The following is a 113,736-nucleotide window of genomic DNA, read 5'->3' as shown; positions in this document are numbered from 1 at the left end:
GACGCTGCTCGCCGGCACCCTCATGTTCATCGTCGTCTCGAAGTTTCCGGAGTAGCCATGGCGGAGATCAGGGTTGAGAACCTGCGCAAGCAGTTCGGCGATTTCGCCGCGGTGGAAGATTCCACCTTCACCGTGCAGGACGGCGAGTTCCTGGCGCTGCTCGGACCGTCCGGCTGCGGCAAGACGACGACGCTGCGCATGATCGCAGGGCTGGAACTGCCGACCAGCGGCCGGATCCTGCTCGACGGCGAGGACGTCACCTTCAACCGGGCGAGCGCCCGCGACATCGCCTTCGTCTTCCAGCTGTTCGCGCTCTATCCGCACATGAACGTGCGCCGGAACATCGGCTTTCCCCTTCTGTCGCAGGGCGTGCCGAAGGCGGAGATCAGGACGCGGGTGGAAGAAACCGCGCGGCTCCTCCAGATCGGCCATATCCTCGATCGCTCCGTCTCCGGCCTCGCCGGCGGCGACCGCCAGCGCGTGGCGCTCGGCCGCGCCATCGTGCGCCGGCCGAAGTGCTTCCTGATGGACGAGCCGCTCGGAACGCTGGACGCGGAGTTCCGCGAGGTGATGGTTCACGAGCTGCGCGAACTGCACAACCGCATCCACGCCACCACCGTCTACGTCACCCACGACCAGCACGAGGCGATGGCGATGGCCGACAAGATCGCCGTGATGAACCACGGCATCATCGAGCAGTACGGCACGCCGCAGGAGATCTACAACCGCCCGGCCTCGATGTATGTCGCCGATTTCATCGGCTCGCCGCCGATGAATTTCCTGCGCTTCCGTTCCGGCCTGGAAAATGGCGCCACCAGCGTGACGGTCGGCGAAGTGGCGATCCGCGTGCCGCAGGTGCATGCCGCCCGTGAGCCCGGCGAACTCGCCCTTGGCGTCCGTCCCGAGCATGTGCGCTTCAGCGATGGCGCGCCGCTGCGCGGGGCGGTCTATGGCAGCGAGTACCTGGGCACGAACCAGATCGTCTCGGTCGAGACCGCACAGGGCATGGTCAAGGCGCGCGTTCCCGCGAACCGGGGTTTTTCCATCGGCGAGACGGTCGGCCTCGAACTCGACAGCGAGAAGCTGTCGCTGTTCGACTGCGCCTCGGGCAAGGCCGTTCCCTCGTCCCTCTATGCGGAGGTCCGTCATGGCTGAAGTCACGCTTGCCGGCATCAGCAAGGCCTTCGGCGAAACACGGGCCGTCAGCAATGTCAGCCTGACCGTCCGCGACGGCGAGTTCGTCGTCCTGCTCGGCCCGACCGGTGCCGGCAAGACGACGACGCTGCGGCTGATCGCGGGGCTGGAGAAACCCGATTCCGGCCGCGTCACCATCGCGGGCAGGGACGTGGTCGGCGAGGCGCCTGCAAGCCGCGACGTCGCCTTCGTCTTCCAGCAGTACTCGCTCTATCCGCACCTGACGGTCTACGAGAACCTCGCCTTTCCGCTGCGCTCACCCGCCCGCCGGCTGCCGGCCGACGAGATCGACCGGCGGGTGCGCGAGGTGGCGCGGATGGTCCGCATCGACCACAAGCTGGAAAACCGCTCGACCCGGCTTTCCGGCGGCGAGATGCAGCGCGTGGCGATCGGCCGGGCGCTGGTGCGCAAGCCCGCGATCTACCTGATGGACGAGCCGCTCTCCTCGCTCGATGCGAAGCTCAGGGCCGAGCTTCGGCTGGAGCTGAAGCGCATCCAGAACGAGATCGGCTCGACGCTGCTCTACGTCACCCACGACCAGGTCGAGGCGATGACGATGGCCGACCGCATCGGCATCCTGGCCGAGGGACGGCTGGTGCAGGTCGGCACGCCCCGGGAGATCTACAGCAATCCGGCCAATCTCCACGTCGCCGCCCGCCTCGGACAGCCGCACATCAACCTCATTCCGGAGGGGCTGCTGCCGGGCGGCGGCGCGCCGCCGGGGACGAAGACGATCGGTGCCCGCACCGAGCATCTGGAGATCATCGCCTCCGAGCGCGGCAATGCCGAGATCGACTGGATCGAGCACCTGGGCGACCAGAACCACCTCCACATCAAGGTCGGGCAGCACAAGCTGGTGACGCTCGCCGATCCCTATCTTGCGCTCGGCCGCGGCGACAGGGTTGATTTGCGGCTGCGCAACCCGCTCTATTTCGACGCCGGCGGGCAGCGCCTGACGTGAGCGGGCGGGCCGCAGGTCGCGGCACGGCGAATGAACGCGAACTTTCGGCACGGTCCGACGCTCCGGCCCGTGCCACGAACGACAGGACGGGATGGTCAGGATGAAGCATTTCTTCAACCGCAGGGAAGACATCGTCACCGAGGCGCTCGACGGCCTGCTTCTTTCGACCCCGGAAGGACAGCTGGCACGCCTCGACACCTATCCGGCGATCAAGGTGATCGTCCGCGCCGACTGGGACAGGTCGAAGGTGGCCGTCATCTCCGGCGGCGGCGCCGGCCATGAACCCTCCCATGCCGGCTTCGTCGGCAAGGGCATGCTGACGGCGGCCGTCTCCGGCGAAATCTTCGCCTCGCCGAGCGTCGATGCGGTGCTGACGGCGATCCGCGCGGTCACCGGCGCGCCCGGCTGCCTGCTGGTCGTCAAGAATTACACCGGTGACCGGCTGAATTTCGGCCTCGCGGCGGAGAAGGCGCGCGCCGAGGGCTTCCGGGTGGAAATGGTGATCGTCGCCGACGACATCGCCCTTCCCGACCTGCCGCAGCCGCGCGGCGTCGCCGGCACCCTGTTCATCCACAAGATCGCCGGTCACATGGCCGAGGCCGGTGAGGATCTCGCGGCGATCGCCGCGGCGACGCGCGCGGCCGCCGCCGACATCGTCTCGCTCGGCATGTCGCTCTCCACCTGCTCCATTCCCGGGCAGGCGCATGAGGACCGGTTGGGACCCGACGAGGGCGAGCTCGGCCTCGGCATCCATGGCGAGCCCGGCGTCGAGCGCATCGCCCTGCAGGAAGCCGCCGGGATCGTCGCCACCATGGCCGAGCGCCTTTCGACGAGGCTGCAGTCCGGTGGCGAGTATGCGCTGCTGATCAACAATCTCGGCGCCGTGCCGCCGCTGGAGATGGGGCTGATTGCGCGCGCCGTGCTCACCTCGTCCCTGGCAGAAAGGGTCAGGCTCGTTCTCGGCCCGGCGCCGCTGATGACGGCGCTGAACATGAACGGCTTCTCGCTGTCGCTGTTGCGGCTCGACGCGGGACGGGCCGAAGCGCTCGCCTCGGCGGTTGCCCCGCGCGCCTGGGTCGCCCCCGTCGAACGGCACCCGCTCGCCGTCATCCCCGCGCCGAAGCCGGCGGCCGCCGGCACCACCGCAACGGCGACCGCGACGGTGGAGGTCGACGCGGCCCTTGCCGGCGCCCTGATCGAGGCCGTCTGCGATCGGCTCGTGGCGATGGAAGCCGACCTGAACCGGCTGGACGCGCGCACCGGCGACGGCGACACCGGCTCGACGGTGGCAACCGGCGCCCGAAGCGTGCTGGCGCTGAAAGCGAAGCTCCCGCTCGCCGATCCGGCAGCGACCATGGCGGCGATCGGCGAGGCGCTGGGAACCAGCATGGGCGGCTCCAGCGGCGTGCTGCTATCGATCTTCTTCACCGCCGCCGCCCGCAAGTCCGCGGCGGGTGGCGACCTGCCGGCGGCGTTTGTGGCCGGTCTGGAGCGGATGACCTTCTATGGCGGCGCCGCGCCCGGTGACCGGACCATGGTCGATGCGCTCGACCCGGCCCTGAGGGCACTGGCGGCCGAGGGCATTGCTGCTGCGGCGAGGGCGGCACGCGCGGGGGGGGCCGCGACGGGCGGGATGACGCGGGCCAAGGCCGGCCGCTCGTCCTATCTCGGCGCCCGCGACCTCGAGGGTGTTCCGGATCCCGGGGCGGAAGCGGCGGCAGCCGTCTTCGAGGTCGCAGCAGTGACGCTCGGTCGAACCGGGGGATGAAGGGAGCGGGAACGTGGAAGCCGGCCAGTCCTTCCTGCCGGGCCTGATCGAGGCCTGCCGTGCGGCGATCGCGCTCAATGCCGACCGCCTTTGCCTGCTGGACGAGGAGATCGGCGACGGCGACCACGGCACCAACATGCGTCGTGGTTGCGATGCGGTGTTCGCCGAGCGGGACATGCTGGCGGACCTCCCGCTGCCGCAGGCGCTGGAGCGGATCGGCATGACGCTGGTGACGTCGGTCGGCGGCGCTTCGGGACCGCTCTACGGGACCCTGCTGATGGAGCTTGGCCGTGGCCTGGCGACTGACGAGCTCGGCGCGGGGCACAGCTTTCCCCCGGCCCTGTCGCGGGCCGTCGATGCCGTGGCCCGGCGCGGCCGTTCGACGGCGGGCGAAAAGACGTTGCTGGACGTGCTCTACCCCGTGCAGGCGGAGGTTTCGATGCACTCCACGCTCGACGGCATTAGGAGTGAAGCGCTGGCCGCTGCCGAGCGCACCGTGGCGATGAAGGCCGGCCGCGGGCGGGCGGCCTTTCTCGGCAACCGTTCGATCGGGCACATGGATCCGGGCGCCTGCAGTTGCGCCCTCTTGACGGACGCGATCTGTCGCTATCTCGGGGAGTTGGAAGGCGCATGAGGGGCAATGGCGGAAATGTCGGGATCGTCATCGTGTCGCATTCGCCGCTGATCGCCCGCGGCACGGCCGACATGGTCCGCCAGATGGTCGGCGATAGCGTGCCGCTCTCCTGGTGCGGCGGCAACGCCGAGGGTGGTCTCGGCACCAGCGCGAAGGACATCCTGGCTGCGATCGGCGCCGCCTGGTCGGAGGCCGGCGTGGCGGTCTTCGTCGACCTCGGCGGCGCGGAGACCAACAGCGAGATGGCGATCGAGATGCTGGAGCCGTCGCGCGCGCGTCGTGTCGCGATCTGCAATGCGCCGGTCGTCGAAGGCGCGGTGATCGCCGCCGCCGAGGCGTCCGGCGGCGCGACCCTGTCGAAGGTGGTGGCAACGGCGGAGGAGCTTTCCCCGTGAACGATCAGCGTCCCATGGCCGACCGGCAGCACGATGCCGCTTCAGCCGTCGCCTTTGCGACGGTGGAGGTCACCCACGACATCGGCCTGCACGCCCGTCCTTCCGTCGTGTTCACCCGCCTCGCCAAGTCCTTCCCCTGCACGATCGGCGTCGAGGTCAACGGCGACGGTGTCTGGCTGAACGGCAAGAGCATCGTCAAGATCATGGGCGCGCGCATCAGAAAGGGCTTCGTTCTTTCGATCCGGGCCGAAGGTGCTGCGGCGGCGGAGGCGGTCGCGGCGCTCCGCACCCTGGTCGAGCGGAACTTCGACGAAGAGAAGAGCCATGCCCGAAGCGCTTAGGCTGAAAGGGCAGGGGGCCTCGCCGGGAAGTGCCCGCGGGCCGGCCCACGTGATGGCGCCGGAGGACGGTCACGCCCTTGGCGTCCGCGCCAACGGAAGCGATGCCGCCCGGCTCGTGGCCGCGGTCGAGCGCGCGGTCGAGGACCTGCGCGCGCTTGCCGGGCGCTCGGACCTGGAGAGCGCGGCGATCCTCGAGTTCCAGATCGAAATGCTGCGCGACCCGGCGCTTCTCGAGCCGAGCCTGGAGCGGATCCAGCGTGGTGCCGAAGCCGGCACGGCCTGGGCTGCGACCATGGACGCCTATGTCGCCTCCTTCGAGGAGGCCGAGGACGAGCATATCCGCGCGCGCGGCGCAGACATGCGCGACATCAGGCAGCAGGTGCTCCGGGCATTGCACGGCGAACGCCCGCCGGATTTCCCGAAAGGCGCGATCCTCGTCGGCCGCGACATTGCCCCGAGCCTGTTTCTCTCGCACGACTGGTCGCAAGGCGGCGCAATCGCGCTTTTCGGCGGCAGCGTCGCAAGCCACGTGGCGACACTCGCCCGCAGCCGCGGCGTGCCGATGGTGGTCGGCGTGCCGAGGGCGGATATCGAGACCGGGATGGAACTGGTGGTCGACGGCGACGAAGGCACCGTCGAGGACGGCAGAGCAGTTCCCCCGTCCGCCGCCGCCGTGCAAGGGGCCTCCGCCATGCCGGCGTCCATGGGCGGTTCGGCCGTGACCCCGGACGAAGTGCCCCTGCGCACGGCCGACGGCGTCCGGCTGACCGTGCAGGCCAACATCGACCACCCCTCGGAACTGCGGCATCTTTCGCCTGCGGGCCTCGATGGGATAGGGCTGTTCCGGACCGAGTACCTGATGGGGTCTGCGGCCGATCTCGCCGACGAGGAGCGGCAGGTCGAGGTCTATGCGGACATGCTGGCCTGGGCAGGCGGCCGACCGGTGACGATCCGCCTTCTCGATTTCGGGGCCGACAAGCCGCCGCCGGGCGAAGCCGTCGATCCGTCGTCCTTTCTCGGCCTGCGCGGCATCCGGCTGCTGCTCGCGCGCCCGGACGTGCTGCGCACGCAGGTGCGCGCGCTCCTGCGGGCCGCTCCCGCAGGACAGCTGCGCGTTCTCCTGCCGATGGTGACGGCGCCATCGGAGCTCGAGCAGACCCGCACCGTCTTTGCCGAGGAGGCCGCACGGCTTGCGGCCCGCGGTGTCCCCCATGCCATGCCTCCGCTCGGCCTGATGGTCGAGGTTCCGGCCGCAGCGCTCATGCCGGAGGCCTTCGACGCCGCGTTCTTCTCCTTCGGTACCAACGATCTCGCCCAGTACCTTTCCGCAAGCGCCCGCGACAACGCGGCCGTCTCGCCGCTCTATGCGGCCGCGCACGTGGCCGTGCTGCGGTTTCTGGCGATGACGGTGCCGGTGGTGGCGGCAACGGGCCGGCCTGTCGGTATCTGTGGCGACCTGGCCGGCGATCCCGGCGCACTTCCCGCATTGCTCGCCTGCGGCCTGCGCGATTTTTCCATGGCGCCGCGGCGAATGACGCTTGCGCGCGCGGCCCTTTCGCGCTTGAACGCCGACGGCAGCGAGGCAAGAGGCTGAAATGGCACGCGAGGCAGGCGAAGAGGCGACGGTCGCCTACAAGACAATCCTGGCCGACATCATCGACAACCGGCCGTCGGGGACGCGCCAGCGCCTCGCCACCGCACTCGGCAAGCACCGCAGCTTCGTCACCCAGATCACCAGCCCGACCTATGCGACCCCGCTGCCGTCGCGCCACCTCGCGACGATCTTCCGCGTGTGCCACATGAGCGCTGTGGAGCAGGAGCGCTTCCTGAGCGCCTACGAGAAGGCCCATCCCGGCAAGCTGCCGGATCTGACGCCGTCCGAGGGCCAGCGGGTACTGACGCTGAACGTTCCCGATTTCGGCGACGAGCAGAAGAACAACCGGTTCGACGAGGCCGTGTCGGAGTTCGTGGCGAAGCTCGCAGCGCTGCTCTGACGCGCTCCGAAGCCGAGCCGAACGGAATCTGGCGGACTTGAGGGACACTCCCGGCATGATCTAGGATCAGGCCGGGCGGAGGAGGAGCATGAAGAAATTCATGAACAGGGCGGATCGCATCGTCGCCGACAGCCTCGAAGGCTTCGTTCGGGCGCACGACGGGTTCGTCGTGTTCGGCGCCGGCGGCCGCAACATCCGCCGCAGGGACCTACAGCCGGGAAAGGTGGCGGTCATCTCCGGCGGCGGCGCCGGGCATGAGCCGATGCATATCGGCTTCGTCGGGCCGGGGATGCTCGACGCGGCCTGTGTCGGCCACATCTTCACCTCGGCCACGCCCGACCAGATCCATGCCGCGATCGTCGAGTGCGACACCGGCGCGGGCGTGCTGCTGATCGTCAAGAACTACGACGGCGACGTGATGAACTTCGAGATGGCCGCCGAGATGGCGGTCGCAGCCGGCCACAGGGTCGAGACGGTCGTCGTCAGCGACGATATCGCCACCCGAGGCGACGCCCGCAGCTCCGGCCGGCGCGGGGTCGCCGGCACGCTGGTGGTGGAGAAGATCGTCGGCGCCGCCGCCGAGGCCGGCATGGTGCTCGGCGGGCTCAAGGCGCTGGGGGAACGGACGGTCGAAGCCACCCGCAGCATGGGCGTCGCCATCCGCGGCGCCACCGTGCCGGCTTCCGGCCGCGCCGCCTTCACGCTGTCGGCGGAGGAAATGGAGGTCGGTGTCGGCATTCACGGCGAACCCGGTCGCACGCGCGCCGCCTTCGAGCCGGCCGACGCGATCGCCGACCTGATGTGCCGGGAGATCCTCGCCGATCTGGCCGCGCCCGCCGAAGCGCCGGTGCTGCTCTTCGTCAACGGCTTCGGCGGCACGCCGGCGTCCGAGCTCTATCTGATGTACGGCCTTGCGCGGGCGCGGATGGAACAGGGCGGCCTAAAGGTCGCCCGCTCGCTCGTCGGCACCTACGTCACCTCGCTCGACATGGCCGGGCTCTCGATCACCGTCTCGCTGCTCGACGAACAGCGTCTGCTCCTCTGGGATGCCGCGGTCTCCACGGCGGCGCTGCGCTGGGGCGGCTGAGGACGCAAGTGGCGGGCATGTCCTCGTCATGCAAGAACGGCGGCCGGTTGCGGCCGCCGTCCATTGGCGTCTGGCATCGCGGGGCGATGCCGCGTTTCAGGCCCGCTTGATCACCTTGATCAGCAGCAGCAGGATGATGGCGCCGATCGTGGCATGGATGATCGCCCAGAGGATGCCGCCGCCGACGCCGATGCCGAGCCGTGGCAGCAGGAAGCCGGCGATGAAGGCGCCGACGATGCCGATGACGATGTTGCCGAGCAGGCCGAATCCGTAGCCGGACACGATGAGGCCCGCGAGCCACCCTGCAATTGCGCCGACGATAAGAAAGACAATGATGCTTTCGATACCCATGTGCACGCCTCCCAAGCGCGGGTTGGAAACACTTGCCAGCATTGATTGAAGACAAAGAGATTACAAGGCCTTGTCTTCATCATTGCGCGGATTGCGCTTGCCGCTCCCCAGCCGGCCGATCTTGCGGCCGGGCGGGGGGCGTGCGATGAGTGCGGCGGACCTGGGAGCGCAACCGTGGCCGGCACGCTTTTGATGTCGGCCGGCGGAACATGCAGTGCAGCGAGGTGGGAGCCATGACCAAGACGGATATTGCCCGTCGCGTATACGACAACGCCTGGAAGCTCGACCCGATCGTGCGCAGCCTGCTGGATACGGACTTCTACAAGCTCCTGATGCTGCAGATGATCTGGAAGCTCTATCCGGAAGTCGATGCCACCTTCTCCCTGATCAACCGCACCAAGACCGTGCGCCTCGCCGAGGAGATCGACGAACAGGAACTGCGCGACCAGCTGGACTTCGTCCGCACCCTGCGCTTCACCAAGAAGGAGATGATCTGGCTCGCCGGCAACACCTTCTATGGCCGCAAGCAGATCTTCTCGCCCGAATTCCTCGCCTGGCTCGCCGAATTCCAGCTGCCGGACTATCATCTGGCGCGCAAGGATGGTCAGTACGAGCTTACCTTCGAGGGGCGCTGGTCGCAGACCACCATGTGGGAGATCCCGGCGCTCGCCATCGTCAACGAGCTGCGCTCGCGTTCGGCCATGCGCGGCATGGGCCAGTTCGCGCTCGACGTGCTCTATGCTCGCGCCAAGGCGAAGATGTGGTCGAAGGTGGAGCAATTGCGCCAGCATCCGGAGCTGCGCATTTCCGACTTCGGCACCCGCCGCCGGCATTCCTTCCTGTGGCAGCGCTGGTGCGTGGAGGCGCTGAAGGAGGGGATCGGTTCGTCGTTTTCCGGCACCAGCAACGTGCTGCTCGCCATGGACACGGATCTCGAAGCGCTCGGCACCAACGCCCATGAGTTGCCGATGGTGGCGGCGGCATTGGCGCGAAACGATGCCGAACTGGCGGCCGCGCCCTACAAGGTGCTGCAGGACTGGAACCAGCTCTATGGCGGCAACCTTTTGATCGTGCTCCCCGATTCCTTCGGCACCGCGGCGTTCTTGCGGAATGCGCCGGACTGGGTGGCCGACTGGACCGGCTTCCGCCCCGACAGCGCCCCGCCGATCGAGGGCGGCGAGAAGATCCTCGCCTGGTGGAAGAAGATGGGGCGCGACCCGCGCGACAAGCTCCTGATCTTCTCCGACGGTCTCGACGTCGACACGATCATCAGGACCTACGAGCATTTCAAGGGACGGGTGCGGATGAGCTTCGGCTGGGGCACCAACCTGACCAACGATTTCGTCGGCTGCGCCCCGCAGCCCTTCCGCGGGCTCGATCCGATCTCCGTCGTCTGCAAGGTCAGCGACGCCAACGGCCGGCCGGCCGTGAAGCTGTCGGACAATCCGCGCAAGGCGACCGGAGAGCCGAAGGAGGTCGAGCGCTACCTCAAGTTCTTCGGAACGGAGGATTTCGTCGAGCAGGCGGTGCGGGTGTGAAGTCGAATTTCTCCGCATCGTGGACGATGAGAGTGACGTTTTCGCTTCTGTTGTTTGCCTGTGCCGCAGAGGCGGGGGATGCACAGCAATTTGTCACTACGACCGACCCGGCGATCGCATGCCATGAGGAAGAAGTTCTTCTGAGCATTTGGCACGCGCAGGGACTGGTCTCTAGCGTGGATTACCGTGACGACACTGCCATGGTTGTCGTTTCCAGTCGGCACTGGCCGAAGACCAGGGCAGACGTGCAAATGCAGATCGCCTTTGCTGCCTATTGCAGGGTCGCCGTCAAGTACGGCCGCGGGAAGGTCGAGGTGACCGGGTACAACGGCTACCCGCTTTACGGTACGGTTGTCGACGGGCGTTGGCACAAACGACTGACCGGAGGCTGACCGAAAAGCTCACACGATCCCGCCGCCGCCACCTGCAACCGCCGGCCGCTCCGCGGCCACCTTTGCCCGATATTGCGCCGCCCGGTAGGTCGCGATCGGATCGATCGCCCCGCCGCTCTCCTGCCGCGCCATTGCCAGGATCGGCTCGACGTCGGTGCGGAAGGCGGCCTTCAGCGTCTCGGACGCCATCAGCGCGTCGTTGTCCTCCTGGTAGCCGGCAAGCGCCGCCCGGTCGACGATCAGCCCCTGCGCATAGGCGCGGCAGACCTCGGTGGCGCTGCGCATCAGGCTCTCGATCGGATCGGTGACGTTGTGGCTCTGGTCCAGCATGTGCGCCGGCGCAAACCCTTCCGCCTTGCGCTCTTCCGCGCCCACCAGTTCGTTGAAGACGAGGAACAGCCGGTAGGGGTCGATCGAGCCGGTGTCGAGGTCGTCGTCGCCATATTTGGAATCGTTGAAGTGGAAGCCCCCGAGCTTGCCGAACTGGATCAGCCGGGCGACGATCATCTCGATGTTCACGTTCGGCGCATGGTGCCCGAGATCGACGAGGCAATAGGCCTTGTCGCCGAGTTCCTTGGCGATCAGGTAGTTGGTGCCCCAGTCCTGCACGACTGTGGAATAGAAGGCCGGCTCGTACATCTTGTGCTCGGAGAAGATGCGCCAGTCGTCGGGCAGGTGCTGGTAGATCGCCTTCATCGCCTCGAGATAGCGCTCGAAGCTCCGTGTGAAATCCGCCTGGCCGGGGAAGTTGGTGCCGTCGCCGATCCACACCGTCAGCGCCTTCGAACCGAGCTTGCGGCCGATCTCGATGCACTCGATGTTGTGCTCGACGGCCTGCCGGCGCGTCGCCGCGTCGGCATGGGAGAGCGAGCCATATTTGTAGGAGTGCGCCTGACCCGGGGCATCGGAGAAGGTGTTGGAGTTCATCGCGTCGAAGCCGAGGCCCAGCGCCTGCCCCTTCTCCTTCAGCGCGCCAAGATCGGAGACCTTGTCCCAGGGGATGTGCAGGGAGACGGTCGGCGTTGCCTGCGTCAGCTCGTGGATGACGGCGCAGTCCTCGAGCTTGTCGAAGATGTTGCGCGGCTCGCCCTGGCCCGGGAAGCGGGCGAAGCGGGTGCCGCCGGTGCCCACGCCCCAGGAGGGAACGGCGACGGCGTAAGCCGACACTTTCCGCTTCACCCGGTCGATGTCGATGCCACGTCGACCGAGCTGCTCGCCGAGATGGTCGTAGTCGCGCTGCAGGGCGCCCGCGCGCTTTTTGTTTTCCGCTGCGATGACGTCCTTTGAGATCATGCCCATGCTGGTCCTCCCAGACCGTGCGTTCCGTGTGCCTCAGGCGCCTAGCGCGTGAAGGACTGCGCGTTGCCGGCATCCACGTTGATGATGTTGCCGGTCGACTTGGCCGACATGTCGGAGGCGAGGAAGTAGATCGCTTCGGCAATGTCCTCCGGGAAGACGCTGCGCTTCAGCATCGAGCGCTCGCGGTAGTGCGCCTCCAGGTCGTCGGTCTTGTAGGTCGCCGCCCGCTGCTCCTTCCATTCGCCGGTCCAGATCTTCGAGCCGCGCAGCACCGCGTCCGGATTGACGACGTTGACGCGGATCTGCTCGGCAGCTCCCTCCAGCGCCAGGCAGCGGGCGAGATGGATCTCGGCCGCCTTGGCCGTGCAGTAGGCGGCCGCACCCGGGGACGCCGCAAGGCCGTTCTTGGAGGCGACGAAAACGACGTTGCCGCCCGCCTTCTGCCGGCGGAAGATCCGGAAGGCCTCGCGCGAGACGAGGAAATAGCCGGTGGCGAGGATGTCGATGTTCTTGTTCCACAGCGAAAGCGTGGTCTCCTCGATCGGTGCGGAGGAGGCGAGGCCGGCATTGGAAACGAGGATGTCGAGGCCGCCGAACTCGACCAGCGCGTCGGCGAAGCTCTTTTCCACGAGCGCCTCGTCGGTGACGTTCATGGCGACCGCGCGGACGAAGTCCTTGCCGTAGCGCGCGGCAAGCTCGCTCTGGGCCGAAGCCAGCGCCTCGGCGTCGATATCGGCGAGCACGACGCAGGCGCCCTCTGCCATCAGCCGGTTGGCGGTCGCCTTGCCGATGCCGCCGGCACCGCCGGTGACGAGGGCGATGCGGCCCGCCAGGCTCTTCGGCTTCGGCATGCGCTGCAGCTTCGCCTCCTCGAGCAGCCAGTACTCGATGTCGAAGGCCTCCTGCTCGGGCAGCCCGACATAGGTGGAGACGCCCGACGCGCCGCGCATGACGTTGATGGCGTTGACGTAGAACTCCGCCGAGATGCGGGCGGTCGCCTTGTCCTTGGCAAAGGTGATCATGCCGACGCCGGGAACGAGGTAGACGACGGCGTTCGGATCGCGCATCGCCGGGCTGTCGTCGTGCTTGCAGCGCTCGTAGTAGCCGGCATAGTCGGCGCGGTAGGCGGCAATGGCATCGGCGAGGCCCGCGAGCGTGGCGTCGATATCGGGCCTGTCGGGATCGAAGTCGATCACGAGCGGCCGGATCTTGGTGCGCAGGAAATGGTCGGGGCAGCTGGTGCCGAGCGCTGCGAGCGGCGCCAGGTTCTTCGAGGTCACGAAGTCGAGCACAGCCCGGCTGTCGTCGAAATGGCCGACCTTGCTTTCGTCGGCGCCGATCAGGCCGCGGATGACGGGCATCAGCTTCTGCGCCACCGCGCGGCGCTCGTCGGCGGCCAGCACGGTCTTGACGGCGCCGCCGAAGGCGGGCGCGACGTTGTTCGCCTCGAACCAGGCGATCGCCTTGTTGATGATCTCGATCGTCGTCTCGTAGCATTCCTTCGCCGTGTCCGCCCAGGTGAACAGGCCATGGCTCTCCAGCACGACGCCGCGCGCCTTCGGGTTCTCCTTGCAGAATGTCTCCAGCCACAGGCCCAGCTCGTAGCCGGGGCGCTTCCACGGCAGCCAGCCGATGTCGTCGCCGAAGATCTGCTTTGTCAGTTCGCGGCTGTTCTCCGAGGCGGCGATCGCGATGATCGCGTCGGGATGCATGTGATCGACATGGACGCGCGGCACATAGGCGTGCAGCGGCGTGTCGATGGATGCGGCGCGCGGATTGAGGTTGAAGGTGCAGTGGGGGAGGTAGCCCACCATCTCGTCCTCGTGCGCAAGGCCCCGGTACAGGCCCTTCAGCGCCTGGAGCTTCTCCATGTAGAGCGTGGCGAAGCCGTCCATCTTGATCGTGCCGACGTCGCCGCCCGATCCCTTCACCCAGAGCACTTCGACCGTGCCGCCTCCGAGCGGATCCTTTTCCATCACCTTGGCCGAGGTGTTGCCGCCGCCATAGTTGGTGATGCGCTTGTCCGAGCCGAGGAGATTGGAGCGATAGAGCAGGCGTTCCGGCTCGCTCATGGCGGCCGCCTTCGCCTCGTCCCAGAGATTGGCAAGGCGCGACCCTTGTTGCTTGTCCAGCATCGGCATTTCCTCCCGGTCTTCCATGTCGCGACCCTTGGGGCCGCACCTCCAGTTCGGGATTCAATTCTCACGGATGGAACGCTCATGTCAATCATAAACGATCAAATTCGGTCATATTGCGTTGCACAATGAAAAATTATGATCAATCGTGATTGACATTGCGCGATCGTGATGGAAGCATGCGAGCAGTTGGGAGGAGCCATGCACGAGAAGGAAAGACATCGGGTCATTCTGTCGGCCGTCCAGGACAAGCCCGTCGCAACGGTGCAGGAGCTAGTGGAACTGACGGACAGTTCCGAGGCCACGATCCGGCGGGACATTGCCGCCCTGCACGTGCAGAAGCGGTTGCGCCGCGTCCGCGGCGGCGCCGAGGCGATCAATCCGCCGCAGTTCGTCGGCCTCGCCGGCCGTCCCTTCAGCGTCAACGAGGCGCTCAACGCCAGGCAGAAGCAGGCGATCGCCAAGGAAGCCGTCGCCCTCTGCCAGGACGGCGAGCCGATCATCATCAACGGCGGCACGACCACCTTTCAGATGGTGCACTTCCTGGCGAACCGGCGCATGCAGGTGTTCACCAACTCGTTTCCGATCGCAGAGCACCTTTTGAAGCACTCCAAGAACACGGTGATGCTGTCCGGCGGCACGATCTATCGCGAGCAGAACATCATCCTCAGCCCCTTCGAGAACGACGTGACCCGCAACTTCTATGCGCGGCGCATGTTCATGGGGGCGCAGGGCCTCGGCCCGCTCGGCCTGATGGAGGCCGATCCGCTGCTGATCCAGGCCGAGCAGAAGCTGATCGACCAGGCGGACGACCTCGTCGTCCTGGCCGATTCCTCGAAATTCAGGAAGCGCTCCAGCCTCATCCTGTGCGGCCTGAAGCGCATCGCAACGGTGATTACGGATTCGGGCATCGAGGATCGGGAAGCCGCGATGCTGGAGAATGCCGGCGTCCACCTGATCGTCGCGGACGTTCGGGCGGCTGTCCCGGTGGAGAATGCTCCGTCGCAGGCGTGAGGCCGGCGGGGGAGGGGAAGGAACCAGTCAGGGAGGACTAGGACATGAAGATCTGGAAGGCATTGCTCGTGGCGGCGGCCGTTTCGACGGCGCTCGTTGCAAACGTCGCCAATGCGGCGGACAAGAAGATCGCGCTGGTGGTCAAGGCGCTCGGCATCGGCTTCTTCGAGGCCGCAAACAAGGGCGCGCAGGAGGCCGCCAAGGAAATCGGTGGCGTGGAGGTGATCTACACCGGCCCGACGACGACCACGGCCGAAGGGCAGATCGAGGTGATCAACTCGCTGATCGCCCAGAAGGTCGACGCGATCGCGGTCTCCGCCAACGACACCGACGCGCTGGTGCCGGCGCTGAAGAAGGCGATGGATCGCGGCATCAAGGTCATTTCCTGGGATTCGGGCGTGGCCCCGGAAGGCCGCCTGATGCACCTGAACCCCTCGTCCAGCGCGCTGATCGGCAACATGTGCGTGAAGATGGCCGCCGACAACCTGCCGGACGGCAAGGGTGACGTGGCGATCCTCTCGGCAACCGCCACCGCGACGAACCAGAACACCTGGATCGAGGAAATGAAGAAGGTCCTGCCGAACTATGCGGGCGTCAACATCGTCACCACTGTCTATGGCGACGACCTGGCCGACAAGTCCTATCGCGAGACGCAGGGGCTCATCCAGTCCTATCCGAACCTGAAGGCGATCATCGCGCCGACCTCCGTCGGCATCGTCGCGGCCGCCCAGGCCGTCGCCGACGCCGGCAAGATCGGCCAGATCAATGTCACCGGCCTCGGCCTTCCCTCCGAAATGGCGGGCCACGTCAAGTCCGGCGCATCGAAGTCCTTTGCGATCTGGAACCCGATCGACCTCGGCTACTCCGCCACCATGATCGCCAACGACCTGATCAACGGCGCGGAAGCCAAGCCCGGCGCCGAACTGAACATGGGCCGCATGGGCAAGGTCAAGCTCGACGACAACAACGAGGGCGCGATGGCCGATCCGTTCGTCTACGACGCCTCGAACGTCGAGGAATTCGCCAAGATCTTCTGATCTGCGGCGGGTGGCCCGGCTGCCGATTGGCCGGGCCGCCATGAAGCAAGTGCATTGCCCCTCATCCGGCCTGCCGGCCGCCTTCTCCCCTTGGGCGGGGAGAAGGAGACGTGTGGCGACCTCTCGCCAGACGCAGCTACGGCGACCCGGTCTCGTCCCCTCGCCCCGCTTGAAGGGGAGAGGGCCAGGGCGAGGGGCGATCTTGAACGCGCGGCGACAAGGACGTTCGTCGCCGAGAACCATCCAATCCGACGGACGAACCCTTGCTGCAGGACACCACCACATCGCGGATGAAGCCGGCGATCGCGCTGGAGGGGATCTCGAAGTCCTTCCCGGGCGTGCATGCGCTCTCCGAAGTCTCGCTGTCGCTCTATCCGGGCTCGGTGACCGCCCTGATCGGCGAGAACGGCGCGGGCAAGTCGACGCTGGTGAAGATCCTCACCGGCATCTACCAGCCGGACGGGGGCGCGATCCGCGTCGACGGCGAGGAGGCGCACTTCCCGACGGCCAGTGCGGCCGCCAGGGCCGGGGTCACCGCCATTCATCAGGAGACAGTGCTCTTCGACGAGCTTTCCGTCGCCGAGAACATCTTTCTCGGGCATGCGCCGCGCACGCGCCTCGGCCTGATCGACTGGGCGCGGATGAATGCCGACGCCCGCAAGCTGCTGGAGCGCGTCGGCGCCAGCCTCGATCCCGCCATCCGCCTGCGCGACCTCGGCATCGCCAGCAAGCACCTCGTCGCGATCGCCCGGGCGCTCTCGATCGATGCCCGCGTGGTCATCATGGACGAGCCGACCGCGGCACTCTCCTACAAGGAGATCCACGAGCTCTACGAGCTGATCGACCGGCTCAAGGCCGACGGCAAGGCGATCCTCTTCATCAGCCACAAGTTCGACGAGATCTTCCGCATCGCCGATCGCTATACCGTCTTCCGCGACGGCCGCATGGTCGGCGAGGGCCTGATCGCCGGCACGACGCAGGACGATCTCGTGCGAATGATGGTCGGCCGGGACGTCGGCCAGGTCTTCCCCAAGCAGGAAGTCGAGATCGGCAAGCCGGTGCTGACCGTCTCCGGCTATCGTCATCCCACCGAGTTCGAGGACATCAATTTCGAGCTGCGCCGCGGCGAGATTCTCGGCTTCTACGGCCTGGTCGGCGCGGGCCGGTCCGAATTCATGCAGTCTCTGATCGGCATCACCAGGCCGTCGGCCGGCGCCGTCCGGCTGGACGACCGGGTGCTGGTCATCCGCTCGCCGGCCGAGGCGATCGAGGCCGGCATCGTCTACGTCCCCGAGGAGCGCGGCCGCCAGGGCGCGATCATCGGCATGCCGATCTTCCAGAACGTCACGCTGCCCTCGCTCGCCCGCACCTCCCGCTCCGGCTTCCTGCGCATGGCCGAGGAATTCAGGCTGGCGCGGGAATACACCTCCCGGCTGGACCTGCGCGCGGCCTCCCTCGACCAGGACGTCGGCACGCTCTCCGGCGGCAACCAGCAGAAGGTCGTGATCGCCAAGTGGCTCGCGACCCGCCCCAAGGTGATCATCCTCGACGAGCCGACCAAGGGCATCGACATCGGCTCCAAGGCCGCCGTCCACGCCTTCATGAGCGAGCTCGCCGCACAGGGTCTCAGCGTCATCATGGTCTCCTCGGAAATCCCCGAGATCATGGGCATGTCCGACCGCGTGGTCGTCATGCGCGAGGGCAGGATCGTCGGCCGGTTCGAACGCGCCGAGCTTTCGGCCGAGAAGCTGGTGCGCGCCGCCGCAGGCATATCGGAGACCGCCCCATGAATCTGCTGCTGAAAAACCGCGAGGCGCTGCTGGTCGTGGCGATCCTGTCGCTCGTCGCACTGATCACGCTGCGCTTCCCCGGCTTCATCGCGCCGGCCAACCTGGGGCGCGTCTACAACGACACCTCGATCCTGATCATCCTGGCGCTCGGCCAGATGGCGGTGATCCTCACCCGCTGCATCGATCTGTCGATGGCGGCGAACCTTGCGCTGTGCGGCATGGTCGCGGGCCTGATCAACGTGGCGTTTCCCGGCGTGCCGATCCCGCTGGTGGTCCTGGCGGTCGTGGCGCTGGGGGCGGCACTCGGCTCGATCAACGGCCTGCTCGTCTGGAAGCTCAACATCCCGCCGATCGTCGTCACCCTCGGGACGCTGACGATCTTCCGCGGCTCGATCTTCCTGCTCACCGGCGGCCAGTGGATCAATGCCCACCAGATGAGTGAAGCGTTCAAGGGCCTGCCGCGGGCCGATCTCCTCGGCATCCCCGCGCTCTCCTGGTTCTCGGTCCTCATCATCGCCGTCATGTTCGTCGTGATGACCCGCACGCCGACGGGGCGCGCCTTCTTCGCCGTCGGCGGCAATCCGCATGCGGCCGTCTATACCGGCATCGACGTCGGCCGCACCCGCTTCCTCGCCTATTGCCTGTCCGGCGCGCTTGCCGGCTTTGCCGGCTATCTCTGGGTCTCGCGCTACGCGGTCGCCTATGTCGATATCGCCCTCGGCTTCGAGCTCGACATCATCGCCGCCTGCGTGATCGGCGGCATCTCGATCGCCGGCGGGATAGGGTCGGTGCCGGGGGCGGTTCTCGGCGCCCTGTTCCTCGGCATCATCAAGAACGCCCTGCCGGTCATCAACATCTCGCCCTTCGCCCAGATGGCGATCTCCGGCATGGTCATCATCATCGCGGTCGCGGTCAATGCGCGCGCCGAGCGGCGCAAGGGCAGGGTCATTCTCAAGAAGGCGGAGGCGCACTGATGGCCGAGGCACATCCCCACATCCGTCACATCCCCGACCGCCTGCAGAGCCGCAGCTCCCGCCTCCTGAAGAGCTGGGAGAGCCTGCTCGTGGTGGTGGCGCTCCTGATCTTCGTCGCCAATTCGCTGGCCTCCCCCTATTTCCTCGATCCCTGGAACCTCTCCGACGCCACCTTCAATTTCACCGAAAAGGCGATGATCGCCTTTGCCATGGCGCTCGTCGTCATCTCCGGCGAGATCGATCTTTCGGTCGCCTCGATCGTGGCGCTGACGTCGACGGCCATGGGCTATGCCGCCACGCAGGGCTTCGAGACGCCGGCGCTGGTGGCGGTCGGGCTGGCGGTCGGCCTCGGCTGCGGCGCCATCAACGGCTTGCTCGTCACCCGGCTCGGCCTGCCTTCGATCGTCGTGACGATCGGCACCATGAGCCTGTTCCGCGGCATCGCCTTCATCATTCTCGGCGACCAGGCCTTCACCGACTATCCGGCGAGCTTCTCCTGGTTCGGCCAGGGCTATGTCTGGTGGGTGTTCTCGTTCGAGTTCTGCCTGTTTTTGGGGTTTGCGCTTGTCTATGCGGTGATCCTGCACATGACGAACTTCGGCCGCGCGGTCTACGCGATCGGCAACAACCAGACGGCCGCGCTCTTCTCCGGCGTCCGGGTGGGCCGCGTGAAATTCACGCTGTTCCTGCTGACGGGCCTGATGTCGGCGATCGCCTCGATCTGCCTGACCTCGCGGCTCGGCTCGACCCGGCCCTCGATCGCGCTCGGCTGGGAACTGGAGGTCGTGACGATGGTCGTGCTCGGCGGCGTCAGCATCCTCGGCGGCTCCGGCACGATCGGCGGCGTGGTGCTCGCGGCCTTCATCATGGGCATGGTCACCTTCGGCTTCGGCCTGCTCAACGTGCCTGGCATCGTCATGTCGATCTTCATCGGCCTGCTTCTGATCTCGGTGATCGCGCTGCCGATCCTCTATGCGCGGCTCAAGCGGCGCGTGGCGCACTAGGGAGGGACCGATGGAAAAATATGCCTTCCGCATGCGCCTCAACCCTGGCATGGCCGAGGAATACAAGGCGCGGCACGACGCGATCTGGCCGGAGCTCGCCGCCCTGCTGAAGGAGGCCGGCATCTCCGACTACTCCATCCATCTGGACGAGGAGACGGGCCTGCTCTTCGGCGTGCTGTGGCGGCGCGACGATCACAGGATGGACAGCCTGGCCGAACACCCGGTGATGAAGCGCTGGTGGGCGCACATGGCCGACATCATGGAGACGAAGCCGGACAACGAACCGGTCGCGGTGCCGCTGCGCACCGTCTTTCATATGGAATGAAGCGAGCACCATGGCCCGAACGATCGCCGTCATCGACATCGGCAAGACGAATGCCAAGGTTGCGCTCGTCGATGGCGAGAGCTTCGCCGAGATCGCGGTGCGCACCACGCCCAACGGCGTGGTGGACGCCCCGCCCTATCCGCATTTCGACACCGAACGCCTCTGGGCCTTCATCCTCGACAGCCTGCGGGTGCTGAACAGCGAGCGCCGGATCGACCGCATCTCGGTGACGACCCACGGTGCGACGGCGGCGCTGGTGGACGAAAAGGGCGCGCTCACGCTGCCGGTGCTGGACTACGAGCACGCGGGTCCCCAGGAGCTGCTGGCGGACTACGAAGCCGTTCGCCCCGCCTTCTCCGAGACGGGCACGCCGAAGCTGCCGGTCGGCCTGAACGCCGGCATGCAGCTCTATTGGCAGTCGCGCCGCTTCCCCGAGGCGTTCGCGCGGACCGCGTCCATCCTGATGTATGCGCAATACTGGTCGTTCCGGCTGACCGGCCTGCGGTCGGGCGAGGTCACCTCGCTCGGCTGTCACGCCGATCTGTGGGAGCCCGTGAACCGGCGTTACTCCACGCTGGTGCAGGAGCAGGGCTGGGAACGCCTGATGCCGCCCCTGCGCAAGGCCTCCGACGTGCTCGGGCCGATCCTGCCCGACCTTGCGGCCCTGACCGGACTGGACGCGGGAACGCCCGTCCATTGCGGCATCCACGATTCCAACGCCTCGCTGCTGCCCTATGTCCTGACCACGCCTTCGCCCTATGCGGTCGTCTCGACCGGCACCTGGGTCGTCTGCATGGCGATGGGCGCGCGCCGCCGCGCGCTGGACGAGCGGCGCGACACGCTCGTCAACGTCAATGCGCTGGGCGATCCGGTTCCGTCGGCCCGCTTCATGGGCGGCCGCGCCTTCTCCCTGCTCGGCGGCCGCAACGCGCCCGTCGGCGATGAGGCGGTCGCCTCCGTGCTGGCGCGGCAGGCGATGATCCTGCCGTCCATCCCCGATGATTCAGGACCCTTTCCCGGCCGGAAGGCCCGATGGACGATCGACAGGGCGCAGCTTGCCGAAGACGAGGTCCAGGTCGCGATCGCGTTCCATCTCGCCCTCATGAGTGCAACCTGCCTTTCGCTCATCGGCGCGGACGGGCCGGTGATCGTCGAGGGTCCGTTCTCGGGCAACGGTCGATATCTGGCGATGCTGGCGGCTGCCACCGGCAGGGGCGTGCTTGTCGGCGAAAGCGCCACCGGCACCAGTGTCGGTGCCGCCTGCCTGGCTGTGGACGGAATGCCGAAGCCGCGCCTGCGGTCGGCGGAGCCGCCGCTGCCCGAAGCCGCGGCGGCCTATGTCGAGAAATGGCGCAGCCTCGCGGGCGATTGAGGCGCGCCGGGCGCCCCGATCGTTGGCCGGCCTGGAGGTCGGATCAGAAAATCGCCGGTGCCCGGGCGGGCTGGCGGCCGTCTATACCGATAAGCGTCGCGACCGCTGCAAGCGTTGCGACAGTCAAGATCAATGCACTCAACCAAAGAACAATCATTGCTCATTCCCAAGGACATCATCGTCTGGAAAGCACTTCTAGCACCTGAAACTTGCTTTTGCCTTGCCAAATATTGACCCCGGCACTTTTTTGCCTAGCGAATTCTAGGGATATGGCGGCCGGCGCGAACCCCGAGGGCGCGCAAACGGCCGGGCGGCCGGGCCCCCCGTCCCGTGAAAGTACAGCGATGCCGCAGCGCATTAACCTTCAGGCAAGGAATTAACCATAAACATGGTCTCACGCGTCGGAATGGGGAATCTCACCATTTCCCACTCAGGCATGATGCCGTACCGCCCGTACCGGTTTCGACCCGGTATCAAGCTTCACCGAAATTGACCATGGACAGCGAAGGGCGAATTCGGCCCGACGCGCAATCGACGCCGTGCGGACTACGGAACCGCAGAACGTTTGCCACCCCCATGGACGAATTCACCGGCTTGGCCAGCAATGGCCGGGAAACTTGCATTGTGCATGGGGACAGAAAGTGCAGGAGACGCCAGCAGAACAGGCTCAGACGGGGCAGGCGGCAAGCCTTCGCGACCGGCTGAGATTCGCTGGCCTGGAACCTGCGCACGGCGACATCCTCCGCGACCACCGCAAGACCCTGGAACGTCATGTCGAAAGCGCCCTGCGCGATCTCTTCCAGCGCTTCCAGACCTTCCCCGATGCCGCCCGGCAGTTCCAGAGCGAACGGGCGATCGATCGGCTGCACGATCTCCATGCCTCCCACTGGAGCGTCCTGACCGACGCGCGTTTCGATAGCCTCTATGCCGAACGGGTGAAGGTCTTGGCGGATGCCGAGAGCCAGATGGGCCTCGATCCGCGCTGGCGCCTTTCCGGCCACACCGTCGTGCTCGAACACGTCATCGACGGACTGCTGGAGGAATACTGGCCGAAGGCGATCCTGTCCGGGACGAGGAACGCCCGCCGCAAGGAACTTTCCGAACTTCTCACCGCCTTCGTCCGCGTCGCCATGGTCGATGCGGAGATCGGCGTTTCGCTGCGTTTCAACGAGCTTCGCCACACCCACCACCGCGCGCTGGCAGAACAGCGCAAGGCCGATCAGGGCGCCTTCGAGCTTGCCTTCGGCGAGGTGATCCGCAGCCTTGCCAATCTCGACTTCACCCACGAGACCGGCGAGCAGATGCCGGAGGAGTGGCGCGCGCTGGCGGGCACGCTCGATACGGCGCTGGCCGATATCCAGCGCCATCTCGGCTCCGCCCTCGGGCACGGCGAGGTCTCGGGATCGATGGCGCAAGCGCTGTCCGCGAAGGCCGGCCATCTCGCCGAACGCACGCAGGCCCATTCCTCCGTGCTGTCCGAAACCGCATCGACGCTCACCGAGATTGCCGGCCGGCTGAAGCTGAACCTCGCCGAGACGCGCAACGCCGAGGCCGCCGCGCAGTCGACCCGCCAGTCGGCCGAACACAGCGGCCGGATCGTCGGAGAGGCCATGTCGGCGATGGCCGACATCGAGGCTTCCGCGGAAAAGATCGGCCAGATCATCGGGGTCATCGACGAAATCGCCTTCCAGACCAACCTCTTGGCGCTGAATGCCGGCATCGAGGCGGCGCGTGCCGGCGACAGCGGCCGCGGCTTTGCGGTCGTGGCCCAGGAGGTGCGGGCGCTGGCCCAGCGCTCGGCCGACGCGGCGCGCGAGATCAAGCAGCTCGTCAGCGGCACCAAGGCGCAGGTCGAGGCCGGTGTCGATCACGTCAACCGCACCCAGGATGCGATCGGCAACATCGTCGTGCAGGTCACCGGCATCAACGATGCGATCGCTGCGATTGCGCGTGCCAGCGACGAGGGCGTTGGCGGCCTCGATGCCGTGAGCGCCGATCTCGGCCGCCTGGGCTCGCAGGCCCGCGCCGATGCCGATCTGGCCGAGGGGCTGGATCGTGCTGGCGGCGATCTCCACACCGTCATCCTCGAGCTCGGACAGACCATCCGCCAGTTTCACCTGCGCCAGCCGCAGGCACCTGCACGGCCGGTCGAGGCTTCCCGGCAGATCCAGCATGCGCCCGCAGCGGCTCCGGTGGCCGTGCGCGCAGTCGGGTACGGAGGCTGACGATGCGACAGGACCGGCCCTGCCACGAATTCTCATCGCGACGCAGCCGGCGCGAAGGCTCCGGCTGGTTCGCGCCCGAACAGACGTCCCGGACAATCAACGCTGACACAAGCAGACAAGGAACGCAGTGATGGCGAGCAAGAAGGCCGCTCAGAAAAGCCTGAGCCTGGCACCCGTGCTGGATCTCAACGAGGCGACCGCGCTTCGCGACAAGCTGATGGCGCTGAAGGGCAGTGACCTGGCGATCGACGCTTCCGCCGTCGAGCGCATCGGCGCCCTGTGCGCACAGGTCCTGATGGCCGCTGCCAAGACATGGGAAGCCGACAAGCGCAGCTACACGTTCGCCAAGGCATCGGAGCCGTTCCTCAAGACGATGCAACTGATCGGCGTCAACATTGAACACCTGCTGGCCAAGGAGATTCAGCGATGAAAAAGAAGGTGCTTACCGTGGATGATTCACGGACGATCCGGAACATGCTTCTGGTGACCCTGAACAATGCCGGGTTCGAGACGATCCAGGCGGAGGACGGCGTCGAGGGGCTGGAAGTCCTGGAAGAGGCCAATCCCGATGTCATCGTCACCGACATCAACATGCCGCGCCTCGACGGCTTCGGCTTCATCGAGGGCGTGCGCCGCAACGAGAAGTACCGGGCGATCCCGATCCTCGTCCTGACGACCGAGAGCGATGCGGAAAAGAAGAACCGCGCCCGCCAGGCCGGCGCGACCGGCTGGATCGTCAAGCCGTTCGACCCCACCAAACTCATCGATGCAATCGAGCGCGTGACCGCTTAAATCGAGGTTCCTCCCGATGGATATGAACGAAATCAAGGAGATCTTCTTCCAGGAGTGCGAGGAGCAGCTCGCCGAACTGGAATCCGGTCTCTTGAAGCTGAACGATGGCGATCGCGACCCGGAGACCGTCAATGCGGTCTTCCGCGCGGTGCACTCGATCAAGGGCGGGGCAGGTGCCTTCGGCCTGGACGATCTGGTGTCCTTCGCCCACGTTTTCGAGACCACACTTGATTGCGTTCGATCCAACAAGCTCGAGCCGAACCAGGACGTCCTGAAGGTAATGCTGAAGTCGGCCGACGTGCTGGCCGACCTGACGAATGCCGCCCGCGACGGCGGCGGCGTCGACGAGGCGCGCAGCAAGCAGCTGATCCGCGAACTCGAGGCGCTCGCCAACGGGGAGATGCCGGCGGCAAGCGAGGCCCCGGCGGCAAAGCCCGCGCCCGCGCCGCAGGCGGCAGCGCCCGCCCCGGCGGCACCGGCCGTCAACGACGAAGGCTTCCAACCGATCCCGTTCTCCTTCGATGATTTCGGCGGCGAGGAGAAGCCGGTCGAGCCCTACGCGCCGACCTGCGAGATCCTGTTCCACCCCAAGCGCGAACTCTATGCCAAGGGCAACGAGGCCGCGCTGCTGCTGCGCGATCTCTCCCGCATCGGCGAGATGAGCATTCGCTGCGACATGGACAGCCTGCCGCTGCTGCAGGACATGAACCCCGAGGAAGCCTATTTCTCCTGGAAGATCTCCATCACGACCGAGAAGGGAGAGGACGGCGTCCGCTCCGTCTTCGAATTCGCCGAATGGGATTGCGATCTGGAAGTCCGCACCGTCGAGGAAGACCACGAGCCGGAAGCGGGCGACGACGAGCTGCCGATGCAGCCGGTTCCGTTCGACCTCTCCATCCTCGACGACGCCGACACCGATGTTCCGGCCGAAGCCGACGAAGCCCCGACCCCGGTCAAGCAGACCGCGGTCGCCGAGAGCAACGTCGTGCCGATCGCGGCCAGCCCCCGCGCAGAGGCTCCGAAGAGCGAGGCCAGGGCCGTCCCGGCCGCGCAACAGGCTGCCGCCGCCGCCAGCCCGGCTGCATCCGCAGCGTCCGCCGCTGCCGCGGCACCGACCATCCGCGTCGATCTCGACCGCGTCGACCGCCTGATCAACCTGGTGGGCGAGCTCGTCATCAACCAGGCGATGCTCTCCCAGAGCGTCATCGAGAACGACAACAACGGCGTTTCCTCGATCAACATGGGCCTGGAAGAGCTGCAGCAGCTGACCCGCGAGATCCAGGACTCGGTCATGGCGATCCGCGCGCAGCCGGTGAAGCCGGTGTTCCAGCGCATGTCGCGCATCGTCCGCGAAATCGCCGACGTGACCGGCAAGTCGGTCCGCCTGATCACCGAGGGCGAGAACACCGAAGTCGACAAGACCGTCATCGACAAGCTGGCCGAGCCGCTGACGCACATGATCCGCAACGCCGTCGACCACGGCCTGGAAGCGCCCGAGAAGCGCGAGGCGCTCGGCAAGAATCCGGAAGGCACGGTCCGCCTGACGGCGAAGCACCGCTCCGGCCGCATCGTCATCGAGCTTGCCGACGACGGCGGCGGCATCAACCGCGAGAAGGTCCGCCAGAAGGCGATCGACAACGACCTGATCGCAGCCGATGCCAACCTGTCGGACGAGGAGATCGACAACCTGATCTTCCACGCCGGCTTCTCCACCGCCGACAAGATCTCCGACATCTCCGGCCGCGGCGTCGGCATGGACGTGGTCAAGCGCTCGATCCAGGCGCTCGGCGGCCGCATCACGATCTCGTCGAAGCCCGGCCAGGGCTCGGTCTTCACCATGAGCCTGCCGCTGACGCTCGCCGTCCTCGACGGCATGGTGGTCACGGTTGCCGGCCAGACGCTCGTCGTGCCGCTGACCGCCATCGTCGAGACGCTGCAGCCGGAAGCCTCCGCGATCCATTCCTTCGGCGCCAGCCAGCGGCTGATCTCGATCCGCAACTCCTTCTGCCCGCTCGTGGACGTCGGCCGGATCCTGAACTTCCGCGCCACCCAGGCCAACCCGGTCGACGGTGTCGCGCTTCTGGTCGAATCCGAAGGCGGCGGACAGCGGGCGCTGATGGTCGATGCGATCCAGGGCCAGCGCCAGGTCGTCATCAAGAGCCTCGAGGCCAACTACACCCACGTGCCGGGCATCGCCGCGGCGACGATCCTCGGCGACGGGCGCGTGGCGCTCATCCTCGATGTCGACGCCGTCGTCGCCGCCTCGCGCGGCCAGTCCCTGAAACAAGAAATCTCGCTCGCAGCAACCGGTTGATGCCATGACTTATGCAGCCAAATCACTGACGCAGGGCCGGGAGCTCATCGCCTTCCGGATCGGGGATCAGGAATTCTGTGTGAACATCATGTCGGTACGGGAGATCCGCGGCTGGACTCCCGCAACGCCGATGCCGCATGCGCCGCCCTACGTGCTCGGCGTCATCAACCTGCGCGGCGCGGTCCTGCCGATCATCGACATGTCCATGCGCCTCGGCATGAAGCCGGCGGAGCCGACGGTCCGGCACGTGATCATCGTGGCGCAGGTCGGCCCGAAGACCGTCGGCCTGCTGGTCGATGCGGTGTCCGACATCCTGACGGTCACCGACGACAACGTGCAGCCGACCCCGGATATCGCCAACGAGATGGCGAAGAACTACGCGCGCGGCATCCTCGCCATCGAGGGCCGGATGATCTGCATGATCGAGCTGGAGGCGCTCTTCCCGCACGTCGAAAGCGAAGCAGCATGATGTCGGCCGCCTTCGAGCCCAGACTGTCCCCGGACGAATGCCTGGCAACGGGCGAGTATCCGTTGACCCGCCGCGATCTCAGCGAGATCGCAGCGATGATCTATGCCGATGCCGGCATCCATCTCAATGAGACGAAGGCTTCGCTCGTCTATTCGCGGCTGTCCAAGCACATCCGCAATCTCGGCCTGAAGGGGTTTCGCGAATACTGTGCCCTCGTCTCCTCGCCGGAAGGAGCGCCGGCGCGACGGGAGATGCTGTCGCACCTGACGACGAACTTCACCCGCTTCTTCCGCGAGAACCACCACTTCGAGCATATGAAGCACGACGTGCTGCCGGGGCTGATCGCCCGCGCCAAGGCCGGCGGCCGCGTCCGCATCTGGTCGGCCGCCTCCTCCGACGGCCAGGAACCCTATTCGATCGCGCTCACGCTCTTGACGCTGCTGCCGAATGCGGCCGACTACGACATCCGCATTCTCGCCACCGACATCGATCCGAAGATCCTGGCGCTCGCCCGGGCCGGCGCCTATGACGCCGCCGCCCTCGAGACCGTCAACCCGGCGATGCGCAAGCAGTATTTCCGCGAGGTGGACATCGACGGCCGCCGCAAGTGGCAGATCGATGACCGCGTCAAGAAGCTGATCACCTACAACGAGCTGAACCTGATGGCCCAGTGGCCGTTCAAGGGGCCGTTCGACATCATCTTCTGCCGCAACGTCGTCATCTATTTCGACGAGCCGACGCAGATGAAGATCTGGACACGCTTCGCCGGCATGCTGGCGGAGGGCGGGCATCTCTATATCGGCCATTCCGAGCGTGTGTCGGGCGAATCCAAGGCGCTCTTCGACAACATCGGCATCACCACCTATCGCTACACCGGGAGGGGAAGACGCGCATGACAGCACCCGCACGCGTTCTTGTCGTCGACGATTCGCCCACCATGCGCGGGCTGATCACGGCCGTGCTGCGCGCCGATCCCGATGTCGATGTCGTCGGCCAGGCCGGCGACGCGATGGAGGCCCGCAACGCCATCAAGCAGCTCAACCCGGACGTCGTCACGCTCGACATCGAGATGCCGAACATGAACGGGCTGGAATTCCTGGACAAGATCATGCGGCTTCGTCCGATGCCGGTGATCATGGTGTCCACGCTGACCCACCGCGGCGCGGAAGCGACGCTGGCCGCGCTCGAGATCGGCGCCTTCGATTGCGTCGGCAAGCCGCAGCCGGGCGATGCCCGTCCCTTCGGCGACCTGGCCGAGAAGGTGAAGGCCGCCGCCCGCTCGCAGCGACGCTACATCCGCTCCGAGCCGGCATCGCCGGTGCAGCCGCCGGCCAATGCCAACGCCGCCGACGCCTACCGGACGGGCCGGAAGATCGTCGCGATCGGGGCCTCGACCGGCGGCGTGGAGGCGCTGATCACCGTTCTCCAGAAGTTCCCGGTCAACTGCCCGCCGACGGTCATCACCCAGCACATGCCGCCCAGCTTCACCAGGAGCTTTGCCGAGCGCCTGAACCGCCTCTGCGCCCCGCGCGTGGAGGAGGCGACGGACGGCGCGAGGCTCGAGATCGGCAAGATCTACCTGGCACCGGGCGGCGAGCGGCACCTGCAGGTCGCCAGCACGACTGCGCCCTGCTGCCGCCTTCTCGACCGGGACCCGGTCAACGGCCATCGGCCCTCGGTCGACGTGCTGTTCGATTCGGTGGCCGAACTTGCCGGCCGCAATGCCGTCGGTGTCATCCTGACCGGGATGGGACGGGACGGAGCGGCCGGACTACTGAAGTTGCGCCATGCCGGTGCCCGCACGATCGGCCAGAACGAAAAGACCTGCATCGTATATGGGATGCCGCGGGTGGCCTACGAACTTGGCGCGGTGGAACATCAGCTTCCGCTTGCGTCCATCGGGGAGGAAATCCTGAAGCTTACTGCGGCCCGCAAAGAAGGGAGCGACTAATGTCTATCGCTGAGAAAATCAAAGTACTAATTGTCGACGATCAGGTGACCAGCCGATTGCTTTTGGGAGACGCGCTGCAACAGCTCGGCTTCAAGCAGATCACCGCGGCCGGCGACGGCGAACAGGGTCTGAAGATCATGACCCAGCAGCCCCACCACCTGGTCATTTCGGACTTCAACATGCCCAAGATGGATGGGCTGGTCTTCCTTCAGCACGTTCGCGCCAACCCGGCGACGAAGAAAGCGGCCTTCATCATCCTGACGGCGCAGGGCGACCGCGCGCTGGTGCAGAAGGCGGCGGCACTCGGCGCCAACAACGTGCTCGCCAAGCCCTTCACCATCGACAAGATGAAAGCGGCCATCGAAGCCGTGTTCGGGGCCTTGAAATGATCACTGAGGCAGGGACGCGCCGCGTCCACCTGATACAGGGTGAGTACAAGGTGATGAACGACCCGGATGTCGTGCTGACGACGATCCTGGGATCCTGCGTCGCCGCCTGCCTGCGCGACCCGGTCGTGGGCGTCGGTGGAATGAACCACTTCCTGCTCCCCGGCTCCATGGAGGCGATGGCGGCAGGTGGTGATGCCACCCGCTACGGCGTGCATCTGATGGAGCTTCTGATTAACGGCCTGCTGAAGCAGGGCGCGCGCCGGGACCGGCTCGAGGCCAAGATCTTCGGCGGCGCCAAGACGATTGCGACCTTCTCCAATGTCGGCGAGCAGAATGCCCGGTTCGCCCGGCAGTTCCTGACCGACGAAGGCATCAAGATCGTCGGCGAGAGCACGGGCGGCGAGCACGGGCGCAAGCTCGAATACTGGCCCTCCACCGGCCGCGCCCGCCAGCATGCCCTGACCGGCGTCGAGGCACAGCGCACGGTGGCCCTGGAGCAGCGGCCCATTCCGGCGCCGAAGCCGGTGGAAAACGCGATCGAATTCTTCTGATGCCGCAAGCGGCCTCGGGGCATGAGGGATGTGGCCGCATGCGCAGGCCTGTGGACGGGCGGCGCGCGGTGAAACGGAGATACCATGAAAGCCGACTACCTGAATGAAGTGACTGACATGGAGGAATCCGTCCCCGCCGTCCTGATGCGCGTCGTCACGGAACTGCACGACGTCGCCTACCTGATCGAGCGCATCGAGCCGCAGCTTGCCGAGCTTCACCCCGAGGCGGGCGAGAACACCGCGCAGCGCATGATGGTCCTGCAGGGCATCGACCTCGCCGTCCAGAAGGCCCGCGGTCTCGCCGATTTCCTCGGCCAGGTCACCGCCGGCATGCCGGAGGCCTGGGCCGTGGACGTGACGACGGCGCTGAACCTCGTCAAGCTGAGCGACATGAAGACGGCGCTCGGCAACGGATCCCTGCGATCCTTCAACTCCCAGCCGCTCTCCAAGGCCTCCGGCGACTTCGAGGCCTTTTGATTCGCAAGCCCGCCGTGGCGCCTTGTGAAGATGCGGGGCGTCCATGATCGCGGTCAACCGGCGCCATCAGGGTGTCGGTCAAATCAAAATATTGATTTTGAAAAGTTATTCTTGATCGCGGCGCCCAGGGTCACTCCCCTGTCGGCGCCGTGCTGCACCGCATTCCCGCGAAACGCTCGCGCAAGTTTCACATTCTAGTTTGCCCCCGGGTCGATCAGGCCTGCGTGACTCTGGCCATGAAGGCGCCGTTGGCAGCGGTGCGTTTCCGGGGTCGGGCAATTTAAACTGAGCGGATCTGCCATTTTCGGCCTGCGGCGGATCCGGCAAAGTTGGTGCGGGAACAGAATGAATCTGTTGGAACAGCTTAAGAGTATGGGCAAGAACCTGGCGTCGCTCGGGCAACCGAAACTGGCGCTTCTGGCCGGGGCCGGGGTCGTCACGATCGCCCTGGTGCTCGCAGCCGCCTTCTTTGTCAACAAGCCCGCCTACGAGACCCTTTATGTCGGTCTCGAAAGCACCGACATGAACCAGATCAGCGTGGCGCTCGCCGAGGCGAACATCGACTTCCAGACCGGCGCGGACGGCGCCAGCCTGCAGGTCCCGGTGGGCCAGACCGGCAAGGCCCGGCTCTATCTCGCCGAGCGCGGCCTGCCGAGCAGTTCCAACTCCGGCTACGAGCTCTTCGACAACGTCGGCTCGCTCGGCCTCACCTCCTTCATGCAGGAAGTCACCCGCGTCCGCGCGCTCGAGGGCGAGATCGCCCGGACGATCCAGCAGATCAACGGCATCGCCGCTGCACGCGTGCACATCGTCATGCCCGACCGCGGAAACTTCCGCCGCGCGGAACAGCCGCCGACGGCCTCGGTGATGATCCGCGCCGGCAGTGCTGCCGGGCGCAAGGCGGCCGCATCCATCCGACAGCTGGTGGCCGCATCCGTTCCCGGACTGGAAGCCGAGCATGTGACGATCCTCGATTCCGCCGGCCAGCTGCTGGCCTCCGGCGACGATTCCGACAGCAACACGCTCAACCGTTCGCTCAATATCGTCCAGTCGGTCCAGGAGGACGTCGAGCGCAACATCGAAAAGGCGCTGGCGCCCTTCCTCGGCATGGACAATTTCCGCGCCAGCGTCATGGCCGCGCTGAACACCGATTCGCAGCAGACGCAGGAAACCGTCTTCGATCCGGAATCGCGGGTCGAGCGGTCCGTCCGCGTCACCAAGGAAAGCCAGCAGTCCAGTCAGAGCGAACTGCAGCGCCCGGCGACCGTCGAGCAGAATATTCCGCAGGGCGGCCCCGAGGCCGGCACCGGCCCGCAGTCGAGCGACCAGGCCGACAAGAAGGAAGAGCAGACCAACTACGAGATCAACAGCAAGACGATCGCCACTGTTCGCAACAGCTACCAGATCGAGCGTCTTTCGGTTGCCGTTGTCGTCAACCAGGGCAGGCTTGCAGCGCTTGTCGGCGAGCCCGCCGACCAGGCGAAGATCGACGCCTACCTCGCCGAGATGCAGAAGATCGTCTCGTCCGCTGCGGGCCTGAACAGCGAACGCGGCGACGTCGTCACCCTGACCGCCATGAACTTCCTCGACAACGTGCTCCTCGACGAGGCCGTTCCCGGTCCGGGCGTGATGGAGACGCTGACGCGCAACCTCTCGACCATCATCAACGCGCTCGCCTTCGTCGCCGTCGCCTTCCTGGTGGTCTGGTTCGGCTTCCGCCCGGTCGTCCGCTCGGTCGCAGGTGGCACCGGTGCCGCAGCCCTGGAAAGCGACGCGGCCGGCCTCGAGCTGCCCGACTTCTCGCCGGCCGTGGGTGTCGGCGCAGGCCCGGGCGCGCTGATGGACGGCTTCGGCTCCGACTTCGGCTTCGACAGCACGGACGATCTTCTCAGCGCCGGCGACGACGAGGGTGTGTTCAACCGCCGCGTCAAGGAAGGCCCCGAGCGCCGCCTGTCGCGCATGGTGGAGATCAGCGAGGAACGCGCCGCCAAGATCCTCCGCAAATGGGCCGAGAACCAGGCGGCCTGACCGGAACGAAAGAAACGATGCGAAATCCCGCCCCCGGCGGGATTTTTGCGTTCCGGAGGAGGCGTGCGGGACTTTGTCCGCCCCCCTGACGTCGGCCCAGCCGGGCCAGGCGTGACGGCCCGCAGCGCTCCGTTCGGCTTTTGGGACAGGATGGCGGGGAGATGGGCCTGGTGGTTCCGCAGCACTGTCGGTGGCGCCTGGACGGTTGCCGTAGCTCTGCCGGCGGAGGGCAAAATGGGTCCCGCTGGGCAAAGTTTCGCCAGAGAGTGTGGCCCAAAAGCGACGAAATCGGCGGCCTGCGGAGTCCCGTGACGTTACGTCAGGCAGGAAACGCGCCCATACCGCAGCGATCACGAAAAATTTGTTTGGGGGCGGCGGGCCGTTCCTGCGGCGAAATTCAATCCGCCGGACCGTCGTCACGGCCTTGTCGTCTCACGGTTGCATTCCGCCCCATTGGCAAAACATGATGATTAACAAAAGTTTAATTCCGGCCGCCCGGCGGCGGGACCGGCATCCGCCGAAGCTGCGCGAATCGATTCAGGAAATGATCGAAAAGTAAATCCCCAGTTGGGCCCTGTGGCTTTTGATTCGCGCCTCTGTAGACTTTAGTTACTGATTCGTTTGGTGAATCCCGTCCATGCGGCTTGATCGCTGGCGGCGCCGATTGAGGGCGCTGGTGCGAAGGGGGGCGGGATGATCCAGCCGAGTTCGGCAACGGGGGCTACTATGGAAACGATGAGAGCGGATGTATCGCTCCGGGAATCCTATGGATTCTCTGCGGTGAGCTGTGAGCGTAAGAGTGCGCGTGAGCAACTGGTCGATCAGTTGGGGCGCAGTGCGGACCGCGCCGGACTCACGGCAGGGTTGAGGGCGCTGACCCAGTATGTCAGCGCGTCCCACTACCTGCTGGTCCGCCACGATATGTCGTTCAGCGCCGACATCGGCTTCGTGGTCGCCTCTGACTGGCCGTTCGACATGGTCCGCAGTCTCGCCGCCGCACTCGACGGCGCCAACTGCCGCATGAGCGATCTCGACCGCTCCAACAGCCTGATGCAGCCGGTATTCTCCCAGTTCTGCGACGACATTGCTGTGCCGTCGGGCGTGAGCCGGGAGTACTGCACCATCACCTTCAACGTCGGGCGCGTGCGCATGACGCTGATGCTGCTGTTTCCGGAGCACTACATCCTGTCGCAGAGCAACCTGCGTGACGTGGGGTTGCTGACCGGCTACTTCGCAAGCGTCTGCTGCAAGCCGGCCGCCCGCCAGGATCGTGAATCCGAGCTGACGGATCGCGAGGTGGAGTGCCTCTACTGGATCGCCGAGGGCAAGACCAGCGACGAGATCGCGGTGATCCTCGGCATCTCCCGGAACACCATCAACAACTACATCACCAGCGTGATGCGCAAGACGGCGACCAAGACCCGTTCCGAGGCGATTGCCTGGGCCGTGCGCAACAATCTCGTCTGAGGTGAGAGAAATGGTGCATCCCTTCTCCCAGCCGGGCGGCGAAGGTCCCGAGATCAGGATCGCCAAGCTGTCGCGTCCCAAGCGCACGACGGATGTGGTGGCAGCCCTCCAGCATATGCAGAAGGTCGTGGGGGCGAGGAACTTCGCCGTGTTCCGCGTTCTCGGCCGGGGGCTGCCGTCGACACGCCGACTCACCTGCACGCTCAGCAGTTGGGCGGGGGAAACCGAGAATATGGCGCGCGGGCTGGTGGAGGCGCATGGCGAGGCGCTCATGGCCCACCTCGATACGTCCATGCTTCCCGTCGTCTGGGAAGGCGAGGATGCGAACGCCTTCGTCTCCGACGAGCTTGCGGCCTTCGTGCAGCGCCTTCCGGCAAGCCGGTTGCCCTGTGCCGGCATTGCCTTTCCTGTCCGGCTGGGCTCGAGCGGCAACGGCTTCGTCGTCCTGGTCGGCGACTTCCTCAGGGTCGACACCGATCTCGTGCTCGACATGCACATGCGCGCCGGCCACATCATGGTCGACCTGCTGGCGGCGGACGAGAAGCGGCTGCAGCCGGCGGAAGCGCTCAACGAGCGGGAGATCGCCTGCCTGCAGATGGCGGGCGACGGCTGCATCAGCGAGTCGATCGCCGAAAAGCTCGGGCTCTCGGTGCATACGGTCAATGCCTATCTGGGCACGGCGACGACGAAGCTGGACGCGGTCAACCGCGTCCAGGCGATCGCCAAGGCGATACGCCTGGGCTACATCCGCTGAAATAGGCGCGATAGGCTTTAGTGGCTCTGCATCGGCAGCTGCGCCGAACGCTTGAATCGCGCGTCCCTGAGGCTCGCTGCGAGCAGGTCGGTGTTGTCGTCGGGATCGACGGCGGGGTCTTCGAAGGCGACGTGGGTCACTTCCACGCCGGCGCGCTCGTTGCCGAGCTGGAGCCGCGCATAGACGGTGCAGCCGCGCGGGCGCAGTTCCAGATCGAGCGTCACCTCGGGCTCGCCGCCCCAGTCGAGCTTGTAGTCGCCGCCGGCGCCGAAAACGACGGTGCCGGGGAGGAAATACAGCTCGGCTGCAGATGAAACCAGGTCGGACAGGTTTCCGTAGCACTCGAATCGCAACAGCGATACCAGGTCGGCCGCATCAAGCAGCCGCAATTCCGATGCAACCGGGCCGATCGCTTCGGCCACGATCCTCTCGCGCTGGGCAGAATAGGAGCTTTTTCTCATCGGATCTCTTTTACCGTCTCATCTGGGGCGAAGCTGCGTAGACCCGGTGAATCAGTTCCGCCACTGCCTTGTAGAACACCGGTGGAATGACACTATCCACCGAGACTTGCGCAAACATGGAGCGCGCAAGCGGCGGATCCTCGAACACCGGGATGCCGTTTTCCTCCGCGAGCTCGCGAATCTTGAGCGCCACCAGGTCCTGGCCCTTGGCGACCACCACCGGGGCGTCCTGTTCCTCGCGGACGTAGCGCAGCGCCACGGCGAAGTGCGTCGGGTTGGCGATGACCAGGGTGGCGCGGGGAACCGCGGCGATCATGCGCTTGCGGGCGCGGTCGCGCTGGATCGAGCGGAGCCGGCTCTTGACGATCGGGTCGCCCTGCGCCTGCTTGTGCTCCTCCTTGACCTCCTGCTTGGTCATCCTGAGCTCCGAGAACCAGTGATGGCGCGTCCAGGCGAAGTCGATCGCCGCGATCACCGCGGTTGCGAAGAGAATGATCACCATGATCGTGTTCGCTTCGCTGGCGAGGATATGGAAGATCACCGCCGGATCGGAGAACATCGCATTCAACGTCGCGAAGTAGTCGTCCCACAGCACCATCACGACGACCACGGACACCGCGCCGACCTTGATCAGCGCCTTGCCGAACTCCACGAGCCCGGGCTTGCCGAAGATGCGGGTGAAGCCCTGGATCGGCGACAGGCGCGACAACTGCGGGCGCACGCGCTCCAGCACCGGGCTCGGCATGTTCTGCAGGATCGATGCGGCCAGGCCGAACAGCATCATCATCGCCAGTGCCGGCAGCAAAAGCGCGCCCGCCTCCCAGCCGAGATGGCGGAAGAGGGCGACGACGTCGCCGCTGTTCTCCAGGTCCCAGGCCTCCGGCTGCTCGAACAGGTCCCGCAGCGTCTCGGTCACGCGCAGGAAGCCGCCGGGCAGGAAGAACACCAGGAAGAGGTACGCCGCCACGGTGGACGCGAAGACGGGGACCTCGCGCGCGAATGGCGTGTTTCCCTTCTCCGCGGCATCGCGAAGCTTTTTCTCTGACGGGGCTTCTGTTTTGCTTTCCTTGTCCTCATCGTCGGCCATGGAAAGGTCCTTCCGGAAAGCGCTCTGCAACACATGATTCGGCCGGCAGTCGACCCATGGTCCGCCGTACCGACAAATGGAAAGGGACCCGGATCTTCATCAGATTCGGGTCCCGGAAACGGTCGATCTTTGAATGGGGCGAGTCAAGCCGCTCAGGCGGCGGCCGCGGCCTCTTCCTTTTCTTTCAACTGAATCTGTCCGGCCGCCGCCAACCTGATCGCCTCCTGGGTGATCGAGCGCCGGGCGATCGCGACTTCGCGCGGATTGCCCGGGTCGCCGCCTGCGAGGTCCGATTCGATCATGCGGCGCTGGCGTGCGCCGATCGACGACAGCACGGCCTCGCGCAGCTCCATCGACGTTCCGCGCAGGGCGGCGGTGATGATGTCGCCGGCCACGTCGTTGAACAGCGACACGCGGCTCTTCTGCGGCATGATGAGGAGGTCTTCGAACAGGAAGATCTTCGGCCGGACCTTCTTGACCGAGGCGGTGCTGATCGTCTCCAGCGACGCCAGCAGTTCGTCGACCTGGTTCTTCTCCATCTCGTTCATCATCTCGGCGACCTTGTTCGAGCCGGGCGAGTTCCGCTCCGCCTCGAAGGCGTCCATCATTTCCCGCACCCGGCCCTCGATGATCGCGGCGGCCTTCGGGCTGACGTCCTTCAGGTTGACGGTGCGGTTGATGATGTCGGCGCGACGTTCCTCCGGCACCTCGAGCAGCACCTTGGCGCCAAAGGCCGACGGCATCATCGACAGGATGTAGGAGATGGTCTGCGGATGCTCCTTCAGCAGGAACTGGCTGATGAAGGTGGCGTCGGCGTCCTGCAGGCGGTCCCAGATGGTGGTCTCGTAGGCCTGGAATGCGGTGCGGCGGCCGAGCAGGCCGTCCACTTCGTCCGGCGTCAGCCCCTCTTCGAGGATGCCCTCCATCATCTTGGCGTTGTCCATCAGGCCCGCGCCCTCGGTGAACAGGTCCTCGAACTCGTTGACGAGCTCGAGCAGTTCCTGCGGAGGGATGGGGCGAAGGTTCTGCGCCGCTGCGATGATGCTCTGCAGCTCGCTCTGGGTGAAGAACTTCAGGAGCTTGCCGGCCACGGGCTTGCCCATCGCCAGAAGAACGGCGGCTGCCTTGTCGACCGGCTTGAGTGGCGCCCCGACCGCGGTGCTGCCGAAATTGTCGAAATCCATCATGGATGCCTCCTGAAACCTTTCACCGGTATCAGCTCATTTCAGTTGTGGGATGTGCTCTTGACCTCGATGAGCTTGACCCCGAAGCGGGTGTCGTCGTTCTCGAGCACGGTAATCTCGCCGCGGCCGATCACCCGGCCGTTCACCATCACGTCGACCGGCTCGCCGATGCGCCGGTCGAGCGCGATCGTGGCGCCCTCCGTCAGGCCCATCAGCCCGGATACGAGCATCTGCGAGGAGCCGAGGACGATCTGCAGGTCGATCGGAATGTCCATGATCAGGCCGAGGTTGGCCTCCATGGCGCTTCCCGGGCGCGCCGGGGTCTCGTCCAGGCTGGCGCTGCCGAAGTCCTCTCCGCCGAACCCGGTATCGCCGAAGGCCGAGGTGCCGGTGCTGCCGAAGTCGCCGCCGAAGCCGGCCTCGGTCGTCTCCGTGCCGAACTCGCCGCCGAACGCCGCAAGCGGGTCGGCGTCGCCGCCGGTGGGGAAGTCCATGCCGAAGTCGGTGGCAGGTGCGCCTGAGGCATCCTGCTGCAGGACGCCGCGGAGGTCGTCGATTGCCTGTTCGAGCTCGGCGTCGTTCGCGGTGACGGCGGAGGCGAGGTCGTCTGCAAGGGGTGCTTTTTTCGGTGCCATGTGATCACTATTCCATTTGAAACTTGCCCGAGGCGTGCTGCCGGGCCTGATCCTATCCGACGATATGTTGCAGGAGCTCGTCTTCCGAGCCGTAGGTATCCTTCACCCGAACCGTGTAGCGCGCGCCCGACCGCCCGAACTCGCAGACGTAGAGCTTGTTGCCGTTGGCGCTGACGTCGACGCGGACGTCGCCGGAATCGTGGAAGGGGATAATGTCGCCCGCCTGCAGGCGGCTGATCGTGTCGAGCGTCTGGCTTTCCAGCTTGATGCGTGCCTGGAGGGTGACCTTCGAACGGCGGACCTGTTCGCTCAGCTGCTCGCTCCACTCCTTGCGCGTCTTGGCGGTGTTCGCCGGCCGCGGCGGGGCGATCACCGATTTCAGGAGCGCCCGCTGCGGAACGACCACGAAGAAGCTCGACAGGACCGGGCCGATGCCGACGGACATCTTCACCGTCGCCGCAAAGGCCTCCTCCGAACCGTCGGCCGGGGCCTTCCGGCCTTCTACGTTGTAGGCGGGGCCGATGATCGGCTCGTAGCCGTTGCGGTCGCCGACCGCGGTCTTGAGGACGCCGGATATCCTGTCGAACACCATGGCGGCGATGTCGAGTTCGATCGGCGACAGCGCCCGGGGCTCCGGCTCCTCGATCGATTCGCGGGCGGCGCCCAGCATGTTTTCGATCAGCGTGATGATGAACGGGCTGTCGCAGATGACGGCGTACTGGTCGCTCCAGTTGCGCAAGGCGCAGTCCGAGATCGCCATCGCGCCGCCGAGCCCGGAGACGAGCTGCCCGAAGCGGCCGATCTCGTAGCCGGCATAGGTCACCGCCACATCGAAGCCGAGCTCGCTTTCGAAGACGTCGGGAAGGAACTCCGAGAAGACCTCGCCCAGCGCCGCGCAGCGCCTGGAGATGGTCTCGCGGTCGCCGAGCTGGCCCGTCAGGCGGGCGAGTACGATCGGGTCCTGTTTCGACTTTGCTGAGGCTGTCATGGTTTCCCCGCTCATTTAGGCTGCCTTGGCGTCGCTGCCGCCGCCAGGGTTCATCATTTCCTGCTCGACCGCGTCGATCGAGGGACGCTCGTATGCGGAGATCGTCTTGCGGCCGTATTCCAGCGCGACCTGCGGCACGGAGCCGTTCATGTAGGCGAGCAGCGTCTGCTTGACGATGACGTAGAGCCTGTTCTGCTTGGTGCGCACCGACTTGATGTTGGCGATGATCGGCGAGACGATTGAATAGGAGAGGAACACGCCGAGAAGGGTGCCGACGAGGGCGGCCGCGATCTTGCCGCCCAGGATCTCCGGCGACTCGTTGATGGCGCCCATCGCCTTGATAACCCCGAGAACGGCGGCCACGATACCGATGGCCGGAAACGCGTCGCCCATGGTCATCAGCGCGTGGTAGGGCTTCATCTTGTCGTGGGTGATGGTCTGGATCTCCTCGTCCATCAGCGCCTCGATCTCGTGGGCCCGGGCGTTGCCGATGATGATGAGGCGCACGTAGTCGCAGATGAACGCGGTCAGCTCCTTGTTCTGCAGCACGGTCGGCGCGGCCTGGAAGATCGAGGAATCGTCGGGATTGTCGATATGGGCCTCGATCTCGTTGCGCGACTTCGTGCGCAGGTCCCGCATCAGGCTGTAGAGGACGCCGAGCGTATCGAGATAGTGCCGCTCCTTGGGAACCTTGTGCTTGAAGGCCTCGCCGAGCGCCTTGCCGGTGTCCTTCACGACCTTCATGGTGTTCGCCATGATGAAGCCGCCGACGCCGGCGCCACCGATGATGACGAGCTCGAACGGCTGGGCGAGGACTTCGAGATGCCCGCCCATGGCCATGTAGCCGCCAAGGACACAACCGAAAGTTACGATCAGACCGATGATGATGTTCATTGCTAGCCCACACGCCTCGACATATTTCTGACGAGACCTGAATAGGGGGCCAGCCTTGTGTGAGGCTGTACCTCGCCACATCCCCGCAATCGGCGGCAGTTACAGGTTCGCGCAAGCAAAGTGGCGCAGGTTGCCCCGCGACAGGGGACACTGTGCCCCGCAACATCGTAAAGCGCGGGCCGCCATCGTGACCACGACATACACGAGCTACAAACTGATCACCGCCGATCTCGCGACCTCGCTGGAGCGGGTCGCCGAGCAGCCGGACGTCAAGCGCGAGAGCGCGTACTATCTCGAGAAGATCGGCTCCATCAAGACGATCGACGAGTTCTTCGCCGACAGCCGCCTCTACAACTATGCGATGAAGGCGCATGGCCTGGAGGATATGGCCTATGCGAAGGCCTTCATGCGCAAGGTCCTGTCCGAGGGCACCGACAGCGACGACGCCTTCGCCAACAAGCTCTCCGACAGCCGCTACAAGGACCTGGTGGCCTCGCTGAACTTCGCCCGCTACGGCGAGGCGGCGACCAGCTTCGACCGCGCCCAGAAGGGCGTTGTCGACAAGTACAATCGCCAGACCCTGGAAATCAACGCCGGCACCGAGAACTCCGGCGTCCGGCTGGCGCTCTATTTCGAGCGCATGGCGCCTGCGATCACGAGCGGCTATTCGATCATCGCCGATCCGGCGCTGTCCCAGGTCGTTCGCACGGTCCTTCAGCTGCCGGACGAATTCGTCGCAACCGAGATCGACAGCCAGTCCGCCTACTATGAGGACGTCCTCGACATCGCCGATTTTCAGGATCCGGTGAAGGTCGGCACCTTTCTCGAACGCTTTACCGCCCTTTGGGAGATCGACCATCCCTCCACCCCGAGCGGCGGTCAGCTGCCGGCATTCCAGGCCGGCGGCCTGATCGGGATCTCCACCGATCTGCTCATCTCCATCAACAATCTCAAACTCGGAGGCCGCTAATGGAAACCGGGCTTTACGTCTCGCTTTCGTCCCAGATCGCACTCGATCGCCGGATGACCACGCTCGCCGACAACGTCGCCAATTCGAACACCGTGGGCTTCCGTGCTACCGAGATCAAGTTCAACGACGTCGTCGCCGACAACGGCAAGGCCAAGGTCGCCTTCGTTGACCAGGGCAACGAGTTCCTGTCGACGCGCCACGGCGGCATGACGGAAACCAACGGCATGCTCGATTTCGCGATCAGGGGCGATGCCTGGTTCGCCATCGAGACCCCGGCCGGACAGACCCTGACGCGCGACGGCCGGTTCACCCTGACCGAGGCCGGCGATCTCGTCACGCTCAACGGCTATCCCGTGCTCGATGTCGGCGGCGCGCCGATCCAGATCGACGGCAATGCCGGTCCGGTCAAGATCAGCGCCGACGGCCAGCTCAACCAGAACGGCGCGCCGATCGCGGCACTCGGCCTGTTCGAGGCGGATCTGTCCGGCGGCTTCGTCCGCGCCGGCAACAGCGGCATTATTCCGACGCTCGCGCCGGAGCCGGTCGTCGACCGGATCGATGCCGGCGTGGCGCAGGGCTATGTCGAGGAATCCAACGTCAACGCGATCTCGGAGATGACCCAGCTCATCACCGTGACCCGCGCCTTCGAGAGCATCAACGCGCTGCTGCAGCAGAGCGAATCCTCGATCGACAGCGCCATCAAGACCTTCGGCGGCAGCCAGTAACGCGGCATGAACATGACGGAAACGACCATGGGTGACCAGCCGGCCAGCGACGGTGCACGCAAGCTCAGTGCGCTGGCCGGGCTTGTGAAACGCTATTCCAACCCGGAGTTCTCCGTCGCGCATGGCGGCCACGTGCAGACGATCGCGGCGGGCAACTACACCGTCACCGGCCTGTCGCGCCATGTCAGGCTCGGCGAGTTCGTCGCACACCGCAGTTCCACCGGCATCCATCTCGGCGAGGTCGTCCGGGTCGAACCCGACAGCGTCGTCGTGTGTCCGATCGAACCGGGCGAGCCGATCGGCATTCACGATACGGTCATCCGCAAGGGCGCCTTCCGCGTCGCGCCGGCGGCGGCATGGTGCGGCCGCACGGTCAATGCGCTGGGAGAGCCGATCGACGGTCGCGGACCCCTGCCGCAGGGCGATGTCCGTCGCTCGATCTCCAACACCGCCCCGCCGTCGATGACGCGCAGCCGCGTCGAGAAGGGCTTTGCCACCGGCGTGCGCGCCATCGACATCTTCGCCCCCCTCTGCCTCGGCCAGCGCCTCGGCATCTTCGCCGGCTCCGGCGTCGGCAAGTCGACGCTGCTGTCGATGCTCGCCCGCGCCGACGCCTTCGACAAGGTGGTGATCGCGCTGGTCGGCGAGCGCGGCCGCGAGGTGCGCGAGTTCATCGAGGACACGCTCGGCGACAACCTGTCGAAATCGGTGGCCGTTGTCGCGACCAGCGACGAAAGCCCGATGCTGCGCAAAATGGCGCCGCTGACGGCGGTCACCATCGCCGAGCATTTCCGCGACCAGGGCGACAACGTCCTTCTGATCATCGACAGCGTCACGCGCTTCGCCCATGCGATCCGCGAGGTGGCGACCGCCTCCGGCGAGCCGCCGATCGCGCGCGGCTATCCGGCCTCCGTGTTCACAGAGCTGCCGCGGCTGCTGGAGCGGGCAGGGCCTGGCGCCGAGGGGACGGGAACGATCACCGCGATCATCTCCATCCTCGTCGATGGCGACAACCACAACGACCCGATCGCCGACTCGACCCGCGGCATTCTCGACGGTCACATCGTGCTGGAGCGGAGCCTCGCCGACGAGGGACGCTATCCGCCCATCAATCCGCTGTCGTCGATCTCGCGTCTTGCCCGCAAGGCCTGGACGGCCGACCAGGAAAAGCTGGTGGCGCGCCTCAAGGCGCTGGTCCACCGCTACGAGGAGACGCGCGACCTGCGTCTGATCGGCGGCTATCGCGCAGGCAGCGATCCCGACCTCGACATGGCGATCAAGCAGGTTCCCATCATCTACGACGTGTTGCGGCAGACGCCGGGCGAGAAGCCCGCCGCCGATTCCTTCGCCGACCTGGCGATGGCGCTGCGCAATGCGCCGGCCAACCAGCAGCCTGTCAGCAATGTGAGGGCAAGGGGGTAGATCATGACGGATTTCGACGCCGACAAGGCAGTCCCGCCGCTGCGGCGGCTCGACCACGAGACCAGGAGCCTGACCGATCGGCTGCTCATCACCGCCGGCATCAGCCTCGCCGCCATCGCGGCCTTCTTCCCGTGGTACGTCTTCCTGAACCCGCAGGAATTCTCCGTTCCGCCGCTGTGGCAGGGTGACCGGCGCGACCTGCCGGAGACGCCTGCCCGCGAGGTGATGAGCGTGTCCCCGGCGGCGATGATCGACGACGACGATGCCGCGCCCCGCCGCGAGCTCGATCCGGTCAAGACCGCAACCGTGCCCAATCTCGGCCGCGAGGGCCGGTCCGGCACGCCGGAGAATCCCCTTGAGCAACCGTTGCCGGCCCCCAGCGGCTTCCGCCTGATGCACGTCGCCAACGGCCGCGCGCTGATCGAGGACGCCTCGGGCTTGTACATCGTGCGCGTCGGTTCGATCCTGCCCGACAACAGCCGGCTCGCCACGCTGGAGCAGCGCGACGGCGAATGGGTGATCGTCACCTCCAATGGCGAAGTCTACAAGCGCAACTGATTCGCGCACCTTCTCGCACCTTTGATAAAGCCGCCGCACACCACGGCGGCTTTTCTGCGTCGATTGCCGCCTTTCGTTGAGAAACCGGGCGATCGCGCACCGCAGCAAAGCCGGCAAGTCCCACGCAAGATTAGGTCCCTAGGTTCGGGACAACAAAGTGGAGTTCGCCGTCATGCAACCAATCCAATTCTTCGAGCTGGCATCCAAGCAGGCAGAGTGGCTCTCCGTGCGGCAGTCGGTGGTTGCCGGCAACATCGCAAACGCCAATACGCCCGGCTACAAGGCCAAGGACGTGACGCCGTTCCAGTCGGTGCTGGAAAACACCGGTATCCGCATGGCAGCGACCAATCCGATGCACTTCACGGACGGCTCGCTGACCGGCGAGGTCACCGATGTCGAAGCCAACGAGGACGTCGGCGTCCAGATCTCCGGCAACTCGGTCGGGCTCGCCGAAGAACTGATGAAGCAGGGCCAGGTCAAGCGGGAGTACGAGCTCAGCGCCGGCCTGGTCAAAGCGTTTCATCGCATGATGCTGATGACTGTCAGGACTTGAAAATGGATCCGCTTATTGCATCGATGAAGGTTGCGGCCTCCGGCCTGGAGGCGCAGTCCACCCGTATTCGCATCGTCTCGGAGAACCTGGCCAACGCCCGTTCGACCGGCGACGTGCCCGGCGCCGATCCCTATCGGCGCAAGACCATCACCTTCGTCGCCGAGCTCGATCGCAGCGTCGGCGCCTCGCTGGTGGAAGTCGACCGCCTCGCCGAGGACGAAAGCGAGTTCTCCGCCGAGTTCGACCCCGGCAACCCCGCCGCCGACGAGAAGGGCATGGTCAAGATCCCGAACGTCAACGTGCTGGTCGAGATGGCCGACATGCGGGAAGCCAACCGGTCCTATGAGGCCAATCTGCAAAGCATCCGCCAGTCGCGCGACCTCATCAGTGCGACCATCGATCTCCTGAGGGCATCGCAATGATTGAATCGCTGACGAGCGTAAGCACGCTCTCCTCTTCCTCGCCCCTCTCCGGCACCCTGACGGAGAACAGCGTCTCCTCCTCCAGCATCATGCAGCCTTCCGCTGCTGCCAATGCTGTCCAGCCCATGAGCTTCTCCCAGATCCTGGGGGACATGGCGACCGACACCGTCACCAGCCTGCGGGCGAGCGAGACGAAGTCCTTCGAGAGCATCCAGGGCAAGGCGAACACACGCGAAGTGGTTGATGCGGTCATGACCGCCGAGCAGACGCTCCAGACCGCGATCGCGATCCGCGACAAGGTGGTCACCGCCTATCTCGAAGTCGCCCGGATGCAGATCTGAAGGAACGTGCCATGAAAGCTCTTGCCATCGCCGCCACCGGCATGAACGCGCAGCAGACCAATCTCGAGGTCATCGCGAACAACATCGCCAACATCAACACCACCGGCTACAAGCGGGCGCGCGCCGAGTTCTCGGACCTGCTCTACCAGACCGAACGGGCCCAGGGCGTGCCGAACCGCGGCAACCAGGCGATCGTGCCGGAAGGCGCGATCATCGGCCTCGGCGTCAAGACCGCGGCGGTGCGAAACCTGCACCTGCAGGGCCAGCTCACCCAGACCGGCAACGCCTTCGACATGGCCCTGGTCGGTCGCGGCTGGTTCCAGATCGAGGCGCCGGACGGCACGATCCTCTACACCCGCTCCGGCGCGTTCAACACCAACGCCGACGGCCAGCTCGTGACCCTCGACGGCTACTCGGTGACGCCCGGCATCACCGTGCCGCAGGAAGCCACCGAGATCACCGTCAACCGCTCCGGCCAGGTCTTCGCCACCGTCGACGGCGAGCAGCAGGAGCTCGGCCAGCTGACGCTCGCCACCTTCGTCAACGAGGCCGGCCTGGAGCCGCTCGGCGAGAACCTGTTCCGCGAGACGGAGGCCTCCGGCCCCGCGACGGTCGGCGTGCCGGACGAAGCCGGCGTCGGCTACATCCAGCAGAACTACCTGGAAGCCTCGAACGTCGATCCGGTCAAGGAAATCACCGACCTGATCTCGGCCCAGCGCGCCTATGAGATGAACTCCAAGATCATCCAGGCGGCAGACGAGATGGCCCGGGTCGTCAGCCAGAACCTCCGCTAGCCGCGTGAGATGAGGGAGACATGATGTTTCGCCTGCGAAAGAACCCTGAACGACAGCGCGCCGCCGGCCGGGCCGGGGCGCTGCTGGCTCTCGCCGTCGTCGCCATGGCCGCAACGCTGGCCGTGCCGGCCGCCGCGCCGGCGCTGGCAGAGGGACGGTTCGCCGTCATCCCCAAGCGCACCATCTATCCCGGCGAACAGCTCGATGCGAGCGCGCTGGAGGAAGTCGCGGTCACCAATCCGAACATTGCTCCCGGCTATGCGGAGCGGATCGATGCGATCGACGGCAAGGTGACCACGCGGACGCTCGTGGCCGGACGCATCATCCTCGTCTCGTCGCTGCGTGAGCCCTTCGCCGTCTCGCGCGGCAAGACGGTCCGGCTCGTCTTCCGCAACGGTCCGCTGCTGATCACCGCCTCCGGATCGCCGCTGGACGACGCCGCGGTCGGCGATCTCATCAAGGTCCGCAACCTGGATTCCGGCGTGATCGTCTCCGGCACCGTCATGGAGGACCGGACAGTGCATGTGGTGGCAAAATGACGAGAGCGTTTCTCTCCCGCCTCGTGGGCGCCCTGGTGGGCCTCGCGCTTTCCGTTGCGCCGGCGCATTCGGCCGCGCGCATCAAGGATGTGGCGTCGCTGCAGGCGGGGCGCGACAACCAGCTGATCGGCTACGGCCTCGTCGTCGGCCTGCAGGGCACGGGCGACAGCCTGCGTTCCTCGCCGTTCACCGAGCAGGCGCTGCAATCGATGCTGCAGAACCTCGGCATCAATACCGAGGGCGAGCGTTCGCGCGCGCGGAACGTGGCCGCGGTGCTCGTCACGGCGACGCTGCCGCCGTTCGCGAGCCCGGGCAGCCGCATCGACGTGACGGTCGGCTCGCTCGGCGATGCCACCTCGCTGCGCGGCGGCTCGCTCGTCATGACCTCGCTCACCGGCGCCGACGGCCAGATCTACGCCGTGGCGCAGGGCTCCGTCGTGGTCACCGGCTTCAACGCGCAAGGCGAGGCGGCCACCCTTCAGCAGGGCGTGACAACGGCGGGCCGCGTGCCGAACGGGGCGATCATCGAGCGCGAGCTGCCGGCCCGTTTCAAGGATGGCTCCGACCTGGTGTTGCAGCTGCGCAATCCCGACTTCTCCACCGCCGTCGGCATGGCCGACGCGATCAACCGCTATGCCACGACCCGCTACGGCGGCCGCATCGCCGATGCGCGTGATTCGCAGTCGGTCTATGTCCAGAAGCCGAAGCGCGCCGATCTCGCTCGCCTGATGGCGGAGGTCGAGAACCTCGTGATCGAGACCGACGTGCCTGCGCGCGTCGTCATCAACGAGCGCACGGGCACCATCGTCATCGGCCAGGACGTCCGCATCTCGCAGGTGGCCGTGAGCTACGGCACGCTGACGGTGCAGGTCACCGAGATGCCGCAGGTCGTCCAGCCGGCGCCCTTCTCCGACGGCGTCACCGCGGTGGAGCCGAATACCGACATCGTCGCCCAGCAGGACGGCGGCACCGTCGCCATCCTCAACGGCTCGAACCTCAAGACGCTGGTCTCCGGGCTCAACAGCATCGGCGTGAAACCTGACGGGATCATCTCGATCCTGCAGGGGATCAAGTCCGCCGGTGCGCTCCAGGCAGAATTGGTGCTGCAATGACGAACAGGATCGAACAGCCATCCCTGATCCGGAGCCTGCGCAGCCTATTGCTGCCGGCAGCCGGCGTGCTGATGCTCGCCATTCCCGGCGCGCTCGCCGAAGAGCGCCCGGTCATCGTCACCAGCACGGCCACGGCCGACGAGATCCGCGAGTTCTGCACCAACATCTCCGACAAGGCGCGCGACCAGCGATACCTTCTGCAGAAGCAGGAGCTGGAAAAGCTGCAGCAGGACGTGGACAGCCGGATCGCCACCCTCGAGGAGCGCCGCGCCGAATACGAGGACTGGCTGAAGCGCCGCAACGATTTCCTCAAGGTCGCCGAAGCCGGCCTCATCGAGATCTACAAGAAGATGCCGGCGGATGCCGCCGCCGCCCAGCTCGAGAAGATCAATCCCGAGGTCGCCTCCGCGATCGTCATGAAACTCAATCCGCGCATGTCCGGCCTGATCCTCAGCGAGATGGAGGCCGAAAAGGCGGCCTTGCTCGCCAGCATCATCGCTGCGGCATCCGATCCGAATACCTCGAAGGATCCGTCATGAAGAAGCTAGCCCTCGCCATGATGGCAACCTCGCTCCTGTCCGGCTGCGCCAACCAGGCGCTGAGGGAAATCGGCCAGGCGCCGTCCATGAGCCCGATCGGCAGCGGCCTGCAATACGCGCAGACCCCGCAGATGGCGCTGTATCCGAAGCAGGCGCACACCAGGATGGCGGGCTACTCGACCTGGAGCGACAGCCAGTCGAACCTGTTCAAGGATTCCCGCGCGATCAATGTCGGCGACCTCCTGACCGTGACGATCCGCCTGAACGACCAGGCGACCTTCGACAACAAGACCGATCGCAGCCGCGAGAACAAGAGCGGCATGGACTTCTCCATAGACGGCGAGGGCGACAACTTCTCGCTCAGCACCCAAGGCGACCTGACCTACGGCTCGTCCACCAGCACCAAGGGTGACGGCAAGACGGAGCGTTCGGAAAGGCTGAACCTGCTCGTCGCCGCCGTCGTCACCGGCGTCCTGGAAAACGGCAACCTCCTGATCAGCGGCTCGCAGGAAGTGCGTGTGAACCACGAACTGCGCATCCTCAACGTCGCCGGTATCGTCCGGCCGCAGGATGTCGATTCCGACAACCGCATCTCCTACGACAAGATCGCCGAAGCCCGCATCTCCTATGGCGGCCGCGGTCGCCTGACGGAGGTGCAGCAGCCGCCATGGGGCCAGCAGCTCGTCGACCTGTTCTCGCCGATCTGATCGGCCCCACTCAATCCCAACAGACGGAACGCGGACATGGCGAACCAGGACCAGGCCGACGAAGGCAAGAAGAAGCCCTCGCTCGTATTGACCATCGCGATCGTCGCCGGCCTCAGCGTCGCGGCCGGCGGCGGCGGCTGGTTCGTCGGCAACATGCTCGCCCCGCCGCCGGCCGAGCCCGAGACGGCGGTCGCCGAACCCGGGGCGGAAGCGGGTGCGGCCGAGGAGGGCGGGATTCCGCGCCTGGCCACCGAGGCGAACGGAATCGTCGCCCTCGAGCCCTTTACCAGCAATCTCGCCTATCCGGCCGACAACCTCGTCCGCATGGAGATCGCGCTCGCGTTCAAGGGGGTTCCGGACCCCGTCATCGCCGAAGCGATCCACCAGGACATCATGGCCTACATGCGCACGGTGTCGCTGCAGCAGATCCAGGGCCCGCGCGGCTTCCAATATCTCCGGGACGACCTGAAGGAGCGGGTTGACCTGCGGTCCGAAGGACGCGTAACCAACATCATGTTCCGGACCTTTGTGATCGAATGATTCGATTTTTCACGACGACTTTCGTTGCCATGATGGCGATGACCAGCGTGGCGCTTGCCCAGCAGACGCCGGCGCAATTGCTCAACACCCCGATCGACGGATCGGTTGCGTCCTGGATCATCCGCACCTTCGGGCTGCTGACCGTTCTTTCGGTCGCGCCGGGCATCCTGATCATGGTGACGAGCTTCCCGCGCTTCGTCATCGCCTTTGCGATCCTGCGCTCCGGCATGGGGCTCGCCACGACCCCCTCCAACATGATCCTGGTCAGTCTCGCCCTGTTCATGACGTTCTACGTCATGGCGCCGACGTTCGACCGCGCCTGGGAGACCGGCATCCAGCCGCTGATCGCCAACCAGATCGACGAGGCCGAGGCCGCGCGGCGGGTGGCCGAGCCGTTCCGCGAGTTCATGACCGCCAATACCCGCGACGAGGACATGCAGCTGTTCATCACGCTGGCGCAGGAGCGCGGCCAGACCGTGCTGGTCGACGGCAAGGTCGATCTGCGCGCCGTAGTCCCGGCGTTCATGATTTCGGAGATCCGGCGCGGCTTCGAGATCGGCTTCCTCGTCGTGCTGCCCTTCCTCGTCATCGACCTGATCGTCGCGACGATCACCATGGCGATGGGCATGATGATGCTGCCGCCGACGTCGATCTCGCTGCCGTTCAAGATTCTCTTCTTCGTCCTGATCGACGGCTGGAACCTGCTCGTCGGCAGCCTGGTGCGCTCGTTCCAGTAACGTCCCGCTGGCTCCCGCCTTTGCCACACGCTCATCAGCAAAGCCCAGTCGGCACCGCCGGCGGGCAAGCCATCGCACGACGCTTTCATTTTTCTTAATGACGCCTGACTGACGTTGCCGGGCAGCGCCCCGGGAGGGGCGCCGCCTGGAGCTCGGCCGCCTTTCTATTGGAACGGCGTCGTGCGGACCGGCAGGGCGGGCACGTCGAAGTGGTCCGGCTCCAGGCCGGCCTTGGCGCGCTTGAGCATGGTCTCGTAGGCCGCCTCCAGATGCGCGCGGAAGCGCTCGGCGTCGAACAGCGGTGCGATCAGGCGGTTCTGCTCCAGCTTGGCCCTGTAGGCCGCGACCATCTGCGGGTTCTCGTAGCAGGCGACCGCAAGTTCGACGTAGCCGTCCTGGTCTTCCGTTACGAGCTCCGGCAGGCCCATCGCGTGAAGCAGGCTCTCGCTGACGCGCGAGGCGAAGTTGGTGCCCTTGAGGGTGATGACCGGCAAGCCACCCCAGAGCTGTTCCGATGTCGTCGTGTGGCCGTTGACCGGAAAGGTGTCGAGACCGACATTGGCCGTCTGCAGACGGTTGAGGTGTTGCTCGTATTCCACTTTCGGCATGAAGAGAATTCGGTCCGCGGCGATCTTCTCCGTCTTGAACTTCTGCAGAATGTTCTCCCGCGCCCGCTCCGACACGGCCAGCAGCAGCAGGTTGGCGTCTGGCGCGCGCTTGAGGATCCGGGCCCACAGCTCGATCGCCCGCGGGGAGATCTTGCGGTTGTGGTTGAACGAGGCGAACAGGAACCGATCCTCCGGCAGGTTCAGCTCCTTTCGGGAAAGCGGGCGCAGGGGCGGACGGTTGACCGGGTCGTTCGGCTGATAGGTATCCGGCAGCCTGCAGAATTTCTCGTGGTAGAACGGCTTCGAGCTTTCGGGCAGCACAAAGCGGTCGCCGATGACGTAGTCGAGGTCGGTCTTGACCGTGGAGCCGGGAAATCCGAGCCAGGCGACCTGGATCGGCGCTGCCAGGTAGTTCAGGATCCCGGGGCGTCCATCCTTGGTGTGTCCCTTGAGGTCGACGAGGATGTCGATCTTGCTGTTGCGGATCGTCGCTGCCGCTTCGGGGTCGGACATGTCGGCGACGCGTGTGATCTGGCCCCAGCCCGATCGGTCGTGACCGTCCAGGAGGTGCTTCGGCGCGGTGTAACAGAAGAGATGGACATCGAACCGGCTCCGGTCGTGCAGCTCCAGGATGCGGCGCAGGAGCTTCATGGTGGCGTGATCTTCCCAGAAATCGGAGGACAAGTAGCCGATCCGCACCTTTTCCGCCTGATGGACCGGCATCCGGCGCCGCCGTGCTGTCATCTCGGGCGCGACGGTCGGCGTATTGGCCACCGCCATCCTGTTGATCCGCTCGTCGCCGCACCAGAGAAGGTTGAGCCAGGCGGCCTCGGCCTCCATGAAGGCGGTGTCGCCCTTGGCGATCGCCGCCTCGATGATCGGTTGATGCCGTTCGATGATGGCGTAGTCGTTGATCTCGCGGGCGAACGCCAGATAGGCGCTGCGGACGACGTTGTTGCGCGGCGCCCGTTGCAGCGCCTTTTCCGTCGTCAGCAGGTTGTTCTCGTCGTCGGCGCTGTCGGTGAGAAGCTTTGCCGCGAGAACGAGATGCCGCGGGTCGGAACTGTTGATCAGCGGTTTGCGCAGCCCCTCGATGATGTCGCGCTTGCCGCGCTTGAGGAAGATCGATGCCAGCACGTAGGCGACGTCCGGGTCCGCCGGCGCCTTTTCGAGGAGCCGCTTGCCCACCAGCAGCGCCTCGTCGTCGTTGCCGCATTCGAAATGGAGCTTCATGGCTTCGCGTCGGTACTCCGTGGCATGGGCGTCCTCGTGGCGGGCGGCGAGATCGAAGACCGTGGCGGCCTCGGCCTTCATGTCGACCTTGTGCAGGGTCCTGGCGAGGAGCGCATAGGTCCTGCCGTCCGGCTGGATCTCGAGAAGCCTGTTCAGGGTGGCGAGCGCCTGTCCGTACTGCCCCTTCTGGAATTCCCGGGATGCGGTGGCGAATGAAATGTTGATCGACAAGATGGGCGCTCCGTTCGAAAGGCGGTCGGCAGGCGGCGACGCGGAACAGGGTCCCGACGGCACTGTGGTTGCCGCACGCTACCGCGCGAAGCTTGCGTGTATCCGTCCTCGCGCGGGCGCACGCGGGGGCGAGCGAAGGCCGTGGTTAATAGTAGCCGGATTTAGACTTACAAATTTAACCATATAAACTTGCCGGCCGTTAACTATAGATTTTGGGGGTACGGCGAGAAAACCCCGAAATTAATCAACGCGAAAGTTTTGGACGGGATATTCCTTCCCGACACGGCAGGTTTGGTTTCTCAACCCAAATAATGAAACCAAGTGGCATGAAGTCGATCTGTCGTCGCCGGTAGGATTAAGGGAGCCCGGCATGTCCCCACAAAGTATTTCGTTCAAAGGGACAAACGAATATGGCAAGCATTCTCACCAACGCTAGCGCAATGTCTGCTCTCCAGACGCTGCGTAACATCTCCAGCAACCTGGAAACCACGCAGGGTCGCGTCTCCACCGGCCTGCGCGTCGGCACGGCTTCCGACAACGCTGCCTACTGGTCGATCGCAACCACCATGCGTTCGGACAACGGCGCTCTCTCTGCCGTCAGCGAAGCAATGGGCCTCGGCGCCGCCAAGGTCGACACCGCCTATGCCGGTCTCGAATCTTCGATCGACGTCATGCAGGAGATCAAGAACAAGCTGGTGACCGCCCAGGAATCTTCGGCCGACAAGTCCAAGATCCAGGAAGAAATCACCCAGCTGCAGGACCAGCTGAAGTCGATCGCCGACTCCGCTTCCTTCTCCGGTGAAAACTGGCTGAAGGCCGCCGTCAGCTCGGAATCCACGACGGCCGGCAACCTTGCCACGCTCGAGACGGTTACCAAGCAGGTCGTCGGTTCGTTCACCCGCGACTCCAACGGCAACGTCAAGGTTCAGTCCATCGACGTCGACCTCGACTCCACCAACGTCCTGTTCGACACCAGCGGCAACAAGATGGGCATCCTCGACAAGGACGCGCTGCAGGCTGATGTCGCCAAGGTCGGCGACAGCTACTACGCAGCCGTTGACTCCGACGTCGTCGACGACACCTACTCCGAAGGTGCCAACGGCCTGTGGTCGGACGGCACGAACTTCTACGTGAAGGCCGACGAGAACAAGTGGGTTGCCGCTGACTCCACCGGTGCCGTCACCGGTGCGGCGCTGACCACGATCGCTGCTGTCTTCGCCGACGGCACCTCCGTCTCGGAATTCGACATCTCCGACATGGACGCCCTGAAGACCGCTCTCGGCGATGCCACCCTGACGGACGCTGATGCCATCGACCTGATGATCAGCCACGTCGACGCCCAGCTCGAAGCCGCCACCAGCGCAGCTGCCGACATGGGTTCGGTCTCGATGCGCCTCGACCTGCAGGAAGACTTCGTTTCCAAGCTCTCGGACTCGATCGAGCGCGGCGTAGGCCGCCTGGTCGATGCCGACATGAACGAGGAATCGACCCGCCTCAGCGCCCTGCAGACGCAGCAGCAGCTGGCCATCCAGGCTCTGTCGATCGCCAACAGCGACTCGCAGAACATCCTGTCGCTCTTCCGCTAAGCAAGGGTGGCTCCCGGAAACGGGAGCCGCTTCTCTTCTCCGGCGTGACGGTGATTTTCCGCCGTGCCGGCAGTGCAGGAAAAGATGGATCGATGCCGGGGAGGCTGACCCCCGCCAAAGATCGACAAAAGGCCGCATCCGGAAACGGGTGCGGCTTTATCGTTTTCTTAAGCAAGTTCTGACACGTGCACGCGCGCGCAAAGGTTGCAAAAATTTTCGACGAACAACGCATTTCCCGTTGCAGTTAGCCCTTCCTTAACCATCCTGCGATTATCTAGGGCCATCGAAGCGACGGGTTAACCCTAAGGATAATAAAGGGTTAACAAGCATGACGTTGACCGTCGTTCGCCGGTAAAACCGGAATGTCCCTTCCTAGTCAGCCATTAAGGGGCAATCAACTATGACGAGCATTCTTACCAATATCGCAGCCATGTCCGCTCTCCAGACGCTGCGCTCGATCAACTCCAACATGGAAGAAACCCAGTCGCGCGTCTCCTCGGGCCTGCGCGTTGGTGAAGCTGCCGACAACGCAGCCTACTGGTCGATCGCAACGACCATGCGTTCGGACAACGGCGCTCTCTCCGCCGTCCAGGACGCCCTCGGCCTCGGCGCCGCCAAGGTCGACACCGCCTATGCCGGTCTCGAATCCTCGATCGACGTTATCGAAGAGATCAAGAACAAGCTCGTCGCCGCCCGCGAAACCGGCGTCGACCGCAGCAAGATCCAGGAAGAAATCACGCAGCTGCAGGGCCAGCTGAAGTCGATCGCCGACTCGGCATCCTTCTCCGGCGAAAACTGGCTGAAGGCAGCGGTCAGCACCGAAGCCACGACGGCCGGCAACCTGGCCACGCTCGACACCGTGACCAAGCAGATCGTCGGTTCGTTCACCCGCGACAGCGCCGGCAACGTCAAGGTTCAGTCCATCGACGTCGACCTGGACTCCACCAACGTCCTCTTCGACACCAGCGGCAACGACATGGGCATTCTCGACCAGGCGGCCCTGCAGTCCGACGTCGCCAAGGTCGGCACCAGCTACTACGCAGCCGTTGACTCCACCGTCGTTGACGACACCTACGCCGAAGGCGCCAACGGCCTGTGGTCGGACGGCACCAACTTCTACGTCAAGGCCGACGAGAACAAGTGGGTCGCCACCGACTCCACCGGTGCCGTCACCGGCGCAGCGCTCACCACGATCGCCGCTGTCTTCGCAGACGGTACCTCCGTCTACGAACTCGACATCTCCGACATGGATGCGATGAAGACGGCTCTCGGCGACACGACCCTGACCGACGAAGACGTCATCGACCTGCTGATCAGCCACGTCGACCGCCAGCTCGAAGCAGCCACCAGCGCTGCTGCCGACATGGGCTCGGTCTCCATGCGCCTCGACCTGCAGGAAGACTTCGTCTCCAAGCTGACCGACTCGATCGACTCGGGCGTCGGCCGCCTGGTGGATGCCGACATGAACGAGGAATCGACCCGCCTCAGCGCCCTGCAGACGCAGCAGCAGCTCGGCATCCAGGCACTGTCGATCGCCAACTCCGCTTCGGAAAACATCCTGTCGCTCTTCCGTTAATCGCAAACGGTTCGACAAATCGAATATCGGCTGGCCGCGTCCCGAAAGGGGCGCGGCTATTCGTGTTTGAAGGGCAGAAATTTGCTGCCCTCCACCAATATCGGCAAAGCCTGTTTAACTTTCGTTAACCATGTTCGCATTATCTGGTGCCATCGAAACGATGGGTTAACCAAGACGAAGAAGGGGTTAACGGGCATCAGGCCGCACATCGTTCCCGGCAATCCCGGGATGTCCCTTTTCAATTCAGCCACTGAAGGGGCAATTTCCAATGACCAGCATCTTGACGAACAATGCGGCAATGGCCGCGCTCCAGACCCTCCGCTCGCTCGACGCAAGCCTCGAAGAATCGCAGGCCCGCGTCTCCTCCGGCCTCCGCGTCGGCACCGCTTCCGACAACGCTGCCTACTGGTCGATCGCAACGACGATGCGCTCCGACAACGGCGCGCTCTCCGCAGTGCAGGATGCACTCGGTCTCGGTGCCGCCAAGGTCGACACGGCCTACGCCGCCATGGAAAGCGCGGTCGATGTGGTCACCGAAATCAAGAACAAGCTCGTCGCCGCCCGCGAAACCGGCGTCGACCGCAACAAGATCCAGGAAGAAATCCAGCAGCTTCAGGACCAGCTGAAGTCGATCACCGACTCCGCCTCTTTCTCTGGCGAGAACTGGCTGAAGGCAGCCGTGAGCGACGAGAGCGCAACGGCGGGCAACCTGCCGACGCTGGTGACGGTCAGCAAGCAGGTCGTCGGCTCGTTCCTTCGCGACACCGCCGGCAACGTCAAGGTCCAGTCCATCGACGTCGACCTCGACTCCGCCAACGTCCTCTTCGACACCAGCGGCAACGACCAGGGCATTATCGACAAGAACGCCCTGCAGTCCGACGTGGCCCTGGTGGACGGCAGCTACTACGCGGCCGTGGACGCCACCACCGTTGACGACACCTATTCCGAGAATTCGGACGGTCTGTGGACCGACGGCACCAACTTCTACGTCAAGGCCGACGAGAACAAGTGGGTCGCCACCGACTCGACCGGCGCCGTCACCGGTGCAGCGCTGACCACGATCGCCGCTGTCTTCGCCGACGGTACCTCGGTCTACGAACTCGATATCTCCGACATGGACACCGCGCGGACCGCCTTCGGCGACGCCACGCTGACGGACGAGGACATCATCGACCTGCTGATCAGCCATGTCGACACCCAGCTGGAGGCCATCACCAGCGCCACCGCGGCGCTCGGCTCCATCTCCATGCGCATCGGCATGCAGGAGGACTTCATCTCCAAGCTCACCGACTCGATCGACTCGGGCATCGGCCGCCTCGTCGATGCGGACATGAACGAGGAATCGACCCGCCTCAGCGCCTTGCAGACGCAGCAGCAGCTCGGCATCCAGGCGCTCTCGATCGCAAACACCTCGTCCGAAAACATTCTGTCGCTCTTCCGTCAGTAAGCGGCGCCCCCGGCTAGGGGCGGCTTCGTCCCGCGCTGAAGGAGAAAACCCGCGGTTCCGCAAGGAGCCGCGGGTTTTGACGTCGACGTCATCGGCCCGGACGTGCCGAAACCGAAATGCCGGACCGCCCGCCATGGCTTGCGCCAGGCTTGCGCGATTGTCGAATGTTCATACTTTCTCAACGAATGTTACCCCGCATCCGCCGCCGTTAACCATTTGTTAACCATTCGGGCGTTAAGGCTTCGTTAAGAATGATGGACTGCCGCCCAGGGCAAAACGGTTGGTGGCAGCGCGCATGACGCGGATCCGCCTTTGCCGGTGCTCCCACTCCGGCCTGCAATCTCTCTCCGAGACAGGGCATAGACGATGGCCAGCATATTGACCAACGCCGCCGCAATGGCGGCGCTGCAAACCCTTCGTGCAATCGATCGCAATCTCGAAACCACCCAGGCACGCGTTTCTTCCGGTCTCCGGGTGGAAACCGCCGCCGACAACGCCGCCTACTGGTCGATTGCGACCACCATGCGCTCGGACAACCGCGCGCTCTCCACCGTTCAGGACGCGCTCGGCCTCGGCGCCGCCAAGGTCGATACCGCCTATGCGGCGATGGAAAGCGCCATCGAGGTCGTCCAGGAGATCAAGGCCAAGCTCGTCGCCGCCTATGGCGTCGGCACCGACCGCACGAAGATCCAGGAAGAAATCAACCAGCTGCAGGAACAGCTGAAGAGCATTTCCGAATCGGCCTCCTTCTCGGGCGAGAACTGGCTGCAGGAGGACATCAGCGACGGTGCCGTTCCCCCAACGCCGGTGACGGTCACAAAGCAAGTCGTGGCCTCCTTCATCCGCAATGCCTCCGGCACGGTCGGCGTGACGACCGTCGACTATCCGCTCAATGAAGACACCGTCCTGTTCGATACCAGCGGCGGCAATCTCGGCATCCTCGACAAGCTCGCGTCCAACGGCACGACCTCGCTCGGCTTCTCCGTGGTGACGCTCGACATCACCGATCTCGACACCGTCGCCCTCCAGCTCGACATCGCAGACCCGCCCGGGCCGCACGACGATGCCGACGCCCTCGACGCCATGACCCAGTTCGTCGACGGCCAGCTCGAGGCCATGACGAGCGCCGCCTCGAGCCTGGGCTCGATCCAGAGCCGCATCGACATGCAGGAGGATTTCGTCGCGACACTGATCGACACGATCGACACCGGCGTCGGACGACTGGTGGACGCGGACATGAACGAGGAATCGACCAGACTGCAGGCGCTGCAGACCCAGCAGCAGCTCGCCATCCAGTCGCTCTCGATCGCCAATACCAACTCGCAGAACATCCTGCAGCTGTTCCAGCAGTAGGCAGGCAGTTCGGCGCGCTGATCGTCTGGCGGGGACCCGTGCCCCCGGCGATCGCGCGCAAGAAGACCGGGCGCCGAGGTCAACGGCGCTTCGGGATGCTTGGGCCGCGCGATTTGCCCTGGCGCGGCCCAAGACCTTCCCTCCGACCCTTCATCCTCGCACAAGTTTGACCGTTTAGCGTCGCAACCTGCAGTCAGGAAGATTGTGCGCCGCAGCCCTATCCGGCCGGCGCTGGGTCCAAGGAGACATGGCAGCTGTGTGGAAGCGTGGGAATGAAACGGGGCAGGGGGCTTGGACGGGGTGCGGGAAATGCGCCGTCTCGTCCGGGCTGCGGACGGGCTCGTCGGGGGACGGGGCGCGATGAGTCTGCAGCTTGCAAGATACCTGAAGGATTTCAGCGAGCCGCGGCGGCCGCAGTCGCCCTTCCTGCATGACGGTGCATTCGCCAGATCCGCAAGCCTTGCCGAGGAGCCCGCTTTCGACTTGTCCGCATCCGAACCCGAGATCGACGTCGAAGCCGAACGCGAGCAGGCCTTCGCGGCCGGGCGCGCGGAAGCCGAAGCCGAACTTTCGGCCCGCCACCGGGCGGAGATCGAAGGGCTGCGCAGCGCGCATGCCGCGGAAATCGACGCGTTGCGCGATCGCCTGGAGAGGCACGCGCTGTCGGTGATCGCCGAAAGGTTCAGGTCGATGACTGACACGCTCGCCGATCTCGTCGCGAGCCAGGCGGCGAACGTCCTGGCGCCGGTGCTCGACGAGGTGCTCGCAGAGAAGGCGATCGCCGACCTGGCGGCGGCCATTCGCGGGGGCCTTCCGGAAGGGGACGGCGTCGTCGTGACGGTCAAGGGGCCGTCCAACCTTTTTGAACAACTGAAGCTGCAATTCGAGGACGGGGCTCCGGTCTTCCGACACCTGGAGGCGGACGATCTCGATCTCGTGGCGGAGTTCGGGGATGCGGTCCTGGTGACGCGGATGGCGGCCTGGGCTGACACTGTACGCAGGGTGCTGGCATGAGCGAAGGCGACAACCACCACAACGGCAAGAATGAGATCATCATCGTCAAGCGGCATGGTGATCACGAGGGCGATCATCACGCCGCCGCCTGGAAGATCGCCTATGCGGACTTCATGACCGCGATGATGGCGTTCTTCCTCGTCATGTGGCTGATCAATGCGGCGAACGAGGAGACCAAGGCGTCCGTCGCGTCCTACTTCAACCCCATCAAGCTGACCGACGACAAGCCGGCCGACAAATCCCTCAAGAAGCCCGGAAAGCAGGCGGAGGGCGAGGATGCGCAGGACAAGTCCAACAACGATGGCGAGAAACAGTCGCAATCGCAGGGCGCCGAGCAGGGCAAGCAGCAGAGCACGACCGCGGGCGAAGAAAGCCAGTATTCGCAGGCCGACTTCTTCCAGAACCCGTATTCCGTCCTCTCCGAGATCGCCCAGGAAGTCGGGCAGCAGGCCAATGTCAGCGCCAAGGGCGATGGCGGCGCCGCCGATGCCGGGCCTGCAACCGGCGCTGCCGGCGGCGAGGCCTACCGCGATCCCTTCGACCCGGATTTCTGGACGCAGCAGGTGGAGATCAGCCAGGCGACCAGCGCCGGCAGCGAGAACGTCTCCAAGCCGGCGCAGCCCCAAACGGCCGACGCCGCCGGAAAGACGGAGGAAGAGGCCGGCAAGGACGCCGCTGGCAAGGACGCGGCCGATGCCGCTAAGCAGGAAGCCGACGCCAAGGAACTGCAGCAGGAGATCGTCAAGAACATCGGCGCGCTCGGCAAGCTCGCCGAGGGCCTGACGGTCACGCCGTCGGAAGGCGGCCTCCTCGTCAGCCTGATGGACCAGTCGGATTCGGCGATGTTCAACGTCGGCTCGGCACTGCCGAACAAGGAGATGGTGATAGCGATGGAGAAGATCGGCAAGATCCTCTCCGAGCGCAAGGGTGCGATCGCGATCCGCGGTCATACCGACGCGCGCCCGTTCCGCGGCAACGGCGACAACTGGCAGCTCTCCTCGGCGCGCGCCCAGAGCGCCTACTACATGCTGGTCCGCGGCGGGCTCGACGAGAAGCGCGTCAGCCAGGTCAGCGGCTTTGCCGACCGGCGGCCGAAGGTGCCGGAAGATCCGATGGCGGACGCCAATCGCCGCATCGAGATCCTCATTCAGGCAAACGAGGGGTAGCGTCATGCGGCCAGCCAGGGGGCTTGCGACATTCGGACTGGTGCTGGCTGCGGGCCTCGGGCTCGCAGCGTCGGCGTATGGCCAGGACCTGGAGGATCTCGCGCCCTACAAGATGATCCGCTCGCTGCAATACGTCCAGGACACCGTGGTGATGGGCGATCACTCCGCCATGGAGATGCAGCGCTTCCTGCTGTCGACCATCGACGAGCGCCTGCGCACGGCCGATCCCTCGATCTTCGCCGACCCGCGCAACGTCGATGCCGCGCTGGTCTATGCCATGAGCGGCGGCAATCCTGAGACGCTCGAACTCCTGGCGAAGAAGGACGTGTCCGGGCATTTCGACCAGCGCATCACCGAAGCGGTGCGCAACTACGTCAGCGGTCGCGGCGCGGCCAGCACGCGGACGGTCGCCGAGATTTTCCCCGAATACAAGAACCTCGAGATCGCGCCCTACCTGGCGCTCGTCTCGGCGAACTCGGTCCTGCGCAAGGATCCCAATCTGGCGCTCACCTATTTCGACTGGGCGCGCCTGATCGCGCCCGGCACGATCGTCGAGGAGGCCGCGCTGCGCCGATCGATCTACGTGGCCGAACAGAACGGCATGGTCGAGAAAGGCGTCGCCTATGCCAGCCGGTACGCCCGCAGATTCCTGCACTCGCCCTATGCGAGCCAGTTCGCCGATCTCTTCGTCAGGCTCGCCGTCTCGAATTTCGAGAAGATCGGCGAGGAGACGATCCAGGAGATCCTGTCCTTCATGGACGAACCGCGCCAGCGGGAGGTCTATCTGCGGATGGCGCGTCTTTCGGCGATCTCCGGAAAGAGCAGGCTGGCCGCCGTAGCCGCCGAACGGGCGCACGCGCTGACCGGTGACGGTGAGGAGGGGCCGCGGACGCTGGCCGACCTCTATTCCGGCCTCGCCTCGATTTCGTCCGCCGACGTCACCCAGGCGGTGGAACGGCTGTCGGCCATCCCCGATGAGGAACTGTCGGCCAAGGACCGCGCCCTGAAGGAGGCCGCGCGCCGCATCGCTGAGGAAGTCCTGCGGCCGCCGGAACTTGCCGTCGACGCGCCGGCGACCGATGCGCCGGCGGCACCGGCTATCGACGCGCCGGCGGCGACCGCCCAGGCCGCTCCGGCTCCGGCAGGAAATGTAAGTGAAGACGAACGCATGAGCCCGACCGCCGTTGCGGCCGAACCGGCCGTGCAGGAACCGGCGGCAGAAGCTTCGGCCGCGCCGGCACCGGAAGAAACAGCCAATGGGGAGCCGCAGCAGGCGGTCGATCCCGCTTTCGAAGGCTTCGTCGCGACGGGCCGATCGAAACTCGACGAGATCGACAAACTCCTGGAGGGAGAGGGAAGTTGACCAGCATCGACACGAGCACAGTGGGCCAGGTTGAGGTGCGGACGAGCCGTGGCGCGGGCAAGGCGAAGTCGGACGGCGAGGCCAGGGGGCAGTTTTCCGAGACCTTCGACAGCGTCGCGACGCGAGGCCGCGACCAGGCGTCGCCGGGTCGAAAGAGCCTTGCGGATGCGGGCATCGAGCAGGAACACACGGCGGCACACTCCCTGAAGGGGCAGGCGGCAGACGGCGAGGGCGACGGAGCGACCACCGTGTCCCTGTTGCAGCGGATCCCGGCCGAACTGCTGGACCGGACGCGTGCGCCGTCGACCGAGGTGGATCCCGAAGCGGCCGCGCCCGGCAATGGGACGGTCCCCGCCGAAGCGGGCCAGCTCCCGGCCGCTCCGGATGTGATAGCCGCGCCCGCCGACGGCGACGTGGACGGGGCAGGGTCTGTCGACGGTTCCGACGGCGATGAAGGTGACGATGGCGATGCCGGCGACGGGCTGGACAGCCTGATCTCGCTGCTGACCGGCGAGCCGGCGAGCCAGCCCGCCACCGCAGCGCCGCCCGAGGTGGTGGCAGCCGCGGGGGGCCAGGCACAGGCAGGCCAGGGCGACAGGACGGGGCAGGTGGCCGGCGGCGGCGATGCCGCCGAGGCCGTGCCCGGCATGCCCGGCGGCCGGGCCGGTGCGGCAGCAGCACTCCCTGCAGGCGTGTCGCAGGACGGCACCGAGGCCGGGGCGTCGGCAGCCGATACCGCCGGCGACGATGCCGACCAGATCTTCCGGCTGGTGCGTTCCGACGGCAAGGCGACGCCCGTGGACATCACAGTCGGCGGCAAGGGCGAGGGTACGACGACCTCCGACCAGGTCAGGCTTCCGGGCGTCGAAACCGTTGCGGTGTTGGATTCTCGCCGCTATCTGGGTCTGGCCCAGCAGGGCAACATCACCGCGGTGACGGCCGCCATCGCGCAGGATCCCGCCTGGGCGGCCGCATTGGCCGAGCAGACCGACAGCGCGCCGGATGTGACCGGCAAGGTCGTCAACACGCTCAAGATCCAGCTTCAGCCGATCGACCTCGGCACGGTCACGGCCTCGCTGAGGCTGCAGGGCGAAACGCTGGTCGTCGACCTGAAGGTCGAGACGGGCAAGGCCTTCCGCCACCTCAGCGACGACCAGGACGCGATCGTCAAGGCGTTGCGTGGCCACGGATTCAGCATCGACCAGGTCAACGTCCAGATGGCGCCGTCGTCGGACCGTGGCGGCAGCGCCACCGGGCAGGGGGATTCGCAGGCGCAGTTCGCCGGCCAGCAGCAGGCGCGCGAGGGCGGCAGTGGACGGCAGCAGGGCGGCGAGCCCCGCCAGGCCGCCCAGACAGCATTCAACGAAGGACCGGCGCATGAATTCGGCCAGGTGGATAGCCTCACTAGCAATGACCAGCGCCGTCCTTCTGGCGGGGTCTTCCTCTGAGGCCACGGCGTCGACGGGCAGTTGCGAGCGCGAGATCCTCTCGGCTGCCTCGAAGTATGGCATCCCCGCGGGCATCCTCTATTCGGTCGGGCTCGCCGAGACCGGCCGCAAGGGGTCGCTCCAGCCCTATGCGCTGAACATCGAGGGCAAGGCCTATTTCGCCTCCAGCGAACGCGAGGCGCTGCAGTGGTTCCAGAAGGCCCGGGCCGGCGGCGCGAAGCTGATCGACCTCGGCTGCATGCAGATCAATCATCACTTCCACGGGTCGGAATTCTCCTCGCCGGCGGAGATGCTGAACCCGCGTCGCAACGTCGAATACGCCGCGCGCTTCCTGTCGGAGCTGCACGCGCGGCATGAGACCTGGACGATGGCAGTTGCCCGCTATCATGCCGGTCCGAACAACGATCCGGCGCAGAAGCGCTATGTCTGCCGCGTGATCGCGAACCTGGTCGCGACGGGCTATGGCAGCTGGACCGCGAACGCCCGCTCGTTCTGCCGCTGATTCAATCGAAAATTGAAAATGGCGCCTCCGCCCAAATGTGGCGGCAATTGGCGCACTTTAAGGCTGGCAAGGATTGAATCCGGTCGGCATTAACTTTTCCACTGAGAAATAGTCGTATATTTGGCGCGACCTACTAGATGTAGATCAAATCGCCCCGCAATGGTTAATCAATTATTAAAAAAATCAGATGATTTTATCTAATTGCCGCTGAATCCCTCGATTCGTACCACTCTCTTAACGAGGCACCACACTGATTCGGAGGCGGACGAATGATCGTAGTGGTTGATGAGCGCGAGCTCGTTAAGGACGGTTACACTTCACTATTTGGTCGCGAGGGCGTGCCCTCGACGGGCTTTGATCCGAAGGAATTCGGAGAATGGGTCAACTCGGCCGCAGACAGCGATCTGGATGCCGTCGAGGCGTTTTTGATCGGCCAGGGCCAGCAGACGATGGAACTGCCGCGGGCGATCCGGGATCGCTCGCAGGCGCCGGTGATCGCCGTCAGCGACACCCCCTCGCTCGAGACGACGCTGGCCTTCTTTGACTGCGGCGTCGACGATGTCGTCCGCAAGCCGGTGCACCCGCGCGAGATCCTGGCCCGCGCGGCGGCGATCCGCCGGCGGCTGAAGGCGCTCGCCAACTTCACCGACATCGGACCGATCCGGGTCTTCTCCGACGGTCGCGACCCGGAGATCGAAGGCACGGTGTTTCCCCTGCCGCGGCGCGAGCGCCGCATTCTCGAATACTTGGTCGCAAACCGCGGCCGTCGCCTGTCGAAGACGCAGATCTTCAACGCGATCTACGGGATCTTCGACGAGGACGTCGAGGAGAACGTGGTCGAGAGCCACATCAGCAAGCTGCGCAAGAAGCTTCGCAAGAAGCTCGGCTTCGATCCGATCGATTCGAAGCGCTTCCTCGGCTACTGCATCGACTGGAACTGACGCGAGGGCGGGCCGCACGCGCGGCCCCCTCGAAACGCGGCGGTGGCGCAAGGCCACTGGCATACAGCCTCACGCAAGGCACACCTCATACTCTCGTCCCATATTTGAATAGCGAGGAATCAAGCATGAGCCTCTACGGAACCATGAGAACCGGCGTATCCGGCATGAATGCCCAGTCCAACCGGCTGAGCGCGGTCGCAGACAACATCGCCAACGCCAACACCACGGGCTACAAGAAGGCCTCGACCCAGTTCTCCTCGTTGATCCTGCCCTCCACCGGCGGAGCCTACAACTCCGGCGGCGTCACCACCGACGTCCGCTACTCGATCTCCTCGCAGGGCACGTTCACCTACACGACCTCGGCGACGGACCTGGCCATCAACGGCAACGGCTTCTTCATCGTCTCCGGCGCCGACGGCGTCGAGTACCTGACCCGCGCCGGCGCGTTCACGCCGATGTCGGACGGCACGCTTCGCAACACGGCCGGCTACAAGCTGATGGGCTACGAGTATTCCTCGACGGCCGATCCGACGATCGTCATCAACGGCTACGACGGTCTCTCCGAGATCAACCTCTCCGACGGCTCGCTCACGGCAACGCCGTCGACGGCCGGCGAGCTCGCGGTGAACCTGCCCTCCAACGAGGCGCACCCCTACAGCAAGACGACCTCGCTGGTCGCCTATGACAGCCTGGGCAACACCCGCAAGCTGGACTTCACCTATTCCACGACCGCCACGGCCGGCGAGTGGGGCCTGACGGTGACCTACACCGATCCGGACACCGGCACGGTCACGACGCTCGCCACCGAGACCCTCGAATTCGACAACACCGGCGCTCTGATCACTCCCGCTACCGGCATGATCTCCACCGCCGGCATGACGTTCGGCGTCGGCCCGGGTGCACCGGTCCTCAACGCGCTCGACATCAACCTGACCGGAACGACGCAGCTGAACAAGGAGTTCGGCGCCGACGGCGACATCAACGGCAGCGGCCCCAGCGAAGTGACCGGCTACGAGATCAGCGACGACGGCATCCTGTCGGTGAAGTACGACAACGGCGACCTGGTCCCCAAGTTCCGCATCGCCATGGCCAGCGTCCAGAGCCCGGACATGCTGACGCCGCTCGCGGGCAACATCTACACGCAGAGCAACGAATCGGGCGTCGTCGTCATGGGTTATGCCGGCAACAGCGGCTACGGCACGATCCTCTCGGGCGCGCTGGAGGATTCCAACGTCGACATCGCCGAGGAACTCACCAGCATGATCGAGTCCCAGCGCAACTACACGGCCAACTCGAAGGTCTTCCAGACCGGCTCCGAACTGATGGACGTTCTCGTCAACCTCGTACGCTGACGGAAACGACAACTTCAATGAAACGGTAGGTTGATACGATGTCGCTCTCAACGGCATTAAAGATTGCACAGTCAAGCTTTTCGAACACGGCGCTGCAGACGGCGGTCGCGTCGAACAACATCGCCAATGCGAGCAACACCGCATACAACCGCCGTGCCGCCGTTCTGGCTTCCGCGGCAAGCGGGGCCACGGTCGTCGAGACCTATCGCGCCCAGAACGACGCCTTGCAGAAGCAGAACCTGCTCAGCATCTCCAAGTCCGCTGCGCAGGACACCACGCTCGCCGGCCTGGAGCGCATCAGAAGCACTCTGGGCGGCGACGACTACGAGCTCTCCGTCGCGAACTACCTTGCGACGCTGCGCGACAACCTCCAGACCTTCGCCGACCGGCCGAGCGAGCAATCGCTCGCTGAGACGGTGGTCGCCAATGCCGTCGATGTCGCCAATGCGCTGAACTCATCGTCGGCCGAGATCCAGCAGCTTCGCACCGAGGCGGACGCCGACATCGCCCTTGCGGTCGAGGAACTCAACGGGCTGCTGCAGGATTTCAAGACCTACAACGACCAGGTCAAGGCGGGAACGGCGGCCGGCACCGACGTCAACGACGCCCTCGACCAGCGCGACAAGCTCCTGAGCCAGATCTCGGAGATCATCGGCCTCACGACGGTGACGCGCACGAACAACGACATGGTGCTCTATACGAGCGATGGTACGGTGCTGTTCGAGACCTTGCCGCGCGAGGTGACCTTCGCACCCACCACGACCTACACCGCCGACATCGTCGGAAACCAGATCTACATCGACGGCGTTGCGGTCGATGCGGGTGTGGGCGGCAACACCAGTGCCCAGGGGACCATCCCGGCGCTGCTGCAGCTGCGCGACGACATCGCGCCCACCTACCAGACCCAGCTCGACGAGATGGCGCGCGCCGTCATCACGATGTTCCAGGACAACAACCTGCCCGGGCTCTTCACCTGGATGGACGGTCCGGTCGAATCGACCGTGGTGCCTGCGACGCTGACCGACGGCCTTGCCGCCAACATCATCGTCAATCCGGACCTGATCACGGCGGCGGGCGGCAACCCGATGCTGCTTCGCGACGGTGTCAACCTGAACCAGAACACCAACAACGACGCGAGCTATTCGACGCTGCTGGACAGCTATGCCGCGGCGTTTGCGACGGACATGACCTTCGATGTCGCGACCGACATCGACACCAATACCAGTATCCTGGATTTCTCGACGAATTCCATCGGTTGGGTCGAGCAGTTGCGCAGCGCCGCGGTGACGGCGAGCGACGACAAGGCGGCCCTTCTCTCCCGCACGCAGTCGTCGCTTCAGAACGTCACCGCCGTCAGCCTCGACGAGGAGCTTTCGCTGCTCCTCGACCTCGAGCAGTCCTACAAGGCATCGGCCAAGCTGGTGTCGACGGTCGACGAGATGATGAGCGCTCTCCTCCAGGCAGCAGGTTAAGGCAATGAAAACGTCGTTCGTGTCCAACATCACCATGCAGACGACGCTGCTGCGGACGATCTCCGACGCGCAGTCCGAGCTTATGGACCGGCAGAAGGAGATCGTGACGCTCCGCCATGCCGACCTGGGGGCGGAACTCGGCGCGAAGACCGCACGCACGCTCAACCTCCACCGCGACCTGCAGCGCCTGCAATCGCTGCAGAGCACGAATTCGCTGACGACCCAGCGCCTTTCCGCATCGCAGGAGGCCCTGGGCCAGGTTTCCGAGGCGGCGAACACCGTCATGGAAACGCTCGTCGCGCTCACCGGCACGGAATCGCAGGACCAGCTGGATCGCACGAAGGAGAGCTTCGGCAGCGCCATCTCGCTCTTCACCAGCGCCTCGAACACCTCCTTCAGCGGCGAATATCTGTTTGCCGGTATCGACACCGACGTCATGCCGATGAACAGCTATCTCGACGCGGCCTCCCCGGCCAAGGCGACGTTCGACGCGGCCTTTCAGGCTTACTTCACGTTCGACCAGGACGACCCCCTGGTCGCCGACATCACGCCGGCGCAGATGGAGGGCTTCATCCTCGACCTCGAAACCATGTTCATGGACACGAGCGCGACCGGCACCTGGGCGACGGACTGGTCGAACGCATCCGACCAGAACATGACGAGCCGCATCAGCAATTCCGAAGTGGTACAGAGCTCGACCAACGCGAACACCGACGGCATGCGCAAGTTCGCGCTCGGTGCGGTCATCGGTTACGAACTTCTTAATCTCAATATCGGTACGGAAACGCGCAAGCTGGTCACCGACAAGTCGCTTGAGTACATTGGCTCGGCAATCACAGGCGTGGATTCCGAACGCTCGCTGCTCGGGGTTTCCGAGGCGCGGGTCGAGCAGGCGAATATCTCGCTGGGCGCACAGTCCAGCATCCTGACCAGCAGCATCAATGGTCTCGAGATGGTCGATGAAGACGAGATCGCAACCCGCATCACCACACTCCAGACGCAGCTCGAACTTGCATACACGTTGACCGCACAGCTCCAGAACATGAGCCTGGTCAAATATCTCTGATGATCAGAGACGCATGGCAAACATGAAGGGTGTCTAAATGTACCAGTTCTCATATGTCGAGATCATGGAGGATGGCGTCGAGACCGCCAGGAGCCGTGAGCGGCAGGTACTCGACCGATCGATCGAACTGCTGCGCAAGGCGCAGGCGGCGACCTCCTACGGCAGGGACACCATCGAGGCCGTCTACTTCACGCGGCGCGTCTGGATCCGGTTCGTCGAGGATCTCGGCAATCCCGAAAACCAGCTCGACAAGGAGCTGCGGGCCAATCTCATCTCAATCGCCCTCTGGATACTGGGGGAAGCCGATCGCATCCGAAAACGCGAATCGACCAATTTCCAGGGCATCATCGACATAACAACCATCATCAGGGATGGAATAAAATGAAAAGCACCTTGCGTATCTCACTGAAATCGGGTGAGCGCATTTTTGTGAACGGCGCGGTACTGCGGGTCGACCGGAAGGTTGCCCTCGAATTCCTGAACGACGTCACCTTCCTGCTCGAGAACCATGTTCTCCAGCCCGAACAGGCGACGACGCCGTTGCGCCAGCTTTACTTCATCGCCCAGATGATCCTGATCAATCCGGACGGCGCCGAACAGTCGACGGCGATCTTCCGCAAGTCCGTCATCATGCTGCTCTCCTGCTTCCGCAACGAGGAAGTGCTGGCCGAGCTCAAGCGCATCGACGGCCTGGTCACGCAGGGGCGCGCCTTCGAGGCCCTCAAGGCCATTCGCGCGCTCTATCCGATCGAGGACAAGATCCTCAACAACCATGAGATCACGCCGGCCACGGTGGAACATATCCGCAAGGAGATCGCCATATGGTAACGCCCGTCTCTGCCGCCGCGACCGGCTACACGCCCACCGCCTCCGGCACCGAGTCTTCCGCCGACGTCAAGAGCACCACGCTGAACTACGAGAGCTTCCTGAAGCTCTTCGTCGAGCAGCTGAAGAACCAGGACCCGACGGAGCCCATGGACGCGACCGAGCAGATGGCGCAGCTCGCCACCTTCTCGCAGGTCGAGCAGACCGTGAAGACGAACACCAACCTGGAAAGCCTGCTGCAGCGCACCTCGCTGCAGGAAGCCGATTCCGTCATCGGCCGCACGGTCACCAGCGAAGACGGCAAGATTTCGGGTGTCGTCAAGGAAGTAACGCTGTATACCGATGGTATCGTTGCAACGCTTGAGTCGGGCGACAAACTCGTCATCGGACCCGGCGTAAAGGTGAAGTGATCCACCCATGAATGAGGCCGACGCCCTCGACATTGCCCAGGCCGCCATCTGGACCGTCATCGTGGCGGCCGGTCCGGCGGTTCTGGCGGCCATGGTCGTCGGCGTCGTCATCGCCTTCATCCAGGCGCTGACCCAGGTGCAGGAAGTCACCCTGACCTTCGTTCCGAAAATCCTCGCCGTGCTCGTCACGGTCGCAATCTCGGCGCCCTTCATCGGGGCGCAGATCTCCATTTTCAGCGACGTCATCTTCTCCCGGATCGAATCCGGCTTCTGACGCCATTTTTCCGTACTGCCACCCTCGCGCAAGTTTCGTGCGCTAGACGTCCCGGTAGCATTGCGGTCCCTGCGGGCCGCGCCTCTCATGACGAGACGGGACGAAAATGGCACAGGTACCTGCACTCTCCATCCCCAAGGTTTCCCCGAGTGGCCGCGACATCGCCTTTGCGATGGGCATCGTCGCGATCCTCTCGATCCTGTTCCTGCCCATCCCGCCGTTCCTGATCGACATGGGCCTGGCGTTCTCGATCGCCTTTTCCGTGCTGATCCTGATGGTGTCGCTCTGGATCCAGAAGCCGCTCGACTTCTCGTCCTTCCCGACCATCCTGCTGATCGCCACGATGATCCGCCTGTCGCTGAACATCGCCACGACCCGCGTCATCCTCTCGCACGGCCACCAGGGCCATGATGCGGCCGGCAGCGTCATCGCCGGCTTCGCCAGCCTGGTGATGTCCGGCGACTTCGTCATCGGTCTGATCGTCTTCATGATCCTGATCACGGTGAACTTCATCGTCATCACCAAGGGCGCGACGCGTATCGCCGAAGTGGGCGCCCGCTTCACCCTCGACGCCATCCCCGGCAAGCAGATGTCGATCGACGCCGACCTCTCCGCAGGCCTGATCGACGAGAAGGAAGCCCAGCGCCGCCGGCGCGAGCTGGAGGACGAGAGCTCCTTCTTCGGCTCGATGGACGGTGCCTCGAAATTCGTCCGCGGCGACGCTATCGCCGGCCTCATCATCACCGCCATCAACGTCTTCGGCGGCATCATCATCGGCTACTTCCGTCACGGCATGGAGATCGGCGAGGCGGCCGACGTCTTCGTCAAGCTGTCGGTGGGTGACGGCGTCGTCTCCCAGATCCCCGCCCTGATCGTGTCGCTGGCGGCCGGCCTTCTGGTGTCGCGCGGCAGTTCGCCGGGCTCGACCGACCAGGCCGTCGTCAACCAGCTGAGCGGCTATCCGCGGGCGCTGATGGTCGCCGCCGGCCTGATGGTGCTGCTGGCCATCATGCCGGGCCTGCCCTTCTTCCCCTTCATGGCGCTCGGCGGCGTCATGGCCTTCGGCGGCTGGGCGATCCCGCGCCGGCTGGAGCAGGAGAACCGGCAGCGGCGCGAGCAGGAGGCGAAGAACGCCCAGCAGACGAAGGAGGCCGACAAGGATTCGGTCAAGTCGGCGCTCAAGACCGCCGAAATCGAGCTGCTGCTCGGCAAGCAGGTGTCGACGCGCCTTCTGGGCGCGCACCAGGAGTTGGCCTTCCGCGTCGGCAAGATGCGCAAGAAGTTCGCGACGCAGTACGGCTTCGTGGTGCCGGAGATCAAGGTCTCGGACGACATCTCGATCTCCGACAAGGCCTACCACATCCGCATCCACGGCACGACGGTGGCCTCGAACGTCGTTCGCGTCGGCGAAGTGCTGGTGGTCACCGGCGGTGGCCGTAAGCCGAGCGTTCCGGGCGACGAGATCCGCGAGCCCGCCTTCGGCATGCCGGCCGTCTCGATCCTGGAGACGTTCGCCGAGGACGTCCGCCGCGAGGGCTTCCACCCGATCGACAACGTCTCGGTCGTGCTCACCCATCTCTCCGAGGTCATCCGCAACAACCTGCCGCAGCTTCTGTCCTACAAGGACGTGAAGATCCTGATCGAGCGGCTGGATCCGGAATACCGCAAGCTCGCCGACGAGATCTGCTCGTCGCACATGTCCTATTCCGGCCTGCAGGCGGTGCTGAAGCTGCTGCTCGCCGAGCGCGTCTCGATCCGCAACCTGCACCTGATCCTCGAAGCCGTCGCCGAGCTGGCCCCGCACGTGCGCAAGACCGAACAGATCGTCGAGCACGTGCGCATCCGCATGGCCCAGCAGATCTGCGGCGACCTTGCCGAAAACGGCGTCCTGCCGGTCCTGCGCCTCGGCAACCGTTGGGACATGGTGTTCCACCAGGCGCTGAAGCGCGATGCCAAGGGCGAGGTCGTGGAGTTCGACATCGATCCGCGGCAGCTGGAGGAGTTCAGCGAGCAGGCGACCAAAGTTATCCGTGAATTCCTCGACCGCGGCACGCCTTTCGTACTGGTCACCTCGCCCGAATCCCGTACTTATGTGCGCATGATCATCGAGCGCCTCTTCGCCACCCTGCCAGTCCTGTCGCATGTCGAGCTTGCCAAGGGCATCGAGATCAAGATCCTCGGTTCGATCTCATGATCACCGATCCGCAGGGCATGGTGCTGGCGCTGTTCGCCGCCTTCTGCCGTGTCGGCGGCTGCTTCATGCTCCTGCCGGGCTTCGCCTCGGCGCGGCTTCCCATGCAGATCAGGCTGTTCGTCGCCGTCGCGGTCTCGATCGCGGTGCTGCCGATCCTCTGGGATACGATCTATCCGAAGACGCAAGGGGCGGCGCTGACCTATATCCAGCTGATCGTGTTCGAGACGCTGACGGGTGCGGTGATCGGCCTGATCACGCGCTACTACGTGCTCGGCCTGCAATTCGCCGGCACGTCGCTGACCATGATGATTGGCTTCAACGCGCCCCCCTCGCAGGACGTTCTCGAGGATACGGCGGAGAACCAGCTGACGAACCTGATCAGCTTCGCCGGCCTGATGGCGCTGTTCATGCTGAATTTCCACCATATCGTCGTCCGTGCGCTGGTGGATTCCTACACCGCCATTCCCATGGGCGGCTTCAATCCGCAGAGCGCGCTGATCACCCTGACCGACACGCTGGTGCAGACCTTCAGCATCATGCTCCGGCTCGCTAGCCCCTTCATCATCTACGGCCTGCTGTTCAACGTCGCCGTCGGCCTGATCAACAAGCTGGCGCCGCAGATGCCGATCTACTTCATCTCGCTGCCGTTCATCATCGCCGGCGGCCTGTTTCTGCTCTATTTCGGCGTCTCCTCGTTGCTGGAGATCTTTGCCAACGGGTTCGTCCCGGTGTTCGAAGGGCGTTGAGGGGACCGGATGGCCAAGCGTTCCGACAAACTGAAGCGTCTCGTGGCCGTCCAGCGCCACATGGAGCAGATGGCGGAAATGGACCTGGCCCTGACGACCCAGCAGCGGCAGGAGGTGGCCGAGACGATGGATGCGGTGGCCGCGGCCCTCGTCTCGCTGAACCCGGTTCACCGCGGCTTCTCCGACATCTATGCCGCCCAGATCGGCAAGCTCAGGCAGAAGGACGTGATGCTCGCCGGCGTTCAGCAGATGCACGAGATGCGAATCGTGCGCGAACGCACCAAGGCCGACCGGCTGGCCGACCAGATGCACGAGGCGCGAAACCTGGAAGACCGCGAGGAAGCCGACAACGCGGTCTACGATCTCATCGACCAGCATGTCGCCTACGGCAAGGATCGCAGCCGCTGAGCGGCGGTCGTCGGTGGGCCACTTAAGATATTGATATTTCTATATAGTCTATAGACCCTGCATCGGCAGGCTGCCCCGGGCAATACGTCTCTTCTGCAGCCTGCGGCCACCGCGGGGAGATCAGCCTCCCGTAAGGTTGAGCGACCATACTCCAAATCCAAGACGAGGGATGAAACCCCCGCCGGAAAGCCGGGCGCCCGATTGGCAGGGTGCTCCGCAGGGCCGGCGGTTTGGGTCTTCGCGACGAACAGGCTGGCGTTCCGTCATGATGGCGGCCGCGGCCGCGTGATACCCGAGAGGCAACTGACCGTGGCAATTTCACCTCCCAGCGATCTCGTGCTCGATGTCGTGCGCGCCGCCGATCCGTCGGCGGTCCAGGAAGCGCAGACCAAGCTGAAGACCCAGCGTGCGAGCTTCGAGGCGACCAGTCTCGCCGATGCCGGAAACGGGTTTGGCGCCGCCGTCGGCATTCTCAATCGCGATTCGGCCATGACCGCGTCGGCGTCCGGCTCCGGCGGCGCCGCTGCCGACAAGGTCCCCGCCACCTATCGCAAGTTCGAGGCGATGGTGCTGCAGAATTTCGTCAAGTCGATGCTGCCGGCGGACAGCGAAGAGATCTACGGGAAGGGCACGACCGGCGAAATCTGGCGCGGGATGATGGCGGAGCAGATCGGCGACGTGATCGCCGAAAGCGGCGGCATCGGCATCGCGGCAAGCCTGATGAAGGATCACGAGAAGAAGAACGTTGCCGGCGACATCGCCCGGATCGATCCCAATGACCAGCGCGTGGCGACGGCGATGGTCCAGCAACTCCAGCGCGACACGTTTGGCGACGTGAATTCCGCTGCCGACACTATCAATAACGCCAACAACAACGACAACAAGAGAGCCTGATCGGAGGAATACAAATGGACATGACAACAAACGAACTCCGCATCCGTAGCGTACTGAACCGGCTGGAAACCATCGTCGACGCCGAGAATGCCGGCATCGGCGCCGATCCGAACTTCGACCTGCAGACGTCGAATGCCCACAAGAGCCGTTGCCTCTACGAGCTTTCCATGTTGTCGCGCGACGTCCCCGCCGAGGAGATGCCGCGGGCGTTCGCCCCGCAGCTGAAGAAGGTGCGCGAGAAGCTGCTCCTCAACGCCCAGCGCGTCTCCGCCCACCTCGAGGCCGTTCGCGCTGTGGTGGAACTGCTGAAGGGCGCCATGCGCGAGCAGGACGCTGACGGCACCTATTCGCAAGAGCAGTTCCGGCTGGGGTACCAGCCGTGATCAAGCTCATCCTGGTCGGCGTCTGGATCTGCGTCCTCACCCTCGGTTCCGTCTATTTCTCGATGCAGATGGCGGCCGCTCCGAGGGTTGACGAGGAGGCCGCCGCACGCGCGGCCGCCCTCGATCTCGTCAGGGGCAGCCAGGCGACGATCCCGGTCATCTCCGACGGCGCCGTCAAGGGCTATTTCCTGACCCGGCTGTCCTACACGGCCAACCGGGAACTCGCGGCCAAGCAGCCGGTCCCGATGGGCGAGATGATCACCGACGAGCTCTATACGCTGCTCGTCGGGCAGCGGATGATCGACGTCGAGAAGATCGACCGCTTCGACGTCGATGGTTTCCGCAGCACGATCAAGGACGGGATCAACAAGCGTCTCGGCGCCGAGGTCATCGAAGACGTGCTGGTCGAGCAGATCGACTACATCGCCAAGCTCGAAGTCGGCAAGGAGCCGCCGCGTCGGGGGACTGCGATCGTGCGGTCCGGCGAGGCGCCGGAGGCGCCTGCAAAGCTGACCGCACACTGAGAAATCCGCCGGCATCGGCGGTGCCCCGGAATGGTGGCATTGTCGTTGTAGGCGAACGAAGGGCGCCGCGATTCAGGGCTTCGCGGTGCCCTTTCGCGTTTCGGATCTAGCGGCGGCGGCTGAAGACGCGCGCCAGCTTGTAGCGTGCCACATGCAGCAGGAACAACGGATTGCCGACGACGTAGCGATACCAGAGGCGCCGCGGCTCCTGGAGGAACCGGAACAGCCATTCCAGCCGCATGCGGCGCATGCGGGGCGGTGCGCGCGGAACCCGCCCGGCGACGAAATCGAAAAGCGCGCCGACGCTGATGACGAGCCGTGCGTGGCCCGGGGTGACGTGCTGGTCGATCCATTTCTCCTGGATCGGCGTCCCCATGGCCACCAGCAGGATGTCGGGCGAAAGCGCGCGGATCTTGTCCATGACGGCCTGGGATTCGCTGACGTCGAAATAGCCGTCCGAGATCGCGTGGAACTCGTGCCAGGGCGTGTGCTCGCGGAATTTCTCGGCCGCGCTCAGAAGCACGTCCTGCCTGGCGCCGATCAGCGCCACCCGCTTCGGCTTTTCCATGTAGGTCAACAGCGCCGGCACGAAGTCGGTGCCGTTGAGATTGGCCGGGAACGGCTCGCCGTGGAAGATCTGCGAGGCGATGTCGACGCCGTGCCCGTCCGGCAGCACGATCTGCCGCTGGAGCGCCCTGCGATACTCGGCATCGCGCATCATCAGGTTGGCGTTGTTGGCATTGAGAAAGGCGACGGTCGTCGTTCCGATCGGCATGTCGGCGATGCGGGAGACGAAGTCGAACGCGCCGGCCCAGTCGAGGTCGCAGACCGGCAGGCCCAGGATGTCGCGCTGCGACGCCTTGAGCGTCGTTCCCGATTGAACGTTCATGCCCGGTCCCGGCGAAACGATGTCCGGTCCGTGCGGATGTGGTGGCGAAAGGCGAAGCGAACGGTCATCGCAGCAGGGCTCCCTCGTGCTCCGCCTGCGTGTATCATTTCGGATTCAAGCTTGGCTTAAGTTGTCCGCTAAAGTCCGACTGCTCGCCTTAACGATCTCTTTGCCATGTCCTGCCCGGAGGGGTTGCCGCCGCCGCGGATCAGGCAAGCAGCCACCCGCTGTGGGAGGGCTGCGCCACTCCGTCGCCCGACAGGGCCCTTGCCAAGTACGAATTTGGACAGCATAGGGCGCTGACGGGCCATTGCCGCCAAATGGCCCGCACTAGATTCCGCGTTACTCGCGAGGAGAAGAACGTGACTACCATTATCGATGGGAAGCAGGTTGCCGCCACCGTGATCGAGGCCGTCAAGGCCGCGGCCGGGAAACTGGAGCAGGACGCAGGCGTGAAGACGGGCCTGGCGGTCATTATCGTCGGCGACGATCCGGCGAGCCACGCCTATGTCTCCTCCAAGAGCCGGATGGCGAAGGAGTGCGGCTTCACCTCCGTCCAGCACACGCTGCCCGAGGAGACCAGCCAGGAAGAACTGGCAGCACTGGTTCAGAAGCTGAACGCCGACGACGCGATCCACGGCATCCTCGTGCAGTTGCCGCTGCCGAAGCACCTGCGCTCCGAGCCGATCATCCAGTCGATCCTGCCGGAAAAGGACGTGGACGGCCTGCACGTCGTCAATGCCGGCAAGGTTGCCACCGGCGACCTCGAAGGCGGCCTGATCTCATGCACGCCGGCCGGCGCGATGGTGCTCGTGCGCGGCATCCATGGCGAAGACCTCTCGGGGCTGAACGCCGTCGTCATCGGCCGATCCAACCTGTTCGGCAAGCCGATGGCGGCGCTGCTGCTGAACGCGAATGCGACGGTGACCTCCGCCCACTCCCGGACGAAGGACCTCGCCGCCGTTTGCCGCAACGCCGATATCCTCGTCGCGGCCGTCGGCCGGCCGCAGATGGTCAAGGCGGACTGGGTCAAGCCCGGGGCGACGGTGATCGACGTCGGCATCAACCGCGTGCCCGCCCCGGAAAAAGGCGAGGGCAAGTCGCGCCTCGTCGGCGACGTCGCCTTCGACGAATGCGCCGAGGTGGCGGGCGCGATCACGCCGGTGCCCGGCGGCGTCGGGCCGATGACGATCGCCATGCTCATGGCCAACACCGTGATCGCCGCCTATCGCCGGGCCGGTCGCAAGGCGCCGAAATTCTGAAGCGAACGCCCGGCGGGCGGACCGCGCGTTTCGCCCGCCGACCGATCGCCTGACGGCTCGTCCTGCCTATCGCGGGGCGGGTCCGGTGGAGGCGCGCACGATCAGCTCCGCCTTCCACAGCTCCTGCTCGGGCAGGGTTTCCAGATTGAGGATCCGGGAAATCAGCCGCTTGGCGATCCGCGAGCCCGCACTGCGCAGCGACGAGCGCGTCGTCGTCAGCGGCACGCTGAAATTCTCCGGCTTCAGCATCGGCAGCACGTCGTCGTGGGCGATCAGCGACACGTCCGCACCGATCCTGAGACCGGCCTGGTTCAGCGCCCGCACCGCGCCGAGCGCGAGAACGGTACTGGAGCAGAGGATCGCGGTCGGCCGTTCCGGCAGGGCGAGAAACCGTTTCATGCCGGCAAAGCCGTGTTCGTCCGTCATCGGCGTGTGCTGCACGCAGCTTTCGTCGAGCCTCAGCCCGGCTTCGGCGAGTGCGGCCTCCATGCCCTTCTTCCTGCGGATCGCAAAGGCGAAGTGAGCCGGGCCGTTCAAGAGCGCGATCCGCCTGTGCCCGAGCTGGACGAGCAGCTTCGTCGCATCATGAAAGGCGCCGGTGTTGTCGATATCCAGATAGGGGTAGTCGGTCGGTATCCCGATCGAGCGGCCGTGCACGATGAAGGGGATCGACAGCGATTTCAAAAGCGCGACACGCGGGTCCTTCTCGCGCATGTAGGCGATGAACAGCGCGTCGATATTGCCGCTGGCGACCAGCCGCTTGCAGGTCGCCTCCTCGTCGTCGGGATGGCTCGGATTGATGACGAAGTGGAAATCGTGGCGGACCGCCTCGTCGCCGAGGCCGGCCAGAAACTCGCCGAAATGCACGTCGGAATCGTGGCCGTCGGCCGTCGGCATCACCAGCCCGATCGAGCCCGCCCGGCCGGTCGCCAGCCTCTGGGCCGCGCGGTTGGGCCGGTAGCCCGTCCGGCGCACCGCGTCGAGAACGCGCTCGCGCGTCTCGGCGTTGACTTCCGGATACCCGTTGAGGGCCCTGCTGACCGTCGTCTGCGACAAACCGAGGAGCTGCGACAGCTGTTTGAGGTTCACGTTGCCTGCCTTCGCGATTCGAAGCGCTTTGAAATCCTCCCGCTCAAGCGCCGCCTTCATGTAGCATCAGCCATTTCGCCTTTGGAAGAAAAATCGCTCGTTTGCGTCGCAAAACATTGCTGCAACGCGTGAAATGACGCTTCCGGCCCCAACGTCGAGGAAGAGGCTTGACGCGGTGGGCGCAATAAGGAATTCTCACCACCCAAAGCGCTTTGAGGGGGCGGGCGGAAGTCAGACGAATTGGAGAAGCTCGCGGTCATGCGGGCATATCGTGGGAGGAGATCACGTGAAGAAGCGTTTCTTGATGACGGTTGCGCTGGCATCGCTGCTGGCAGGTGCCGCGGCAGCCGCCGAACTGAAGTTCGCCCCCGGCGAAGACGGCAAGTTCAACTGGTCGAGCTTCGAGGAGTTCAAGAAGGGGCATGACCTGAAGGGCCAGAGCCTGACGATCTTCGGTCCCTGGCGCGGCGAAGACGAGGTTCTCTTCCGGAGCGTCTTCGCCTATTTTGAGGAAGCCACGGGCGTCGAGATCAAGTACTCGTCGTCGGAGAACTACGAGCAGCAGATCGTCATCGACACGCAGGCGGGCAGCCCGCCGGACATCGCCATCCTGCCGCAGCCCGGCCTGATCGCCGACCTGGCCTCCAAGGGCTACCTGACGCCGCTCGGCGACGAGACGAAGCAGTGGCTGCTCGACAACTACGCCGCCGGCCAGTCGTGGGTCGACCTGTCGACCTACAAGGACAAGGACGGCAACGCGCAGCTCTTCGCCTTCCCCTACAAGATCGACGTGAAGTCGCTGGTCTGGTACGTGCCGGAGAACTTCGAGGACGCCGGCTACGAGATCCCCAAGACGATGGAGGAACTGAAGGCCCTGACCGAGCAGATCGTCGCCGACGGCGAGACGCCCTGGTGCATCGGCCTCGGTTCGGGCGGCGCGACAGGATGGCCGGCCACCGATTGGGTCGAGGACCTGATGCTGCGCACCCAGTCGCCCGAGACCTACGACAAGTGGGTCACCAACGCGATCGCCTTCAACGATCCGGCCGTCACCGGTGCGATCGACGAGTTCGGCTGGTTCGCCAAGACCGACAAGTTCGCCGCCGGTGGCCCCGCGGCGGTCGCCTCCACCGACTTCCGCGACAGCCCGAAGGGTCTCTTCGCCTCGCCGCCGAAATGCTACCTGCACCATCAGGCCTCCTTCATCCCGTCGTTCTTCCCGGAGGGGACCGTCGTCGGCGAGGATGCGGACTTCTTCTACATGCCGCCCTATGCCTCCAAGCCCGAGCTCGGCAATCCGGTTCTCGGCGCCGGCACGCTGGCGATGATCACCAAGGATACGCCGGCGGCGCGCGCCTTCATGGATTTCCTCAAGACCCCGATCGCCCATGAGGTCTGGATGGCGCAGTCGAGCTTCCTGACGCCGTTCAAGAGCGCCAACCAGGAGACCTATGCCAACGCGCCGATGAAGAAGCAGGGCGAGATTCTCCTGAACTCCACTACCTTCCGCTTCGACGGCTCGGACCTCATGCCCGGCAAGATCGGCGCCGGCGCCTTCTGGACCGGCATGGTCGATTTCGTCGGCGGCAAGTCCTCTGCCGACGTCGCCGGGGGCATCCAGAAGGCCTGGGACGCCATCAAGTAGGTGGCCCGCGGCCGGAGCCGGCGGACGTCCGGCTCCCCAAGGTGCGGCATCGGTGAGAGGCCGGTGCCGCGGCCCGACCGAAGGATCGCCCGCAACGCATCTGCGTTCGGGAGGAGGGGATCATGCAGCAGCTCGTTTTTGCCATAGGGACGATGATCGCAGGCGTGCTCGCCTGCGCCTTCTACTTCTTCGCCACCAACTGGATCCTCGACCGGATCTTCCCGTCGAAGGGCCTGTCGGGTGCGAAGGCGTCGCAGAACCTCAGGACGACCAACGCCATCCGGCCGTGGCTGTTCATGCTGCCGGCGCTGCTGGCGCTTGCGATCTACCTCGTCTATCCGGTGTTCGAATCCGTCCGGCTGAGCCTCCACGACCGGGCGGGGCAGACCTTCGTCGGGCCGGGCAATTTCGTCTGGATGTTCGGCGACGGCGAGTTCCGCCAGTCGATCTTCAACAATTTCCTCTGGCTGCTGGTCGTGCCCGCGCTCTCGACCTTCTTCGGCCTGGTCATCGCCGCGCTGACCGATCGCATCTGGTGGGGCAACATTGCCAAGACCCTGATCTTCATGCCGATGGCGATCTCGTTCGTCGGTGCCGCGGTGATCTGGAAGTTCGTCTACGACTACCGCGCCGAGGGCAGCGAGCAGATCGGCATCCTGAACGCGATCGTCACCTGGTTCGGCGGCGCGCCGGAAGCCTGGATCACCCTGCCGTTCTGGAACAACTTCTTCCTGATGGTGATCCTGATCTGGATCCAGACCGGCTTTGCCATGGTGATCCTGTCCGCCGCACTCAGGGGCATCCCGGAGGAGACGCTGGAGGCGGCCGTCATCGACGGCGCCAACGGCCTGCAGATCTTCTTCAAGATCATGATCCCGCAGATCTGGGGAACGATCGCCGTCGTCTGGACGACGATCACCATCCTCGTCCTGAAGGTCTTCGACATCGTGCTGGCGATGACCAACGGGCAATGGCAGACCCAGGTACTGGCCAACCTGATGTTCGACTGGATGTTCCGCGGCGGCGGCGATTTCGGGCGCGGCGCGGCGATCGCCGTCGTGATCATGGTGCTCGTGGTGCCGATCATGATCTGGAACATCCGCAACGCCATGCGCGAAACGGGAGGTCACTGAGATGCCCGGCGCCACCCGTTCGCCCCTGACCTTCGTGGTCCACCTTTCCGTCCTGCTGCTCGTGGCCCTGTGGACGCTGCCGACGGCCGGCCTTCTGATCTCCTCGCTGCGCGACAAGGACCAGCTTGCCGTATCCGGCTGGTGGACGGCGCTGTCGACCTCGACGCAGAACGTCGTCTTTCGCGCCCCGTCGCCGGAGACACAGACGGAGCGGGACGGCAAGTTCGTGCTTACCGGCAATCTCCTCGAGGGCCAGCAGGGCGAAGTCTCCGCCTTCGGCTTCAACAGCCGCGATCCGGCGGCCTTCGCGCCGGGGCAGACGGCCGAGCTCAACGACGGCGAGCGGCTGACGGTCCAGGCCGACGGCAGCTTCGAGATCGTCTCCGACACCCGCATGGAAGGCACGCGCGGCCAGCGCATCTTCTATACGGCAGCGGTGCCGCCCCGCTTCACGCTGGACAACTACCGCGAGGTCCTCAGCGCCGAGGGCATCGGCCAGTCCTTCATCAACTCGCTGACGGTTGCGATCCCCGCCACGATCATCCCGATCCTGGTGGCCGCCTTCTGCGCCTATGCGCTGGCCTGGATGAAGTTTCCGGGCCGGGCGATCCTGATCGCCGTCATCGTCGGCCTGCTCGTCGTGCCGCTGCAGATGTCGCTGATTCCGCTGCTGAAGCTCTACAACGGCGTCGGCGCCTTCTTCGGCGTCCCCGCCAAGACCTATGTCGGCATCTGGCTGGCGCATATGGGCTTCGGCCTGCCGCTGGCGATCTACCTCCTGCGCAACTACATGGCCGGCCTGCCGAAGGAGATCATGGAATCCGCCCGCGTCGACGGCGCCAGCGATTTCGATATCTTCATCAAGATCATCCTGCCGCTGTCGTTTCCCGCACTCGCCTCCTTCGCCATTTTCCAGTTCCTTTGGACCTGGAACGACCTGCTCGTGGCGATCGTGTTTCTCGGCACCGGCAACGAGGAGCTGGTCCTGACCGGTCGCCTGGTCAACCTGCTCGGCTCGCGCGGCGGCAACTGGGAGATCCTGACGGCGTCCGCCTTCATCACCATCATTGTGCCCCTGATCGTCTTCTTCGCCCTGCAGCGCTATCTCGTGCGCGGTCTGCTGGCGGGATCGGTCAAGGGCGGCTGAACAGCTCAGGAAAGAGACAGGACCGAGAATGACGACGACCAATGTACCGCTGCCGGCCGTGGACAAGGACTGGTGGCGCGGCGCGGTGATCTACCAGATCTATCCGCGCTCCTTCCAGGACACCAACGACGACGGCATCGGCGACATGAAGGGCATCGCTCAGCGTCTGCCGCATGTCGCCTCGCTCGGCGTGGACGCGATCTGGATCTCCCCCTTCTTCACCTCGCCGATGCGCGATTTCGGCTACGACGTCTCCAACTACGAGGACGTCGACCCGATCTTCGGCACGCTCGAGGATTTCGATACCGTCGTCGCCGAGGCGCACCGGCTCGGCATCCGGGTGATGATCGACCTCGTGCTGTCGCACACCTCGGACAAACACCCCTGGTTCGTCGAAAGCCGTTCCAGCCGCACCAACCCCAGGGCTGACTGGTATGTCTGGGCCGATTCCCGGCCGGACGGCACGCCGCCCAACAACTGGTTGTCGATCTTCGGCGGCTCGGCCTGGCAGTGGGACCCGACCCGGCTGCAATACTACATGCACAATTTCCTGACCTCGCAGCCGGACCTGAACCTGCACAATCCGGAGGTGCAGGACGCGCTTCTGTCCGTTGCCCGCTTCTGGCTGACCCGCGGCGTCGACGGCTTCCGGCTGGATACGATCAACTTCTACTTCCATGACGAGGAGCTGCGCGACAACCCGTCCCTTCCTCCCGAGCGGCGCAACGCGCAGACGGCGCCCGCGGTCAACCCCTACAACTACCAGGAACATCTCTACGACAAGAACCGGCCCGAGAACCTGGAGTTCCTCAAGCGCTTCCGCGCGTTGATGGATGAGTTCCCGGCGATCGCCGCCGTCGGCGAGGTTGGCGACAGCCAGCGCGGGCTGGAGATCGCCGGGCAGTACACCTCCGGCGGCGACAAGATGCAGATGTGCTACGCCTTCGAGTTCCTCGCGCCGGACGTCCCGACCCCGGCGTCGGTCGCCGCGGTGCAGCATGCGCTGGAGCGGGCCGCCCCGGACGGCTGGGTGTGCTGGGCGTTCTCCAACCATGACGTGATGCGCCATGTCAGCCGCTGGGGCGCGGGCGTTGCCGATCACGCCGGCCAGGCCAAGTTGCTGGCATCGCTTTTGATGTCGCTGCGGGGCTCCGTCTGCATCTATCAGGGCGAGGAACTGGCGCTGCCAGAGGCCGAACTCGCCTATGAGGACCTGCAGGATCCCTACGGCATCCAGTTCTGGCCCGACTTCAAGGGACGCGACGGCTGCCGCACGCCGATGCCGTGGGATGGAGCCGCCATCAACGGCGGCTTCAGCACGGTGCGCCCCTGGCTGCCGGTGCCGGCGGTCCATCTCGGCGCTGCCGTGTCGGCGCAGCAGGACGATCCCCACTCGGTCCTCAACCACTACCGCCGCTTCCTCGCCTTCCGCCGCCAGCATCCGGCGCTCGTGAAGGGCGAGATCGCCTTCGCTCCAGCGGCCACAAGCGTGCTGTCCTTCGTCCGCAGCCACGGCAACGAACGCATCCTTTGCCTGTTCAACATGGGGGCCGAGGCCTGTGAGGTCACGCGGCCGCCGGAGGCGATCGAAGCCTTGGACGGGCATGGGTTTGAGAGCAGAATGACGGAAAAGACCATCGCGCTTCCGGCATGGAGCGGGTTCTTCGCCCGCTACGCATGACGAGCAAGAAAGGGGAGGCAGCATGACGGGCCTGGTACTGAAGGATATTCGCAAGTCCTATGGCGCGGTCGACGTGATCCACGGCATCGACCTCGACATCAAGCAGGGCGAATTCATCGTCTTCGTCGGACCCTCCGGCTGCGGAAAGTCGACGCTCTTGCGGATGATCGCCGGACTCGAGGAGATCACCGGCGGCGACATGATGATCGACGGCGAGCGCGTCAACGACGTGCCGCCGTCCAAGCGCGGCATCGCCATGGTGTTCCAGTCCTACGCGCTCTACCCGCACATGACCGTCTACGACAATATGGCGTTCGGCATGCGCATCGCCAAGGAGAGCAGGGAGGAGATCGACCGGCGCGTCCGCTCGGCCGCCGACATGCTGCAACTCACCAAGTATCTCGACCGGCTGCCCAAGGCGCTTTCCGGCGGCCAGCGCCAGCGCGTGGCGATCGGCCGGGCGATCTGCCGCAACCCGAAGGTGTTCCTGTTCGACGAGCCCCTGTCCAACCTCGATGCCGCCCTGCGGGTCGCCACCCGCATCGAGATCGCCAAGCTCTCCGAGCGTATGGCCGATACGACGATGATCTACGTCACCCACGACCAGGTGGAGGCGATGACGCTCGCCGATCGCATCGTCGTGCTCTCGGCCGGCCATATCGAGCAGGTCGGCGCGCCGCTGGAGCTCTACGAGCGGCCGGCCAACCTGTTCGTCGCCCGCTTCATCGGTTCGCCGGCCATGAACGTGATCCCGGCGCGGGTGATTTCGACCGGCGAGACGACGACCGTCGAGCTGAAGGGCGGCACGCAGACGGCCCTCGACATCAGGACCCCGGACACCGAGCGCGGCCAGGCTGTCAGTTTCGGCGTGCGGCCGGAGGATCTGCAGGTCACGACCGGCGCCAACTTCCTGTTCGAAGGCACGGTGGCGATCGTCGAGGCGCTCGGCGAAGTGACGCTCCTCTACATCGAGGGCCTCGTCGAGGGCGAGCCGATCATCGCCAAGATCCCCGGAATCCAGACCGTCCGGCGCGGCGACCGGGTGCGGTTTTCGGCCGACCGCAACAAGCTGCACCTCTTCGACAAGGAGGGGGTCAGCTACCGCGCCCTGTAGCAATGCGGCACAGGTGGCCGCTTTTGGGCATGCATGTTCAACGCCATCTTAAGGGTTTCCGTCCTAGCTATTCGAAAAGCAAGAAGGGCGGGACTACCGGGATTGGGCATGCAGTTGTCGCAGCAGCGTACGAACTATCTGAACAAGGAAGAATCCTTCATGTACGATCGGGAAAAGAACTTCCCGATGGAGGATACCTGCAACGAGGCGCGGATCGAGTTCACCGAGACGGGCGGCATCGTCAATCTCGTCTCCCGCCGCTGCCAGATCATCAAGCTGTCCCGCAGCGGCGCCGTCCTCAAGATGTCGACCAAGTTCAACCTGCCGAAGAACTTCTATCTCGACATCGTCAGCGCCCGCATCCCGATGATCGGCTGCCTGGCGCAGCGCGTCCATGCCAACGATATCGTCGAGGCCCGGTTCCTGCGGCTGCTCGCCGAAAAGGACATGAACCGCGTCTTCGTCTATTCGACCCACCCGAACCACCGCAACCGGACGCTCGACATCTACGGCGGCTGACGCACGGCTGCCGGGCTCGGTCGCTCGATGACATAAAACCGATCGCGCCTCATCCGGCCTGCCGGTCACCTTCTCCCCGCAGGCGGGGAGAAGGACACACGTGGCGGCGTCTCGGCATCCGGCGAACGATGGGATTCAAATTGGCGACGATGCCGTCGTGATTTGAGCGGAACGGTGCGGCATTTCCCTTCTCCCCGCTTGCGGGGAGAAGGTGGCGGCAGCCGGATGAGGGGCAACGCCGATCGACAAAGGCCCCCTGCGATGCCTACGCGAACAGCACGCTCGCCCCGTGATCCGCCGGCCCGGCGATGGCGCGGAACGAGGCGAACAGCTCGCGCCCCATGCCGAATTCGTTTTCGGCGAGGTCGGCGGTTGCCGGCGTGCGGGCGGCGAAGGTCGCCGCGTCCTCCAGCACCTCGATCGTTCCGTTGACCGCGTCGAGCCGGATGATGTCGCCTTCCCTTATGCGGGCGATCGGGCCGCCGTCGACGGCCTCGGGGGTGACGTGGATCGCCGCCGGCACCTTGCCGGATGCGCCCGACATGCGCCCGTCGGTGAGCAGCGCCACCTTCTGGCCGCGGTCCTGCAGGATGCCGAGCACGGTGGTCAGCTTGTGCAGTTCCGGCATGCCGTTGGCCTTCGGGCCCTGGAAGCGGACCACAGCGACGAAATCGCCCTCCAGCTGGCCGGCCTTGAAGGCCGCGTTCAGTTCGGCCTGGCTGTGAAACACCTTCGCCGGCGCTTCGGTCACGTGCCGTTCGGGCTTGACGGCGGAGGTCTTGATGACGGCGCTGCCGATATTGCCGGTCAGCATCTTCAGCCCGCCGGTGTGCTGGAACGGGTGCTCGACATTCGCCAGGATCTTCGGATCGTGGCTGACGATCGGTGCCGGTTCGCGGCGCACCGTGCCGCCCTCGCCGAGCTTCGGGTCGATCGTGTAGGCGTGCAGCCCCTGGCCGTAGACGGTGCGCACGTCGTCGTGCAGATAGCCGGCCTTGAGCAGTTCCTTGATCAGGAAGCCCATGCCGCCGGCGGCGTGGAAATGGTTCACGTCGGCGAGCCCGTTCGGATAGACTCGGGCGAGCAGCGGCACGATGTCGGACAGCTCGGAAATGTCCTTCCATGTCAGGATGATGCCGGCCGCGCGCGCCATGGCGACGAGATGCAGCGTGTGGTTGGTCGAACCGCCGGTGGCGTGCAGGCCGACCACGCCGTTGACGATCGAGCGCTCGTCGATCATCTCGCCGGCCGGCGTGAACTCGTTGCCTTGCGCGGTGATCGCCAGGGCGCGCTTGGCCGCCTCCTTCGTCAGCGCGTCGCGCAGCGGCGTGCCCGGGTTGATGAACGAGGCGCCGGGCATGTGGAAGCCCATGATCTCCATCAGCATCTGGTTGGAGTTCGCCGTGCCGTAGAACGTACAGGTGCCGGGGCCGTGATAGGATTTGGATTCGGCCTCGAGCAGTTCGTCGCGTCCGACCTTGCCTTCCGCGAACAGCTGTCGCACCCGCGCCTTTTCGTCGTTCGGCAGGCCGGAGGTCATCGGCCCGGCCGGAACGAAGATCGCCGGCAGGTGGCCGAAGGTCAGCGCCGCGATCGTCAGCCCCGGGACGATCTTGTCGCAGACGCCGAGATACACCACGGCATCGAACATGTTGTGCGACAGGCCGACGCCGGCCGCCATCGCGATGAGGTCGCGCGAAAACAGCGACAGCTCCATGCCGGGCTGGCCCTGGGTGACGCCGTCGCACATGGCCGGCACGCCGCCGGCGACCTGCGCCACGCCGCCGGCCTCATGGGCCGCCTGCCGGATCAGCGCCGGGTAGGTCTCGAACGGCTGGTGGGCGGAAAGCATGTCGTTGTAGGAGGTGATGATGCCGAGGTTGGGCACGCGGTCGCCCGCAAGTGCCGCCTTCTCGGCGGGGGAACAGACGGCAAATCCGTGCGCCAGGTTGCCGCAGCCGAGCACGGAGCGGTGCACGCCCTGGGAGGCGGCGGCGCGCAGCCGGTCGAGATAGGGTTCCCGGAACGGTTTCGAGCGTTCCACGATCCTGGCGGTGATGGCTTCGATACGGGAATCAGCGGACATGGGAGCGATCCTGATTTCTCTCGATTGCAATGTTTCGGCGTCGCCGGGCTGCATCCCGCAACCAGCCGTCAAGGTGAGTTAGGCCTTGTGCCGCAGCCGGCAAGCGGCATGCTCTGCGGAGGGCTCAGCGGCGCGCCGCCGGCCCGGGTGGGGCTCCCTCAGGGAGCCCAGTAGATGTCGACGGGCGTCCTCGCGCGGTTCAGGACCGCCCGCACCGGCATTTCGACCTCTGCGCCGGCCGAAAGCGCCTTGTCCAGCGTGTCCTTCTTCGCCTGGCCCTCGATATGCAGCACGAGGAGGCGGGCATCCTGCAGGCTCGAAAACGTCAGCGTCAGGCGTGGCTCGCCGGCGCCCTCCGCCTCCATCGTGATCACGCCGCGGGGGGTGTCGAGCGACAGCGCTTCCGCCAGCCGGTCGCCGCCCGGGAAGAACGAGGCCGTGTGGCCGTCATTGCCCATGCCGAGGATGACCACGTCGAACGGCGCCGCGACGGCGGCAATGTCGCCGCTCGCAAGACGCGCCGCTTCCTCGATCGTCGCGGCCTGGCGGTAAAGCGGCAGGAAGCGGGCGCTCGCCGCGTTGCCCTGCAGCAGGTTCTCGGCCACGAGCAGATGGTTCGAGCGCGCGTTGTCGGCCGGGACGAAGCGCTCGTCGACGAGCGTGACCGTCACCTTCGGCCAGTCCAGCGCGCGCGCAGACAGCGCCTTGAAGAACTGCTTGGGCGTCGAGCCGCCGGAGACGGCGATCGTCGCCGCTCCGCGTTCGGCGATCGCGGCCTTCAGGGCCGCAGCGACGGTGTCGGCGAGCCCTTCGGCGAGGGCGGCGGTATCCTTGAATTCGTGCAGTCTGTTTGCCATCGCCAGCCCCTCAGCTCTCGTGCCAGGTGCGGCCGTCGCGCTCGATCAGCGCGATCGCCTGGCTGGGCCCCCAGGTGCCGGCGGTGTAGCCCTGCGTCTGCTGGCCGGTGGCGTCCCACGCCTTGAGGATCGGATCGACCCAGTGCCAGGCGGCCTCGACTTCGTCGCGCCGCATGAACAGCGTCTGGTTCGAACGGATGACGTCCAGCAGCAGGCGCTCGTAGGCATCCGCATTGCGGGCATCGAAGGCCTGGGCGAAGGTCATGTCGAGCGAGACGTTGCGCAGCCGCATGCCGCCCGGACCCGGATCCTTGATCATCAGCCACTGCTTGACGCCCTCGTCCGGCTGCAGCCGGATGATCAGCTGGTTGGCCTCGATGCGGCCGGCGGCCGGCTCGAAGATCGAATGCGGGATCGGCTTGAAGGTGATGACGATCTCCGAGACGCGGCTTGCCATGCGCTTGCCGGTGCGGATGTAGAAGGGAACGCCGGCCCAGCGCCAGTTGCCGATCTCGGCCTTGATGGCGACGAAGGTTTCGGTGTTGGAGACCCCGCCCTCGAGTTCCTCCAGATAGCCCTTGACCGGCCCGCCGGCCGAGGCGCCGGCGCGGTACTGGCCGCGGACGGTCAGCCGCTCGACATTGTATTCGTCGATCGGCTTCAGCGCGCGCAGCACCTTGAGCTTCTCGTCGCGAACTGCTTCGGCGTCCATCGACGAGGGCACTTCCATCGCCACGAGGCAGAGAAGCTGCAGGATGTGGTTCTGCACCATGTCGCGCAGCGCGCCGGCCTTGTCGTAGTAGCCCGCGCGGCTCTCCAGCCCGACGGATTCGGCCACCGTGATCTGCACGTGGTCGATATGGGCCGAGTTCCACAGCGGCTCGTAGAGCGCGTTGGCGAAGCGCAGCGCCATCAGGTTCTGCACCGTCTCCTTGCCGAGATAGTGGTCGATCCGGTAGATCTGGTCTTCGCGGAACACCCGGCCGATCGTGTCGTTCAGCTCGGTGGCGGATGCCAGATCGCGGCCGATCGGCTTCTCGACGACGATGCGGGTCTGCTTGGTGATCAGCTTGTGGTCGCGGATCTTCTCGGCGATTTCGCCGAAGATCGCCGGCGCCACCGCGAGGTAGAAGGCGCGGACGCGCTCCTTGCCCTCGTCGAGGATCTTCTTCAGGTCGTCCCAGCCCTGCTCGGACTTGGCGTCGACGGAGATGTAGTACAGGCGGTCGGTGAAGATCCGAACCTGCTCGGTGTCGAACTCGCCCGGTTTCAGGAATTCCTTCAGCGCCTTGGTGGCGAACTCCCGATAGGCTTCGTGGGTCATGGGCGCACGCGAGGCGCCGATGATGCGCGTGGGGTCGGTGAATTGTCCCGCAATCTGCCGGTGGTAGAGCGCCGGCAGGAGCTTGCGTTCGGCGAGGTCACCGGTGCCGCCGAAGACGACGTAGTCAAACGGCTCTACGGGGATGATTTGACTGCTCATTGCAATTCTCGATCTGGTTCGCGTTGTCGGCGTTATAATCTAATCGATTTAAAAAGGCCAGCGTGCGGCGCAACAAAATCGCCTCGGATGTATCACAACTTGTCGCGGAAGGCGTACCACGTCATCGCAAGGAACAGCAGCGGCGCGCGCAGGGAAAGTCCGCCGGGAAAGGCGTTGATCTTCAGCGACTTGAGCATGTCGAGCTCGGCACTGCCGCCCGTCACCTCCTCCGCAAAGAGCTTGCCGCAGTAGTTGGACAGCATCACGCCGTGGCCGGAGTAGCCGCCGATCGAGGTGATTCCCGGCATGACCTCGCGCACATAGGGCTGCCGCGGCATGGTGATTCCGACCGAGCCGCCCCAGGCATGCGTGATCTCGATATCGGCGAGTTCGGGATAGATCTCCGTGATCTGGCGGCGGATGTGCTGCGTCATGTCGCGCGGGTTGTCGGCCGTATAGGCCTCGCGCCCGCCGAACAAGAGCCGCCCGTCGCGGCTCTTGCGGAAATAGCGCACGACGAAGCGGGAATCGGCGACCGCCTCGCCGCCGGGAAGCACCTTCGGGAACTTGTCGAGCACGGGCGTGGCGCCGATGAAAGACCGGATCGGCATCACATGCGCCGCCGTCTTCGGTTCGAGGTTGCCGATATAGGCGTTGCAGGCGATCAGCGCCCGGTCGGCGGAAATGGTGCCTCTTGCCGTCGTGATCACCGCCTTGCCGCCGATGCGCTCGATCCTGGTCGCCGCCGTCTTCTCGTGCAGCACCGCGCCGGCTTCCGCCGCGGCCCTTGCGAGCCCGACCAGCAGCTTCATCGGATGGATGTGGCCAGTGCCGGTATCGCGCACGCCGAACAGGTAGAAGCGCGAGCCGAGCCGCTCCTGCGTCTCCGCCCGGTCCATGAAGGTCGAATGCGTGTAGCCGTAGCGGCTGGCGGCGATCTCCGGGTTGGCGCGATAGTCCTTCTCCAGCCCTCTCTTGTGCGACACGTTCATCTGGCCCGGCACATATTCGATGTCGAGGCCGCGCGCCGCGGCGAAGTCGAGCACGTGCTGCTTGGCGTGCTCGGCAAGGTCGAACAGGCCTTTCGAGCGCTCGTAGCCGATCTCCTCCTCCAGTTCCTCCGGCCAGGCGCGCTGGCCGGTGCCGAGCTGGCCGCCGTTCCTGCCTGAGGCGCCGTCGCCGAAGCGGTGGGCGTCGATCAGCACGACGCGCACCCCCTTCGACGCCAGGTGGTAGGCGGCCTGCAGGCCGGTGAAGCCGCCGCCGACGATGGCGACATCGGTTTCGCAGGAGCCGCCCATCGGCGGGTATTCGGGACGCTCGCCGACAGTCGCTTCGTACCAGGAGATGCCGGGTGAGATGGGGCTTTGCCAGGACATGGGGATGCTTCCGGATGGGGGTTCGCGAGCCGGCCCGGCGACCCCAGGGCTCGTCCGCGATGGAACGGGCCGCCCGGGGTCTGCCGGGTAACCGGCCCTAGACGTTGAGCAGCAGGAACTCGCGCTCCCAGGGGCTGATCACCTGCATGAAGGTTTCGAACTCGCCGCGCTTGACGCCGGCATAGAGGCCGATGAAGTCCGGGCTCAGCGCGTCGGTCAGCGCCGGGTCGGATTCCAGCAGCGAGACGGCTTCCAGCAGGCCGCGCGGCAGGTCGATCGATCCCTCGTTGGCGGTGTCGTCCGTCGGCGGTGTCGGTTCGACCGCGTTCATGATGCCGAGCAGGCCGCAGGCGAGCGAGGCCGCGAGCGCCAGATAGGGGTTCGCGTCCGAGCCGGGGAGGCGGTTCTCCACCCGTCGCGCACCCGGATCCGAAACGGGGATGCGGAACGCCGTCGTGCGGTTGTCGTAGCCCCAGGCGACGTTCACCGGCGCCGACATGTCGGGGGTGAGGCGGCGGTAGGAGTTCACGTAGGGCGCCATCATCACCAGCGTCTTCGGAACATAGCGCTGCATGCCGCCGATGAAGTGGAAGAACTCCTTCGACGGCGAGCCGTCCGGGTTGGAGAAGACGTTCTGGCCTGTCTTGATGTCGACGACGGACTGGTGGATGTGCATCGCCGAGCCCGGCTGGCCCTGCATCGGCTTGGCCATGAAGGTGGCATAGATGCCGTGCTTGAGCGCCGCCTCGCGGATCGTCCGCTTGAACATGAACACCTGGTCGGCGAGTTCGATCGGATCGCCGTGGCGCAGGTTGATCTCGAGCTGGGCCGGCCCCTCCTCGTGGATGAGGGTGTCGATCTCCAGGCCCTGCTTCTCCGAGAAATGGTAGATGTCGTCGATCAGCTCGTCGAACTCGTTGATGCCGGCGATCGAATAGCCCTGTCCGCCGAGGATGGAGCGTCCCGAACGGCCCTTCGGCGGATGCAGCGGATAGTCCGGGTCGTCGTTGAGCGCCACCAGGTAGAACTCGATCTCCGGCGCCACCACCGGCCGCCAGCCGCGCTCCTTGTAGAGCCGCAGGACGTTCTTCAGCACGTTGCGCGGCGTATAGGCGACGTCCTCGCCGTTGGAGCCGACGATGTCGCAGATGACCTGTGCGGTCGGATCGGTTTCCCAGGGCACGATCGACAGCGTCGAAAGGTCGGGCAGAAGCTTCAGGTCGCTGTCGCGCGGCTCGTAGCGGAAGTTGCCGGTCTCCTCCGGATATTCGCCGGAGATCGTGTGCCGGTACAGCGCCGAGGGCAGGGCGAGCGAGGTGTTGGAGGTGAATTTCGACGACGGCATCATCTTGCCGCGCGGCACCCCGGCCAGGTCAGGCGTGATGCACTCGATGTCCTCGATGCCCCGGATCTTCAGCCAATCACGCGCTTCCTTCCAGTTGCCGACGCCGCGCAGGGCGGAAAGGGCGGGGGGGATTGCCGAGGATTTGCTGGCTTTCTGAACGGTCGAGGCAACGGTCTTTTTTGAGGGCATGACACACCATGGGTGGTTTCGGATGCGCCATCATATCTGGAGTTTAGCCCTTTGCTAGGGGGCGCAGCGGCGAATGCGGCAAGCTGTCCGGGCGGGACGAGACCGGTTGACATTGGCGCCAAGGGACGGGATGGGAGGGCGAAACGGGGAAGAAGCGGCGTGGCGGACAGGAAAGACGTGGTCATCATCGGTGCCGGTGCTGCCGGCATGATGTGCGCGATCGAGGCGGGCAGGCGCGGGCGGCGCGTCCTGGTGATCGACCATGCGAAGGCGCCGGGCGAGAAGATCCGCATTTCCGGCGGCGGCCGCTGCAATTTCACCAACATCCATGCCGGCCCGAAGAACTTCCTGTCGCAGAACCCGCATTTCTGCAAGTCGGCCTTGGCGCGCTACACGCCCCGCGATTTCCTCGACCTCGTCGAGCGCCACGGCATCGCCTGGCACGAAAAGACGCTCGGCCAGCTCTTCTGCGACCATTCGGCGAAGGACATCATCGCCATGCTGCTGAAGGAGATGCGCGAGGCCGGCGTGGAACTGCGGCTGTCGACCGAGGTGACCGCGATCGATCGGGCGGCGGGCGGCGGGTTCCGCATCGGCACCAGCAACGGCCCCTGCGATGCCGCCGCGCTCGTGATCGCCACGGGCGGCAAGTCGATCCCGAAGATGGGGGCCACCGGATTTGCATACCGCATCGCCGAACAGTTCGGCCTGCGCCTCGTCGAGACGCGCCCGGCGCTCGTGCCGCTGACGCTCGATCCGCAAGCGCTCGGCCTGCACGAGGGCATGCCGGGCGTTTCCGTGGAAGCCGTCGCCGGCCACGGCAAGGCAGAGTTCCGCGAGGCCATGCTCTTCACCCATCGCGGGCTGAGCGGCCCGGCGATCCTGCAGATCTCGTCCTACTGGCGCGAGGGCGACGACATCACCCTTCACCTGCAGCCCGACCTCGATGTCGTTGCCGTGCTTGCGGCCGCGCGCGCGACGAACGGCCGGCAGGCGGTGCAGACGGTGCTGGCCGAGCACATGCCGCGCAAGCTCGCGCAACTGATCGTCCGGCAGACCGGCATCGACGGCCCGGTCGCGGCGGTCCCCGGCTATCGCTTCGCCGCGCTTGCCGAGCACATGCGCCGCTGGAAGATCCGCCCGGCGGGCTCGGAGGGCTACCGGACGGCCGAGGTCACGCTCGGCGGCGTGGATACGGACGAGCTCGATTCCCGCACCATGGCGGTGAAATCCGTGCCCGGCCTCCATTTCATCGGCGAGGCCGTGGACGTCACCGGCTGGCTCGGCGGATACAACTTCCAATGGGCCTGGGCATCCGGCCATGCGGCCGGCCAGGCGGCCTGAAGCGCGCCCGAAAGCTTGTGTTAGCCATGCTAAAGTAGTGGTGGCAAAGACGCGCGACAGGCTTTACCCTTCATTAAGAGGTGCGGGTCGATCCTGCTTGCAAGTCGGCGTTTCTCCGCGCGTGGACAGGGCCTCGTCCCACGGCAGAGCGGGTGAAACAACATGATGTGGGCCGGCTGGCCGGATCAACCGGGATTCCCGTAGCTCGTAACCGGAGTCTTGCCATGCCCGCAGTTCACCGCCGCCCCACCGCCCGCGCCATTGCGATCGCCGCCGCCGCCGACGAAAGCCGCCGCCGCATGATCGCCATCGCCGCCAACTGCGCCGTGGCCGCCCTGCTCCTGGCCGGCATCGCGGCTTCGCTGGCGAGCCTGTTCTGAGGGCGTCCGCCGTTCCTGTGACAAAAAAGTGATGAACTGTCAGGAATAGGCGGGAACGTTCGAAGTTTTTTAAAGCTTCCCGCTGATGATCACCGGATATCTGGCCCGGACCGCGTGCACGAATGATCGTGCTGCGGCCATGCAATGAATGCGCCCGGGGCCACACGGCGAAAATCCGTATCCATCCAATGCAGTTTCGGCGGACCGGCCCTTGGGAGACTCACGGCAAGTGGGCAGGGAGGCGGTCGCCCGCACGGAGTGTTGCCCCGATGTTCATCGACAGGGTCCTTGCCCGCTTCAAGATCCAGACGAAAGTCGTTCTGTTCATCCTTCCGTTTGTCGTCAGCATCAGCGCCGTCGGCCTCACCGGGCTCTATGCCTCGGGTCTGCTGCAGGGCAGGATGGAGATCTCCAACAGCGTCCTGCAATCGCTGAGCGGCTTCAAGGACGTCTATGCGGGGATGAACGCCTTCCTCCAGAACACGTCGGAGGAGACGCGGGGCGCCGTCGTCGAGAAGATCGCCGCGCAGCAGGATGTGCTGGCGGACACGCTCTCCCAGGTCACCGACGAGGAAGGTCGCAACCAGCTGCAGCAGGCCGTCGACGGCAGCGCCAGGATCGGCGAGCGCGTCGGCCAGCTCTGGACGCTCTATGAAAACGAAATTTCGCTGCGCCAGTCGATGCAGAAGGGCCTGCGCGGCCTGTTCGGCGAGCAGATGAGGATCCTCGACGCGGCGAGCACCATGGAACTTTCCGTACGCGCCGACGAGGAGGCCGCCAAGACCCTTTTGCGCGAAGCCGAGCGCCTGAAGAGCGCCAGCGACGAGCTGACCGCCTTCAGCTCGGCCTTTTCCAAGGCGCCCACGCCCGACGCCAAGGTCAAGCTGGCCGCCGACCAGAAGGACGAGCTGGTGACGGTGAAGAACGGCATCGGCATGAGCCTTCCGGACAATCAGAAGGCCGTCATCGACACCTTCCAGAAGACGATCGAGGAAATCGGCAAGCTCGCCTCGAGCGGTGACGTCAGCGAGGAAAACGCCACGGCCATCGGTCGCCTCGTCACCCGTTTCCGCCAGACGAGCATCCAGCTGCAGGCCGCCGCCAGCGCCAAGATGCGCGACGCCACGATAACGTTCTCCAAGCTGGACGCGGCGCTGGTGAAATCGACCGCGGTCCTTTCGAGCACGCGCGAGCTGGTCAACGCCATCTATTCGATCCGCATCGCCGCCGCTGGCTTCCTGGAAAACGCCAACAAGCAGGGCCAGGCCCAGCTCGCCCAGCAGTTCACGATGCTGCGGCAGCAACTCGAGGGCCTGTCCGCCACGGCCGACGACATGGAGTTCTTCACCAAGCTCAACGCCTCGCTCAAGCCCGTCATCGACGGCATGGACGCCGACAGCGCAGCCCTCGTCGACATCAGCCAGAAGCGCGGCAAGGAGTTCGCGGCCGCCGCCGCCGACATCGACAGCATCTGGAACCAGCTGACCGCCTTTGCCGAAAACCAGAAGGCCAATGCCTCCGTCGAACGCGACCAGGCCAATCAGGTCTCGGTCCTTGCGACCATCGCCGGCATCGTGATCGCCGTGCTCGCCGGCGGTGCCCTGGTGCTGACGCTGAAGGGGCCGATCGGCCAGATCACCGCAGCGATGCGCCGGCTTGCCGACGGCATGCTCGACACCGTCATCGACGGCGGGGCCCGCCGCGACGAGATCGGCGACATGGCCCGCGCGCTCGACGTCTTCAAGGCGAACGCGCTGTCGAAGATCCGCATTGAGGCGGAGAGCGAGGAGCAACGCACGGTCGCCGAAGCCGAGCGGACGCGAAACGACGCCGAGAAGCGCGAGCTGGACCGGCAGATCGATTTCGCCGTAGATGCGCTCGCCGCCGGCCTCGGCCGGCTTGCGCAGGGCGATCTGTCGCGGCAGATCGAGACGCCGTTTACCGGCCGGCTCGAGCAGCTGCGCCAGGACTTCAACGTCTCGCTGGTCCGCCTTCAGGACACGCTCGGGCAGATCCGCCACAACGCCCTGTCCATTCAGCAGAACGGCGCTGAACTGCGGACCTCCGCCGACCAGCTTTCCAAGCGGACCGAAGCCCAGGCCGCCTCGCTGGAGGAGACCGCCGCGGCCGTCGACGAGATCACGGTGACCGTCCGGTCGTCCGCCGAGCGGGCGAACGAGGCGAACGCGGTCGTGGTCGAGACGAAGCGCAGTGCCGACAGCTCCGCCGCCGTGGTCGGCAGCGCCGTCGACGCCATGGGCCGGATCGAGGCCGCCTCGCGCCAGATCGAGCAGATCATCGAGGTGATCGACGATATCGCCTTCCAGACGAACCTGCTCGCACTGAACGCCGGCATCGAGGCCGCACGTGCCGGCGAGGCGGGCAAGGGCTTCGCCGTCGTCGCCCAGGAAGTCCGCGAGCTCGCCCAGCGCTCCGCCGATGCCGCCCGCGAGATCAAGGGGCTGATCAACAAGTCGACGCAGGAAGTCAGCAACGGCGCCCGCCTGGTGCAGGAGACCGGCGCCGTGCTCGCTTCGATCAGCGAGCAGATCGTCACCGTCAGCCACCATGTGGAGATGATGGCGACCGCCAGCCGCGACCAGGCGACCGCGCTGAACGAGGTCAACGGCTCGGTCAACCAGATGGACCAGATGACCCAGCAGAACGCCGCGATGGTGGAGACGACGACCGTTGCCTGCCGCCAGCTCGCCAGCGAGGCTGACACGCTGACCATGCTCGTCCAGCAGTTCCGGCTGGAGGCATCGGCTTCGGAGGCCAGCGACCGCTACGAGGCCGCCTGAGGGAGCGAGAACGCATGCCGGGCCCGGTTCGCCGGGCCGGCTCATTTGAAAGACAAAAATTGCGATTTATCAGACAATTCACCTAAATTTCAGATTTTATTATCAAGTCAATCCTAAACTGGCTTCCTGAAATATAGGAGACGTCAATGTTTCGCATGCTCAAGACTTCCATTGCCGCCCAGTACGTGGCGATGACGATCGCCCTGATATTTTTGAGCGGCGCCGTGATCGTTGGCGTCATGCACTACAATCTGCGCCAGTACGTGCTGCAGGAAGCCGGCAACAATGCCCGCGACGCCAGCCGCGCCATGGCGGTTCTCTATGCCGGCGTGATGGACGGCTCGCAGATCGACGTGAAGGACAACCGGCTCGTCGCGGTGAGCGCCGAACAGGTTCCCGATTTCACCGACCATGCGCTGGTCGATCGCACCGCCCAGTCGATCGCGGGCGTCGCCACCATCTTCCGCAAGGAAGGGACGGACTATGTCCGCGTCTCCACCAACGTGAAGAAGGAGGACGGCAGCCGCGCCGTCGGCACCAAGCTGGCCGCCGACCATCCCGCCCAGGCCGCCCTGGCCAAAGGCGAGGCGTTCTACGGCCCGGCCGAGCTCTTCGGCCGCCAGTTCATGACCGGCTATTTCCCGATCAAGAGCGCGGCCGGCGCCAATGTCGGCCTGCTGTTCATCGGCATCCCGATGGAGGTCTATTTCGCCAAGATCCACGAACTGCAGATCATGGCCGTGATCGCAGGCCTGGTCGCGCTCGCGATCTTCGGCACGCTGTCCTATGTCGCCGTCCGCTTCTCGGTCCGCCCGCTGAAGTCGCTGATCGCAGCCGTTCGCGACATCGCCGACGGTCGTCTGGAGGCGGAGGTGCCCTGTCGCGACCGCGCCAACGAGTTCGGGCAGATCGGCCGCGCGCTGGAAGTGTTCCGCGACAATGCCCTGCGCAAGATCGCCGTCGAGCGCGAAGCCTCCGCGCACCAGCAGGAAGCCGCCCGCGAGCGGGCGCAGTCCGACAGTGAAAAGCAGGAGACCGACCGGCAGATCGCCTTCGCCGTCGATGCGCTCGCCCAGGGGCTCGGCCGCCTGGCGCAGGGCGACCTGTCGCAGCAGATCGACACGCCGTTCGGCGGCAGGCTCGACGACCTGCGCCGGGATTTCAACACCTCGCTCGTCCGGCTGCAGGACACGCTTCTGCAGATCCGCGCGAATGCGCAGTCGATCCAGCGCAGTGGCGGCGAGATGCTCCAGTCGGCCGACGCGCTGTCCCGGCGGACCGAAGCCCAGGCCGCTTCCCTCGAGGAGACGGCCGCCGCGGTCGAGGAAATCACCGTGACCGTCCGCTCCTCTGCGGAGCGGGCGCAGGAAGCCAACCAGAAGGCCGGTGAGACCAGGACGAGCGCCGACAATTCCAGCACCGTCGTCAGCAACGCCATTTCGGCGATGGGACGGATCGAGGACGCCTCGCGGCAGATCGAGCAGATCATCGAGGTCATCGACGACATTGCCTTCCAGACCAATCTCCTGGCGCTGAACGCCGGCATCGAGGCCGCGCGGGCAGGCGAGGCGGGCAAGGGCTTCGCGGTCGTCGCACAGGAGGTTCGCGAACTGGCGCAACGTTCCGCCGACGCCGCCCGCGAGATCAAGTCGCTGATCGAGAAGTCGACGCAGGAAGTCGGCGCCGGCTCGCGGCTCGTCCAGGAGACGGGGGCGGTGCTGGCCACCATCAGCGCCCAGGTCGCCGCCATGAGCCAGCATGTCGAAACGATTGCAACGGCAAGCCGCGACCAGTCGGCGGCGCTGCAGGAGGTCAACACCTCCGTCAACCAGATGGACCAGATGACCCAGCAGAACGCCTCGATGGTCGAGCAGACGACGGAGGCGAGCCGTCAGCTCGCCGCCGAGGCCGACGCGCTGATGGCGCTGGTCGACCGCTTCCGCCTCGGGACGGGCGGCGAGCGCCTGCGCCAGGCAGCCTGACCGCAAGCTGAAGCCGCCAACGCGATCGAGAAGCCCGGCCATCCCGCCGGGCTTTTCCTTGTCTGTCAGCAACGCCCGGCGCGCCGCCGGAATGCGCCGGTGACGGCGCGCCAGAGCGTCCGAAATCGGTGCCGGGCGGGGCGTCTCCTGCATCCCCCGTGCCGGCCGTGCGGCTGCTTCGAGATTGCATCGAAGAGGATCGCCATTCCCATCATGTCGTGCATTTGCAAGTCTCCGGGCAAAGAGGTCTCCCGCGGGGCGGGATCGGCCCTGCGCTGGTCGTGACCTTCGGTGAAGCGTCCCGGCCGCCCACGGCAGCCAAAGAGGACAGCCGGATCATGTCCTCGAAAGTTCGACTGACAAAGGCAAGGATTTCGCCTATGTTTTTCAATTATGAAAAACGTGGGATGGGATGCCTATCAGATCTTCGCAGCGGTCGCCCGCAATGGCGGCCTGACGGGTGCGGCCCGGGCGGAAGGATCGAGCCCGGCGACGATCGGCCGTCGCGTGCTCGATCTCGAACAGGCGCTCGGCCGGACGCTCTTCCTGCGCAGCCAGACCGGCTACAGCCTGACCCGGGACGGCGCCGCACTGCTCGAGCAGGTGAAGGCGATGGAGGCGGCCGCCCGCGGCGTCGATGCCTGGCGGCGGCATGGCGAAGGACAATCGGTCGTGCGCCTCATGCTCGGGACCTGGAACGCGTGGCTCGTCTGCGAGAACATCGACGCCATCCGCACCGAGGCCGACGACTTCCGCCTCGACATGTCCATCACCGAGCGGCGCGCTGCACTCGCGCACCGTGAGAGCGATGTCGGCATACGCGCTTTCGCGCCGGAGGAAGCCCACCTCGTCAGCCGGCTTGCGGGCGAAGTCGCCTATGCCGCCTATCGCCGCCGCAATGCGTCCGGCACGCGTCCGGCGTGGCTGGCGGTGTCGCAGGAGGACGCGATCTCGCCCTATCTGCGCTGGCCGCACGAGCATGCCGCCGCACAGGTCGCGATCGTCGTCAGCCGTCCCCGTTCGTTGCTGGACCTGGCGAGGGCAGGCGCGGGACAGGCGGTGCTGCCCTGCTTCGTGGGCGATCTCGACCCGGGGCTGGAGCGGGCGGATGAGGAGATCAGGGCGCTGCGGCATCCGCAATGGATCGTCGCCAACGGCGAGGACCGGCATCGGCGCGACATCCGCACGGTCAGCGAGCGCCTGTTCCGGCTGATGCGCAGGCACGGTGACCTGTTTGCCGGAAAGCGGCCGAGCCGGACGGCGTGACGGGGTGGATGCGGATCCGCTGCCGCCGTCACCGCAGCAGGCGCGCGACCAGCGAGGCCTGCGAACTGACCTCCATCTTGCCGTAGATGTTCTTCACATGCGAGCGCACGGTCTCATAGCTGACGCCGTCGCTGTCGGCGATCTCGCGCAGCGACAGGCCGGCCGCGATCGCCTCGGCGATCCGGACCTCCTTCGGAGTCAGCCTGTAATCCTCCTGGAGGCGCACGCCGCGCATCTCGCCGGAGACCGCGATCGGCTCGATGACGATCGCCACGGTGGGGCCGTTCAGGAACTCGACGAAAGGGTCGGACTTGAGGCGAACCAGCGTCAGCCGGTGAGAGGCGCCGTCTGCGGCCCTGACGACCGCCACATAGGGCTCGACCTGCACGCCGTGCCGTGATGCCAGGAACCGCAGCGTCTCCGCCGCCCTCGGATCGGTGATCGCGATGCGGCCGTTCGCCCTGAACCGGACCGGCGCGCCGGCCTCGAGCATTTCCCGCGCGCGGTCGTTCATGGACCGGATGTCGCCCGTTTCGGAGACATGGATCAGGCCGGCGCCGATCGCATCGAAGAGCGCCTGGCCGGTCCGTCGCTCGCCGGTCACGAGCTCGCCCCGGCGGATGAAGTCGACGGCCCGCCGGAGATGGGGCGAAAGCTGGGTGTAGAGGTCGGCCGCCCGGTGGTTGAACTCCGGGTCGGTCGACGAGGTGCAGGTGGAGAGGATGAAGGTCCGGGTCGAATCCCGCAGGATCGTCGCGCCGATGCTCGTCTCGCATCCGGTCTGCCGCTTGAGCCAGTCGTTGTAGAATTCCGTCTTCGCCAGTTCCGCGCGCGGGAAGATGCTGTCTCCCGCAATGCCCCGGCCGACGGGCACCAGCATCGTGCGCGGCACCCAGGGGTTCACGGCGGCGTAGTGATTGTGGAACTGCTCGATCTCATCCTCGCCGAACCCGGAGACGAGGCCGACCTGTGCGAGCGACGAGGTCAGGTCCTGGTAGTGAAACGCCGACTTGCCGTTCGGGAGCGTCGTTGCGAGCCGGTCCATGAAGTGCTGCCAGCTGCATTCGCCGAACAGGCTTCCGTAGACCAGATCCGTCAGTTCCAATCGACCGGCAATTGCATTTTGCACCGCGAGCTCCCCACTCCATGGCACAACCGCATTTAAGTGCGAACTAACGCATTGCGCAATCGGAAAGTGCAATAGTTGCCCGCATTATCGAGGGGTTGCGGGTCGGAAAGGAGGAAATCCGGCCTGCACCGCATGCCGGAAGGGCCGGCGTTTCCACCGGCCCCCGCGCCGACAGGTGCCGCTGGCGGACACCCGGCACCTGCTGGCTTGCTCTAGACCCGGCCCTGGGTGACGATCACCGGGATCAACAGGTCGCCCCAGTTCCCGTCGCCGCCATGGTGGCGCGCGGAGCGGACGAGCTCGACCGACACGCCGGCCTCGACCGCCTTCATGACGGCATGGTTGAGGCGGTGCAGGTCGTTCGCGAGCATGCGGATCATCGCCTGCTGGTCGGGCGACATCGCCGATGACTGTTCCTCGGCTCTTTCCTTGACGCGGGTCTGGACTGTCATGGCATTTCTCCTCTTTGCGGGGTTCTTGAAGCTTTTGCCCTTTCGGGCCATGTCCCCTCTCCCCGCCTGCCGGGGGGAGGGCTGCCGTGGGCGGCCTCTGCCCGATGCGCGAAGGCTACTCGGCCGCCGGGCGGAACTGGTCGTGCTCGGTCGATTCCTTCATGGCGGTGGTGGACGACTGGCCGCCGGTGATCGCCAGCGACACCGCGTCGAAATAGCCGGTGCCGACCTCGCGCTGGTGCTTGGTCGCGGTGTAGCCGTTGGCCTCGGCGGCGAACTCGGCCTCCTGCAGCTCCGAATAGGCGGCCATCTGCCGGTCCCTGTAGCCGCGCGCCAGCTCGAACATGCCGAAATTGAGCTGGTGGAAGCCGGCGAGCGTGATGAACTGGAACTTGTAGCCCATCGCGCCCAGCTCCCGCTGGAACCTGGCGATCGTCGCATCGTCCAGGTTCTTCTTCCAGTTGAAGGACGGAGAGCAGTTATAGGCGAGCAGCTTGCCGGGATGCGCCTTGTGCACGCCCTCGGCGAACCGTCGCGCCTGCTCCAGGTCGGGCTTGGAGGTCTCGCACCAGATCAGGTCGCAATGCGGTGCATAGGCGATCGCCCGCGCGATGCAGGGCTCGATCCCGTTGCGCACCTGGTAGAAACCCTCGACCGTGCGGCCGGCGTCATAGTCGACGAAGGGCCGGTCGCGCTCGTCGATGTCGGAGGTCAGGAGCTTGGCGGCTTCCGCATCGGTGCGGGCGATCACCAGCGTCGGCGTCCCCATGACGTCGGCGGCGAGGCGCGCGGCGTTGAGGTTGCGGATGTGCGCGGCCGTCGGGATCAGCACCTTGCCGCCGAGATGGCCGCACTTCTTCTCCGAGGCCAGCTGGTCCTCGTAGTGGACGCCGGCCGCCCCCGCCTCGATGAAGGCCTTCATGATCTCGAAGGCGTTGAGGGGCCCGCCGAAACCCGCCTCCGCGTCGGCGACGATCGGCGCGAACCAGGTGTCGACCGAGAGCCCCTTGCCCTCGGCGGTCTCGATCTGGTCGGCGCGCTGCAGGGTGCGATTGATCCGCCTGGCGAGTTCCGGCGCGGCATTGGCCGGATAGAGCGACTGGTCCGGGTACATCGCGGACGCCGTGTTGGCGTCGGCGGCGACCTGCCAGCCGGAGAGATAGATCGCCTTCAGCCCGGCGCGGACCATCTGCATGGCTTGGTTGCCCGAGAGCGCGCCCAGCGCATTGACGAAAGCCTCTTCGTGGATCAGCTGCCACAACCGGTTCGCCCCCATCTCGGCCAGCGAGTGCCGGATCTGGATGGAGCCGCGCAGGCGCTGCACGTCCTCGGCCGCATACGGTCGGCTGATGCCGTCGAAGCGGCCCGCCGGTGCGCTGGGAACGAGGTTGTAAAAATCGGTCATGAATGCACTCCTCCGTCTGGTATGTCAAAGGCGGCAGCGCTGCGATGATCGCGTGCCCCGCGGTGGTCATGTCGGAATATTTACATTGCAGTGCGGGGGATCGCGACAGTTTTCGATTAGTTGAGCGCCGGAAACGGGTTATGCTGTGAGGCGCTTGACAAGAACGTGCGGTTAATTTGTAAATTATGTAAATTCACCGTTCGACGCGACGTGCCCGACAGGTGTCAAAGGATTGACAGGTGGTTGAGAACAAAATCTTCGCCGGCCCCAGGGTCCGCCGCATTCGCAACGGTCTCGGCCTGACCCAGACCGCGATGGCCGAGGCGCTGTCGATCTCGCCTTCCTACCTCAACCTGATCGAGCGCAACCAGCGCCCGCTGACGGTGCAGCTGCTCCTGCGGCTCGCGTCCGTCTACAAGGTCGACATGGAGGACCTGCAGGGCGAGGCCGGCGGCAGCGTCGCCCAGTTGAAGGAGGTGTTCGCCGATCCCCTGCTTTCGGGCGAATTGCCGGGCGACCTGGAGCTGGTCGAGGTGGCGGATGCCGCGCCCAATGTCGCCGGCGGGATCGTCAAGCTCTATCGCGCCTACCGCGAACAGGCCGCGCGCCTTTCCGACCTCTCCGAGCTGCTGGCGCGCGAGGGTCGGGCGACGTCGCTGGCCGGTGCGCGCCTGCCGATCGACGAAGTGCGCGAGAAACTCGAGCCGCGGCCCAACCATTTCGAGGCGATCGAGGCTGCCGCCGAGGCCTTCCATGCCGCGCTCGCCCCGGGCGACGATCTCGCGGGCGCCCTGAAGGCCTGGCTGAAGAAGGAGCACGGGGTGGTGGTGCGCCTGCTGCCGGTCCATGCCATGCCGACGCTGCGCCGCCGCTTCGACCGTCATTCGATGCGGCTGTTCCTGTCGGAGCGCCTGTCGGCGCACGACCAGTTGCGCGAGATCGCCATGGAGGCGGTGCAGCTGGCGCTGCGGGAGGAGATCGCAGCCGAGCTCGACCGGCTCGCGCTCTCGGCAAACGAGGCGCGCCGCATCGCCCGCTTCGAGCTCGCCCGTTATGCGGCGCATGCGCTGATGATGCCCTATGACGCCTTCCTGTCCGCCGCCCAGCGTGCGCGCTTCGATGTCGACCTGCTGCGCACCCGCTTTGCCGTCTCCTTCGAACAGGCGGCGATCCGGCTGACCATGCTGCAGCGCCCGGGGCAGGCGGCCCCTCCCTTCTTCGCGCTCGAGGTGGACGTCGCCGGCCACCGCCTGCGCCGGGCCGGCGCGCAGGGCTTCCCGCAGGCCCGTTTCGGCGGCGGCTGTCCGAAGCTCAACGTGCATGCGGCGTTCGCCCAGCCCGGGCAGGTCCTGTGCGAGCGGGTCGAGATGCCGGACGGTGCGGCCTTTCTCACCGTATCGCGCACCATCGACGGCCCCGGTGCGGCTTTCGGCGAGCGTGTGCGGCGTACGGCGCTGCTTCTCGGTTGCGATGCCGCCGCGGCTGCCGAGACGGCCTATGGCGAAGCCGCGCAGGCGCAGCCGCCCGTCGCCGTCGGCACCGCCTGCCGCCTGTGCGAGCGGCAGGGCTGTCTCGCCCGCGCCGAGCCGCCGGTCACGCGTCCGCTGGGACTGGACGAGATGGTGGCGGGGCTGTCTCTTTTCGACTTCCAGTGATTTTCCGCTTGCTTTGCAGTGCGAAAGCGATTTCAAATATGATAGGAATGGCGGAAATGTGATACCAATGCGCGGGCACCCTTCAAAAGATGATGCTTGTCGCGCCTTGAAAAAGAACGATAATCGCAATCGACCGCCTCCGGGAACGGCTAAACTTTGAAACTGGGAGCCCATTGATGAAAAGACGCAACCTTGTGGCGACTGCCGCCATCGCAGCCCTGACCGCCCTTGCCGGTGTGCAGGCGCAGGCGCAGGAGAAGGTGGTGAATGTCTACAACTGGTCAGACTATATCGACGAGTCGATCCTGGCCGACTTCACCAAGGAAACCGGCATCAAGGTCGTCTATGACGTCTTCGATTCCAATGAGACGCTGGAGACCAAGCTGCTCGCCGGCGGCACCGGCTACGACGTCGTCGTCCCGACGGGCAACTTCCTGCAGCGGCAGATCCAGGCCGGCGTCTTCCAGAAGCTCGACAAGTCGAAGCTGCCGAACCTCTCCAACATGTGGGACGAGGTCTCCCAGCGCGTGGCCGCCTACGACCCGGGCAACGAATACGCGATCGACTACATGTGGGGCACGACCGGCCTCGGCTACAACGTCACCAAGGCCAAGGAGATCCTCGGCTCCGACGCGGCTCCCGGCTGGGACGCGATCTTCAATCCGGAGATCGCAAAGAAGTTCGGCGAATGCGGCATCTACGTGCTCGATACCGCCGACGAGGTGATCCCCGCCGCGCTCAACTTCCTCGGCCTCGACCCGAACTCCAAGGATTCCGGCGATCTGGAGAAGGCCGGCGAACTCCTGGCCTCGATCCGGCCGTATATCCGCAAGTTCCACTCCTCCGAATACATCAACGCGCTCGCCAACGGCGACATCTGCCTGGCGCTCGGCTGGTCCGGCGACGTCCTGCAGGCGCGTGACCGCGCCGCTGAAGCCGCAGCAGGCGTGGAGGTCAACTACACCATTCCCGCCGGCGGTGCGCTGATGTGGTTCGACATGATGGCGATCCCGGCCGATGCGCCCCATGTCGAGGAGGCGCATGCCTTCATCAACTACATCATGAAGCCCGAAGTCGCCGCCAAGGCCTCGAACTACATCTTCTACGCCAACGGCAACAAGGCGTCGCAGGCACTGATCGACAAGGAGGTCTTCGAGGATCCGGCGATCTATCCGTCGGCCGACACGATGGCCAAGCTCTACACCAAGCTGCCCTACGATCCGAAGACGCAGCGGGTGGTGACCCGCATCTGGACCAAGGTCGTCACCGGCCAGTAAGAAAAGGAATGCAGATTGCCCGGAACCGCTTCCGGGCAATTTGCTGTTGCGCGCCAAAAGACAATCGGGGACAGCCAATGAAGTCACTGGGCAATATCCGCCGCTCCTTCGCGCCGTGGGCGGATCCGGACTCCAAACCGTTCATATCCTTCAGGAACATCACGAAGAAGTTTGGTGACTTCACAGCCGTCGACAACCTGACACTCGATATCTACCACCGCGAGTTCTTCGCCCTCCTGGGCGCCTCCGGCTGCGGCAAGTCGACCCTCCTGCGCATGCTGGCCGGCTTCGAGCGGCCGACCTCGGGCGAGATCATCCTGGACGGCCAGGACATCGCCGGCATCCCGCCCTACCGGCGGCCGGTCAACATGATGTTCCAGTCCTACGCGCTGTTCCCGCACATGACGGTGGAGAGCAACATCGGCTTCGGGCTCCGGCAGGACGGCATGCCGAAGGCCGAGATCGCCGAGCGCGTCAAGCAGATGCTCAAGCTCGTCAAGCTCGAGCAGTTCGCCAAGCGTAAGCCGCAACAGCTCTCCGGCGGCCAGCGTCAGCGCGTGGCGCTCGCCCGCTCGCTCGCCAAGCGGCCGAAGGTGCTGCTGCTCGACGAGCCGCTCGGCGCGCTCGACAAGAAGCTGCGCGAGGAGACCCAGTTCGAACTGATGGACCTGCAGCAGGAGCTCGGCCTGACCTTTGTCGTCGTCACGCACGACCAGGAGGAGGCGATGACCATGGCGGACCGGATCGCGGTGATGAGCCACGGCAAGGTCATCCAGGTGGCGACGCCGGCCGAGATCTACGAGGCCCCCAACTCCCGTTTCGTGGCCGATTTCATCGGCGACGTGAACATCCTCGAAGGCAAGGTCAAGGCCGCCGGCAATGGCCGCGTCGAGATCGCCGGCGAGGATTTCACCGTGCGTGCCCTGGGCGATACCCAGCTCGCAATGGGCGCCAGCGCCGGTTTCGCCATCCGCCCGGAGAAGCTCAAGATCAGCCGGACCGCGCCTGCGGATGCCACGATCAACGCGTCGGAGGGCGAGATCTGGGACATCGCCTATCTCGGCGACATGACCGTCTTCCACGTCAGGCTGCCGAGCGGCAAGGTCGTCAAGACCTCCATGCTGAATGCACAGCGCGAGGTGGAAAACCCGATCGGCTACGACGAGAAGGTCTGGGTCTCCTTCGCCGAGACCGGCGGCGTCGTGTTGAAGGATTGACGTATGACCAAGCTCGGCTCCCGCATCTTCAGCCGCCTGGTCATCATCGTTCCCTACGCCTGGCTGCTCTTCTTCTTCCTGATCCCCTTCGTCATCGTCTTCCGCATCTCGCTGTCGACGACGGCGATCGCCCAGCCGCCCTATGAGCCGGTCTTCCGGCTGGCGGACGGCCTCGCGGGCATCATCGACAACATCCGCCAACTGAGCTTCGACAACTTCGTCTGGCTGACGGAGGACGCGCTCTACATCAATGCCTACCTGTCGAGCCTGAAGATCGCGGGGATCTCCACCTTTCTCACCCTCTTGATCGCCTATCCGATCGCCTACGGCATGGCGCAGGCGCCGCGCACCTGGCGGCCGACGCTGCTGATGCTGGTGATCCTGCCGTTCTGGACCAGCTTTCTGATCCGCGTCTATGCCTGGATCGCGATCCTGAAGCCGGAGGGCCTGCTGAACCAGTTGCTGATCTCCGCCGGCCTCATCAACGAGCCGCTGATCATCCTCAACACCAACTGGGCGATCTATATCGGCATCGTCTATTCCTACCTGCCCTTCATGATCCTGCCGATCTATTCGGCGCTGGAGAAGATGGACCACTCGCTGATCGAGGCCGCCGAGGATCTCGGCTGCCCGCCGATCAGCGCCTTCTGGAAGGTCACCTTCCCGCTGTCGCTGGCGGGCGTCGTCGCCGGCTGCATGCTCGTCTTCATTCCGGCGGTGGGCGAGTTCGTCATTCCCGACCTGCTCGGCGGCTCGCAGACGCTGATGATCGGCAAGACGCTTTGGACGGAGTTCAACGCCAACCGTGACTGGCCGGTCTCCGCCGCCGTGGCGACCGTGCTTCTGCTGATCCTCGTGGTGCCGATCGTGTTCTTCCAGAACATGCAGGCGAAAGCCGAAGAACGGGGGAAATAGCCATGACCAGGTGGTCCCGCTTCAACATCATCTCGGTGGCGCTCGGCTTCGCCTTCCTCTACCTGCCGATCGTGCTGCTGGTCGTCTTCTCGTTCAACGAGTCCCGCCTCGTCACCGTCTGGGCCGGGTTTTCGACCAAATGGTACGTGGCGCTCTTCAACAACCAGGGCCTGATGGACGCGGCCTGGGTGACGATCCGGGTGGCGCTGCTGTCGGCGACGATCGCCACCGTGCTCGGCACGATGGCGGCGCTGTCCCTGGTGCGCTTCACCCGCTTCCGCGGCCGCATGCTGTTCTCCGGCATGGTCTACGCGCCGCTCGTCATGCCGGAAGTCATCACCGGCCTGTCGCTGCTGCTGCTGTTCGTGGCGATCGGTTTCGACCGCGGCTTCTGGACGGTGACGCTGGCCCATATCACGCTGACCATGTGCTTCGTCGCCGTCGTCGTGCAGTCGCGGCTGCTCTCCTTCGACCGGTCGGTGGAGGAGGCGGCGCTCGATCTCGGCGCAACGCCGCTTCGCACCTTCTTCGAGGTGACGCTGCCGATCATCGCGCCCGCCGTCTTCTCGGGCTGGGTGCTGGCCTTCACGCTGTCGCTGGACGACCTGGTCATCGCGAGCTTCACCTCCGGCCCCGGCGCCACGACGCTGCCGATGAAGATCTACAGCCAGGTGCGGCTCGGCGTCACGCCGGAGATCAACGCGGCGTGTACGCTCCTCATCGCGCTGGTGACGGTGGGGGTGATCATCGCCTCGATCGTGACCAAGCGGCGGGAGCTCCAGCGCCAGCGCGACGAGCACGCCGCCTTCGCAGGCAGGTAGGAAAGGCGGCCGGCCCGGCCGCTCGCGCCTTGCGTCCCTCCGATCCCCGTCAATTGGCGGGGATGCTCATCAGGATCGCCATCGGCGAGATCAACGGGGCGGGCCAGGCGCCGCTGACGAGGAAGTTGACGGCAGGTTCGGTCATCGAAGCCTCGTCCGGCTTGTGGGTTGCAAGCGATCCCGCCAGCGCGACATTGCCATGCCGGAACGGGATCGTGCCGGAGATCGAGAGCGTCTTCTCGGCTCCCTCGAATGTGGCGCGGGCGATTTCGGCGAGACCCCGGTCCACGCGCCCCTCGATCGTCGCATTCCCAAATTCGAACGCGCCGTCGGCGGCGTCCGCCATGCTGAACGCCTCGGCGCCGCGCGCGCGCCGTTCGAATTCCGCACGGTCGAAGTCGGCGATGCTGCCCTGGTCGAAGTGCAGCCGGAAGGTCCCGATCAGGTCGGCGGCGCCAAAGCCCGCAAACGGCTGCTCGGTGAACAGGCTGAGGTCGGCCGAGCCGCGACCCGTGGGCAACGGGCCCGACAGGCCGGCAAGGCCGATCAACGCGCCGAAGTCGATGTCCCGTGCCGACAGCTGCAGCTCGCCGCCGGGCTTGTGGTGGCGATCGGTGACCGAGAGCTGCCCGCTGACGCTGCCGCCGAGGACGGTCCCGTCGCCGATGTCGAGCGACGTCTGGCCGCCCGCGGCGCGAACGCCCGCGGCGAAGTCGGTCAGCACCAGGGGCTCCAGGAAGGCTTCCCTGGCGGAGAAGCGCAGGTCGAGGTCGAGCCCGTCCATCGTCAACGGCAGTGGCGGAGCGGCGGTGTCGCCCTCACGCGGCGCAGGCGAATAGGCGGCGACCATGGCGGCGAGATCGACCTTGTCGAAGGCAAGCGTGCCGCCGAGCTTCGGCGTCTCCCTCGGCGGCAGGCTGACGTCGAGGATGCCGGTCGCCCGCGAACCGTCTATGTCGAGGAGCAACTGGTCGATCCGGGCGGAATGCGCGCTGGTGGTCATGTTGCCCTCCAGCGTCAGCGCGCCCAGCTTGCGGGCCGGCGTGAAGCGCATTCCGGTCCAGGTCAGCAGATGGGAGGAGGAGGGGACGGTCAGCCCGATCCTGCCGGTCGCAAAGGCGTTGCTCGAGAGATTTGCGGTTCCGTCGAAGTCGAGCTTCAGCGGATCGGAACGCAACGAAAGGCGAATGCCGGCTTCCTGGCCGTCCAGCAGGCGGCCGGGCTCGTCGGCGGCGAGCCGCAGTTCGGCCACCTCGCCGTTGACCACGCCCCTGAGCGCGATGTCGAGGTCGGAGGAAGGCTTCGGCCAGGCGATCTTTCCGGTCACATCGCTGATGCGATAGTGCTGGCCCCGTCGCGCGTCGTCGACCGCGATGGCCCCGTCGCGAACAAGGAGCGTGCCGAACTGCGGCAGTGGCGCTGGCGCCGACCGGTCTTCGGGGTCGCGGGAGAGCGCCTGCCCGATCCCCGTGCTGCCCTGCCAGTTGAGCGCGCCACGCTCATCGCGGCGGATGTGGAAGAGCGGCCTGACGAGCTCGACGTCCCCGAGATCCGGCGCGCCGAGCAGCGAGCCGAGCAGGCTGAAGTCGACCGCGATCCGGGCGGTCAGCAGTTCCCCGCCATCGCCCGTCGGCGAACCCGGATAGCGCAGCCGCACGTCTTCGAAGGCCATGTGCGGAGCGGGCCAGAAGCTGAAACGCGGCGTGCCTCTGAATTCCAGTTCGGCACCGGTCCAGGCCGACAGGTTGGCTTCGATCTCGTCGCGGATCCTGTCGGAGGACACGAGCGTCGGCCCGGCAAGCCGCAGGGCCAGTGCCAGCACGGCCATGACCGCCAGCAGCCGCAGCAGCGGCTTCGGACGAAGGTATCGAAGGAGACCCATTGCGTAGTTTGCCCATTGCCCGGCGGATGTGCGCTCCGCGTCCGTCAGGGGATAGGCCCTCGTGCCGAAGAAATCAAATCCGGCGCGCGCAAAAATGGCGCATATCGCACCATGGCGGCGGGCGTTCAGCCTTTATAGTGCGACGCACCATGCTATAGAAAAGCGTCGGAGTGGAGGAAAACATGATCCAGGAAAAGCCGCTTTGGGAACCGTCCCCGGAAGTGCTGGCAAAAAGCCCCATGGCGCTCTTCATGAAAGCCTGTGGAAAAGCCGTCGGCCGGGCGTTCGATGGCTATGACGCCTTCCATGCGTGGTCGGTGGACGATCGCGCCGCCTTCTGGTCGGCCGTGTGGGAGGACTGCGGGGTCATCGGCGACCGGGGCAGCCGTGCGCTCGTCGACGGCGACAATATGCTCGGCGCCCGCTTCTTTCCGGATGCGACGCTGAATTTTGCGGAAAACCTGCTGCGCGGCAAGGGAGAGGCCGACGCGCTGATCTTCCGCGGCGAGGACAAGGTCCAGTACCGCTGGAGCTGGTCCCATCTGCACGCGATGGTTTCGCGCCTGCAACAGGCGTTTTCGGCGATGGGGATCGGCAAGGGCGACCGCATCGCGGCGATGATGCCGAACCTGCCGGAGACCATCGCCTGCATGCTGGCCGCTGCCTCGATCGGCGCGATCTGGTCCTCCTGTTCACCGGATTTCGGCGAGCAGGGCGTGCTCGACCGCTTCGGCCAGATCGAGCCGAAGCTGTTCATCGCCTGCGACGGCTACTGGTACAACGGCAAGCTGCAGGATGTCGGCGCCAAGGTGAAGGCTGTTTCCGACAGGCTCGGCGTGCCGGTCCTCGTCGTGCCCTATGCCGGCGACGCGCTCGCCGTCGCGCGGGCCGTGCGCGACGGCCGGACGCTGGCCGATCTGATCGCCCCCTACGCGGCGACCGAGGTCACCTTTCTGCGGCTGCCGTTCGCCCACCCGCTCTACATCCTGTTTTCGTCCGGGACCACCGGCGTGCCCAAGTGCATCGTTCATTCCGCCGGCGGCACGCTCCTGCAGCACCTGAAGGAGCACCGCTACCATTGCGGCCTGACTGAGGGCGAGCGGCTGTTCTACTTCACCACCTGCGGCTGGATGATGTGGAACTGGCTGGCCTCCGGGCTTGCAGTCGGCGCCACGCTCTGCCTCTACGACGGCTCTCCCTTCCATCCCGATGGAAACATCCTCTTCGACTATGCGGCCGAGGAGGGCTTTGCCGTTTTCGGCACCTCGGCGAAGTACATCGACGCGGTGCGCAAGGGCGGGCTGACGCCGCGCACCAGTCACGACCTCTCCAGGCTGCGGCTGCTGACCTCGACCGGATCGCCCCTGTCGCCGGAGGGCTTCAGTTTCGTCTATGAGGGCATCAAGCCCGACGTGCAGCTGGCCTCGATCTCGGGCGGCACCGACATCGTCTCCTGCTTCGTCCTCGGCGTGCCGTTGAAGCCGGTCTGGCGCGGCGAGATCCAGGGGCCGGGCCTCGGCCTTGCGATCGACGTATGGAACGAGGACGGCCAGCCCGTCCGCCAGGAGAAGGGCGAACTGGTCTGCACCAGGGCGTTTCCGTCGATGCCGGTGATGTTCTGGAACGACCCGGACGGATCGAAATATCGCGCCGCCTATTTCGAGCGTTTCGACAACGTCTGGTGCCACGGCGACTTCGCCGAGTGGACGAGCCACGGCGGCATCGTCATCCACGGCCGCTCGGACGCCACGCTCAATCCGGGTGGTGTGCGCATCGGCACGGCGGAGATCTACAATCAGGTCGAGCAGATGGAGGAGGTCGTCGAGGCGCTCTGCATCGGCCAGGACTGGGACGATGACGTCCGGGTGGTCCTGTTCGTTCGTCTCGCCCCCGGTCTCGTGCTCGACGAGGCGCTGGAAAAGGCGATCCGCCTGCGCATCCGCAGCGGCGCCTCACCGCGCCACGTGCCGGCCAAGATCATCGCCGTCGCCGATATCCCGCGCACCAAGTCCGGCAAGATCGTCGAGCTCGCCGTGCGCGAGGTCGTCCACGGGCGCCCGGTCAAGAACAAGGAGGCGCTCGCCAATCCGGAGGCGCTGGAACTCTACGCCGACCTGCCGCAACTGAAGGACTGATGCAGCCATAT

General features: G+C 65.5%; 108 protein-coding genes (1 of these 108 only partly in view). 87 read left to right on the top strand and 21 right to left on the bottom strand.

Annotated features, from left to right (window positions below; all coding sequences use genetic code 11):
* The 10 genes from P0086_RS00540 to dhaK all read left to right on the top strand — a co-directional run.
* Nucleotides 1-55, top strand: the 3' end of a protein-coding gene (locus P0086_RS00540) for a hypothetical protein (protein WP_097136535.1). It extends 152 nt beyond the left edge of the window; 55 of the gene's 207 nt are visible here — the last part of the coding sequence; its start codon lies beyond the left edge, outside the window; its stop codon occupies nucleotides 53-55.
* A gap of 2 nt (nucleotides 56-57) precedes the next feature.
* On the top strand, nucleotides 58-1,155 hold the full coding sequence (locus tag P0086_RS00535; RefSeq protein WP_112612287.1) for an ABC transporter ATP-binding protein: 1,098 nt from the start codon (nucleotides 58-60) through the stop codon (nucleotides 1,153-1,155).
* Nucleotides 1,148-2,155, top strand: coding sequence for an ABC transporter ATP-binding protein (locus tag P0086_RS00530; protein ID WP_112596254.1), 1,008 nt, complete (start codon nucleotides 1,148-1,150; stop codon nucleotides 2,153-2,155). Before P0086_RS00535 ends, P0086_RS00530 begins: the two co-directional genes overlap by 8 nt.
* Nucleotides 2,156-2,255: 100 nt before the next feature.
* Entirely contained in the window at nucleotides 2,256-3,923 is a 1,668-nt protein-coding gene (locus tag P0086_RS00525) for a dihydroxyacetone kinase subunit DhaK (RefSeq protein WP_275782057.1), read from the top strand.
* Nucleotides 3,924-3,936: 13 nt separating this feature from the next.
* A complete protein-coding gene (gene dhaL, locus P0086_RS00520; RefSeq protein ID WP_275782056.1) occupies nucleotides 3,937-4,557 on the top strand; it encodes a dihydroxyacetone kinase subunit DhaL in 621 nt (206 codons plus the stop codon).
* Nucleotides 4,554-4,952, top strand: a complete 399-nt coding sequence (gene dhaM, locus P0086_RS00515) for a dihydroxyacetone kinase phosphoryl donor subunit DhaM (RefSeq protein WP_112596262.1) — start codon at nucleotides 4,554-4,556, stop codon at nucleotides 4,950-4,952. The genes dhaL and dhaM overlap by 4 nt, the downstream gene beginning before the upstream one ends.
* Nucleotides 4,953-4,966: 14 nt before the next feature.
* Nucleotides 4,967-5,293: an HPr family phosphocarrier protein gene (locus P0086_RS00510; protein WP_112596263.1), complete on the top strand. Its 327-nt coding sequence runs from the start codon at nucleotides 4,967-4,969 to the stop codon at nucleotides 5,291-5,293.
* Nucleotides 5,277-6,887, top strand: coding sequence for a putative PEP-binding protein (locus P0086_RS00505; RefSeq protein WP_275782055.1), 1,611 nt, complete (start codon nucleotides 5,277-5,279; stop codon nucleotides 6,885-6,887). Before P0086_RS00510 ends, P0086_RS00505 begins: the two co-directional genes overlap by 17 nt.
* Nucleotide 6,888: 1 nt before the next feature.
* Nucleotides 6,889-7,287 carry a hypothetical protein gene (locus tag P0086_RS00500; protein ID WP_112596267.1) on the top strand — a complete coding sequence of 133 codons (399 nt, stop codon included), beginning with the start codon at nucleotides 6,889-6,891 and terminating at the stop codon, nucleotides 7,285-7,287.
* Nucleotides 7,288-7,375: 88 nt separating this feature from the next.
* Complete coding sequence (dhaK, locus tag P0086_RS00495; RefSeq protein ID WP_275782054.1) at nucleotides 7,376-8,374, top strand: dihydroxyacetone kinase subunit DhaK; 999 nt, start codon at nucleotides 7,376-7,378, stop codon at nucleotides 8,372-8,374.
* A gap of 96 nt (nucleotides 8,375-8,470) precedes the next feature.
* Here the strand turns inward: dhaK and P0086_RS00490 are convergent, their stop codons facing one another.
* Nucleotides 8,471-8,725: a GlsB/YeaQ/YmgE family stress response membrane protein gene (locus P0086_RS00490; protein ID WP_112596271.1), complete on the bottom strand. Its 255-nt coding sequence runs from the start codon at nucleotides 8,723-8,725 to the stop codon at nucleotides 8,471-8,473.
* 233 nt (nucleotides 8,726-8,958) lie between these two features.
* Between P0086_RS00490 and pncB the strand changes: the two genes are divergently transcribed.
* Nucleotides 8,959-10,263 (top strand): nicotinate phosphoribosyltransferase, encoded by a 1,305-nt coding sequence (pncB, locus tag P0086_RS00485; protein ID WP_148192469.1) that lies wholly within the window; start codon nucleotides 8,959-8,961, stop codon nucleotides 10,261-10,263.
* A 32-nt stretch (nucleotides 10,264-10,295) separates the two neighbouring features.
* Nucleotides 10,296-10,655, top strand: coding sequence for a hypothetical protein (locus P0086_RS00480; protein WP_275782053.1), 360 nt, complete (start codon nucleotides 10,296-10,298; stop codon nucleotides 10,653-10,655).
* 9 nt (nucleotides 10,656-10,664) lie between these two features.
* Here P0086_RS00480 and rhaI read toward each other — a convergent pair whose 3' ends face one another.
* Both rhaI and P0086_RS00470 read right to left on the bottom strand, forming a co-directional pair.
* Nucleotides 10,665-11,954 carry an L-rhamnose catabolism isomerase gene (rhaI, locus tag P0086_RS00475; RefSeq protein ID WP_275782052.1) on the bottom strand — a complete coding sequence of 430 codons (1,290 nt, stop codon included), beginning with the start codon at nucleotides 11,952-11,954 and terminating at the stop codon, nucleotides 10,665-10,667.
* Between the two features lie 41 nt (nucleotides 11,955-11,995).
* The gene (locus P0086_RS00470; protein WP_275782051.1) at nucleotides 11,996-14,089 is read right to left on the bottom strand and encodes a bifunctional rhamnulose-1-phosphate aldolase/short-chain dehydrogenase; all 2,094 of its coding nucleotides are present in this window, start codon (nucleotides 14,087-14,089) and stop codon (nucleotides 11,996-11,998) included.
* Between the two features lie 201 nt (nucleotides 14,090-14,290).
* Here P0086_RS00470 and P0086_RS00465 point away from each other — a divergent pair, with 201 nt between their 5' ends.
* From P0086_RS00465 to P0086_RS00370, 20 genes are all read left to right on the top strand, one after another.
* The gene (locus P0086_RS00465) at nucleotides 14,291-15,103 is read left to right on the top strand and encodes a DeoR/GlpR family DNA-binding transcription regulator (protein WP_275782050.1); all 813 of its coding nucleotides are present in this window, start codon (nucleotides 14,291-14,293) and stop codon (nucleotides 15,101-15,103) included.
* A 44-nt stretch (nucleotides 15,104-15,147) separates the two neighbouring features.
* Nucleotides 15,148-16,140 carry a rhamnose ABC transporter substrate-binding protein gene (rhaS, locus tag P0086_RS00460; RefSeq protein WP_112596279.1) on the top strand — a complete coding sequence of 331 codons (993 nt, stop codon included), beginning with the start codon at nucleotides 15,148-15,150 and terminating at the stop codon, nucleotides 16,138-16,140.
* 290 nt (nucleotides 16,141-16,430) lie between these two features.
* On the top strand, nucleotides 16,431-17,930 hold the full coding sequence (locus P0086_RS00455; RefSeq protein WP_275782730.1) for a sugar ABC transporter ATP-binding protein: 1,500 nt from the start codon (nucleotides 16,431-16,433) through the stop codon (nucleotides 17,928-17,930).
* Nucleotides 17,927-18,904: an ABC transporter permease gene (locus P0086_RS00450; protein ID WP_275782049.1), complete on the top strand. Its 978-nt coding sequence runs from the start codon at nucleotides 17,927-17,929 to the stop codon at nucleotides 18,902-18,904. The genes P0086_RS00455 and P0086_RS00450 overlap by 4 nt, the downstream gene beginning before the upstream one ends.
* Nucleotides 18,904-19,908, top strand: a complete 1,005-nt coding sequence (locus tag P0086_RS00445; protein ID WP_112609314.1) for an ABC transporter permease — start codon at nucleotides 18,904-18,906, stop codon at nucleotides 19,906-19,908. The genes P0086_RS00450 and P0086_RS00445 overlap by 1 nt, the downstream gene beginning before the upstream one ends.
* A gap of 10 nt (nucleotides 19,909-19,918) precedes the next feature.
* The gene (rhaM, locus tag P0086_RS00440) at nucleotides 19,919-20,233 is read left to right on the top strand and encodes an L-rhamnose mutarotase (protein ID WP_112596285.1); all 315 of its coding nucleotides are present in this window, start codon (nucleotides 19,919-19,921) and stop codon (nucleotides 20,231-20,233) included.
* A gap of 10 nt (nucleotides 20,234-20,243) precedes the next feature.
* On the top strand, nucleotides 20,244-21,605 hold the full coding sequence (locus P0086_RS00435) for an FGGY-family carbohydrate kinase (protein ID WP_275782048.1): 1,362 nt from the start codon (nucleotides 20,244-20,246) through the stop codon (nucleotides 21,603-21,605).
* Between the two features lie 641 nt (nucleotides 21,606-22,246).
* Nucleotides 22,247-23,830, top strand: a complete 1,584-nt coding sequence (locus P0086_RS00430) for a globin-coupled sensor protein (RefSeq protein WP_275782047.1) — start codon at nucleotides 22,247-22,249, stop codon at nucleotides 23,828-23,830.
* 130 nt (nucleotides 23,831-23,960) lie between these two features.
* Complete coding sequence (locus P0086_RS00425; protein ID WP_112596291.1) at nucleotides 23,961-24,260, top strand: STAS domain-containing protein; 300 nt, start codon at nucleotides 23,961-23,963, stop codon at nucleotides 24,258-24,260.
* Nucleotides 24,257-24,622 carry a chemotaxis response regulator CheY1 gene (gene cheY1, locus P0086_RS00420; RefSeq protein ID WP_056316210.1) on the top strand — a complete coding sequence of 122 codons (366 nt, stop codon included), beginning with the start codon at nucleotides 24,257-24,259 and terminating at the stop codon, nucleotides 24,620-24,622. The genes P0086_RS00425 and cheY1 overlap by 4 nt, the downstream gene beginning before the upstream one ends.
* Before the next feature lie 16 nt (nucleotides 24,623-24,638).
* The gene (locus P0086_RS00415) at nucleotides 24,639-26,936 is read left to right on the top strand and encodes a chemotaxis protein CheA (RefSeq protein WP_275782046.1); all 2,298 of its coding nucleotides are present in this window, start codon (nucleotides 24,639-24,641) and stop codon (nucleotides 26,934-26,936) included.
* A gap of 4 nt (nucleotides 26,937-26,940) precedes the next feature.
* Nucleotides 26,941-27,405 (top strand): chemotaxis protein CheW, encoded by a 465-nt coding sequence (locus P0086_RS00410; protein WP_112596294.1) that lies wholly within the window; start codon nucleotides 26,941-26,943, stop codon nucleotides 27,403-27,405.
* Nucleotides 27,405-28,301: a protein-glutamate O-methyltransferase CheR gene (cheR, locus tag P0086_RS00405; RefSeq protein ID WP_162702388.1), complete on the top strand. Its 897-nt coding sequence runs from the start codon at nucleotides 27,405-27,407 to the stop codon at nucleotides 28,299-28,301. Before P0086_RS00410 ends, cheR begins: the two co-directional genes overlap by 1 nt.
* Nucleotides 28,298-29,356 carry a protein-glutamate O-methylesterase CheB gene (cheB, locus tag P0086_RS00400; RefSeq protein ID WP_275782045.1) on the top strand — a complete coding sequence of 353 codons (1,059 nt, stop codon included), beginning with the start codon at nucleotides 28,298-28,300 and terminating at the stop codon, nucleotides 29,354-29,356. The genes cheR and cheB overlap by 4 nt, the downstream gene beginning before the upstream one ends.
* Nucleotides 29,356-29,745, top strand: a complete 390-nt coding sequence (locus tag P0086_RS00395; protein WP_112596299.1) for a response regulator — start codon at nucleotides 29,356-29,358, stop codon at nucleotides 29,743-29,745. The genes cheB and P0086_RS00395 overlap by 1 nt, the downstream gene beginning before the upstream one ends.
* Nucleotides 29,742-30,296, top strand: coding sequence for a chemoreceptor glutamine deamidase CheD (cheD, locus tag P0086_RS00390; RefSeq protein WP_112609324.1), 555 nt, complete (start codon nucleotides 29,742-29,744; stop codon nucleotides 30,294-30,296). The genes P0086_RS00395 and cheD overlap by 4 nt, the downstream gene beginning before the upstream one ends.
* Nucleotides 30,297-30,380: 84 nt before the next feature.
* Nucleotides 30,381-30,773 (top strand): hypothetical protein, encoded by a 393-nt coding sequence (locus P0086_RS00385; RefSeq protein WP_112596302.1) that lies wholly within the window; start codon nucleotides 30,381-30,383, stop codon nucleotides 30,771-30,773.
* Between the two features lie 345 nt (nucleotides 30,774-31,118).
* Nucleotides 31,119-32,801 carry a flagellar basal-body MS-ring/collar protein FliF gene (gene fliF, locus P0086_RS00380; RefSeq protein WP_112596304.1) on the top strand — a complete coding sequence of 561 codons (1,683 nt, stop codon included), beginning with the start codon at nucleotides 31,119-31,121 and terminating at the stop codon, nucleotides 32,799-32,801.
* Nucleotides 32,802-33,536: 735 nt separating this feature from the next.
* A complete protein-coding gene (locus P0086_RS00375; RefSeq protein WP_112596305.1) occupies nucleotides 33,537-34,268 on the top strand; it encodes a helix-turn-helix domain-containing protein in 732 nt (243 codons plus the stop codon).
* A 10-nt stretch (nucleotides 34,269-34,278) separates the two neighbouring features.
* The gene (locus tag P0086_RS00370) at nucleotides 34,279-35,022 is read left to right on the top strand and encodes a helix-turn-helix transcriptional regulator (RefSeq protein WP_148149108.1); all 744 of its coding nucleotides are present in this window, start codon (nucleotides 34,279-34,281) and stop codon (nucleotides 35,020-35,022) included.
* A 17-nt stretch (nucleotides 35,023-35,039) separates the two neighbouring features.
* Here the strand turns inward: P0086_RS00370 and P0086_RS00365 are convergent, their stop codons facing one another.
* The 6 genes from P0086_RS00365 to motA form a co-directional block, all read right to left on the bottom strand.
* Nucleotides 35,040-35,483 carry a hypothetical protein gene (locus P0086_RS00365; protein ID WP_112596309.1) on the bottom strand — a complete coding sequence of 148 codons (444 nt, stop codon included), beginning with the start codon at nucleotides 35,481-35,483 and terminating at the stop codon, nucleotides 35,040-35,042.
* Between the two features lie 10 nt (nucleotides 35,484-35,493).
* Nucleotides 35,494-36,570, bottom strand: coding sequence for a flagellar biosynthesis protein FlhB (gene flhB / locus P0086_RS00360; RefSeq protein WP_112596310.1), 1,077 nt, complete (start codon nucleotides 36,568-36,570; stop codon nucleotides 35,494-35,496).
* Between the two features lie 152 nt (nucleotides 36,571-36,722).
* Nucleotides 36,723-37,757 carry a flagellar motor switch protein FliG gene (fliG, locus tag P0086_RS00355; protein ID WP_112596312.1) on the bottom strand — a complete coding sequence of 345 codons (1,035 nt, stop codon included), beginning with the start codon at nucleotides 37,755-37,757 and terminating at the stop codon, nucleotides 36,723-36,725.
* 38 nt (nucleotides 37,758-37,795) lie between these two features.
* The gene (fliN, locus tag P0086_RS00350) at nucleotides 37,796-38,389 is read right to left on the bottom strand and encodes a flagellar motor switch protein FliN (protein WP_275782044.1); all 594 of its coding nucleotides are present in this window, start codon (nucleotides 38,387-38,389) and stop codon (nucleotides 37,796-37,798) included.
* A 52-nt stretch (nucleotides 38,390-38,441) separates the two neighbouring features.
* Complete coding sequence (locus P0086_RS00345; protein ID WP_275782043.1) at nucleotides 38,442-39,377, bottom strand: FliM/FliN family flagellar motor switch protein; 936 nt, start codon at nucleotides 39,375-39,377, stop codon at nucleotides 38,442-38,444.
* Nucleotides 39,378-39,392: 15 nt separating this feature from the next.
* Nucleotides 39,393-40,271 (bottom strand): flagellar motor stator protein MotA, encoded by an 879-nt coding sequence (gene motA, locus P0086_RS00340; RefSeq protein ID WP_112596316.1) that lies wholly within the window; start codon nucleotides 40,269-40,271, stop codon nucleotides 39,393-39,395.
* Nucleotides 40,272-40,458: 187 nt separating this feature from the next.
* Here motA and P0086_RS00335 point away from each other — a divergent pair, with 187 nt between their 5' ends.
* The 14 genes from P0086_RS00335 (at nucleotide 40,459) to fliP (ending at nucleotide 50,230) form a co-directional block, all read left to right on the top strand.
* Nucleotides 40,459-41,241 (top strand): DUF1217 domain-containing protein, encoded by a 783-nt coding sequence (locus P0086_RS00335; RefSeq protein ID WP_112596318.1) that lies wholly within the window; start codon nucleotides 40,459-40,461, stop codon nucleotides 41,239-41,241.
* A complete protein-coding gene (gene flgF, locus P0086_RS00330; protein ID WP_112600639.1) occupies nucleotides 41,241-41,966 on the top strand; it encodes a flagellar basal-body rod protein FlgF in 726 nt (241 codons plus the stop codon). The genes P0086_RS00335 and flgF overlap by 1 nt, the downstream gene beginning before the upstream one ends.
* 27 nt (nucleotides 41,967-41,993) lie before the next feature.
* Complete coding sequence (gene fliI / locus P0086_RS00325) at nucleotides 41,994-43,388, top strand: flagellar protein export ATPase FliI (protein WP_148149512.1); 1,395 nt, start codon at nucleotides 41,994-41,996, stop codon at nucleotides 43,386-43,388.
* A gap of 3 nt (nucleotides 43,389-43,391) precedes the next feature.
* Nucleotides 43,392-43,946 (top strand): flagellar protein, encoded by a 555-nt coding sequence (locus P0086_RS00320; RefSeq protein ID WP_148178389.1) that lies wholly within the window; start codon nucleotides 43,392-43,394, stop codon nucleotides 43,944-43,946.
* Nucleotides 43,947-44,118: 172 nt separating this feature from the next.
* Nucleotides 44,119-44,499, top strand: coding sequence for a flagellar basal body rod protein FlgB (flgB, locus tag P0086_RS00315; protein ID WP_112596389.1), 381 nt, complete (start codon nucleotides 44,119-44,121; stop codon nucleotides 44,497-44,499).
* 2 nt (nucleotides 44,500-44,501) lie between these two features.
* Nucleotides 44,502-44,921: a flagellar basal body rod protein FlgC gene (flgC, locus tag P0086_RS00310; protein ID WP_112596323.1), complete on the top strand. Its 420-nt coding sequence runs from the start codon at nucleotides 44,502-44,504 to the stop codon at nucleotides 44,919-44,921.
* Nucleotides 44,918-45,262 carry a flagellar hook-basal body complex protein FliE gene (locus P0086_RS00305; RefSeq protein ID WP_275782042.1) on the top strand — a complete coding sequence of 115 codons (345 nt, stop codon included), beginning with the start codon at nucleotides 44,918-44,920 and terminating at the stop codon, nucleotides 45,260-45,262. The genes flgC and P0086_RS00305 overlap by 4 nt, the downstream gene beginning before the upstream one ends.
* Before the next feature lie 11 nt (nucleotides 45,263-45,273).
* Entirely contained in the window at nucleotides 45,274-46,056 is a 783-nt protein-coding gene (flgG, locus tag P0086_RS00300) for a flagellar basal-body rod protein FlgG (protein WP_112596326.1), read from the top strand.
* Between the two features lie 104 nt (nucleotides 46,057-46,160).
* Nucleotides 46,161-46,595: a flagellar basal body P-ring formation chaperone FlgA gene (flgA, locus tag P0086_RS00295; RefSeq protein WP_275782726.1), complete on the top strand. Its 435-nt coding sequence runs from the start codon at nucleotides 46,161-46,163 to the stop codon at nucleotides 46,593-46,595.
* Complete coding sequence (locus P0086_RS00290; protein ID WP_112596330.1) at nucleotides 46,592-47,707, top strand: flagellar basal body P-ring protein FlgI; 1,116 nt, start codon at nucleotides 46,592-46,594, stop codon at nucleotides 47,705-47,707. Before flgA ends, P0086_RS00290 begins: the two co-directional genes overlap by 4 nt.
* Nucleotides 47,704-48,246: a MotE family protein gene (locus P0086_RS00285; RefSeq protein WP_275782041.1), complete on the top strand. Its 543-nt coding sequence runs from the start codon at nucleotides 47,704-47,706 to the stop codon at nucleotides 48,244-48,246. The genes P0086_RS00290 and P0086_RS00285 overlap by 4 nt, the downstream gene beginning before the upstream one ends.
* Nucleotides 48,243-48,953 (top strand): flagellar basal body L-ring protein FlgH, encoded by a 711-nt coding sequence (gene flgH / locus P0086_RS00280; protein WP_112596333.1) that lies wholly within the window; start codon nucleotides 48,243-48,245, stop codon nucleotides 48,951-48,953. The genes P0086_RS00285 and flgH overlap by 4 nt, the downstream gene beginning before the upstream one ends.
* 36 nt (nucleotides 48,954-48,989) lie before the next feature.
* Nucleotides 48,990-49,493, top strand: a complete 504-nt coding sequence (locus tag P0086_RS00275) for a flagellar basal body-associated FliL family protein (RefSeq protein ID WP_275782040.1) — start codon at nucleotides 48,990-48,992, stop codon at nucleotides 49,491-49,493.
* The gene (gene fliP / locus P0086_RS00270; RefSeq protein ID WP_112609334.1) at nucleotides 49,490-50,230 is read left to right on the top strand and encodes a flagellar type III secretion system pore protein FliP; all 741 of its coding nucleotides are present in this window, start codon (nucleotides 49,490-49,492) and stop codon (nucleotides 50,228-50,230) included. The genes P0086_RS00275 and fliP overlap by 4 nt, the downstream gene beginning before the upstream one ends.
* Before the next feature lie 164 nt (nucleotides 50,231-50,394).
* On the opposite strand, the gene P0086_RS00265 is transcribed toward fliP, so the two are convergent.
* The gene (locus tag P0086_RS00265) at nucleotides 50,395-52,302 is read right to left on the bottom strand and encodes a glycosyltransferase family 41 protein (protein ID WP_275782039.1); all 1,908 of its coding nucleotides are present in this window, start codon (nucleotides 52,300-52,302) and stop codon (nucleotides 50,395-50,397) included.
* A 410-nt stretch (nucleotides 52,303-52,712) separates the two neighbouring features.
* On the opposite strand from P0086_RS00265, the gene P0086_RS00260 reads away from it, so the two are divergent.
* The 23 genes from P0086_RS00260 (at nucleotide 52,713) to P0086_RS00150 (ending at nucleotide 75,246) form a co-directional block, all read left to right on the top strand.
* A complete protein-coding gene (locus P0086_RS00260) occupies nucleotides 52,713-53,888 on the top strand; it encodes a flagellin (protein WP_112609338.1) in 1,176 nt (391 codons plus the stop codon).
* 400 nt (nucleotides 53,889-54,288) lie between these two features.
* Nucleotides 54,289-55,464 carry a flagellin gene (locus tag P0086_RS00255; protein ID WP_112596339.1) on the top strand — a complete coding sequence of 392 codons (1,176 nt, stop codon included), beginning with the start codon at nucleotides 54,289-54,291 and terminating at the stop codon, nucleotides 55,462-55,464.
* A gap of 268 nt (nucleotides 55,465-55,732) precedes the next feature.
* Nucleotides 55,733-56,911 (top strand): flagellin, encoded by a 1,179-nt coding sequence (locus P0086_RS00250; RefSeq protein ID WP_112596341.1) that lies wholly within the window; start codon nucleotides 55,733-55,735, stop codon nucleotides 56,909-56,911.
* A 366-nt stretch (nucleotides 56,912-57,277) separates the two neighbouring features.
* The gene (locus P0086_RS00245) at nucleotides 57,278-58,264 is read left to right on the top strand and encodes a flagellin (RefSeq protein WP_112596343.1); all 987 of its coding nucleotides are present in this window, start codon (nucleotides 57,278-57,280) and stop codon (nucleotides 58,262-58,264) included.
* 360 nt (nucleotides 58,265-58,624) lie between these two features.
* Complete coding sequence (locus P0086_RS00240) at nucleotides 58,625-59,278, top strand: hypothetical protein (RefSeq protein WP_275782038.1); 654 nt, start codon at nucleotides 58,625-58,627, stop codon at nucleotides 59,276-59,278.
* Nucleotides 59,275-60,444 (top strand): flagellar motor protein MotB, encoded by a 1,170-nt coding sequence (locus P0086_RS00235; RefSeq protein WP_275782037.1) that lies wholly within the window; start codon nucleotides 59,275-59,277, stop codon nucleotides 60,442-60,444. Before P0086_RS00240 ends, P0086_RS00235 begins: the two co-directional genes overlap by 4 nt.
* 4 nt (nucleotides 60,445-60,448) lie before the next feature.
* Entirely contained in the window at nucleotides 60,449-61,807 is a 1,359-nt protein-coding gene (gene motC / locus P0086_RS00230) for a chemotaxis protein MotC (protein ID WP_275782036.1), read from the top strand.
* Nucleotides 61,804-63,255, top strand: a complete 1,452-nt coding sequence (locus P0086_RS00225) for a flagellar hook-length control protein FliK (protein WP_275782035.1) — start codon at nucleotides 61,804-61,806, stop codon at nucleotides 63,253-63,255. Before motC ends, P0086_RS00225 begins: the two co-directional genes overlap by 4 nt.
* A complete protein-coding gene (locus P0086_RS00220) occupies nucleotides 63,218-63,757 on the top strand; it encodes a lytic transglycosylase domain-containing protein (RefSeq protein ID WP_112609346.1) in 540 nt (179 codons plus the stop codon). Before P0086_RS00225 ends, P0086_RS00220 begins: the two co-directional genes overlap by 38 nt.
* A gap of 269 nt (nucleotides 63,758-64,026) precedes the next feature.
* On the top strand, nucleotides 64,027-64,698 hold the full coding sequence (locus tag P0086_RS00215) for a response regulator transcription factor (protein WP_112596352.1): 672 nt from the start codon (nucleotides 64,027-64,029) through the stop codon (nucleotides 64,696-64,698).
* A gap of 125 nt (nucleotides 64,699-64,823) precedes the next feature.
* Nucleotides 64,824-66,050 (top strand): flagellar hook protein FlgE, encoded by a 1,227-nt coding sequence (locus P0086_RS00210; protein WP_112596354.1) that lies wholly within the window; start codon nucleotides 64,824-64,826, stop codon nucleotides 66,048-66,050.
* 38 nt (nucleotides 66,051-66,088) lie between these two features.
* Entirely contained in the window at nucleotides 66,089-67,522 is a 1,434-nt protein-coding gene (gene flgK, locus P0086_RS00205; RefSeq protein WP_148178383.1) for a flagellar hook-associated protein FlgK, read from the top strand.
* A gap of 4 nt (nucleotides 67,523-67,526) precedes the next feature.
* Nucleotides 67,527-68,588 (top strand): flagellar hook-associated family protein, encoded by a 1,062-nt coding sequence (locus tag P0086_RS00200; protein ID WP_275782034.1) that lies wholly within the window; start codon nucleotides 67,527-67,529, stop codon nucleotides 68,586-68,588.
* 37 nt (nucleotides 68,589-68,625) lie between these two features.
* Nucleotides 68,626-68,973 (top strand): flagellar biosynthesis regulator FlaF, encoded by a 348-nt coding sequence (flaF, locus tag P0086_RS00195; protein ID WP_112596360.1) that lies wholly within the window; start codon nucleotides 68,626-68,628, stop codon nucleotides 68,971-68,973.
* On the top strand, nucleotides 68,970-69,416 hold the full coding sequence (flbT, locus tag P0086_RS00190) for a flagellar biosynthesis repressor FlbT (protein WP_112596362.1): 447 nt from the start codon (nucleotides 68,970-68,972) through the stop codon (nucleotides 69,414-69,416). The genes flaF and flbT overlap by 4 nt, the downstream gene beginning before the upstream one ends.
* Nucleotides 69,410-69,823 carry a flagellar hook assembly protein FlgD gene (gene flgD / locus P0086_RS00185; RefSeq protein WP_112596363.1) on the top strand — a complete coding sequence of 138 codons (414 nt, stop codon included), beginning with the start codon at nucleotides 69,410-69,412 and terminating at the stop codon, nucleotides 69,821-69,823. Before flbT ends, flgD begins: the two co-directional genes overlap by 7 nt.
* Nucleotides 69,824-69,830: 7 nt before the next feature.
* Nucleotides 69,831-70,097 carry a flagellar biosynthesis protein FliQ gene (fliQ, locus tag P0086_RS00180; protein WP_112596365.1) on the top strand — a complete coding sequence of 89 codons (267 nt, stop codon included), beginning with the start codon at nucleotides 69,831-69,833 and terminating at the stop codon, nucleotides 70,095-70,097.
* A 106-nt stretch (nucleotides 70,098-70,203) separates the two neighbouring features.
* Complete coding sequence (gene flhA, locus P0086_RS00175) at nucleotides 70,204-72,291, top strand: flagellar biosynthesis protein FlhA (protein ID WP_112596366.1); 2,088 nt, start codon at nucleotides 70,204-70,206, stop codon at nucleotides 72,289-72,291.
* On the top strand, nucleotides 72,288-73,037 hold the full coding sequence (fliR, locus tag P0086_RS00170; RefSeq protein ID WP_112596369.1) for a flagellar biosynthetic protein FliR: 750 nt from the start codon (nucleotides 72,288-72,290) through the stop codon (nucleotides 73,035-73,037). The genes flhA and fliR overlap by 4 nt, the downstream gene beginning before the upstream one ends.
* A 9-nt stretch (nucleotides 73,038-73,046) precedes the next feature.
* Nucleotides 73,047-73,445 carry a hypothetical protein gene (locus P0086_RS00165; RefSeq protein WP_112609352.1) on the top strand — a complete coding sequence of 133 codons (399 nt, stop codon included), beginning with the start codon at nucleotides 73,047-73,049 and terminating at the stop codon, nucleotides 73,443-73,445.
* A 309-nt stretch (nucleotides 73,446-73,754) separates the two neighbouring features.
* Nucleotides 73,755-74,339, top strand: a complete 585-nt coding sequence (locus P0086_RS00160) for a rod-binding protein (RefSeq protein WP_148655610.1) — start codon at nucleotides 73,755-73,757, stop codon at nucleotides 74,337-74,339.
* Between the two features lie 14 nt (nucleotides 74,340-74,353).
* Nucleotides 74,354-74,722, top strand: a complete 369-nt coding sequence (locus tag P0086_RS00155) for a hypothetical protein (RefSeq protein ID WP_112596373.1) — start codon at nucleotides 74,354-74,356, stop codon at nucleotides 74,720-74,722.
* Nucleotides 74,719-75,246, top strand: a complete 528-nt coding sequence (locus P0086_RS00150; protein ID WP_148651161.1) for a hypothetical protein — start codon at nucleotides 74,719-74,721, stop codon at nucleotides 75,244-75,246. Before P0086_RS00155 ends, P0086_RS00150 begins: the two co-directional genes overlap by 4 nt.
* Before the next feature lie 106 nt (nucleotides 75,247-75,352).
* Here P0086_RS00150 and P0086_RS00145 read toward each other — a convergent pair whose 3' ends face one another.
* Nucleotides 75,353-76,135, bottom strand: coding sequence for a WecB/TagA/CpsF family glycosyltransferase (locus P0086_RS00145; RefSeq protein ID WP_112599235.1), 783 nt, complete (start codon nucleotides 76,133-76,135; stop codon nucleotides 75,353-75,355).
* Between the two features lie 362 nt (nucleotides 76,136-76,497).
* Here P0086_RS00145 and folD point away from each other — a divergent pair, with 362 nt between their 5' ends.
* Nucleotides 76,498-77,397: a bifunctional methylenetetrahydrofolate dehydrogenase/methenyltetrahydrofolate cyclohydrolase FolD gene (gene folD / locus P0086_RS00140; RefSeq protein WP_275782033.1), complete on the top strand. Its 900-nt coding sequence runs from the start codon at nucleotides 76,498-76,500 to the stop codon at nucleotides 77,395-77,397.
* Between the two features lie 66 nt (nucleotides 77,398-77,463).
* On the opposite strand, the gene P0086_RS00135 is transcribed toward folD, so the two are convergent.
* The gene (locus P0086_RS00135) at nucleotides 77,464-78,546 is read right to left on the bottom strand and encodes a substrate-binding domain-containing protein (RefSeq protein WP_275782032.1); all 1,083 of its coding nucleotides are present in this window, start codon (nucleotides 78,544-78,546) and stop codon (nucleotides 77,464-77,466) included.
* A gap of 226 nt (nucleotides 78,547-78,772) precedes the next feature.
* Here P0086_RS00135 and P0086_RS00130 point away from each other — a divergent pair, with 226 nt between their 5' ends.
* The 6 genes from P0086_RS00130 (at nucleotide 78,773) to P0086_RS00105 (ending at nucleotide 85,725) form a co-directional block, all read left to right on the top strand.
* Nucleotides 78,773-80,131: an ABC transporter substrate-binding protein gene (locus tag P0086_RS00130; RefSeq protein ID WP_112609360.1), complete on the top strand. Its 1,359-nt coding sequence runs from the start codon at nucleotides 78,773-78,775 to the stop codon at nucleotides 80,129-80,131.
* A gap of 122 nt (nucleotides 80,132-80,253) precedes the next feature.
* Nucleotides 80,254-81,264, top strand: coding sequence for a sugar ABC transporter permease (locus P0086_RS00125; RefSeq protein WP_112599231.1), 1,011 nt, complete (start codon nucleotides 80,254-80,256; stop codon nucleotides 81,262-81,264).
* 1 nt (nucleotide 81,265) lies between these two features.
* The gene (locus P0086_RS00120; protein WP_112599230.1) at nucleotides 81,266-82,411 is read left to right on the top strand and encodes a carbohydrate ABC transporter permease; all 1,146 of its coding nucleotides are present in this window, start codon (nucleotides 81,266-81,268) and stop codon (nucleotides 82,409-82,411) included.
* Between the two features lie 28 nt (nucleotides 82,412-82,439).
* Nucleotides 82,440-84,092 (top strand): alpha-glucosidase, encoded by a 1,653-nt coding sequence (locus P0086_RS00115; protein ID WP_112612315.1) that lies wholly within the window; start codon nucleotides 82,440-82,442, stop codon nucleotides 84,090-84,092.
* 22 nt (nucleotides 84,093-84,114) lie between these two features.
* Nucleotides 84,115-85,206: a sn-glycerol-3-phosphate ABC transporter ATP-binding protein UgpC gene (gene ugpC / locus P0086_RS00110; RefSeq protein ID WP_275782031.1), complete on the top strand. Its 1,092-nt coding sequence runs from the start codon at nucleotides 84,115-84,117 to the stop codon at nucleotides 85,204-85,206.
* A 108-nt stretch (nucleotides 85,207-85,314) separates the two neighbouring features.
* On the top strand, nucleotides 85,315-85,725 hold the full coding sequence (locus P0086_RS00105) for a hypothetical protein (protein WP_112609368.1): 411 nt from the start codon (nucleotides 85,315-85,317) through the stop codon (nucleotides 85,723-85,725).
* Nucleotides 85,726-85,990: 265 nt separating this feature from the next.
* Here the strand turns inward: P0086_RS00105 and edd are convergent, their stop codons facing one another.
* The 5 genes from edd to P0086_RS00080 all read right to left on the bottom strand — a co-directional run bounded on the left by edd (nucleotide 85,991) and on the right by P0086_RS00080 (nucleotide 93,064).
* Nucleotides 85,991-87,811, bottom strand: coding sequence for a phosphogluconate dehydratase (gene edd / locus P0086_RS00100; protein WP_112599226.1), 1,821 nt, complete (start codon nucleotides 87,809-87,811; stop codon nucleotides 85,991-85,993).
* A 158-nt stretch (nucleotides 87,812-87,969) separates the two neighbouring features.
* Nucleotides 87,970-88,668: a 6-phosphogluconolactonase gene (gene pgl / locus P0086_RS00095; RefSeq protein WP_275782030.1), complete on the bottom strand. Its 699-nt coding sequence runs from the start codon at nucleotides 88,666-88,668 to the stop codon at nucleotides 87,970-87,972.
* A gap of 10 nt (nucleotides 88,669-88,678) precedes the next feature.
* Nucleotides 88,679-90,151, bottom strand: a complete 1,473-nt coding sequence (gene zwf / locus P0086_RS00090) for a glucose-6-phosphate dehydrogenase (protein WP_148149095.1) — start codon at nucleotides 90,149-90,151, stop codon at nucleotides 88,679-88,681.
* A 92-nt stretch (nucleotides 90,152-90,243) separates the two neighbouring features.
* Nucleotides 90,244-91,530, bottom strand: a complete 1,287-nt coding sequence (locus tag P0086_RS00085; RefSeq protein WP_275782029.1) for an FAD-binding oxidoreductase — start codon at nucleotides 91,528-91,530, stop codon at nucleotides 90,244-90,246.
* A 97-nt stretch (nucleotides 91,531-91,627) separates the two neighbouring features.
* A complete protein-coding gene (locus P0086_RS00080) occupies nucleotides 91,628-93,064 on the bottom strand; it encodes a glutamine synthetase family protein (RefSeq protein ID WP_112609378.1) in 1,437 nt (478 codons plus the stop codon).
* A 159-nt stretch (nucleotides 93,065-93,223) separates the two neighbouring features.
* On the opposite strand from P0086_RS00080, the gene P0086_RS00075 reads away from it, so the two are divergent.
* The 5 genes from P0086_RS00075 to P0086_RS00055 all read left to right on the top strand — a co-directional run bounded on the left by P0086_RS00075 (nucleotide 93,224) and on the right by P0086_RS00055 (nucleotide 100,837).
* Nucleotides 93,224-94,408, top strand: coding sequence for an NAD(P)/FAD-dependent oxidoreductase (locus P0086_RS00075; protein ID WP_148192411.1), 1,185 nt, complete (start codon nucleotides 93,224-93,226; stop codon nucleotides 94,406-94,408).
* A gap of 224 nt (nucleotides 94,409-94,632) precedes the next feature.
* Nucleotides 94,633-94,788, top strand: coding sequence for a hypothetical protein (locus tag P0086_RS00070; protein WP_162714863.1), 156 nt, complete (start codon nucleotides 94,633-94,635; stop codon nucleotides 94,786-94,788).
* A 269-nt stretch (nucleotides 94,789-95,057) separates the two neighbouring features.
* Nucleotides 95,058-97,589, top strand: a complete 2,532-nt coding sequence (locus P0086_RS00065; RefSeq protein WP_275782028.1) for a methyl-accepting chemotaxis protein — start codon at nucleotides 95,058-95,060, stop codon at nucleotides 97,587-97,589.
* A gap of 146 nt (nucleotides 97,590-97,735) precedes the next feature.
* Nucleotides 97,736-99,571, top strand: coding sequence for a methyl-accepting chemotaxis protein (locus P0086_RS00060; RefSeq protein WP_275782027.1), 1,836 nt, complete (start codon nucleotides 97,736-97,738; stop codon nucleotides 99,569-99,571).
* Nucleotides 99,572-99,964: 393 nt separating this feature from the next.
* Nucleotides 99,965-100,837 (top strand): LysR family transcriptional regulator, encoded by an 873-nt coding sequence (locus tag P0086_RS00055; RefSeq protein ID WP_275782026.1) that lies wholly within the window; start codon nucleotides 99,965-99,967, stop codon nucleotides 100,835-100,837.
* 28 nt (nucleotides 100,838-100,865) lie between these two features.
* Here P0086_RS00055 and P0086_RS00050 read toward each other — a convergent pair whose 3' ends face one another.
* The 3 genes from P0086_RS00050 to aceA all read right to left on the bottom strand — a co-directional run bounded on the left by P0086_RS00050 (nucleotide 100,866) and on the right by aceA (nucleotide 103,823).
* A complete protein-coding gene (locus tag P0086_RS00050; RefSeq protein ID WP_275782025.1) occupies nucleotides 100,866-101,966 on the bottom strand; it encodes a LuxR C-terminal-related transcriptional regulator in 1,101 nt (366 codons plus the stop codon).
* Between the two features lie 212 nt (nucleotides 101,967-102,178).
* Nucleotides 102,179-102,418: a hypothetical protein gene (locus P0086_RS00045; RefSeq protein WP_112599216.1), complete on the bottom strand. Its 240-nt coding sequence runs from the start codon at nucleotides 102,416-102,418 to the stop codon at nucleotides 102,179-102,181.
* Nucleotides 102,419-102,533: 115 nt separating this feature from the next.
* Nucleotides 102,534-103,823 carry an isocitrate lyase gene (aceA, locus tag P0086_RS00040; protein ID WP_275782024.1) on the bottom strand — a complete coding sequence of 430 codons (1,290 nt, stop codon included), beginning with the start codon at nucleotides 103,821-103,823 and terminating at the stop codon, nucleotides 102,534-102,536.
* A gap of 239 nt (nucleotides 103,824-104,062) precedes the next feature.
* On the opposite strand from aceA, the gene P0086_RS00035 reads away from it, so the two are divergent.
* The 5 genes from P0086_RS00035 to P0086_RS00015 all read left to right on the top strand — a co-directional run bounded on the left by P0086_RS00035 (nucleotide 104,063) and on the right by P0086_RS00015 (nucleotide 109,708).
* Nucleotides 104,063-105,478: a helix-turn-helix transcriptional regulator gene (locus tag P0086_RS00035; protein WP_275782023.1), complete on the top strand. Its 1,416-nt coding sequence runs from the start codon at nucleotides 104,063-104,065 to the stop codon at nucleotides 105,476-105,478.
* Between the two features lie 176 nt (nucleotides 105,479-105,654).
* Entirely contained in the window at nucleotides 105,655-106,755 is a 1,101-nt protein-coding gene (locus P0086_RS00030) for a polyamine ABC transporter substrate-binding protein (protein ID WP_112609390.1), read from the top strand.
* Nucleotides 106,756-106,832: 77 nt separating this feature from the next.
* A complete protein-coding gene (locus P0086_RS00025; RefSeq protein ID WP_112599208.1) occupies nucleotides 106,833-107,972 on the top strand; it encodes an ABC transporter ATP-binding protein in 1,140 nt (379 codons plus the stop codon).
* 3 nt (nucleotides 107,973-107,975) lie between these two features.
* Nucleotides 107,976-108,887 (top strand): ABC transporter permease subunit, encoded by a 912-nt coding sequence (locus P0086_RS00020; protein WP_112599206.1) that lies wholly within the window; start codon nucleotides 107,976-107,978, stop codon nucleotides 108,885-108,887.
* Nucleotides 108,888-108,889: 2 nt separating this feature from the next.
* Nucleotides 108,890-109,708 carry an ABC transporter permease subunit gene (locus P0086_RS00015; RefSeq protein WP_112599204.1) on the top strand — a complete coding sequence of 273 codons (819 nt, stop codon included), beginning with the start codon at nucleotides 108,890-108,892 and terminating at the stop codon, nucleotides 109,706-109,708.
* A gap of 49 nt (nucleotides 109,709-109,757) precedes the next feature.
* On the opposite strand, the gene P0086_RS00010 is transcribed toward P0086_RS00015, so the two are convergent.
* Nucleotides 109,758-111,590 (bottom strand): AsmA-like C-terminal region-containing protein, encoded by a 1,833-nt coding sequence (locus P0086_RS00010; RefSeq protein WP_275782022.1) that lies wholly within the window; start codon nucleotides 111,588-111,590, stop codon nucleotides 109,758-109,760.
* Between the two features lie 182 nt (nucleotides 111,591-111,772).
* Between P0086_RS00010 and P0086_RS00005 the strand changes: the two genes are divergently transcribed.
* On the top strand, nucleotides 111,773-113,725 hold the full coding sequence (locus tag P0086_RS00005) for an acetoacetate--CoA ligase (RefSeq protein WP_275782021.1): 1,953 nt from the start codon (nucleotides 111,773-111,775) through the stop codon (nucleotides 113,723-113,725).
* Nucleotides 113,726-113,736 lie beyond the last annotated feature (11 nt).

This window comes from Mycoplana sp. MJR14, from assembly GCF_029210525.1.
Taxonomy (GTDB): domain Bacteria; phylum Pseudomonadota; class Alphaproteobacteria; order Rhizobiales; family Rhizobiaceae; genus Mycoplana.
The sequence above is the reverse complement of the archived record's forward strand: the minus strand, read 5'-3'. Positions and strand labels throughout refer to the sequence as shown.

Coding starts and splice junctions, on each gene's coding strand:
- P0086_RS00535 (WP_112612287.1), top strand. CDS start 58: ATGGCGGAGATCAGGGTTGAGAACCTGCGCAAGCAGTTCGGCGATTTC.
- P0086_RS00530 (WP_112596254.1), top strand. CDS start 1,148: ATGGCTGAAGTCACGCTTGCCGGCATCAGCAAGGCCTTCGGCGAAACA.
- P0086_RS00525 (WP_275782057.1), top strand. CDS start 2,256: ATGAAGCATTTCTTCAACCGCAGGGAAGACATCGTCACCGAGGCGCTC.
- dhaM (WP_112596262.1), top strand. CDS start 4,554: ATGAGGGGCAATGGCGGAAATGTCGGGATCGTCATCGTGTCGCATTCG.
- P0086_RS00510 (WP_112596263.1), top strand. CDS start 4,967: ATGGCCGACCGGCAGCACGATGCCGCTTCAGCCGTCGCCTTTGCGACG.
- P0086_RS00505 (WP_275782055.1), top strand. CDS start 5,277: ATGCCCGAAGCGCTTAGGCTGAAAGGGCAGGGGGCCTCGCCGGGAAGT.
- P0086_RS00500 (WP_112596267.1), top strand. CDS start 6,889: ATGGCACGCGAGGCAGGCGAAGAGGCGACGGTCGCCTACAAGACAATC.
- dhaK (WP_275782054.1), top strand. CDS start 7,376: ATGAAGAAATTCATGAACAGGGCGGATCGCATCGTCGCCGACAGCCTC.
- P0086_RS00490 (WP_112596271.1), bottom strand. CDS start 8,725: ATGGGTATCGAAAGCATCATTGTCTTTCTTATCGTCGGCGCAATTGCA.
- pncB (WP_148192469.1), top strand. CDS start 8,959: ATGACCAAGACGGATATTGCCCGTCGCGTATACGACAACGCCTGGAAG.
- rhaI (WP_275782052.1), bottom strand. CDS start 11,954: ATGGGCATGATCTCAAAGGACGTCATCGCAGCGGAAAACAAAAAGCGC.
- P0086_RS00470 (WP_275782051.1), bottom strand. CDS start 14,089: ATGCTGGACAAGCAACAAGGGTCGCGCCTTGCCAATCTCTGGGACGAG.
- P0086_RS00465 (WP_275782050.1), top strand. CDS start 14,291: ATGCACGAGAAGGAAAGACATCGGGTCATTCTGTCGGCCGTCCAGGAC.
- rhaS (WP_112596279.1), top strand. CDS start 15,148: ATGAAGATCTGGAAGGCATTGCTCGTGGCGGCGGCCGTTTCGACGGCG.
- P0086_RS00455 (WP_275782730.1), top strand. CDS start 16,431: ATGAAGCCGGCGATCGCGCTGGAGGGGATCTCGAAGTCCTTCCCGGGC.
- P0086_RS00450 (WP_275782049.1), top strand. CDS start 17,927: ATGAATCTGCTGCTGAAAAACCGCGAGGCGCTGCTGGTCGTGGCGATC.
- P0086_RS00445 (WP_112609314.1), top strand. CDS start 18,904: ATGGCCGAGGCACATCCCCACATCCGTCACATCCCCGACCGCCTGCAG.
- rhaM (WP_112596285.1), top strand. CDS start 19,919: ATGGAAAAATATGCCTTCCGCATGCGCCTCAACCCTGGCATGGCCGAG.
- P0086_RS00435 (WP_275782048.1), top strand. CDS start 20,244: ATGGCCCGAACGATCGCCGTCATCGACATCGGCAAGACGAATGCCAAG.
- P0086_RS00425 (WP_112596291.1), top strand. CDS start 23,961: ATGGCGAGCAAGAAGGCCGCTCAGAAAAGCCTGAGCCTGGCACCCGTG.
- cheY1 (WP_056316210.1), top strand. CDS start 24,257: ATGAAAAAGAAGGTGCTTACCGTGGATGATTCACGGACGATCCGGAAC.
- P0086_RS00415 (WP_275782046.1), top strand. CDS start 24,639: ATGGATATGAACGAAATCAAGGAGATCTTCTTCCAGGAGTGCGAGGAG.
- P0086_RS00410 (WP_112596294.1), top strand. CDS start 26,941: ATGACTTATGCAGCCAAATCACTGACGCAGGGCCGGGAGCTCATCGCC.
- cheR (WP_162702388.1), top strand. CDS start 27,405: ATGTCGGCCGCCTTCGAGCCCAGACTGTCCCCGGACGAATGCCTGGCA.
- cheB (WP_275782045.1), top strand. CDS start 28,298: ATGACAGCACCCGCACGCGTTCTTGTCGTCGACGATTCGCCCACCATG.
- P0086_RS00395 (WP_112596299.1), top strand. CDS start 29,356: ATGTCTATCGCTGAGAAAATCAAAGTACTAATTGTCGACGATCAGGTG.
- cheD (WP_112609324.1), top strand. CDS start 29,742: ATGATCACTGAGGCAGGGACGCGCCGCGTCCACCTGATACAGGGTGAG.
- P0086_RS00385 (WP_112596302.1), top strand. CDS start 30,381: ATGAAAGCCGACTACCTGAATGAAGTGACTGACATGGAGGAATCCGTC.
- fliF (WP_112596304.1), top strand. CDS start 31,119: ATGAATCTGTTGGAACAGCTTAAGAGTATGGGCAAGAACCTGGCGTCG.
- P0086_RS00375 (WP_112596305.1), top strand. CDS start 33,537: ATGAGAGCGGATGTATCGCTCCGGGAATCCTATGGATTCTCTGCGGTG.
- P0086_RS00370 (WP_148149108.1), top strand. CDS start 34,279: ATGGTGCATCCCTTCTCCCAGCCGGGCGGCGAAGGTCCCGAGATCAGG.
- P0086_RS00365 (WP_112596309.1), bottom strand. CDS start 35,483: ATGAGAAAAAGCTCCTATTCTGCCCAGCGCGAGAGGATCGTGGCCGAA.
- flhB (WP_112596310.1), bottom strand. CDS start 36,570: ATGGCCGACGATGAGGACAAGGAAAGCAAAACAGAAGCCCCGTCAGAG.
- fliG (WP_112596312.1), bottom strand. CDS start 37,757: ATGATGGATTTCGACAATTTCGGCAGCACCGCGGTCGGGGCGCCACTC.
- fliN (WP_275782044.1), bottom strand. CDS start 38,389: ATGGCACCGAAAAAAGCACCCCTTGCAGACGACCTCGCCTCCGCCGTC.
- P0086_RS00345 (WP_275782043.1), bottom strand. CDS start 39,377: ATGACAGCCTCAGCAAAGTCGAAACAGGACCCGATCGTACTCGCCCGC.
- motA (WP_112596316.1), bottom strand. CDS start 40,271: ATGAACATCATCATCGGTCTGATCGTAACTTTCGGTTGTGTCCTTGGC.
- flgF (WP_112600639.1), top strand. CDS start 41,241: ATGGAAACCGGGCTTTACGTCTCGCTTTCGTCCCAGATCGCACTCGAT.
- fliI (WP_148149512.1), top strand. CDS start 41,994: ATGGGTGACCAGCCGGCCAGCGACGGTGCACGCAAGCTCAGTGCGCTG.
- P0086_RS00320 (WP_148178389.1), top strand. CDS start 43,392: ATGACGGATTTCGACGCCGACAAGGCAGTCCCGCCGCTGCGGCGGCTC.
- flgB (WP_112596389.1), top strand. CDS start 44,119: ATGCAACCAATCCAATTCTTCGAGCTGGCATCCAAGCAGGCAGAGTGG.
- flgC (WP_112596323.1), top strand. CDS start 44,502: ATGGATCCGCTTATTGCATCGATGAAGGTTGCGGCCTCCGGCCTGGAG.
- P0086_RS00305 (WP_275782042.1), top strand. CDS start 44,918: ATGATTGAATCGCTGACGAGCGTAAGCACGCTCTCCTCTTCCTCGCCC.
- flgG (WP_112596326.1), top strand. CDS start 45,274: ATGAAAGCTCTTGCCATCGCCGCCACCGGCATGAACGCGCAGCAGACC.
- flgA (WP_275782726.1), top strand. CDS start 46,161: ATGGCCGCAACGCTGGCCGTGCCGGCCGCCGCGCCGGCGCTGGCAGAG.
- P0086_RS00290 (WP_112596330.1), top strand. CDS start 46,592: ATGACGAGAGCGTTTCTCTCCCGCCTCGTGGGCGCCCTGGTGGGCCTC.
- P0086_RS00285 (WP_275782041.1), top strand. CDS start 47,704: ATGACGAACAGGATCGAACAGCCATCCCTGATCCGGAGCCTGCGCAGC.
- flgH (WP_112596333.1), top strand. CDS start 48,243: ATGAAGAAGCTAGCCCTCGCCATGATGGCAACCTCGCTCCTGTCCGGC.
- P0086_RS00275 (WP_275782040.1), top strand. CDS start 48,990: ATGGCGAACCAGGACCAGGCCGACGAAGGCAAGAAGAAGCCCTCGCTC.
- fliP (WP_112609334.1), top strand. CDS start 49,490: ATGATTCGATTTTTCACGACGACTTTCGTTGCCATGATGGCGATGACC.
- P0086_RS00260 (WP_112609338.1), top strand. CDS start 52,713: ATGGCAAGCATTCTCACCAACGCTAGCGCAATGTCTGCTCTCCAGACG.
- P0086_RS00255 (WP_112596339.1), top strand. CDS start 54,289: ATGACGAGCATTCTTACCAATATCGCAGCCATGTCCGCTCTCCAGACG.
- P0086_RS00250 (WP_112596341.1), top strand. CDS start 55,733: ATGACCAGCATCTTGACGAACAATGCGGCAATGGCCGCGCTCCAGACC.
- P0086_RS00245 (WP_112596343.1), top strand. CDS start 57,278: ATGGCCAGCATATTGACCAACGCCGCCGCAATGGCGGCGCTGCAAACC.
- P0086_RS00240 (WP_275782038.1), top strand. CDS start 58,625: ATGAGTCTGCAGCTTGCAAGATACCTGAAGGATTTCAGCGAGCCGCGG.
- P0086_RS00235 (WP_275782037.1), top strand. CDS start 59,275: ATGAGCGAAGGCGACAACCACCACAACGGCAAGAATGAGATCATCATC.
- motC (WP_275782036.1), top strand. CDS start 60,449: ATGCGGCCAGCCAGGGGGCTTGCGACATTCGGACTGGTGCTGGCTGCG.
- P0086_RS00220 (WP_112609346.1), top strand. CDS start 63,218: ATGACCAGCGCCGTCCTTCTGGCGGGGTCTTCCTCTGAGGCCACGGCG.
- P0086_RS00215 (WP_112596352.1), top strand. CDS start 64,027: ATGATCGTAGTGGTTGATGAGCGCGAGCTCGTTAAGGACGGTTACACT.
- P0086_RS00210 (WP_112596354.1), top strand. CDS start 64,824: ATGAGCCTCTACGGAACCATGAGAACCGGCGTATCCGGCATGAATGCC.
- flgK (WP_148178383.1), top strand. CDS start 66,089: ATGTCGCTCTCAACGGCATTAAAGATTGCACAGTCAAGCTTTTCGAAC.
- P0086_RS00200 (WP_275782034.1), top strand. CDS start 67,527: ATGAAAACGTCGTTCGTGTCCAACATCACCATGCAGACGACGCTGCTG.
- flaF (WP_112596360.1), top strand. CDS start 68,626: ATGTACCAGTTCTCATATGTCGAGATCATGGAGGATGGCGTCGAGACC.
- flbT (WP_112596362.1), top strand. CDS start 68,970: ATGAAAAGCACCTTGCGTATCTCACTGAAATCGGGTGAGCGCATTTTT.
- flgD (WP_112596363.1), top strand. CDS start 69,410: ATGGTAACGCCCGTCTCTGCCGCCGCGACCGGCTACACGCCCACCGCC.
- fliQ (WP_112596365.1), top strand. CDS start 69,831: ATGAATGAGGCCGACGCCCTCGACATTGCCCAGGCCGCCATCTGGACC.
- flhA (WP_112596366.1), top strand. CDS start 70,204: ATGGCACAGGTACCTGCACTCTCCATCCCCAAGGTTTCCCCGAGTGGC.
- fliR (WP_112596369.1), top strand. CDS start 72,288: ATGATCACCGATCCGCAGGGCATGGTGCTGGCGCTGTTCGCCGCCTTC.
- P0086_RS00165 (WP_112609352.1), top strand. CDS start 73,047: ATGGCCAAGCGTTCCGACAAACTGAAGCGTCTCGTGGCCGTCCAGCGC.
- P0086_RS00155 (WP_112596373.1), top strand. CDS start 74,354: ATGGACATGACAACAAACGAACTCCGCATCCGTAGCGTACTGAACCGG.
- P0086_RS00145 (WP_112599235.1), bottom strand. CDS start 76,135: ATGAACGTTCAATCGGGAACGACGCTCAAGGCGTCGCAGCGCGACATC.
- P0086_RS00135 (WP_275782032.1), bottom strand. CDS start 78,546: ATGAAGGCGGCGCTTGAGCGGGAGGATTTCAAAGCGCTTCGAATCGCG.
- P0086_RS00125 (WP_112599231.1), top strand. CDS start 80,254: ATGCAGCAGCTCGTTTTTGCCATAGGGACGATGATCGCAGGCGTGCTC.
- P0086_RS00120 (WP_112599230.1), top strand. CDS start 81,266: ATGCCCGGCGCCACCCGTTCGCCCCTGACCTTCGTGGTCCACCTTTCC.
- P0086_RS00115 (WP_112612315.1), top strand. CDS start 82,440: ATGACGACGACCAATGTACCGCTGCCGGCCGTGGACAAGGACTGGTGG.
- ugpC (WP_275782031.1), top strand. CDS start 84,115: ATGACGGGCCTGGTACTGAAGGATATTCGCAAGTCCTATGGCGCGGTC.
- P0086_RS00105 (WP_112609368.1), top strand. CDS start 85,315: ATGCAGTTGTCGCAGCAGCGTACGAACTATCTGAACAAGGAAGAATCC.
- edd (WP_112599226.1), bottom strand. CDS start 87,811: ATGTCCGCTGATTCCCGTATCGAAGCCATCACCGCCAGGATCGTGGAA.
- pgl (WP_275782030.1), bottom strand. CDS start 88,668: ATGGCAAACAGACTGCACGAATTCAAGGATACCGCCGCCCTCGCCGAA.
- zwf (WP_148149095.1), bottom strand. CDS start 90,151: ATGAGCAGTCAAATCATCCCCGTAGAGCCGTTTGACTACGTCGTCTTC.
- P0086_RS00085 (WP_275782029.1), bottom strand. CDS start 91,530: ATGTCCTGGCAAAGCCCCATCTCACCCGGCATCTCCTGGTACGAAGCG.
- P0086_RS00080 (WP_112609378.1), bottom strand. CDS start 93,064: ATGCCCTCAAAAAAGACCGTTGCCTCGACCGTTCAGAAAGCCAGCAAA.
- P0086_RS00070 (WP_162714863.1), top strand. CDS start 94,633: ATGCCCGCAGTTCACCGCCGCCCCACCGCCCGCGCCATTGCGATCGCC.
- P0086_RS00065 (WP_275782028.1), top strand. CDS start 95,058: ATGTTCATCGACAGGGTCCTTGCCCGCTTCAAGATCCAGACGAAAGTC.
- P0086_RS00060 (WP_275782027.1), top strand. CDS start 97,736: ATGTTTCGCATGCTCAAGACTTCCATTGCCGCCCAGTACGTGGCGATG.
- P0086_RS00055 (WP_275782026.1), top strand. CDS start 99,965: ATGAAAAACGTGGGATGGGATGCCTATCAGATCTTCGCAGCGGTCGCC.
- P0086_RS00045 (WP_112599216.1), bottom strand. CDS start 102,418: ATGACAGTCCAGACCCGCGTCAAGGAAAGAGCCGAGGAACAGTCATCG.
- aceA (WP_275782024.1), bottom strand. CDS start 103,823: ATGACCGATTTTTACAACCTCGTTCCCAGCGCACCGGCGGGCCGCTTC.
- P0086_RS00030 (WP_112609390.1), top strand. CDS start 105,655: ATGAAAAGACGCAACCTTGTGGCGACTGCCGCCATCGCAGCCCTGACC.
- P0086_RS00025 (WP_112599208.1), top strand. CDS start 106,833: ATGAAGTCACTGGGCAATATCCGCCGCTCCTTCGCGCCGTGGGCGGAT.
- P0086_RS00020 (WP_112599206.1), top strand. CDS start 107,976: ATGACCAAGCTCGGCTCCCGCATCTTCAGCCGCCTGGTCATCATCGTT.
- P0086_RS00015 (WP_112599204.1), top strand. CDS start 108,890: ATGACCAGGTGGTCCCGCTTCAACATCATCTCGGTGGCGCTCGGCTTC.
- P0086_RS00010 (WP_275782022.1), bottom strand. CDS start 111,590: ATGGGTCTCCTTCGATACCTTCGTCCGAAGCCGCTGCTGCGGCTGCTG.
- P0086_RS00005 (WP_275782021.1), top strand. CDS start 111,773: ATGATCCAGGAAAAGCCGCTTTGGGAACCGTCCCCGGAAGTGCTGGCA.